Origin of the sequence: Saccharothrix saharensis (assembly GCF_006716745.1) — a bacterium.
In the GTDB taxonomy this organism is placed as follows: Bacteria; Actinomycetota; Actinomycetes; order Mycobacteriales; family Pseudonocardiaceae; genus Actinosynnema; species Actinosynnema saharense.
In genome coordinates this window covers 7,254,666-7,368,455 of sequence record NZ_VFPP01000001.1, presented here as the reverse complement: position 1 = coordinate 7,368,455, position 113,790 = coordinate 7,254,666, and the positions used below count along the sequence as shown (strand labels likewise).

Here is a 113,790-nt window from a genome sequence, read left to right as displayed (position 1 = left end):
TGGGCAACGACTTCGGCCCCGACCGCTTCCTGTTCAACCAGTCCACGCCCGGCAACCTCAAGTTCGAGGTGGTGGAGGGCTCGAAGGGCCCGATGGAGCCGAAGTCCAAGAACGTCGGCATCGACTCGTTCAAGGGCATGGGCGTCGACTTCGGCGACCTGAACGGCGACCAGGTCTACGACATGTACGTCAGCAACATCACCACGTCATTCGGCATCGAGGAGTCGCACTTCGCCTTCATGAGCACCGAGAACAACCTGAGCCGGATCACCTCCAGCCTGGAGGACGGCGAAGCGGTGTGGGAGGACGAGAGCGCGCCGCTCCAGCTCGCCTGGTCCGGTTGGGGCTGGGACGTGAAGATCGCCGACCTGGACAACAACAGCGAGTCGGAGGTCCTGCAGGCCACCGGGTTCGTGAAGGGCGACGTGAACCGCTGGCCCCAGCTGCAGGAGCTCGCCACGGCGAACGACGCGCTGCTGGACAACCCCGTGTGGTGGCCGATCGTGGGTCCCGGCGACGACGTCGGCGGCAACCAGCACTTCCACTTCTTCGCCAAGAACCAGCGCGACTTCTACTCCGACCTGTCACCGCAGCTCGGCATGGCCGCCCAGATCCCGACGCGGGGCATCGCCACCGGTGACATCGACGGCGACGGCCGGCTGGACATGGCGATCTCGCGGCAGTGGTCGGACCCGATCTTCTACCGCAACACCGGTGGTTCCGGCAACGGCTTCGTCGGCCTGCGCCTGACCCGTGACGAGGCCGTCAGCGACGGCTCGTTCGCCGGCGCGGGGTCCCCCGTGGTCGGCGCGCAGGTCACCATCACCACGGCGTCGGGCAAGAAGTTCGTCAACCGGGTGGACGGCGGCAGCGGTCACTCCGGCAAGCGCAGCCACGAGGTCCACTTCGGCCTCGGGTCCGAGGACCGGGCCGTGCAGGCGCACATCAAGTGGCGCGACCGCGACGGCGAGATCCACGAACAGGACATGACACTGAACCCCGGCTGGCACGACATCCAGCTCGGCGACCAGGCCAAGGAGAAGTGACGGACATGGCCGAGACCACGACGGCACCCAGCCCGCCGCGGCACGACCCCAAGGTCATCACCGCGCTCAGGCGCTTCGCGATCTCCATCTCCATCTTCAACATCTTCGGTTACACCGTCCTCGGGTTCGAGCAGGCGTGGCTGTGGCCGTTCATCGCCCTCGCCACCGCCTACGCGGTCGAGATCGGGCTGGAGTGGATCGGCGCCCGGCAGGAGGGTCGCGCGCCCCGGTACGCGGGCAACGGGTTCCGCGGCTTGATGGAGTTCCTCTACCCCGCCCACATCACCGCGCTCGCGGTCAACATGCTGACCTACGTCAACGACCAGATCTGGGTGATGATCTTCGGCGTGGTCGTGGCGGTCGGCGCGAAGTGGGTGCTGCGCGCACCGGTGAAGGGCCGGATGCGGCACTACATGAACCCGTCGAACTTCGGCATCGCCGTGGTGCTGCTGGTGTTCCCCTGGGCTTCGGTCGCACCGCCGTACCACTTCAGCGAGCACGTGGGCACGCTCTTCGACTGGCTGATCCCGCTGATCATCATCACCGCGGGCACCATGCTGAACGGCATGCTGACCGGCCGGCTGTGGCTGATCATGGCCTGGCTGATCGGGTTCGCGCTCCAGGCGATCATCCGCGGCATGATCCTGGACGTCTCCATCCCTTCCGGTCTCGGCATGATGACCGGCATCGCGTTCGTGCTCTACACCAACTACATGGTGACCGACCCGGGCACATCACCGTCCAAACCGGCCGCGCAGATCGCGTTCGGCGGCGGTGTGGCGGCGGTGTACGGCGTCCTGATGGGCATGAGCATCCCCTATGGCCTGTTCTTCGCCACGGCGATCGTCTGCCTGATCCGCGGCGGTTTCCACTGGGCGCTGCACTTCATCGAGAAGAACCGCCTGGAGGTGGAGCGGCAGAAGAAGGCGGCCGCGGCGGCCATCACCGTCGAACCGTCCGCTGTGGACCCGGCGCTCAACGGCGCGCCGAAGCAGGGCGCGGTGGTCGCGACCTGATCGGGACCGTGCGGCCCGCACGCGGGCGAGCACGGCCGGCAGCCCGTCACCCCGGTGGTGACGGGCTGCCGGCGTGTTCGACGGGTGTGGGAGCCGGTTCCCGGGCAACCGGACCCGGCACGGCGTCTGTCCGGGAGCGGGCCCGGCGGGACCACAGCGCTACGGGACACCGCGCGGTGACAGGGGTCGCAGGCAGGCGGAGAGGCGTCCGCGGGATGCGGCGGGCGGGCTGCCGATCGCGGAGCGGGGCGCTGCGGGCTCCGGGGTGGACCGGTGGCGTGCCGGGTCCTCCCGGGCGGTGCGAGGCGTCCCGGTTCGCCGGTCGTGCCCTCCCCCGCCGTGGCGGACGGGTACGGCGTGCCGAAGTGGAGTGGTTCGTGGGCCCACACGGCAGAGGACCCGCCGTCCGGCCGGGACGGCGGGTCCTCCTGGTGGCGCCGGTGGTCAGCTGGCCGCGCCGGCGTCCAGTGCCACGGTGCGGATGTACGGCAGCGCGAGCAGCACCGGCGGGTCCAGCGTGCCGATCGGGCGCAGGCTCAGGTCGACGTCCTTGACCTGGGCGCCCGCCCGCACCGACACCGGTCCGAACGCCGCCACGTTGAGCTCCTGGTCCTGCGCGAACGGTCCCCCGCCGAGCATCGACTCCCGCCCCAGTGCCACGGAGTGAGCCAGCAGGTGCCACGTGCCGGGCGGCACGTTCGTGAGCACGTACGGTCCCGGCCGGTGGAGCATGGAGCAGCGGACCGGTTCCCCCTGCGGGATCCGGTCCGGGAACAGACCCAGGAAGATGATGCCGGGCGCACCCCCCAGAGGTGCGTAGATCTCTCCCTGCACGGTGGACGTGCGCAGGTCGGAACTCCGCCGGGCCAGCGGGATCGGCGGGGTCAATCCTCCCAGTTGGCGGTACGTCGTCGGCGAGACGCCGACGCTGCTGCGAAACCTCGAGCTGAACGTGCCGACGCTCGTGTACCCGACCCGGTGGCTGATGTCCGTGACCGCCAACGAGGTGCACACGAGCAGCCGTTTGGCCTCTTGTAGTCGGATGGCGGCCAGGAATCGACCCGGTGACACACCGGTAACCCGTTGGAAAGCCCGCGAGAAGTGGAACTTGCTGTACATGGCTGTCCGGGCCATGTCATCTATCGTGAACTGTTCACCGAGATTCTCGTGCATGAAGTCGATGACCCGGCCGACCGCCCGTTCTATTACGTCCTCCACTACGACCCCCATTCGCAGATGTAATGAAAGCTTCAACCGGCCGACCGGCACGCCGGACGGCTCATCGAGCGGTGATGAAACCGGCGCGTCGTCGCGCCGCGACCCCCAGTGAAACCCCAGTGCCCCCAGTACACCCGATTTTTGCAAGCTACCAGGGCCGCAACAACCTCCGCAAGAAGCGCGGATGACCTCCGGGCACACATCCCATGATCACGTCCACCTCCTTCCGATGATCTTGCGCGCGGTCCTCGGCCACCATTTCCGGTGGCCATGGAACACATATTCGGTCACCCGGGGAAGTTATTGATGCGCCTTTCGGGTGATATCGACCACGACCGACCCGGCGCAGGTCAGCGCCGGTACGGGCCGGGGACGTGGGGCCGCGGTGGCCGCGGTCGCCTTATCGACCCGCGCCACGAGTCCGTTTTCCACCGGTTTAAGGCAATCACGAAGATGCCCCGCCGGCCGCCGCGCGGGACACTGGACCGACCCGGCACAGCACGACGACGAGCTATTCCGGACACCCCGAAACCCCACCCGACGACCGTGCCCGACCATTCACCCGAAGAATGGCGGACGACACCACGCGCCGGGGCGCCGTCCGCCCATTCGGGACGGGAACCCGTCGGTCACCGACGGAAGTCGTGGCACGGCAACGCACCGCGAGCCGGCGCGTCCGATGTGGACCGGGCAGCACGACGCGCCCGGCGGGGCGGCGACCCTCCGGGCGACGTGGAGCCGCGCGGGTGGGCCGGCGCCGGCCCACCCGCGCGGGGAGGCGGTCGCTCAGTCCGCGGAGGACGTGCGGGCCGCCTGCGCGTTCCGCTCGAGCGGGCTGGGGGTCCCGCCGCGGAGTCGGAGCGCGGCTTCGGCGCGGAGCACGGCCCCCGCGACGGCGCGCGGCGGCGTGGCCTGGCAGGTCGCGGTCACCGGCACCCCCCGGGATCTCGGTCCGCGTCGACGTCCGGCCTCCCAAGCTACCGGTCCTTGGTCCTAACAAGCAACCAACCAGTGTGAAATCCGTATCAAGTCCGACTTAGACTGGAGGTCGTGACGACCAGGCGGAGGTACGACGACGGGTGCGCCACGGCCTACGCGCTCGACCTCATCGGCGAGCGGTGGGCGCTGCTGGTCGTCCGCGAGCTGCTGTTCGGCCCGAAGCGGTTCACCGACCTGCGCACCGGGCTGCCGGGCGCGAGCCCCAACGTGCTGTCGCAGCGCCTGCGCGAGCTGGACGAGGCGGGCATCCTGCGCCGCCGGCGGATCCCGCCGCCCGCCGCCGCGTGGGTGTACGAGCTGACGCCGTGGGGCCACGAGCTCGAACCGGTCGTCGCCGCACTGGGCCGGTGGGGCGCGCAGGCGCCCGGAGCCCGCGGTGGGGGCCCGATCAGCGTCGACTCGATGATGCTGGCGCTGCGGTCGCTGTACGACCCGGAGCGGGCCGCCGGCCTGGCCGCCGACGTCGTGGTGAGCCTGGGCGAGGACGGGTTCCGCGCCACCGTCACGCCGGACGGCCTGCGGTTGGCCCGGGAACCGGTCGACCGGCCGGACGTGGTGATCCACACCGACACGGCGACGCTGAACAGCGTCATCTGCGGTCGGCGCACGAAGGAGGAGGTCCTCGCCGCCGAGGACCTGGTCGTGGACGGCGACGAGGCCGTGGCGATGCGGTTCCTGACGCTGTTCCCCTTCCCCGAGCCGGTGGCGTGACGCCGCGGGCCACTACGGGATCCCGCTCCGGTCGCAATCGCCACCGAGTCACCCGATCGGTTTCTTGATCATTTCCCGGACGTCCCCGTCGCGGCGGCACGATGTCCATATCTTCCGGAATGCGCCTTTTTCGGTTTCGATCAAGAAGGCCGTCGGGCGACATTCCCCCGACCGCAAGGGGGAAGAGGAAAAACGCATCGGAGCGCTATACGGTCGACCGTGCGGGCGCCCGTACGGCGGGCGGCGGCGAACACCGTACCGACGCGTGGACCAGTGCCCCTTCTCCATGATTGCGTTTCCGCACCGCGGCGTACTTGGCGCGCCCGAAACCCGATATCGTCGCCGGTCACGGGAAATCGCCCGAACGAGGCCGGCGCAGCAGGAGGAACCATGGTCGACACCCATGCCCACACCCACTCGGTGGGCGGACCGCTCAACACCGTTCGGCACAAGCCGGCCCTGTTCGCGTTCACGTTGATCGTCCTCGCGCACTGGGCCGAGCACATCACCCAGGCCGTGCAGATCTACGCCCTGGGCTGGCCGGTGCCCCAGGCCAAGGGAGCGTTAGGCCTGTGGTTCCCGTGGTTGGTCACGTCCGAGATCATGCACTACGGCTACGCGCTGGTCATGCTCGTCTTCCTGTTCGCATTGCGCAAGGGGTTCGTCGGCCGGTCGAAGACCTGGTGGACGATCGCGCTCGGCCTGCAGTTCTGGCACCACATCGAGCACCTGCTGCTGATCATCCAGGCGTCGGCGGGGACGAACCTGCTCGGCAAGCCGGCGCCGACGAGCATCATCCAGCTGATCATCCCGCGGGTGGAGCTGCACCTGTTCTACAACACGGTGGTGTTCATCCCGATGGTCATCGCGATGGTGCTGCACATGCGTCCCACGGCGCAGGAGCGCGCGGAGATGCAGTGCACGTGCGCGGTCGGCGCGTCGGCCTGAGGACGTGCACAACCACGGCGCCGTCGGCCTGCCCCTCGGCTTCACCCTCCTCCGGCTGATCCTGCTCGGCGCGGTGACCGTGGCGGCGGGCTGGGCGCTGGTCCGGCCGTTCGCCCCCGCCGCGTCCGGGGCGGTGACCCGCCGGGTGGTCACCGGGGCGGCCGGCGTCGGCGGTGTCGTGGTGCTGCTCATCGCGGAGGCGACGTGGATGCCGTCGCTCGCCGCGGTGGCGTTGATCGGCCTGCTGGCCGTGCCCCCGGCGCTGCGCCGCGATCGCCCGGTGGTGGCCGCGCTCGTGGTGGCGGCCGCCGTCCTCGCGACGGTGGCCGCCGGCGCGTGGTTCTCCGGGCCGCCGTCCTCGTTCGCCTACATCGCGCTGATGGCGGCGTTCGTCGGGGTGTCGTGGCTGGCGCTGTGCCCGCCGACCGCGCTGGTGCGCGTCGTCGGCGCGGCGCTGGGCGTGGCCCTGTTGGCGGGGCTGGGCCAGGTCACCGTCACCGGGCAGCTCACCACCCCGGCCGCGGGCGACCCGCTGCTGACCCGCGTGGCGCTGGGCGGCGGTCCGGTCGACCTGCTCGTGGTGCCGCACATGCCCGGCTGGAACATCGTGCACACCACCGACGTCCCGCTGTCGGTGGGCAACGCGCCGAACGCGCTCGTGCCCGCGCTGCCGCGGGACGGCACGACCGGCCGGTGGGCGTTGGTGTGGCTGCCCGAGGGCCGCGGCGACCTGTGGCTGGACCGGGGCGGCGCGCGCACCACCGTCCCGGTGGACACCGGCGACGTGGCGTGGACCGGACCGGACGTCCGCGGGCCGGAAGGTCCCGACTACGCGTCGGCCGTGCTGGCGGCGAAGTTGACCGGCAGGCGCGGCGACCTGCCGTGGCCCGCGCTGACCGAGGCCGACGCGGCGGCGCTGCGCGCCGAGGTCGCGGCGATCGGCGGGCCGTTCTCGGTCGTCGCGGACGGCTCGCGACGCGCGGCCGAGGCGATGGAGGTCGTGCGCGCGGAGGCCACGCGGCTCGGCCACGCCGTCACGCCCGGTTCGTCGGAAGTCCTGGTGTTGGGCGGAACCCCGCCACCGGGCGCGCGGCACCACCCCGCGCCGTGGCTCGTCCCGCCCGATCTCACGACGCCCGGGGCACGCCGGTACGCGGAGACCCTGTCGGCCGCCTTCCCCGGTGCGACGCCGTCCCGCTCGGGTCTCGCCGCCTGGTCGGGTTGAGGTCGTCGCCGGACCCGACCGCGTGGAACACCTCCCCTACCGGGTCGGCACGCGCACGACCACCATGCCGTCCGACAGCCACGCGTCGATCCGCTCCACGTCCACCACGGCGGGCACCGTCGCGCAGTAGTAGTAGGTGCACGGGTGATCGGCCGGCCGCACGGTGATCCCGACCCGGTCGCGCCGGATCGGCGTGCCGTCCGGCCGCAGGTCCAGGTCCCGGATCTCCACCCGCACGTCGCGCGGACGCACGTCCTCGATCAGCGTGGCGAAGAAGTAGGCCTGCTCGGTCACCGCGACGTCGACCAGCACGGGTCGCTCGTCCGCCGTCGCCAAGTCCCAGTCCCGGCCCAGGTTGCGGCCGATCCGCTCCCACCACACGTCCATCTCCCGCACCGGGTCCGCGCCCGGCCTGGGGTCCGCGCCGGGGTCCCGGCGCCGGACTGTCAACCGCTCGACCACGACGCCGCCTCTTCGTTTGCTCGCCTGTCGTTCAGGGAATTACCCGGGTCGAGGGATGTCCATGCTCGGTCGATCGGGTGAACCCATGCCGCTGGGTGACGACGTGGGCGGCGGCCGTGATTCGGCCGAACGCGCGCGGGTACTCCACCGGTGTCCCAATCCCAGGAGCGTGGAGGAGGACGTGCCCATGCACCGCGAGAGCGACAAGCACGGCCCGGTCAAGGACGACGAGCTCAAGCACGAGCTGGAAGGCGCGCTGCGCGGCAACCGCCCGAACCGGGCCGAGGAGTGGCGCGACCCCGAGCCGCCGGCGGACGACGACGTGACCGCGCCCGGCATCGACGAACCCCGGTGAGCCGAGGCCGCCCTGTCCGGTGTGGACAGTTCCGGACCTTGTTCGTTGTTGCTGAATCCGCCGGTGCGGCGGCCGGTTCGTTGACCGTCGGGTGAGGCGTCGTTAGCGTCGATCGCGTGACTGCTGAACGCATCGCCCCCGTTGTCCCGACAGATGACCTCGCCGGCGCGGTCGACCGGTGGTCCGCGCTGCTCGGCGTGGCGCCGACGTTCGTCGACGGCGACCGCTGGGCGCAGTTCGACGTGGCGGGCGGGCGGTTGGCCCTGTCCGGCGCGGACCGCGTGCACGACGGCCCGGCGGTGCTGGTGAAGGTGCCCGACCTGGACGAGGCCCGGTCACGCGCCGGGGCGCTCGGTTTCGAGGTCGGCGAGATCACCACGGGACCGCACGAGCGGCGTTGCGTCGCGGTCGGCCCGGACGGGTACGCGGCGATCCTGCACAGCCCGCTGCGGTGACGTGCGCGCGTCACCGCGGCGGGCTGACGACCGCGCGGGCCGGCGCTCGGGCGTGAGCGCGCGGCGGCATCCGGGCCGCCGCCGTGCCTGCCCCTCGCGACCCGGTGCGCCGCCATCCGCCGCGGGTCCGGCAGCGGTCGACACGGACGTGGTGGCGTGCCGGCCGGCCGCGGTCGCGGTGCTGATCGGGGCCACGACGTGCGCGACGGCGTGCCGCCGGCGACCCGGTGGCGGAGCGGCTGTCCACACCGGACGCCGGCCGTCAGGTCCGGCTCCGACCCGCACGCACGCCGGCGCGTGCGGGTCGGAGACCGGGGATCAGGCGACGAAACCGACGGTCAGCAGCACGTTCGCGTAGAGCCGGCCGTCGCCGGTGGCCACGCACACCGCCAGCTCCGGCGCGCGGCACGCCGCGTAGAAGTCCTGCCGCGCCAGCGGCTGCAGCGGCAGGTCCGGGCCGAGCAGGCGTTCGTAGTCGGCCCACGCCTCCGGCGTGCCCGACTCGTCGGGCCGCATGGTGTGCACGGCCTCCACCGGGATCGCCGACAGCACCGGCTCCAGCACCTCGTCGACCGTGACGAGGCCGGGGCGCAGGTTGAGGTGGATCACCTCGGCCCGGTGGTGGACGTTGGTCCGGTGCGCGTAGTTGGAGTCCGCGATCAGGACCTTCGACCCGTGGCCCGCCACGGCCAGGGCGTGCAGCAGCGGCGGGTGGATCAGGGGGAAGCGCAGCACTGGGTCACTCCAGGATGAACGTGGCGTCGGCTCGTGCGACGGAATCGGGCGTGGTGGTCAGGTTGATGTGGGTGCCGTTGTGGCGGACGTACTGGCCGGGGAAGTTGGTGGACTCGAACGACACGCCGGAACCCGACGCCAGTCCGGCGCGCCGGAAGAACGACGCGTCGGCGCGGAACGTGGCGCTGCCGTCGTTGCGCTCCACCCACATCTCGTAGTTGCGGTGCCGCAGGTAGTAACCCGGGAAGTTGGTCGACTCCAACGACACCGTGCCGCTGCCGTTCAGGCCCGTGACGACGCGGAACTGCGAGTCGGCCAGGGGGGCGACGTTCGCCTCGATCCGGCCGCGGTACTCCCAGTGCCGGACGAACCGGTCCGGGTAGTTGTAGGACTTGAGCCGCACGGGCGTGACGCCGTCGGCGACCGGGATGCCGAAGTTCGGCGTGCCGTCGGCGTTCCAGTAGACCTTCTGCACGCGGGTGCGCCGGTTCGGGTCGCGCAGCGGGTCACCGGAGATGTCGCGGTAGTTGCGGTCGTGGTAGACGAGGATGTCGCTCTGACCGTCCTCGGACACGGTGAACGAGTTGTGGCCCGGACCGTACTGCCCGGTGGCCGCGTTGCTCTCGAACACCGGGTTGGCGCCCTTCGTCCACGACGACGGGTTGAGCAGGTCGGCCGACGCCGACGCGGTCAGCATGCCGAGGCAGTAGTTCGCGTCGGTGGCGCTGGCCGAGTAGGTGAGGAACACCCGGCCGTTGCGCTGGATCACCGTCGGCCCCTCGGCGACCTTCACGCCGCCGCGCGTCTCCCACGCCAGCGTCGGCACGGTCAGCCTGGCCACCGTGCCCGTGATGCTCCACGGGGTGGAACCCATGCGGGCGAGGTAGAGGTTGGAGTTGGTCGAGATGCCGGGCTCGGCCTGCGCCCACGTCAGGTAGCGCGTGCCGTTGACCACGAAGGTCGACATGTCCAGGGAGAAGGTGTCCCACGGGACGTTGACCTTGCCCCGCTCGGTCCACGTGCCGGTCAGCGGGTTGGCGCTGCTGTTCTCCAGCACGTACGGGCGGATCCGCCAGACGTCGTCGGTCCGCCCGGCGGCGAAGTAGACGTACCACTTGCCGTTGACGAAGTGGATCTCCGGCGCCCAGATGTGCGCGCCCATCTCCCCCGACGAGTGCTTGCGCCAGATCACCGACTCCGCGGCGCCGGCCAGGCCCTGGATCGTGGTGGCGCGGCGCAGCACGATCCGGTCGTACTCCGGCGCGGTCGCGGTGAAGTAGTAGTAGCCGTCGGTGTGCTTGAAGATGTGCGGGTCCGCCCGCTGGTTCGCCAGCGGGTTCGTGTACTGCGCGGCGGGTGAGGCCTGCGCGGTCGGCGTCACCACCAGGCCCGCGAGCGCGGTCACGGCGGCCACCGCGACCACCGCCAACCTGCGGGGCATCCACCGGAGAACGGCACTGTCCATCGGTTCCACTCCATCGTGGCGTCGGGGTATGCGGCGACTGTTAACGCTAACAGCGCAGGTCGGCCCGCCTCAATACCCAGTTGCGAGACGATTCGAGGTCGCTTGTCGGCGAACCACGTTCCGCATCGCGGTCGTACCGGAAGACCGACCGGCGGCAGGCGCAATCGCCGAACGGTACTGGTGTTAGCGATAACAATGCGTTAGCTTCTCCGACACACGCCGCCCCGACGCTCGCCGGGTGGGCGGACGCGACTCTCCCCCGTCCGCGCACCCGGCCTCCACCCGGCCGGTGGTCAGTCCCGCAGCTCGTCGACGATCCGGCCGAGCTGGACGGCGCGCGCAGCCGGCGTCCTCGCCTTCATCAGCCGCAGGAGCAGCGCGTACCGCCGCGTCCGGTCCAACCGCTCGAACCGGGCCCGCGCGCGGTCGTCCCCCGCCAGCGCCTCGGCCAGGTCGGGCGGCACGGTGGCGTCGCGCTGCCGCTCGTAGGCCGCGTCCCAGCGGCCGTCGGCCCGGGCGGCCTCGATCGCGGCGAAGCCGGCGGCCCGCATCCGCCCGGCGGCGATCAGCGCCTCGGCCTTCTCGACGTTGACCCGCGACCACGACCCGCCCGGCCGCCGCGGCGAGTACCGCTGGAGGTAGTGGTCGGCGTCGAAACCCCTGCGGTGGCTGTCGATCCACCCGTGGCAGAGGGCGACGTCGAGGGCTTCCGCGATGGTGACCGACGTCGCCGCCGACCCCTTCTTGGCGATCCTGAGCCACACCCCGCCGCTGGTGCCGTGGTGGTCGGCCAGCCACGACTCCCACTCGGCGGCGTCGGCGAAGTCGAGGACCGGGGTGCCTGTCGGTTCGTCCATGTCCCCATGGTGCGGTGCGAAAGTGCGCACCGTGTGAGCACTTCGCTCAGGTGCCGGACTCACGCCGTTCCGCCACGGTGTCGGGCGCGGACTCCGGGATCTCGGTGCGCACGTCGGAGTCGCGCAACACCTCCCGCGCCTGCGCCTCGGGGTCGGCACTGCCCGTCCCCTGCTCCTCGGGCAGCAGGTTCGCCCTGGTCCGCGCCCGGCGGTCGACGTCGTTGCGCCGGTCGAACACCTCCGGCCGGTCGAGGTCGTGCTCGCGCCTGATGCGCTCCTCCTCGGCGGCCGACAGCCCGGTCGCGCCGAGGTCCAGCGGTTCCTCATGCGTCATGGGTGTGCCATACCCCGTCGGCCGCCGGTTGACGCGTGAGGTCAGGGGGTGGCGCGGGCCCGGTCGTGGTGCCGGCGGGCCTTGAGCCGGTTGCCGCAGGCGGTCATCGAGCACCACAGCCGCCTGCCCGTGCGCGAGACGTCCTGGAAGTGCAGGACGCACTCCGGGTTCGCGCACTTGCGGAGGCGGTCCGGGGTCGCCTCGCGCAGGGCCGCGAAGTCCCGCAGGCACGCCCAGGCCGCACGCCACCGCGGGTCGGCGACGTCGTCGTGCTCGACCCGGCCGCGCGCGTCGACCGCCAACCGCACCCGCCCGTGGTCCAGCAGGGCGTTGAGCGCGGCGTGGTCCGCCGGGTCGGCGATCACCGCGGCCACGGCGGCACGGGCCTCGCGCAGCGGCTGCCGCGGCACGGGTCGGGCGGTGGGGAGTTCGCGGTCGGTGAGCCACGCGCCGGTCAGGTCGTCGTGGTCGAACAGGTCGTAGGCGACGCCGGCGGTGATCCACCGCGTGTTCAGCAGGTCGATGCCCAAGGGCTGGTCGGCCAGCGGGCGCCCGGGCCAGCCGCGGGCCAGCAACGCGCCCGTCACGGCGTCATCGGCACCCAGCACCGCCCACCTCCACTTCTAACCGTTGAGAGTCGCTTGACAGGTTAACACGCGACCTGCTTACCTTTGTCCGCCAACTAACCTTTCAAATGACTTAGAACGGTTAGACACTCCGAGTCGGGAGCAGTCGATGACCTCGTTCCGGTACGCCGACATCCACGGGCAGCGCGTCTTCTACCGGGAGGCGGGCCACGCCGACGCGCCGGTCCTGGTGCTGCTGCACGGTTTCCCCACCAGCTCGCACATGTTCCGCGAGCTGATCCCCCGCCTCGCCGACCGCTACCGCGTGATCGCGCCGGACCACGTCGGCTTCGGCCACAGCGCCGCGCCGTCGGTGGACGAGTTCGACTACACGTTCGACGCGCTCACCGACATCACGCTCGGCTTGCTGGACCACCTCGGCGTGCGGCGGCACGCGTTGTACATCCAGGACTACGGCGCACCCATCGGCCTGAAGATCGCGTCACGCCACCCCGAACGCGTCACGGCGATCATCACGCAGTCCGGCAACGCCTACACCGAGGGCTTCACACCGTTCTGGGAACCGCTGTTCGCCTACGCGACGAACCCGGGCCCCGACACCGAACCGGCGGTGCGCGCGCTGCTCACCCCCGACGCGACGCGCTGGCAGTACACCCACGGCGTCCAAGACCCGAGCCGGATCAGCCCGGACACCTGGGCGCACGACCAGGCCCTGCTCGACCGGCCCGGCAACGCCGAGGTGCAACTGGCCCTGTTCCGCGACTACCGCCACAACCTCGACGCGTACCCGGTGTTCCAGCGGTACTTCCGCGAGACGCGCGTGCCGCTGCTCGCGGTGTGGGGCAGGAACGACGAGATCTTCGGCCCGGACGGCGCGCTGGCCTACCGGCGCGACCTGCCCGACGCGGAGATCCACCTGCTCGACGCGGGCCACTTCGCGCTGGAGGACCGACTCGACACCATCACGGGCTACACCCGCGGCTTCCTCGGACGCGTCCTGGGCTGATCAGCGAAGCTGTGAGCGCTAACAGGCAGCGCCGCACCAGCTTTCCGGCCAGCCTGTTAGCGATAACAGGCAGGCCTTGCCCCCCTTCGCCGGCCTGCGCTACGGTGCCGTGGAGCGCTCCCAGTCCGGCCCGCCGGCACAGGACCGGAGGCGCGTCACGATTCCTGCTCGCAAGGAGGCGAGGCAAGGGTCCGCGCAGCGCGTCCGCTGCCGGGTCGCGACGCCGAAGCCTCCGCTCCCCGTTGTGCCGCCAGTCCACTCAGGACACCCACGCCGCCGCGTCCAGTCCACCCCGAGAGATCATCGAGGAAACCGTGGCTGCATCGAGGAAACGCGCTCTCGCCACCCTGTTCGCCGCACTGGCCATGACCGGTGCGTCCGCGGTGGCCGCGCCCCAGGCGTCGGCCTACCCGGGTCCGGGCGTCGTCACCGGCGACATCCGGGTGCACGACCCCAGCGTCGTCAAGCGACCGGATGGCAGTTACCTGGTCGCGCACACCGCGGACGGCATCGGCCTGAAGACCTCCACCGACCGCACCGCGTTCCGCAACGCGGGGGCGGCCTTCCCCAACGGCGCCTCCTGGACCACCACCTACACCAACGGCAGCCGCAACCTGTGGGCGCCGGACATCTCCTACCGCAACGGCCAGTACTGGATGTACTACTCGGCCTCCACGTTCGGCTCCAACCGGTCGGCGATCTTCCTGGCCACCAGCTCCAGCGGCAACGCCGGCACGTGGACCCACCGCGGCCTGGTCATCGAGTCGCGCACCGGCGACAACTTCAACGCCATCGACCCCGACCTCGTCGTGGACGACCAGGGCCGCTGGTGGCTGAGCTTCGGCTCGTTCTGGTCCGGCATCAAGATGGTCGCGCTCAACCCGTCCACCGGGCTGCGCTCGGACTCCACGATCCGCGCCATCGCCGGCCGCAACGGCGGCGCCATCGAGGCGCCGAACATCGTCAAGCGCGGCAACTACTACTACCTGTTCGTCTCGTTCGACCGCTGCTGCCAGGGCGCCGCGAGCACCTACCGCGTCATGGTGGGCCGCTCGACCAGCGTCACCGGCCCGTACGTGGCCCGCAACGGCACGGCCATGACCTCCGGCGGCGGCACCGAGATCCTGGCGGGCCAGGGCAGCATCCACGGTCCGGGCCACCAGGACGTGTTCGGCGATGTCGACAGCGACATCCTGGTCTACCACTACTACGGTGATGACGGTGCGTCCCGATTGGGCATCAACCTGCTCGCGCTCGATTCCGCGGGCTGGCCGTACGTGCACTGAGCGCCGACCGGTCGTCCGTCCCCGTCCGCCGAGGGCAGCGGCGGGCGGGGACGGCGGCAGACCCGCAACCGCACGGCCGCCAAAGTGGGCATTGACGTTGGCGCAACCTGCTCGTAGCCTCCCGGAAAGCGCTTTCCCCTCTGCACCGCGCGTCCCGTCACGAAGCGGTCGGAACCGGAGGAACCGAATGGGTGCCCTGAAACGTTTCAGAGTCCTGGCGACGTCGTTGGTCGCGCTGCTGGCCGTCGCGTGCGGCAGCGGCGGTGGCGGCGGCGACGAGACCCAGGCCGGTCCCGCCACGCTGCGGTTCTCGTGGTGGGGGAACGCCGAGCGCGCCGAGTTGATGCAGAAGGCGATCGACCTCTTCCAGAGCAAGAACCCCGACATCAAGGTCACGCCGAGCTTCCAGGAGTTCGAGGCGTACTGGCAGAAGATGGCCACCGAGACGGCGGGCGGCAACGCACCGGACGTGCTCCAGATGGACTTCGCCTACATCCGCGAGTACGCCGACCGCAACGCGCTCTACGACCTGAAGAAGCAGGAAGGCAAGAACCTCGAACTCGGGGACCTGCTGACCGGTCTCAAGGGCGCGGGCGAGATCGACGGCAAGCTGTACGGCGTGCCCACCGGCGGCAACACCTGGGGCTACATCTACAGCCCCGCGCTGTTCGCGCAGGCCGGCGTCGAGGAACCGAAGGAGGGCTGGACCTGGGACGACTACCGCGCCGCCGTCAAGGCGATCGCGGAGAAGACCGGGGTGTCCGGCGGCGGCAACTACGTCGGCAGCTACTACAACCTGGAGCTCCAGCTGCGCCAGGAGGGCAAGCTGCTCTACACCGAGGACGGCGAGCTCGGCTTCGACAAGGCGCGGTTGAAGGAGTTCATGCAGGAGGGCAAGGACCTCGCGGACGCCAAGACCGTGCTGCCGATCGAGAAGGGCGTGCAGATCAAGCCCGCGCACGCGCTCGAGCAGAACCTGGTCGCCGGCGACCTCGGCTGGGACAACTTCATGGCCCGCTACGCCAAGGGGAACCCGGGCTTGAAGCTGGGCCCGGTGCCGACCGACGAGTCGGGCACCTCCGGGCAGTACCTCAAGCCGTCGATGCTGCTGAGCGTGTCGCAGAAGAGCGAGCACCCGGCGGCGGCGGCGAAGCTCGTGTCGTTCATGGTCAACGACCCGGAGGTCGGCAAGATCTTCGGCGCGAACCGGGGTCTGCCGCCGACGAACGCGCAGCGCGCCGCGGCGCAGCTCGAAGGGCCGCTGGCCGCCGTGGCGGCGTACGAGGACGAGCTGAAGGACGAGTTCGGGAAGACGCCTCCCGCGCCGCCGAAGGGCGCCGGCACGTTGGAGCAGGCGTTCATCCGCATCACCGAGGAACTGCAGTACGGCCGCATCTCCGTGGACGAGGCGGTCGAGCAGTTCTTCACCGAGGCCGAAGAGACCCTCGGGTCGTGAGCCGGGCGACGATCGCGCCGGACCGGCGCGCCGAGGTCGCCGTCGACCGGGGGCCGGGTCCGCGCAGGCGGACCCGCCTGCCCGGTGACGGCCTGGCGGGGTACCTGTTCCTGTCGCCGTGGATCATCGGGATCGTCCTGCTGACCCTCGGGCCGATGGCGACCTCGCTGTACCTCTCGTTCACCGACTACGACCTGTTCAACACGCCGACGTGGATCGGCCTGGAGAACTACCAGCGGATGTTCACCGACGCGCGGTGGCTGCGGTCGGTCCAGGTGACGGCCATCTACGTGGCGCTGGCCGTGCCGATCAAGCTGGTCGCGGCGCTGGCCGTGGCCATGCTGCTCAACAGCAAGCGGGCGGGCCAGGGCTTCTACCGGGCGGCGTTCTACGGGCCGTCGCTCATCGGCGGCAGCGTCGGCGTCGCGATCGTGTGGAAGATGATGTTCAGCGACGACTCGGTGGTCGACCAGCTGTTGCTGCGGTTCGGCATCGACACCGGCGGCTGGGCGGGCAACCCGGACTTCTCGCTGATGATGCTGGTGCTGCTGGCGACGTGGCAGCTCGGCGCGCCGATGGTGATCTTCCTGGCCGGGTTGAAGCAGGTGCCCCGGGAGCTGTACGAGGCGGCCGAGGTCGACGGCGCCGGTCGGGCGCGGCGGTTCTGGTCGATCACGCTGCCGATGATCTCGCCGGTGCTGTTCTTCAACCTGCTGCTGGAGACGATCAACGCCTTCCAGGTGTTCACGTCGGCGTACGTCGTGGGCGGGCCGAACGGGCAGCCGGCGGGCAGCACGCTGTTCTACACGATCTACCTGTTCGACCGGGGCTTCGGCGACTACCGGATGGGCTACGCGTCGGCCATGGCGTGGATGCTGCTGCTGGGCGTCGGCCTGGTCACCGTGTTCCTGTTCCGCACGGCACGCGGGTGGGTCTTCTACTCCGGCGACTCGGGGGACAAGCGATGAGGCGGCCGTGGGGCAGGGTGGCGTGGCACGTCGGCGTGCTGGCGCTGCTCGCGATCGTGCTGTACCCGATCGTGTGGGTGGCGGCGGCGACGTTCAAACCGTCCGAGGCGATCGTGGGCAGCCTGCAGCTGTTGCCGACCGCGCCGACGCTCGCGAACTACGAGCGGGTGTTCGAGGGCGTGGTCGGTGTCGGCGTCGGCCGGTTCTTCTGGAACTCGGCCGTGCTGGCGGTGCTGTCGGTGGTGGGCACGGTCGCGTCGTCGGCGCTGGCGGCCTACGCGTTCGCCCGCCTGCGGTTCCGCGGTCGGACGGTGCTGTTCGCGATCATGATCGCGACGCTGCTGCTGCCGTTCCACGTGCTGATCATCCCGCAGTACGTGGTGTTCCAGAACCTGGACCTGATCGACACCTACGTGCCGCTGCTGGCGGGCAAGTTCCTGGCGTCGGAGGCGTTCTTCGTGTTCCTGATCGTGCAGTTCATCCGGCAGCTGCCGCGTGAGCTGGACGAGTCGGCCAAGATCGACGGGGCCGGGCACTGGACGGTGTTCTGGCACATCATCCTGCCGCTGTGCCGGCCGGCGCTGATCACGACGGCGATCTTCACGTTCATCTGGAGCTGGAACGACTTCTTCGGGCCGTTGATCTACCTGAGCACCCCGGACAAGTACCCGCTGCCGTTGGCGTTGCAGTTGTTCATCGACGAGACGACGGGTTCGGACTTCGGGGCGTTGATGGCGATGTCGATGCTGGCGCTGGTGCCGGTGATCCTGTTCTTCCTGTTCTTCCAGCGGTTCCTGGTGGAGGGCGTGTCGACGTCGGGGTTGAAGGGATGAGGCGGTTCGCGCTGTTCGGCGAGTGCCTGATGGCGGGGCTGCTGGTGCTGCTGGCGGCCCTGCCGGTGGTGACCCTGGTGCCGGCCCTGGCGGCCGGGTGCGCGCACATCAAGGCGCACGTCGACGGGGAGACCACGTCGGTGCGGTCGTTCTTCGGCCGGGTGCGGGCGGCGTCGCCGGGCGGGTGGGTGGTGTCGGTCGGGGTGGTCGCCGGGTTCGCCGTGCTGGTGGTGGACGTGGTGTTCCTGCGGACGCGGGTGGTGGGTGGCGGGTACGTGGCCGCGGTGTGCTCGGTGGCGGGGGTCGGCCTGGCGGTCGTCGTTCTCCGTGCGGCGGCTTCGTGGTCGCCGGGGGCCTCGTGGCCTTCGGTCATGCGTGAGGGCGCACGCCGAGCGGCTCGTGACTTCGCGGGCTCCCTGCTCCTGGTCATGTCCCTGGCGGTCCTGCTGGTCGTGACCTGGCAACACCCACCGCTCCTGCTGCCGATGGTCGGCTGCGTCCTGATGTCCGCCGTCGCGGTGGACCGACGGAACCGGACATTCGCCGAAAACCCGATCTCTCGTTAGCATGCCCTCTGACCAGCGCTGATCGTTCCTCACCTGGCCACGAACGGGTGAATCCGGAAGGAGCCATCGCCAGAAACGCCGTTACCGAAACTCTGGAACGTCGGTTGAAACAACGAGGCCGGCACCCAACCCCCGACGCCGTCTCCTCCCCACTGCCGTCTTCTCCACCCCCGGCGGGACCGCCAAACCCGGCGTGCCCTTGAGGCCGAGCGTGGAGGGGACCAAGCACCCCGAACCTCCGGTTCGAGCGTGACGCCGAGACCTCACCTCAAGGCTGACGCCGGCACCTCACTTGAAGGCTGGAGCCGGACCCGCCGAAGCAGGATGCCGGCGCCGAACCGGGAGTCGGGCAGGCCTGGAACCAGCAGGCCCTGGGGCCGGGCAGACCAGGGGTCAGCGCGAGCGCGGAGCCGAGGCGAGGCGAGGCGCCGTCCGAACCGATCACCGCCAGCCATCCGCCACCCAGCCGCCTGTCACCGGGCGCCTGTCATCGGGGATCGGCCGTCACCCAGGGCTGCCCGCCATCCGGGGTCGCCGGTCATCCGGGGTCGCCGGTCATCCGGGGTCACCCGCCACCCGGCACGAGCGGCCGATCGGAACCTTCGCCGCAGCCGGTCAGGTGCTGTCCCGCGGCACCAGCGTGGAGGGGAAGAAGGTCAGCGGGACTGTGGGGCGGCGGTCCAGGAGTGTGGTGGTGGCAGCGGTCGCGATGGATTCGACCGGGTTGGTGGTCGTGGTGAGGGCCGGGTGGCTCAGGGCGGCGAAGGTGATGTCGTCGAAGCCCGCCACCGCGACGTCGCCGGGGACGTGCACGCCGGTGCGGCGGAGGGCGTCCAGGGCGCCCAGCGCTGACAGGTCGCCGAGCGCGAAGATCGCGTCGGTGTCCGGCCAGCGGGTCATGATGTGGGTTGCGACGGCGTCGCCTCGGGCTGCGGTGAAGTCGCCGGGGACGTGGCGTGGTGGGATGCCGGCTTCGGTGGTCGCGTGGTGGTAGGCGGTTAGGGCGCGGTGGGTGCAGGGGAGCCACTCGGGGCCCGTGATCATGGCGATTCGGCGGCGGCCGGTGCTGAGCAGGTGGTGGATGACGTTGGTGGTGCCGGTGGCGTTGTCGACGTCGAAGGATGCGATGTGGCGGGAGCCGTTGCCGATGGCGGCGATCCGGTGGCGGGCGGAGTGGGGGGTGGTGGCCAGGGCCGTCGGGGTCGGGTTGACCACGAGGATGCCGCCGATGCCGCGGTTCCCGGTCAGGCGGGCCAGTTCGGCCGGGTCGTGCAGGGGCAGCCAGTGCAGGGACACGCCGACCTCGCGTGACGCGGCGGCGGTGGCGGTGGCGGCGGTGACGCGGGCGACGTAGGGGTCGTTCAGGACGTGGGCGGTGTGGCCGGCGACGGCTATGGCGATCCGGGTGCCGCTGCGGGTGGCCAGGGCGCGGGCGGCGGGGTTGGGCAGGTAGCCCAGGGCGTGGGCGGCGGCGGTGACCTTGTCCCGGGTGGAGGGTGAGGCCGGGCCGCGGGAGGTCAGGGCACGGGATGCGGTGGCGATGGAGACGCCGGCCCGGCGGGCGACGTCGGCCAAGGTTGCCTCGCGGCGCTGTTCGACCACGGTGGCAAGTGTGCCGGCTCCGTTTCCGGATCAGCCCGGATCAGGCCAGCCGACACCGACTGGGGCAGGAGTCGGTGTCGTACGCGGAGGCCCTTCACGCACGGGCACGGGCACGGGCACGGGCACGGGCACGGATGAGAGTCAACTCGATCCTCGCGGTCGGACAGGGGTCGGTTCGGCACTGGGGCGAAGGCCGGGTGCTGGGGGACGGCGCTGGGGGGAACGGGTTCGATCGCAGAACGAGGGCCGGGTTCGGGCTTGTGGTGGAAGCGCTTCCACGTTTGAGGTCGGGTTGGTGGTGAGGTCGCGGCACGGTGGCGACGGGGACGGGGAGGGGTGGGGTCATGAGGGCGGGGATCATCGGCGTCGCGGTGACGTTCGGGCTCAACGGGGTGGCGGTGGCGTCGTGGTTCGCCCGCGTCCCCGCCGCCAAGGACGCGCTCGCGCTCGACGCCGGCGCGTTGGGGCTCCTCCTGCTGGCCATGTCGGCGGGAGCGGTGCTGGCGATGGTCACGGCCGGGGAGGTGACGCACAGGCTCGGTGCTCGGCGGGCGGTCCGCGGGGCGGCGGTCGGTGTGGCCGCGGGGTTGGCGGTGGTCGGTGCGGGGATCGGGGTCTGGCCTTCGGTGCGGGCGACGGGGATCGGTTTGTTCCTCCTCGGCTACGGCTCGGGCACGTGCAACGTCGCGATGAACGTCGAAGCCGCCGCCGTCGAACGACTGATCGGCCGCACGATCATGCCGCGCTTCCACGCGGTCTGGAGTTCGGGCACGGTGGTGGCGGCCGGGGTGGCGGCGGCGGTGGCGGTCCGGTTGCCGGTGGTGGTGCACTTGACCGGTGTCGCGGTCGTCACGGTGGTCGGCACGTTCGTCGCCGCGCGCTCCTTCCGCCACGGCACGGCCGGCACGGCGAAGAGCGGTGTGCTGGCAGCTTGGCGGGAACCGCGCACGTTGCTGATCGGGTTGCTGGTGCTGGTGCTGGCGTTCACGGAGGGCACGGCGAACGACTGGGTCGCGGTGGCGTTCGTGGACGGGTACGCGTTCGGGGCGGCGGCGGGCGCGGTGGTGTTCGGGGTGTTCGTGACGTCGATGACCATCGGTCGGGTGGTGGGCACGGTCGCGCTCGACCGGTGGGGGCGCTCGCCGGTGCTGGTGGGGTCGATGGTGTCGGCGATCGTCGGCACGGCCCTGGCGGTGTGGTCCGGTGAGCCGGTGGTCGCGGTGGGCGGGGTGGCGTTGTGGGGGTTGGGCACGGCGCTCGGCTTCCCGGTCGGCATGAGCGCCGCGGCCGACGAGGAGGAACGCGCGGCCGCACGGGTCGGTGTCGTCGCGGTCATCGGGTACACCGCGTTCCTGGCCGGGCCGCCCGCGGTCGGGCTGCTCGGTGACCACGTCGGTGTCCTGCGCGCCCTGCTCGTCGTGCCGCTGCTGCTCGTCCCGGCGCTCGCCCTGGTTCCGGCCGTGCGCCCGGTCGGGTCGGCGCCCGCCGGTCGGGGCTGACGGTCGGGGCTGACGGTTCAGCCGAGGAAGCGCACGTCGGGGTGCCGGTCGGACGGTCCCTCCAGGAGGCGTTGCGGTCGGTGGCGCAGGTGCTGGTCGAAGAACGCGGTCAGGTAGGCGCGTTGGGCGGCGGTGCTGCGGTCGGGGTCGACGGTGCCGACGATGGGTGCGGTGACGGTCGGGTCGAGGCGCAGGTGCGGCACGAGCGACTGGTGGTCGGTGAACGAGGAGTGCTCGCCGTCGGGCAGGTGCAGTTGCCGCACCCAGCCGCGGTGGTGTGCCAGGAACCGCTGCCACGACAGGTCGGACGCCGCGCTGTGGTCGCCCGCGCTCATCAGCAGGAACGGTCGGTCCAGGCCTTCGTCGGCGACGCGGCCGAAGTCCCCGGTGGACTGGTTGTAGGCCATGCTGCCGTCGAGGTTGGCGCCCGCGTCGATCCGCCGGTCGGTCAGCATGGCCTCGCCGGTGGTGAAGCCGCCGGCCGAGTGCCCGACCATGCCGACCCGGGACAGGTCGAGCGACCGGCCGAGGTTCCGGGGCAGGTCGCGGCGGCCCGCGTCCGGGTTGCCGCCGGCGGCCAGTACGTCCAGTTGGTCCAGGACGAAACCGGTGTCCTGCGCGCGGGTCGCCATCATCTGCTTGGAGACGTCGATCGTGATGGGCGGGATGGAGCGCGGTGCGACCCGGCCGTCGGGGAACTGCACGGCGAGCGGTTCGTGGGTGTGGTCGATCGCGACGACCACGTAGCCCTTGCTCGCCAACTGCTCCAAGAGGCTGGTGCCGAGGGCGCGGGGGTTGCCGCGGCCGGGTGAGTAGAGCACGACGGGCCGTCGGCCGGGCACGGCGGGCGCGTCGGGGACGGAGTGGGTGGGGAAGCCGTAGTCCAGGTCGGCGGGGTCGAGGCGCAGCGCGCGGGCGTCGCTCGCGGCGACCGCTTCGGCGACGGCGGGCGGCATGAACGGCGCTTCGCCGGCCGGGCTCGGTGTCGCGGGGTAGCGGATGGTGACCATCAGTTCCCGGGCGGTGTCCGGCCGCCAGGGGTCGGGGCGGGTGTGGTCGACCAGGTGCAGGTCGGTGACGCCGACCCGGTGGGGGCCGGTGGGTGCGGGCAGTTCGAACGTCACGGCGGCCGTCGCGGGCGCGGCGGCCGCGAGTGTCGCGCCGGCGATCAGGACGGGCAGGAGCAAGCGTTTTCCAGTCACGGGGTGAACCTATGGCGGCGGGGTGCGGGCGGGATCGGGGTGATCACCCAACGGCACCCTGGCATGACCACTAGGTGAAGGTCCACCCGGTCCACTGTGGAGCGCCCAGGCGCGCGGACAGTTCTCGTGCCTGGCGGTGGTGCTCGGCGGCCCGCTCGGGACGTCCGAGCGCGGTGGCGAGGTTCGCCAGGTGGTGCGCGGTGGGGCCGAACGAGACCAGGCCGCTGCCCGCGCCGGCCAGTTCCCCGGCCGCCGGGAGCAGTGCGGTGTAGAGGCGTGCCGCGGTCGGCCGGTCGCCCGCTTCGACCGCGATCACGGCGTGCAGGCACGTTCGCGCCTCGAACAGCAGGTCGTGCGGCGGGTCGGGGATGGTCGTCGAGAGGGCTTCGGCGCGTTGTCCCCGGGACAGCAGGACGATCGGCCGCGCCCACGGCTCGTGCGGCCCGTAGTCGACGTCCGGCGCCTCACCGAGGCTCAGCCGGGCCAGCGGCAGGAGGCCGCGTTCCACGCCCGGCATCCCGGCGCCCGCGAGCCGGGACGCGGCGGCGCGGTAGGCGGCCCCGGCCTCGTCCCGTCGCCCGGTCACGGCGAGCCGCAGTGCCCGGTACCAGCTGGTGAACACGGCGACCAGCGGCAGGTCGTGGCGTTCGGCGAGGGCTTCGGCCGCGGCGGCGTGGTGGTCGGCGGCGGGCAGGTCGGCGAGCGCGGTGCGGGCTTGGTTGAGGATCAGGTGGGCGAGCACCTCGAACGGCACCAGGCCGTGGCGGGTGGCGAGGTCGAGCAGTTCCGCGCCGATCCGGGCCCGGTCCGGTGCCAGTCCGGCCCGGTAGCACGTGTGCAGGAACCGGCCGTTGAGCGCCGGCGCCAGCAACGACGGGTCGTCCAGGTCGCGGGCGATGGTTTCCGCTTCCCGTGCCGCGGCACGGCCTCGTGGCCCGGTGTCGGCACGCCGTTCCATGGCGATGGTGATCAGCAGGCGTGCGCGTTCGGCGTCGTGGCCGGGAGGGAGGGCGTCCAGCGCGTCTTCGGCGGCGGCGGCGAGGCGGGCGGACAGGGCTTCGTCGTCGTTGGTGGTCCACAGGGCGGGTACGTCGAACGCGCCGACCGCGCGGGCGGTCAGCACCGGGTCGCCGCCCGCCCCGGTGACCGCTTCGGCGCGGAGCCGGCGGGACTGCTCCAGTTCGCCGGTCACGGCCAGCGCCCGGACCAGTCCTGCCACGGCTTCCGGGTCGTGGGGTGACCGTGCCAGCGCTTCCCGCCACAGCGCGGCTGCCTGGTGCGGTGCGAAGCGGCGTTCGGCCCGTTCGGCGGCGGCCCGGGTGCGGCGCGCGGTGCGGTCGGGGTCGGCCCGGGTTCCGGCCCGCAGGAGGTGGTGTGCGACGGCTTCCACGTCGTCGGGGCGCAGCCGTTCGATCACGTCGGCGGCCGCCGCGTGCCAGCGGGCCCGGCGGGCGTGCGGGATGTCGTCGTACAGCGTCTCGTGCACGAGCGCGTGCGCGAACCGCAGCCGTTCGGCGTCCGGTTCGACCAGGAAACCGGCGAGCAGCGCCGATTCCACCGAGTCCAGCACCTCGTCCTCGGCGCCGGCCAGCGGGATCAGCACGTCCAGGTCGACGTCCCGGCCGAGCACCGACGCCTGGCGCAGGTGGGTCCGCGCGGTCGGGGTGAGCCGGTCGAGGCGGTGGCGCAGGACGTCGCGGACGCCCGCGGGCACGGTGCGCAGGGCCGGGTCGGTTTCCCACAGGCGGGTCAGCTCGCGGACGAAGAACGGGTTGCCGCCGCTGCGGGCGTGGATCGCGCGGACGTCGGCGTCGGTGGGCGTGCGGTCGGTGGTGGCCTCGACCAGGTCCCGCACCTGGGGTCCGGTCAGGCCGCCGAGGTGGACGCGGGTCGGCTCGGTGCGGGCGGCGCGGCCGAGCGCGGCGGTCAGGGCGGCGGGGATCTCGGTGGAGCGGTAGGTGGCGACGATGAGCACGCGTCCGGCGTCGTGGTCGGCGGCCAGCGCCGTCACGAGGGCGAGCGTGTCCTCGTCGGCCCAGTGGACGTCGTCGAAGACCAGCAGGACGGGGTGCGGCATCCGGGCCAGGTGCGCGCCGATCGCCCGGTGCCACCGGAACCGGTCCGCGAGCGGTGCCGGTGGCGGGTGGCCGGCGGCGGCGAGGGCATCGGCGATCCGCGTCCACGGCCAGGCGGCGGGCGCGTCCTCGGGGCAGTCGCCCCAGGCGGTCGTCCAGCCCGCGGCGGCGAGCCGTCGGGTGAGCTCGCGGGCCAGCGCGGTCTTGCCCGCGCCGGCCGTGCCGGAGATCAACGCCAGTCGCCGACCCGTCCGGGCCGCGTCCGCCAGCTCGGCCAGTTCGTCGGCGCGGCCGAGGAACGGGGTGGTCGGCCCGATCGGTGGCGGCGGGTGCGGGACGAGGGTCGGCGCGTGGGTGAGGATGTCGGCTTCGAGCCGGCGCAGGGCGTGGCCGGGGTCGACGCCGAGTTCGGCGCGCAGCACCTCGCGGGATTGGCGCAGCACGGCCAGCGCCTCGCCCTGGCGGCCGGTGCGGTAGAGGGCCAGGGCGAGCAGGCGGCGGCCGTCCTCGCGCCACGGGTGGGCGGCGACGTGCGCCCGCAGGTCCGGCACCGCGGCCGCCGCGTCACCCAGTGCCAACGCGGCCTCGGCCCGCCGTTCGACGGCCAGCAGCCGCACCTCGTCCAGCCTGGCGGCCTCGCCGTGCGCCCAGGGCCGGTCGGCGAACTCCGCGTAGGCGGGGCCGTGCCAGAGTTCGAGCGCTTCGTCCAGCAGCGCCAGGGCGTCCCGGGCGCGGCCGCCCGCCAGCAGCGGGGCCGACCCGGCGACCGCGGCCTCGAACCGCCGGGCGTCGACGTCCTCCGTCCGCAGCGCGTAGCCCGGCGGCACGGTCACCAGCAGCCGTGAGGGCGTCCGGGGCGGGCGGTCCGGTTCGAGGGCCTTGCGCAGCGCGCCCACGAACGTCTGGACCGCGCCGACCGCACCCTCGGGGGCGTCGCCGTCCCAGAGGTCGTCCACGAGCCGGGTGACCGGCACCACGCGTCCGCCGGCGACCAGCAGCCGGGCCAGCACGGCCCGGTGCCGCGGGCCCTTGAGGTCGGCCGGACCGCGTTCGCCCACGGCCTCCACCGGGCCGAGCACTGTGAAGCTCACCATCGCCGACAACGTATCCGACCTGGTCCGGGGCCACCTCGCGGGCGGTGGGCCGGTGCTGATCGAACGCTGATCGGGGTGGCCGAGGGTGGGTGGCGCACCACCGCCGAGACACCGGAGCAGGACATGATCACCTCGTTCACGCAGCAGCGCGTCACCGTCGCCGACGGTGTGGCGCTCAACGTCGCCGTGGGCGGCTCGGGCAGCCCCGTCGTGCTGCTGCACGGCTTCCCGCAGACGCACCTGATGTGGCGGCACGTCGCCGCCGACCTGGCCGCCGACCACACCGTCATCTGCCCCGACCTGCGCGGGTACGGCGACAGCGACAAGCCGGCCGACGACGGGCGGACCTACGCCAAGCGCACGATGGCCGCCGACGTCGTCGCCCTGGCCCGCGCGCTCGGGCACAACCGGTTCGCGCTGGCGGGGCACGACCGGGGCGCGCTGGTGGCGATCCGCGCCGGGCTGGACCACCCGGACGCGGTCACGCACCTGGCGTCGCTGGACGTGCTGCCGACGCTGGACATGTGGGACGTGATGCACGGCGTCACGGCGGCCGTCGGCTTCCACCTGTACCTGATGGCCCAGCCGCCCGGCCTGCCCGAGGCGGTGATCGGGGCTTCGGCGGACGCGTTCTTCGGCCACTTCCTCGACGTGTGGACCAACGACCCGGCGTCCATCCCGGCCGACGTGCGCGCGGCGTACCTGAAGGCTTCGCGGGAGGCCGTCCCGTCGATCGTCGCCGACTACCGCGCGTCCGCGACCGCGGACGTCTCGGACGACCTGGCCGACCGTGACGCCGGGAACCGGCTGCGCATGCCGGTGACCGTGCTGCAGCAGGACTGGGGCGCGGCGCTGGGCTTCGACGCCGCCGCCCGGTGGCGGGCGTGGGCCCCGGACCTGGAGCACCGGACCGTGTCGTGCGGCCACTTCATGGCCGAGGAGGCGCCCGGCGAGGTCGTGAAGGCGCTGCGCGACCTGCTCGCCCGGTAGGCCGTGCGGCGGGCGCCGGGTCTGCCGACCCCGCGCCCGCTCGCCGGTCCCCCCTGTGCCGCGGTCTCCCGTCCCCCCAGCCGGGAGCGGCGCGGCTCCTCAAGCGTGCCCCGCGACCCTGCGGGAAAACTTGCACGAAACCTGCACCGCGGGTCAGGAGCGGTCGGGGGACGATTCGGCGCGGCGACGGGTGCGCAGGGTGCCGGGCCGGGCCTTCACGGACGGGTCGCGGCGGGTCTTGGCCAGGCTGGCGATCGTGACGACGGTCAGCACGACCGCGATGACGGCCAGGCTCAGCAGCGTCGGCACCTCCGGCACGCGGGGGTCCACCGACTCGTGCGCCCAGTGCAGGACCAGCTTCACCCCGATGAACGCCAGGATCAGCGCCAGGCCCGTCGACAGGTACACCAGCCGATCCAGCAGACCCTTGACCAGGAAGAACAGCGCCCGCAGCCCGAGCAGCGCGAACGCGTTGGCGGCGAACACGACGTACGGCTCGGACGTGATGCCGAAGACCGCCGGGATCGAGTCCAGCGCGAACAGCACGTCGATGCTGCCGATCGCGAGCAGCACCACGAACAGCGGCGTGGCCATCCGCCGACCACCCGACCGGGTGAACAGCTTCCCGTTCTCGTAGTCGTCGGCGATCGGCAGCACCCGCCGCGCGGTCTTCACCACGACGTTGTCCTCGACGTCCGGGTCCTCGTCGCGGTGCCGGTACAGCTGCACGGCCGTGTAGAGCAGCAGCAGCCCGAACAGCAGGAACACGAACGAGAACAACGACAGCAGCGTCGCGCCCACCGCGATGAACACCCCGCGCAGCGCCAGCGCCAGCACGATGCCGAACGTCAGCACCTTGTGCTGGTGCGCCTCCGGCACGGCGAAGGTGGACATGATGATCACGAACACGAACAGGTTGTCGACCGACAGGCTCTTCTCGACGAGGTAGCCGACGAAGTACTCCACGCCGGCCTGGCTGCCGTGCGACAAGGTGAACCACACGCCGAACAGCAGGGCGACCAGCACGTAGAACACCGACCACGCGGTGGCCTCGCCGATCTTCACGCGGTGCGGGCGCACGACGGCCAGGACCAGGTCCACCGCGAGCAGCAGCAGGACCAGGCCGATGGTGAGCGCCCAGGTGAGCCAGCCGATGGCCACGGCGGTCAGCGGCCGGACGTCGGCGGCGTCGGCGGGGGCAGGGGCCGGGGCGGCACCGGGTCGGGGCCGGGCGGTTGCGGCCGGCGCGGGACGGGATCCGGCGTCGACGGGTCCGGCGGGTCCGGCTCGTGGTCCCCGAACTGCGCGTTCACGCGGCCCTCCTCATCACGTCACGGCCTCGGGGTACCCCGCGCACTTGTGGCGTAACGCCGCGCGTGGCCGGGACGACGCCACGGGCACACGAACGGACCACCGAGGGGGCGTCGTCCATGACCGATCGGCAGTGGCGGGCAGAGGACCTCGCCGTCGGCACGAGCGAGGTGGACGGTCTCGCGGTCACGCGGGTCGTGGGCGAGGTCGACCTGACCGGGGTGGACCTGATCCGCGCCGAGCTGGGCGCCCGGCTGGAGCTGCGGCCGCCGGTGCTCGTGGTGGACCTGACCGACGTGACCATCCTGGGTTCGCTCGGCATCGCGGCCCTGCTGGAGGCGCACCACCACGCGGCGGCGGCCGGCGTCGAGTTCGCGGTCGTGGCGAGCCGGCGCTCGGTGGTCCGACCGTTGCGGCTCACCGAGGTGGACCGACTGCTCACCGTGGTCCCCACGCTCGACCAGGTGATCGCGAGCTGACCGGACTCCCCCGCCGGAGCCGCCTGACGCGGTCACCTCGCCGCGGTCACCGCCGCGCGCGAGGACCGGGCGCGCGCGAAGTGCACGACGATCGTCACCGTGGCCGCGAGGAACACGACCTGCATGATCGTGCGCGGCAGCAGCGCGTCACCGAACGAGGGTGAGATGCCCTGCCGGGCGGCGTGGACGTTCGCCGGGAACATGCCGACCAGCATCGCGGTGAGCCCGGCCGCCGCCCACAGCGCGGTCCGGTCCCACAGCACGCCCACCGCGCCCGCGAGTTCGAGCACGCCGGTCACCGTGACGACCAGCCCGGGCGCGGGCACGGCGGGCGGCACCATCGCGATCAGCTCCTCGCGCATGCCGATGAAGTGCGCCAGGCCGGTCGCCACGAACATCGCCGCGACACCGCACCGGACGGCGAACGGCCACGGCGGGACTCGGGTGACGCCGGCGGCGCGCAGGCCGACCAGCGCGAGGGTGACGAGGACGAGGATCACGAGCGGCGCCACGGCGACTCCTTCGACAACGCGAACTTGACACTGACAAGATCCCCCCCGACCGGGCAACTTGTCAATGACTAGATCGCGGTACGCTGCCGGGGTGACCACACCGCGCCCCTACCACCACGGCGACCTGCGCCGCGCCGTCCTCGACGCGGCCGTGGACGCGATCACCGAGCACGGCCCGGCCGGCGTCGGCCTGCGCGACCTGGCCCGGCGGGTGGGCGTGTCGCACGCCGGCCCGGTGCACCACTTCAAGGACAAGGCCGGCGTGCTCACCGCGCTCGCCGCCGAGGGCTTCGGCCTGCTGGCCGACGCGCTGGACGCCACCGTGGCGTTGGGTGGCGACATGGTCGAGCTCGGCGCGGCCTACGTGCGCTTCGCGGTCGACCACCGGGCGCACTTCGAGGTGATGTTCCGACCCGACCTCTACCGCGGGGACGACCCGGCGCTGGTCGAGGCGCGCGACCGGGCCGGCGCGGCGCTGGCGGGCGGCGTCGCCGACCGGCCCGACCCCGAGCTGGCCCGGGTCGCGGCGTGGTCGCTCGTGCACGGCTTCGCGACGCTGTGGAACACCGGCGCGCTGTCGCACGCCGACCGCGACCCGGTGGCGATGGTGCGGGCGTTCGCGGGCTCGATGTTCCTCACCTAGCCGGGTTCCCCACCTGGCCGGTCACGCCGACGGCCAGGTTCCGGTCGGACAGGAACCGCAGGTACTCGTCGTGGTCGAGCGGGTTGCCGTCGGTCCTCGGCCGGGTCGGCGCCGGTCCGCGCACGCGACGGGCCGGGCCCGGTTCGTGCCGCACGCTCCCCTCGCCGCGGGTCAGGCCGGGCAGGGCGGCGGCCAGGTCGTGCAGCGACCGGGCCGGCAGGTCACCCGGCACCAGCCACCCCGCGCCGGACTCCACCGCCGGCCGCAGGTCGGCGCCCAGCGAGAGCAGCAGCCCGGTCACCGCGCTCAGCGCGTCGTCCGGCACCTCCACCTCGACCCGGTACCCCGGCTCGTGCACGGCGCTGCCCGCGTCCCGCAACGCCCGCAGCACCACCACGGGCGTGAGGTGGCGGAAGTCGGCGGCGACCGTGTTCGGCGCCTGGTAGCCGACCCGCGTGACGGTCACCGCGCAGTCGGTCACCTCCCACCCGTACAAGCCCTGCCGGAGCGTCGCCGCCACCGCCTCCTCGATCGCGCGGTGGTAGGACTTCGGCAGCAGGCCGAGCTGGGCCTGGCGGGTGACCGTGACGCCCGCGCCCGGCGGCAACGGCTCGACGCGCACGCCGACCGTCTGCCAGAAGTCGTTCGGTCCGCGCGGGGTGAACTCGTGCACGGCCTCGCCCGGTCCGACCGGTCGTTCGAAGTACACCGGCCGCGCCTGCTCGAACACCGCCTCCACGCCGAACTCGCGCTGCAACCGCTCCGCGATCACCTCCCGCTGCACGGCCCCGTAGAGCAGCACCGACGTCGCACCACCACCGGCCACCCGGGTCCGGATCAACGGGTCCTCGTCGGCCAGCCGGGTGAGCGCGGCGTGCAGGGCGACCTCCCGGCCCGGCTCCGCCGGCCGCACCACGGACTCCAGGATCGGTGGCGAGAAGCGCACCCGCGGCCCGTCGTCGTCCGCGCCCAACCGGTCGCCCACCCGCACCCGCGGCAGACCGCGCACCCTGCCGATGTCCCCCGCGGTCAACGGGCCGGCGCCCCGGCCGACGACCTCCAGCCCGGCCACCCGGCCCCGGTGCTCCTCGACCGCGCCCGAGGGACCACGCCGCCGCAACACCAGCCGCTGCCGACCGCGCACCGTGCCGGAGAACAGCCGCAGGTAGGCGACCTTCTCGCCCTGGGCGGTGCGCTCGACGGCGAACACCGTGCCGCGCGGCTCGTCCGCCGCCACCACCGGGCGCGGCGCGAGGAACCGCCGCACCCCGTCGGTCAGCTCGGCCGTCCCCGCGCCCGACACCGCCGAGCCGAAGAACACCGGGTGGACCAGGCCGCGGCACGTCTGGTCGCGCAACGGCCCGGCGACGTCGTCGGGCACCTCGCCGTCGACCACCCGGGCCAGCACCGAGAGGTCGTGCTCGGCCAGCACCTCGGCCACCTCCGCCGCGAACGACCGGTCCGTGAACGAGCGGGCCACGACCCGCGCGTCCCGGGTGCCGAGCCGGTCGACCCGCGCCACCGGCACGACGGCGGGCGTGAGCGTGCGGCGGATCTCGGCGAGCAGGTCGTCGTACCGCGCACCGGCGCGGTCGACCTTGTTGACGAAGACGAGCGTGGGCAGCCGCAGCCGCCGCAACGACCTCATCAGCACCTTGGTCTGCGCCTGCACGCCCTCGACCGCCGAGAGCACCAGCACCGCGCCGTCGAGCACGGACAGGGCGCGTTCCACCTCGGCGATGAAGTCCGGGTGGCCCGGCGTGTCGACCAGGTTCACCTGGAGGTCGCCGACGGCGAACCAGGCGACGGCGGAGCGGATCGTGATGCCGCGGCGGCGTTCCAGCTCGCCGCTGTCGGTCTGCGTGTCACCGCCGTCGACGCTGCCGAGCCGCGGGATCGTCCCGTGCTCGAACAGCAGCCGCTCGGTGAGGCTGGTCTTACCGGCGTCGACGTGCGCGAGCACGCCCAGGTTGAGGGTTCGGGTGGGAATGGCGGTCCTCGCGGGTGTGGGAAGGGGCACCGGAACGGAAGACACCGTCGAGTCGCCGCATCCCACTCCTCCTCGCAGACCGAACACCCGTCGCCGGACACCGTAGGGCGGACGCCCGGATCGCGCCGGCCGATTTCGGCGGCACCGGGGCCGCCGGAGCGGCCGGGGGGGCGAAACAGGTCGGCGCACCGAAGCGCGGGCCGCAGTGCTGCCCGTGCGCCGGCGCGCCGACCGGTTCCCGCTCCCCGACGGGCGTGAACCGCTTCCCCGTTTCCCCCCTGTTCCCCCTGTCCCCCGTTCCCCCGCACCCCCCCGGCCAGGCCCCTCGTCGACCCCCGTCGTACGCCTCCTGACCTGCACCAATAATGGTCACCAAGACCTGCCCGGGCAACGTCGCTTCCCGGCCGCCCGGCGGCGGCTTCCTTGCCGGGATCCGGCAAGGAATGATTCGGACAATCCAGACAGTGTCGGGGGGCGCATACCATGATCTACCTAGTCGGAAAATCTCCCACTTGGCTGCTGTGCGGTAAGTCGCCGGCCCCTAGGCTGCTGTCCGACGACCCCTGCAACACCCCTGCGCCGACCCGGTCCCCAGGGCGACGAGGGGTGTCCGTCGAAAGGACAGTCCCCCATGCGTACCGGTCGAGTCCGCGCCGCCGTCGTGGCCGCCGCCACGGCACTGCTCACCATCACCGGCGCGACCGCGGCTTCCGCCGCACCCGCCCAGCCCGTCGAGGACACCGTCTTCGCCCCCGCCGCCGACACCCCCGTCACCGCGCTGGTCACGAAGCTGACCCACTCCCAGGCCACGTCCCGCTTCCGCACCGCGGGCATCACGTGGTCGTCCAGCGGCGGGTGCAGCGACCGCTACACCTCCACCTGCACGTCGTTCGAGCAGATCAACCTCACCACCGTCCAGGGCGCCGAGACCCTCAAGCGGGCCACCGGCTGCGCGCTCAACGTCACCGGCGGCACCGAGGTCGGCCACGCCAGCGGCACCTACAGCCACTGGAACGGCTACAAGCTCGACTTCAGCCTCTCCACGTGCCTGGGCAACTACATCCGCGGCACCTTCACCTCCATCGGCGGCAACAAGTGGCGGTCCGGTTCCGGGAACGTCTACTACCTGGAGAGCAACCACTGGGACGTCACTTACTACAACTGCGGCGGCTGCTGACACCGTCGCACGCGAACGGGGGACCGGCCCGCGCGGCCGGTCCCCCGTTCCCCGCCCCACCTCAGCCGGTATCCCGTCCACCGCGCGCCGCTGCCCAGCACCCGAGAGTCGAACGCCCAGGACTCGAGAGTCGAACGCCCAGGACCCCTGAATTCAACGCTCAGGACAGCGCCGCGGCCCGGAACCGATCGGCTCCGGGCCACGAGCGGGATCGTCAGACGCGGGCGGGCAGCTTGTCCTGAGCGGACTCCGCGGAACGGCCCGCGTGCGGCCGCCCGGTGGCCGTGCTCCGGAAACCCCGCAGCCGCAGGCTGTTCGACACCACGAACACCGACGAGAGCGCCATCGCCGCACCCGCGATCATCGGGTTGAGCAACCCGGCCGCCGCCAGCGGCAGCGCCGCGACGTTGTACGCGAACGCCCAGAACAGGTTGCCCTTGATCGTGGCCAACGTGCGCCGCGACAACCGGATCGCGTCCGCCGCCGCACGCAGGTCGCCCCGCACGAGCGTCAGGTCACCGGCCTCGATGGCCGCGTCCGTGCCGGTGCCCATGGCCAGCCCCAGGTCGGCCTTGGCGAGCGCGGCGGCGTCGTTCACGCCGTCACCGACCATCGCCACGACCTTGCCCTCGCCCTGCAACCGGGCGACGACGTCCACCTTGTCCTTCGGCAGCACCTCGGCGATGACCTCGGTGATGCCGACCTCCGCCGCCACCGCGCGGGCCGCCGCCTCGTTGTCCCCGGTCAGCAGCACGGGCGTCAGGCCGAGCGCGCGCAACTGCCGCACCGCCTCGACCGACGTCGGCTTCACGGTGTCCGCGACGACCAGCACCGCCCGCGCCTCGCCGTCCCACGCGACCAGGACCGCCGTGCGCCCCTTCTCCTCGGCGGCGCGCTTGGCCTCGACCAGCGGGCCGTCCAGGTGCACGCTCCACTCGGCCAGCAGCCGCTCCCGGCCGACGATCAGCGCGTGCCCGTCGACCACGCCCTGCACGCCCAGCCCTTCGAGGTTCTGGAAACCCCCGACCTCCGGCAGGTCGCCGACCCGCTCGGCCGCGCCCGCGGCGATCGCCCGGGCGACCGGGTGCTCGGACGCGTGCTCCAGGGCGCCCGCCAACCGCAGCACCTCGTCCTCGTCCACACCGGACGCGACGTGCACGGACACCAGGCTCATCCGCCCGGTGGTGACGGTGCCGGTCTTGTCCAGCACCACCGTGTCCACCCGCCGGGTCGACTCCAGCACCTCCGGCCCCTTGATCAGGATGCCGAGCTGCGCGCCCCGCCCCGTGCCGACCAGCAACGCCGTCGGCGTCGCCAGCCCCAGGGCGCACGGGCACGCGATGATCAGCACCGCCACCGCCGCCGTGAACGCCGCCGACACGCCGCCACCCGCGCCCAGCCAGAACGCCAGCGTGCCCACCGACAACGCGATCACGACCGGCACGAAGACCGCCGAGATCCGGTCGGCCAGGCGCTGCGCCTCGGCCTTGCCGTTCTGGGCGTCCTCGACGAGCCTGGCCATCTGCGCCAGCTGGGTGTCGCCGCCGACCCGCGTCGCGCGGACCACCAGCCGACCGCCCGCGTTGACCGTCGCACCCACCACCGCGTCACCGGGACCGACCTCGACCGGCACCGACTCGCCGGTCAGCATGCTCGCGTCGACCGCCGAGCTGCCCTCGGCCACCACGCCGTCGGTGGCGATCTTCTCGCCCGGTCGCACCACGAACCGGTCGCCGACGGCCAGCTCGCCGACCGGGACGCGCACTTCACGGCCGTCGCGCAGCACGGCGACGTCCTTCGCGCCCATCTCCAGCAACGCCCGCAGCGCCGCACCCGCCCGCCACTTGGACCGCGCCTCGAAGTACCGCCCGGCCAGGATGAACACCGTGACGCCGGCGGCCACCTCGAGGTAGATCGAACCCGCACCGTCGGTGCGCTGCACCGTCAGCTCGAACGGGTGCGTCATGCCCGCCACGCCCGCCGTGCCGAACAGCAGCGCGTACAGCGACCACGCGAACGCCGCGATCGTGCCCATCGAGATCAACGTGTCCATCGTCGCCGCGCCGTGGCGCAGGTTCGCCCACGCCGCCCGGTGGAACGGCCACGCGCCCCACACCAGCACCGGAGCCGCCAACGTCAGCGAGATCCACTGCCAGTACGTGAACTGCAACGCCGGCACCATCGCCAGCAGGACCACCGGCACCGCCAGCACCGCGGACACGACCAGCCGCTGCCGCAGCGCCGCCGTCGGGTCCTCCTCGACCGCCTCGACCCGCTCGGTCTCCACGACGGGCAGCGCGGCCTGGTAGCCGGCCGCCTCGACCTGCGCGACCAGGGTCAGCGGGTCGACGTCGGCCGGGAACGTGACGCGCGCCTTCTCGGTCGCGTAGTTCACCGTCGCGGTCACGCCGTCGAGCTTGTTCAGCTTGCGCTCGATGCGGGCCGCGCACGAGGCGCAGGTCATGCCGGTGATCGCCAGTTCGATCCGCGCGTCAGCCATGGCCGTGCTCCTCCTCTTCGGCGTGGGCGTCCGTGCGGGCGGTGTCCACGGTGAACTCGGCCGTGCGCACGACACCGCCGTGCCGGAAGTCCAGGAACAGCCGGTACCCGCCCGCGGACGGCACCTCGGCCACGAACGCGATCTCCGGGCCGGCGGGCGTCTTCCCGTCGCCGGGCGCGCCCTCCGGGTGCACGTGCAGGTAGGCCAGGTCGCCTTCGCGCAACGCCACCAGGTGACCGTACGCCGCCAGGTACGGTTGCAGATCGGTGACCGGCGCACCGTCCTTGGTGACGGTCAGCCGCACGGGCGAGGCCTCGCCCGGCACGAGGTCGCCGTCCAGGCGGACCCGGTAGCCGTCGACTTCGGCCACCCGGGACGGTTCGTGGGCGCGGGGCTCGTAGACACCCGCCGCGTCCACGTCGACACCGAGCGTGGTCGCTTCGCCACCGGTCGGCTTGAAGTCGGCGAAGACGCGGTAGGAGCCCGCCTCCGGGACGTCCAGCGGCACGGTCCACGTGCCGTCCGGTGCCATCTCGGGGTGGACGTGCCGGAAGCCGGAGGTGTCGCGCCGGACCGCGATGAGGTGCATCCGCTGGTCGTGCTCGACGTCGAAGGCGGTGACCGCCGCGCCGTCGGGCCCCAGGACGCGGAAGGAGAAGGAGTCGGTTCCCGTGGTCAGCGTCGTGTCGGTGGGCGCGAGGGTGTAACCGCCCCTGGACGACGCCAGCCCCGCGGGCTGGTCCTGCGCGGTCTCCGCGACGGTGCCGCCGTGGTCGTCCCCGTGGCCGGCGCCCTCGGCACCGGACGTGCCGTCGTGGCCGCTCGGCGCGGCTTCGACGGCGAAGGGACCGACAGCGCTACCGGCCGCCCAGGCGCCACCGGCGACCAGGGCGAGTACCGCACCGTAGGCGGAGAGCTTCGCTGCTGTGTTCATTCGGTCAGTCCTCGAGACTGGTGGAGCCCGCCCTCGGTGGCGGGCTCCGGTCGGCTGCTGTGCCGTGGTCGATCGGGTCGTGGTGGGCGCCCTCGTCGGTTACCCACCGGTCACGCGGGTCAGCCGGCGAGCGCGTAACCCGCCTCTTCGACGGCCGCGCGCACGTCCGCCTCGGCGAGCGGCGCGGTGCTGGTCACCTTGACCGCGCCGGTCGGCAGGTCGACGTCCACGCCGGTCACGCCGTCGATCTTGGTGACCTCCTCGGTCACGGACGCCACGCAGTGGCCGCAGGTCATGCCGGTGACGGTGTAGGTGGACTCGGCCATGGTGTGCTCCCGGTTGTCGATCGTGTCGGTCGGTACAGGTCAGGACCGCACCAGGCGGGCGATGGCCTCGCTCGCCTCGCGGACCTTGGCGTCCGCGCCCTCGCCGCCCTCGGCGAGCGCGTCGGCCACGCAGTGCTTCAGGTGCTCGTCGAGCAGGTTGAGGGAGACCGCCTGGAGGGCCTTGGTCGCCGCCGCGATCTGGGTCAGGACGTCGATGCAGTACTCGTCGCCCTCCACCATCCGCTGCAACCCGCGTACCTGCCCCTCGACCCGGCGCAGGCGCTTGAGCACGGCGTCCTTGTCGGAGGTGTAACCCCGCATGCCCGGACTCCCTTCGGCCGCTCGGTGCGTCCCCGTCAGGACCATTCATACCCCCAGGGGGTACCCGAGTCAACTCGGGGGTCGGCTCCGGTGACCGGCGTCACGCGATCTCGGCACCCTACCCCCGTACTGTATCGACGGCCGGACGGCGCGACCCCGCGGAGGTGGTGCGGGTACCGTGAGGTGCGACAACGCTCGCGCCCGACCTTGCGATCAGCTTGCGATCGGCCGCGGCCCGGTGTCCGGCCGGTGGCGGGCCCGGCGGTGTGGTGGGGTGGGTCGATGCCGAGGTTCTCGTTGCGGTGGCGCGTCGCGCTGGCCATGGGGCTCGGCTCGGTGCTGCTGACCAGCGCGGTCGCCGTGGCGATCTGGAACCTCACCTCCGGGTACATGCTGCGCCAGCGCGAGCAGAGCGCGGTGCGCCAGGCCGAGGTCAACGTCCGGCTGGTCGACGCGGCCCTGAGCAGCGGTTCCGACGGGCTGACCGGCCTGCTCACCGGGCTGACCACCGGGCCGGACTCGACCGTGCTGCTGTTCCACGACGGGCAGGTGCTGACCAGCGGCAGGCAGGTGGACGCGCGGCTGCTGCCGCCCGGGCTGGTCGACCTGGGCCGGCGGGGCACGCCCGCGGCCCAGCGGCTCCTGGTCGACGGCATCCCGGTGCTGGCCGTGACGCTGCCCATCGAGTCGACCGACGGTGCTTACGTGGAGCTCGCGCCGCTCGTGCAGCTGGACCGCACGTTCCGGTTCCTCAGCGCCCTGCTGGTCGCCGTCACGGTGGTCAGCGGGCTGCTGGGGGTGGCGCTGGGGTCGTGGGCCGGGCGGCGGGCGCTGCGACCGCTGACCGAGCTGACCGAGGCCGCGTCCCGGATCGCGGGCGGCGACCTCCGGGCCCGGCTGCCCACCCAGACCGACCCGGACCTGACCTCGCTGGCGACCACGTTCAACGCCACCGCCGAGGCGCTGGAGCAGCGGGTGCGGCGGGACGCCCGGTTCGCGGGCGACGTCAGCCACGAGCTGCGGTCGCCGTTGACGACCATGGTCAACGCCGCCGAGGTGCTGCGCCGACGCCGGGTGCAGGTGCCCGGCACGGCGGGCAAGGCGCTGGACCTGCTGACGTCCGAAGTGGACCGGTTCGCGCGGATGGTGGTGGACCTGCTGGAGATCTCCCGGGCCGACCAGCAGGCCGAGGACCCCACGCTGGAGACGATCGACCTGGCCTCCCTGGTGGCCAACGTGGTCGCGGCCCGGCCGGGCGGCCCGGTGCCGCTGGACGCCGGCTCGCCGCCGCCGCAGGTGTTCGGCGACCGCCGCCGGCTGGACCGGGCCGTCGACAACCTGCTGGACAACGCCGAACGGCACGCGGGCGGCGTGGTGCGCGTGGGGGTGCGCTCGCACGGGGGGAAGGCGCGGGTCGAGGTGGACGACGCCGGACCGGGCGTGCCGCCGGAGCTGCGCGACCGGATCTTCGACCGGTTCGACCGGGGCGCGCGGGCGGGGCGGCGCGGCGCGGACACCGGCAGCGGGCTCGGGTTGGCGCTGGTCGCGCAGCACGTCCAGCGGCACGGCGGCACGGTGCGGGTGGAGGACCGGCCCGGTGGCGGCGCGCGGTTCGTGGTCGAGCTGCCGGAGGCGGAACGATGAAGGTCGCGGTGGTGCTGCTCGCCCTGTGCGCGCTGATCGGCGCGTGCGGCGTGACCACGCAGGACGAACCGCAGCCGCTGGTCACGTCCACCGCGAACCCGGTGCCCACGCCCACGCTGACGCAGCGCCCGGACCCGACCACCTCGTCGTCCGCGCCGACGACGACCCCGAGCACCACCTCGGGGTGAACGGGGTGCGCAAGCGGGTGGTGGTGGCCGTCGTCATCATGGTGGCCGTGGTGTTCGGCGGCGCGTTCGCGTTCCAGCGGAAACTGGTGTTCCTGCCGACCGGCGGTCCGTTGCCGCCCGCGGGTGACGTGCTGCCCGGCGGCCGTGACGTCACGCTGACCACCGGGGACGGGCTGCGGTTGGCGGCCTGGTACTTCCCGGTGGACTCGACGCGGGCGACCGTGCTGGTCGCGCCCGGCAACGCCGGGAACCGCCGGATGCGCGTGCCGCTGGCCCGTGCGCTCACCGCGCGCGGGCTGTCGGTGCTGCTGGTCGACTACCGGGGCTACGGCGGCAACCCCGGCGCCCCGACCGAGGCCGGGCTGGCGCTGGACGTGCGCGCGGCCCGGGAGTTCCTGGTCGGCGACGCCGGGGTGCGGCCGGAGCGGCTGCTCTACTTCGGCGAGAGCCTGGGCGCGGCGGTGGCGGCGGAACTCGCCGTCGAGCACCCGCCCGCCGGGCTGGTGCTGCGGTCGCCGTTCACCGACCTCGCCTCGGTCGGTGCCCGCCACTACCCGTTCCTGCCGGTGCGGTGGCTGCTGCTGGACGAGTTCGCCACCGAGCGGCACGTGGCGCGGGTGGCGGCGCCCGTCACCGTCGTCTACGGCTCGGCGGACTCGATCGTGCCGCCCGGGCAGAGCCGCGCGGTGGCCGCCGCGGCGGGCGCGTCCACCGTGGTGGTGGCGGGGGCCGACCACAACGACCCCGTGCTGCTGGACGGCACGCGGCTGGTCGACGCGATCACCGACCTGGCGCCGTGACCTAGTAGGTGTCGTCCGGGCCGTCGTCGGGCAGCGGCACGACGCGGTTCTGGTCGGCGACGTCCGCCGGGTCGGCCTCGGGCACCTCCGGCGGCACCGGGGCCGGTCGGGCCCGGCCCACGGCGGCCTCCTCGTCCACGATCCCCGCGTCGGACTCGGGCTCGACGGGCGCCTGCTGGTCGGCCACGTCGTTCCACGGCTTCTCCAGGCTCATCAGGGTGATCCTCCACAACGGCGCGGACAGGGCGACGGACACGACGTTCGGAAGTGGATTCACGCACCACCGGGGGCTCAAACCCCCGATGGCCACCCGATCGCCCCGTCAGGTGGTCCAGCCGGCCGACAGGCCGGACACCGCGACCTTCTCGCCGGTGGCGCTGATGTGCGCGGTCTCGTCGCCGAGCCGCAGGTCGGACAGGGTGAGCTCGCCCCAGCGCGGCGGCAGGTGCGGTGTGGTGGTCAGCGTCCTGCGCGGCACGTGCGGCTCCAGCCCGAGGCACGCGCGGACCAGCAGCAGCGGTGAGGCGCTGGCCCACGCCTGCGGGGAGCACGACGTCGGGTACGGCACCGGCGGGCTGAAGTCGTCCCGGGCGAAGCCGCAGTACAGCTCGGGCAGGCGACCGCCGAACGCGGCGGCGGCGTCGAGCAGGCCGTCCGCCAGGCGGTGCGCCAGGTCGACCGCGCCGGGCAGGTGGGCGTAGCGCAGCAGCCCGGCCACCGCGATGGCCGTGTCGTGCGGCCACACCGACCCGTTGTGGTAGCTCATCGGGTTGTACGCGCCCATCGAGGACGCGAGCGTGCGCAGGCCGTAGCCGGTGTCCATGTCCGGCTCGGCCAGCCGCCGGATCAGCGCGGCCGCGTGCTCGTCGGTGGCGATCCCGGTCCACAGGCAGTGGGCGGTGTTGCTGGTCAGCGCGTCCACCGGCTGCTTGTGCCCGTCGAGCGCCACCGCGTACCAGCCCCGGTCCGGCAGCCAGAACGCCTCGGCGAACCGCTGCCGCAGCTCTCCGGCACGGGCGCGCAGGCGCGCCGCCACCGCCTCGTCGCCGAACCCCTCCGCGAGGTCCGCACGGGCCAGCAGCGCCGCGTACACGTAGCCCTGGACCTCGCACAAGGCGATGGCCGGGACGGCCTGCCGGCCGGACGCGTCGTTGATGCCGTCGAAGCTGTCCTTCCAGCCCTGGTTGGCCAGGCCGCGGTCGGTGGCGCGGCGGTACTCCACGAACCCGTCGCCGTCGCGGTCCCCGTACCGGTCGACCCACGCCAGCGCGGCGTCGGCGGCGGGCAGCAGCGAGCGCACCACGGCCGGGTCCGCGCCCCACTTCCAGCACTCGGCCAGCAGCATCACGAACAGCGGCGTGGCGTCGACCGTGCCGTAGTAGTGGTTGCCGCCCAGCACCGCCGTGCTGTCCGGGCCCATCCGCAGCTCGTGCAGCACGCGGCCCGGTTCCTCCTCGGTGAGCGGGTCGACGACCTTGCCCTGCGTCTCGGCGAGGGTCTGCAACGTGCCCAGCGCCAGGCCGACGTCCAGCGGCAGCGCCATCCACGCGGTCAGCAGGCTGTCCCGGCCGAACAGGGTCATGAACCAGGGCGCGCCCGCGGCGACGAACGGTCGGCCGTCCCGCGCCGGGTCGTGGATCTGCAACGCGCCCAGGTCGCTCCCGGTCCGCCGCAGCACGCCGGTCAGCACCGGGTCGCTCGCCGCGACCAGGGTGCTGGCCGCGCGCCACGCCCGGATCTTGCGCGCGGGCCCGCTGGCCTCGATCCGCTCGCCGCGGTGGAACTGCGGCTGCACGGCCCGCCCGGCCACGGTCGGCTGCACGACCACCTCGGTGGACCACCGGCCGCCCGCGGGCACGACCACGTGCCAGCTCAACGACCCCGGCACCACGACGGGCTGGGCGCTCGCCGTGAACGACACGCCGCGCGAGCCGTCCTCGCGGTCCCGCAGCACGAGTTCCGGTCCGGTGGCGACGGCGTCGGAGCCGCTGCGCGCGGCCCGGCCCTCCTTGACCGCGAACAGGTCGGCGAAGTCGGCGTCCACGTGCAGCTCCAGCCGCACCGCGGTGGCCTCGCGGCCCAGGTTGTCGATTGTGATCGTCTCCCGCATCCCGTCGCCGACCAGCCGTTCCCGCACGAGCAGCAGGGTGCTGTCGGCCAGGCCGGCGGCGGGTGGGCGGCGCAGCACGAACCGGGCGGCGAACGCCTCCGGGTGCGACACCGACAACGGGTGCGCGGTGCGTCCGTCCAGCCGCAGCTGCCACCTCGACAGCACGCGCGCGTCGCGGAAGAACAGCCCCTGCGGCGTGCCCGGCTCGATGTCGCCGGTGCCCGTCGACAGGCAGAACGTGCTGCCCTCGACCACCGTCGTGGTGCCGCCGACGTCGCCGGTGAACACCGGCTCGCCCGCGTTGAACGGCTCCGGTGGCAGGTCGGCCGTCACGCGCGGTCCCCCGAGGCGTGCAGGGCGGCCCCGCCGTCGACGTTGCGCCGGTAGACCCGGTCGAGCGCGGAGTCCAGGGCGGCGTAGTCGCGGCGCAGCGCGGTGAGCGAGCCCGCCGCGGTGAGCGCCTCGCGGTAAGCGGCTTCGTAGCCCGCGCCGAGCCCGTCGACGTCGAAGTGCGCGGCGACGTGCGCCCGGCAGGCGGCCGGGTCCAGGTCGCGCACGTCGTGCAGCGCGGCCACCAGCTCCGCGGGGTCGTCCCGCACCAACCCGGTCACGCCGTCCACCACCACCTCCGGCACCGCGCCCGCGCGCAGCGCCACCACCGGTGTGCCGCAGGCCATCGCCTCGATCATCACCATGCCGAACGGCTCTTCCCAACGGATCGGGAACAGGAGGCACCGGGCGGCGGACAGCAGCTTGCGCTTCTCGGTCGCATCGGCGACGCCGAAGACGTGGTCCTGCCCGGTCAGCCTGGGGCGCACCTCGGCCTCGAAGTACTCCTTCTCGACCGGCTCGGCGCACTTGCCCGCCAGCACGAGCGGCACGCCGGCCGCGTGGGCGGCCTCCAGCGCCAGGTGCGGCGCCTTGTCGGGGTGGAAGCGGCCGAGGAACAGCGCGTAGTCCTCCTTCCGCTCGCGGAACGGCCAGTCGCGCAGGCGCAGCGCGTTGTGCACGGTGCCGATCCAGTTCAGCTCGGGTGCGAGCTCGCGCTGCCGGTCGCTGATCGCGACCAGGCCGACGTCGTCGCCGAGTTCCCGGTAGTAGCGGCGCATGTCGGTGTCGACGGGACCGTGCACGGTCACCACGGTCGGCAGGCCCAGGGCGGCGAACGCGGGCGCGTTGAGCGGACCGGCGAGGGTGTGGTCGTGCACGACGTCCAGGCCTCGCGTGGCGGCGAGCCGTTCGACCTCCCGGCGGACCGCGGCGGCGTGCACGACTTCGGGGAACGGCTCGCCGAGGCGTTCGGGGACGGTGCGGTCCCACACGGGGACGAACCCGGCTCCGGTGCCGGGCTCCCCCGCGCCCAACAACGTCACCGAGTGGCCGCGGGCGACCAGCGAGTCGGCGAGGTCGGCGACGACGGCCTCCACGCCGCCGTAGGCCTTGGGCGGTACGTCGAAGTAGGGCGGGGCCACGAGCGCGACGCGCAACCGGTCGCGGACGGCGTGCCGGGAAAGCGTTGCGGCGGAAGGCAGGCTGCTCAAGTCGACCTCCTCGAACGGGCGAGCAGACCACTGTTTGGCACCTTCGCCCGAGAGTGCTAACAAAGATCGTGGGCGGTGCGCAATACCCGCCGCGACGAACATGACGTCGATCACGGGGAGAGTGCTGTGGTGGTGGCTGTGGACGGCGACCTGGTGCCGTTGCGGGCGGACTTCGACGTGGTGTGGCGCGGCTACGACCGCGCCCAGGTGCGGCACTACGTCGAGGGCGTCGAAGGCGAGCTCCGGGTGCTGGCGGTCGACCGGGACGCGGCCGAGGCGCGCGCCGACGACCTCGCGCGCCAACTGGAGACCGCCCGCGCGGAGATCCGGGTGCTGCGCGAGCACATCGACCGCATCTCCCGCACCCCGATCGACCCGGCGGCGCTGACCGAGCGGCTGCGGCGGATGGCGGAACTGGCGCACGAGGAGGCGGACGAGGTCGCCGAGCGGGCGCGGGCCGTCGCCGAGGCCCACTGGGCCACCGCGGAACGGGCCGCCGCACGGGTGCGCGAGCGGTCGGACCGGCTGGTCGCCGAGCTGGACGCCCAGCGGCGGCAGGCCGAGGCCGAGCACCGGGCGCTGATGCGCGAGGCCGGCGAGAAGGTGCTCACCGCGGCCAGGGAAGCCGAGCAGCGGCGGCACGAGCTGGACGAGCGGGCGGCGGTGTTGCGCGACCGGGTCCGGGTCGACTTCGAGCTGGCGATGGCCGCGCGCCGGGCCGAGTCGCTGGAGGCGGTGGCCGCGGAGGAGGCCGCCGCGCGGGCGCGGGCCGACCGGTTGGTGCGCGACGCCGAGGAGCACGCGCGGCGGATCGTGGTCGAGGCGCAACGACGGGTGGACGACCTGCGCGCCCGGCGGGACCGCATCGCGGCCGGGTTGCGCGGCGCGCGGGAGCTGCTGGCCGAGGCGAACCCGTTGCTGCACGCGCCGTTGGACGAGATCCCGGCCCAGCGGACCTCGCCCGCGGTCGAAGATACAGCGGAGACTGTATAGTTCGGCCAGTGCTGACGTGTGAGACCCGCGAGACCGCCCTGGCCCGGCTCGGCCGGGCCCTGGCCGACCCGACCCGGTGCCGCATCCTGGTCGCGTTGCTGGACGGTCCGGGCTACCCGGCGCGGTTGGCCGAGCGGCTGGGGCTGACCCGGTCGAACGCGTCCAACCACCTGTCGTGCCTGCGCGGCTGCGGCCTCGTCGTGGCCACCTACGAGGGCCGCCGGGTGCGGTACGACATCGCCGACCCGCACCTGGCGCGGGCGATCGGCGAACTGCTCGACGTCGTGCTCGCGGTCGACCCGACCAGGGACTGCGTGGACGAGGTGGGTGCGCGATGACGGCTTGCGCGGACGGCTGCTGCGCGGCCGGGGGCGAGCCGGTCCTCGCCCCCGACCGTCGCGGCGTGCTGACCCGGCGGGTCCGGCTCCTGGTGGCCGCCACGATCGCCTACAACGTGGTCGAGGCCGTGATCGCGATCAGCGCAGGCACCCTCGCGTCGTCCACCGCGTTGATCGGCTTCGGGCTGGACTCGGTGGTGGAGATCGCCTCGGCCACCGCCGTCGCCTGGCAGTTCTCCGCGCGGGACCACGAGGCCAGGGAACGGGTCGCGCTGCGCGTGATCGCGCTGTCGTTCTTCGCGCTGGCGCTCTACGTGACGGTCGAGTCGGTCCGGGCGCTGGTGGGCGCGCAGGCCGCCGACCACTCGACGGTCGGCATCGTGCTGGCCGCCGTGTCGCTGGTCGTGATGCCCGTGCTGTCCCGCGCCCAGCGCCGAGCGGGCCGTGAACTCGGCTCGACCAGCGCCGTCGCCGACTCCAGGCAGACGCTGCTGTGCACGTACCTGTCCGCCGTGCTGCTGGTCGGCTTGGTGCTCAACAGCACCCTGGGCTGGTGGTGGGTCGACCCGCTGGCCGCGCTCGTCATCGCCGCCGCGGCGGTCGGGGAAGGCCGCGAGGCCTGGCGCGGCGACCACTGCTGCCGACCACTCCCCCGAGCCGGTTCAAAGTTGTGCCGTTCGGGCTAACCAGCGGTATGGACCACAGCGAAGCTCCGGTGCTCGAAGCCCTCCGGGCGTTCCACGACCGCGGTTACGTGTCGTTCACCCCGCCGGGGCACCGCCAGGGTCGGGGCGTCGACCCGAGGGTGCTCGACGTGGTGGGCGAGGCCGTGTTCGCCTCGGACGTCATCTCGCTCAACGGCCTGGACGACCGCCGGATGAGCCAGGGCGTGATCCAGCGCGCCCAGGAGCTGATGGCCGACGCCGTGCACGCCGAGCACGCGTTCTTCTCCACGTGCGGCAGCTCGCTGTCGGTGAAGAGCGCGATGTTGTCGGTGGCCGGCCCGCACGAGAAGCTCATCGTCCCCCGACACGCCCACAAGTCCGTGGTGTCGGGGCTGATCCTCAGCGGCGTCTCGCCGGTGTGGGTCTCGCCGCACTGGGACGCCGAGCGGCACCTGGCCCACCCGCCCGGTCCCGACCAGGTGCGCGAGCTGTTCCGGGCGGAGCCCGAGGCCAAGGGGATGCTGCTGGTCACGCCGACCGACTACGGCACGTGCGGCGACATCCGGGCGATCGCCGAGGTGTGCCACGAGTTCGGCAAGCCGCTGATCGTGGACGAGGCGTGGGGCGCGCACCTGCCGTTCCACCCCGACCTGCCGCCGTGGGGCATGGACGCCGACGCGGACGTCGTAGTGACGAGCGTGCACAAGTCGGGTTCGGCGGTGGAGCAGAGCTCGGTGTTCCACCTCCAGGGCGACCGGGTGGACCCGAACGTGCTCAAGGCGCGCGAGGACCTGCTGGGTACGACGAGCCCGACCTCGCTGGTGTACGCGACCCTGGACGGGTGGCGCAGGCAGATGGCGGAGCACGGCAAGGACCTGCTCACCGCCGTGCTGGCGGTGGCGTGGTCGACGCGTGCGGCCATCGAGGAGCTGCCCGGCCTGCGGGTCATGGGCGACGCCGAGTTCACCGGTCCCCGGCTGGCCGAGTCCATCGACCCGCTCAAGGTCGTGGTCGACGTGTCCGGGTTGGGCATCAGCGGCTACCAGGCGGCGGACTGGATGCGCGAGCACCAGCGGGTCACCGTGGGCCTGTCCGACCACCGCCGGGTCGTCGCCCAGCTCACCACCGCCGACGACCAGCGCACCGCCACCGTGCTGCTGGACGCCCTGGAGGCGCTCGTCCGCGCCGCCGACACCCTGCCCGCACCGAAGCCGGTCGACCTGCCGTCCCCGGACGACCTGCGACTGGAGACCGCGATGCTGCCGCGTGACGCGTTCTTCGCGCAGGTCGAGCAGGTGGACGCCGAGGACGCGGTGGGCCGGGTCTCGGCGGAGATGATCACCCCGTACCCACCGGGCGCACCGGCCGTGCTGCCGGGCGAGGTCATCACGGCGGAAGTCCTGGACTACGTGCGCTCCGGCCTGGCCGCCGGCATGCAGCTGCCGGACCCCTCCGACCCCGACCTGGACTCCGTCCGCGTCGTGGTCCGGGAGCGCTGACCGGACGGCGCCACAGCCGACTCCCGTGCCGGCGCGCTGCCCACCCGTCCCGTCGCACGGCAGGCCCCCCTGGCCGTACGCGTCGCCGTACTCGCCGGTGACGTACTCCTCGGTGGACCGCAACGCGCCGGACGACACGCTGATCACGCCCACGAACGGCCGGTCGACGTCCCGGACGAGGGTCAGGCACGGGGTGGACATCGCGGTGGGCACGAACAGCGTGGCGACCTCCACCGTCCGCCCCCGCGCAGGCAGGTTGAACGCCATCACGGTGACGGCCGGCGTGAACACCGTGACCTGGCGGCGATCGGCTCCCCACCCGGCTCGACGTGCCGCCGCCGCTTCACCGGCCGGGTGGACAACAGGCCGAGGCCCAGCGGACCGACCGCGGCGGCAATGGTGGTGATCACCGCACCAGGACTGGACGGCCCGCCGGGCCCCACAACCCGAACACCCGGCGAGCACCCGTCCAGCCGGCAGGTAACAACCGTGTCACGAAACGGTGACCGCACCCCGAGCCGGGGGTTGTGATGCAGCTCGCAACCCCGCATGCTTGCCACCCATTGGGAGCGCTCCCAGCAAGCGCTCGTGAGGAGCGGACGAGTGAACAACGGACCGAGACGACGGCGCGTCGGGCTGACCCTGGCGGCGACCGCGTTGTGCGCGTTGATCGGCGCGAGCGGCGCCGGAGCGGAGGGGACCGTGGCGGCATCCGGACCGCCGCACCTGCCCAAGGGCACGTCGTTCTACGTCGAACCGGACGGCAACGCCGCACGGCAGGCGCGGCAGTGGCGCGCCGAGGGCCGGGTGGCCGACGCCGAGCTGATGGAGGCCGTGGCCGCGCAGCCGACGGCCATCTGGTTCACCACGGCGGGCGCCGAGCAGGTGCGGCGGAACGTGCGCGACGTCGTGCGAGCCGCGCGGGCCAGGCACCAGGTGCCGGTGCTCGTGGCGTACTTCGTGCCCTACCGGGACTGCTCGCAGTGGTCCGCGGGCGGCGCGCGCAGCGAGCAGGAGTACAAGGAGTGGATCGACGCCTTCGCCGAGGGCATCGGTGACGAGAAGGCCGTCGTCGTGGTCGAGCCGGACGGCCTGGCCCTGCTGACCAGCGAACCGTGGTGCACGATCGGCCCGGACGCCGAGCTGGTGCCGCAGCGGTTCCGCGAGATCAACCACGCCGTGGACGCGCTCAAGCGCGGCAAGCACACCCGCGTCTACCTCGACGCCGGGCACTCGGCGTGGCAGGCGCTCAACGACTACGACGCGGGCTACGGCGAGCCGCGCCAGCAGCTCGGCATCGTCAACCGCCTGCTCCAGGGCGGTGTCACGCGGGCGGACGGCTTCGCGCTCAACACCTCGAACTACCGCTTCACCGAGGACCTGGTCCAGTACGGCACGCGTGTGTCCAAGTGCATCCACCTGCGCACCGAGCGCGGTGCGACCAGCTGCCCGTCCGACGAGGAGCTGGACGCGATGCCGGTGCGCAAGCCGAAGATGACGCACTTCGTGCTGGACACCAGCCGCAACGGCCGGGGCCACTACACCCCGGGCGAGGGCGAGACCGACTGGTGCAACCCGCCGGGCCGCGGCCTCGGCGAGCGGCCCACCGCGAACACCGGCATCCCGCTGGTGGACGCGTTCCTGTGGGTCAAGCGCCCCGGCGAGTCCGACGGTGAGTGCCAGGGCGGCCCGGCCGCCGGCCGCTGGTGGCCGGAGCAGGCCCTGGAACTGGCGAAGCTGGCCACCCCGCCGCTTCGCTGAGGTGACGCCGTGGCCGCGGGTACCCTGTCCGGGTAACGCGGCCACGGCGGACCAGGGGTGACAGTGTTCAGCGTGCCCGAGGCGCGGGAGGAACTGGCCAGGCTCCTACCGGTGCTCACCGAGATCGTCGAGGTCCGGGCCGACGCCGCCGAGCTGGCCGCCTCGCTCGGCGGGGGCGCGCCCACCGACCTCGGCGGCCTGCCCGAGCTCAAGGCGGCGCAGGCCCGGCTGGACGACCTCATGACCACCGTGCAGTCGACCGGCGCCGAGCTGAAGGGCTTCGCGCCCCTGCTGGTCGACTTCCCGGCCGACCTCGACGGCGTGCCCGTCCTGCTGTGCTGGTTGGAAGGCGACCGGGGCCTCGACTGGTACCACCGGGCCGACCTCGGGTTCGCCGGGCGACGTCGCCTGGACTGACGGCACCCGCAGCGCCCGCTCGTCCAACCCCAGCTCGGCCAGGATCCCGGCGCACTCGCGCCGGCAGGCCTCCGCGCCGTCCGGGTCGGCCGACGCCAAGCGCGCCAACGTCCGCGCCACGTCCAGCCGCGCACCCACCTCGCGCCAGATCGCCAACGACCGGCGCAGCAGCCCGGCCGCGGGACGGCCACGCGCGAGCTCCACCTCGCCCACCGTGCGCAGCGTCCGGGCGAGCTCGTCCGGCACGCCCAGCTCCTCGTGCACCGGCAGCACGCGGTCGAGCCGTGCCGCGGCCCGGTCCCACTCGCCCCGGCGCAGCCACACCCGCGCCAGGTCGTGCCCGACCCGCGCCACCCCGAGCTCGTCACCGAGGTCCCGCACGAGCTCGTCCGCCTCGGTCAGCAACCGCTCCGCGTCCCCGGTCCGGCCGACCTCCAGCAGCACGTCGGCGCTCAACGCGAGCACCTGCGCCCGGTTCCGCCGGTCCCCGTCCACCGACGCCAGCAGCCGTTCGACCACCGGCACGGCCTGCGCGGAGAACCCGGCCTCGTGCCGGGTGCGGGCCAGCGACAACGCCATCCACCGCGCCAACGGCGGTGGCGTGTCCCCGTCACAGGCGTCGACGCCCTCCTCGAACCACCGCGCGGCCTCCGCCAACCGCCCCAGGCCCTGCGCCGCCCACCCGGCGTTGCCCAGCGCGCCCACCACCACGGCCGGGTCACCGAGCTTGCGCGCCAGTACCAGACCTTCCGCCGCCAACGCGGGCAGCTCGTCGAACCGCGACCGCTGCGCCGCCAACCCGAACAGGCTCAACAGCAGCCGCACGGTCTGCCGGTCGACGCCGTGCGCCCGGGTGCACGCCACGGCCGCCCGCAGGACCCGTTCCCGTTCCACGTCGTACGTGCGCAGGGCGAGGAACCCGGTCATGCGCAACGCCAACCCGCCCGCGACCTCCGCGAGGCCCAACCGGCACGCCTGCTCGACGCACGCGGTCAACGCGGGCACCTCGATCTCGAACCACTCCCGCGGCGCGGCCGCGATCGGCCCGGCCACGTCGTCCGGCGCGAGCGGCAGACCGAGACCCACCGCGCCCTGCATCCCGTGCCCGACCCGGTCGTCGGCCACCCCCGCGCGCCCGAGCCACCCCGCCAGCACCCGCCCCACCGCCGCGTCACGCTCCCGCGGCGGCTCCTCGGCCGCCGCGCGTTCCGCCGCGAAGTCGTGCACCAACCCGTGCAACCGGAACCGCTCCTGCCCCACCCCGTCCCGACCCAGCACCTCGACCAGGTGCACGTCGGCCAAGGTCTCCAGCAGCCGGTCCACCCGCGCACCACCGCCCACCAACGCCCCGGCCACCCAGGCCGGCCACTCGGGCGTCGCCGACAACCCGAGCCGCCGCAACAACACCCGCGCCGGCGGGTCGAGCAACCGGTAACTGGCCGCGATGACCGCCCGCACGTCCAGGTCCCCCAACGACAACTCGTCCAGCCGCCGCCGCTCCTCCGCCAACCGGTCCCGGAACTCCGCGATCCGCCACGTCGAGTGCACGGCGAGCCGCCCGCCCGCGACGCACACGGCCAACGGCAGGTTCCCGCACAGCGCCACGACACCCCGCGCCGCCTCGGGTTCCGCCGCCACCCGCTCCACACCGGCGGTCCGCGCCAACAACTCCACCGAGTCCTCGTCGGCCAACGCCGGCAACGTCCACCGCGCCGCACCGACCAGCGCACCGAGCTGACGACGCGACGTGACCACCGTCGCGCACGACGACCCACCGGGTAACAGCGTCCTCACCTGCGCCTCGGCCGCCGCGTCGTCCAACACCACCAGCACCGCCCGGTCCGCCACCGTGCTGCGGTAGAGGGCCACCCGCTCCTCCGGGTCCTCGGGCACCTCCGCGCCGAGCGCCCGCAGGAACCGCCCCACCACCACGTGCGGATCGGCCTGATCCCGGTGCGACCCGCGCAACGTGGCGAACAACTGCCCGTCCGGGAAGCGCCGCGCCAGGTGGTGCGCCACCGACACCGCCAACGCCGTCTTGCCGACCCCACCGGGCCCCACCAACACCGCCAACCCGGGCCCGTCCCCGCGCAGACCCGCCACGACCTCCGCGCGCATCTCCCCCCGCCCCGCCAACACCGCCGTCTCCGGTGGCAACTGCCGCGGCACCACCATCGCCGCGGAGCGCCGCCCCACCGGCACCTCGCCCCGCAACACCTGCCGCTCCAGCTCACGCAACGCCACCCCCGGCGTCACCCCGAGGTCCTCGTCCAACCTCCGGTACGCCTGCCGGTACACCTCCAACGCCTCGGCCTGCCGCCCCACCCCGACCAACGCCACCATCCGCACCTCGTACAACCGCTCCCGGTACGGGTGCTCCTCGATCAGCGGCGCCACCCCCGCCAACACCTCGTCGTACCGCTCCAAGGCCAACCACGCCGCCAACCGCCCCTCCTGCACCGCCACCCGCTCCTCCCGCAACACCGCCCGCACCGCCCCCGCCCACTCCTCGTCCACATCCGCCAACGCCTCCCCCCGCCACAACCCCAACGCCGCACCGAACGCCTCCTCCGCCACCCGGTGCTCCCCACCCCCCGCCGCCCGCCGCCCCTGCTCGGCCAACGAGCGGAACTCCACCAAGTCCACCTCGACACCCCGCGTCGACAACTGGTACCCGGTCGGCCGGGTCACGATCACCCCCTCCCCCACCCGACCGCGCAACCTGCTGACCAGGTTGTGCAACTGCGCCCGCGCCGACCTGGGCGGCCGAACCCACAACTCCCCGATCAACCTCTCCGCCGCCACCACCCGATCGGCCTCCACCAACAACACCCCCAACACATACCGCTCACGCACACCGCCAACCGGCACGGCGTCCCCTCCACGCCACGCCACCACCGGCCCCAGCACCCCGAATCGCACCAAATCGGTATACCGCGAACGGCCCAACCCCGAGCCGTCCGGAAGCGGCCCCTGTCCTGTTCCGGCACCCTCGACCAGGCCCACCCCACGACGAACCCGCCCCGGCCCCCACCGCCACTGACCGGCCGCCACCCCACCGCGGACCCGCCGCCGCCCCACCGGGGCCCGAGGTGACAGGGGTTCGGGTCCCGCCGGGCCGGACGGAACCGGCAGGCCCGGCGGGACCCTCTTCCCCGCCGGGCCTGAGCCGTGCCCTCACCTCAGAACGCGATCGACCACGCATCCACCTTCCCGGTGTCGTACGTGTACACGTCCTTCACCCGCAACTTCCACGACCCGTTCTTCTTCTCCTTGGACGTATCCACCTTGAACGTCTCGTGGATCCCGTCCGACGAATTCTCACCACCCGACGCCCGCAGCACGAACACCGCGCCGCTCGGCCCGATCAGGTCAACCGCCAGATCCGCCGTGTACGGGTGCACGATGTCGACCTTCACCGACGTCGCCGCCGTCCCCTGACCGTCGCAATCGGACACGACGATCTCCGACGTCACCGCTTCACCGGCATCCGGGATCGCCACGTCGTCCCCGTTCGAGCCACCGGCGCACGCCGGCGGGTCCGGGTTGCCACTGCCGATGAACCCGGTGTACAGCAACTTGTTCGGCGTGTTCGCCCCGGCGTTCCCGACCACGTCCGGCGTGGCGTTCTCCGTCAACGCCTGCACCACATCCGCCGGCGTGGCCGCCGTGCCGACGACTCCCCCGGCTCCGCCGCTTCCACCGGCCGGCTTCGCGCTCAGGTACAACGCCGCCGCCCCCGCCACGTGCGGCGTCGCCATAGACGTGCCGTTGAGCGCGCGCTCCCCACCGTTGTTCCACGTCGACGTGATGTTCGCGCCAGGCGCGAAGATGTCCGTGCAACGCCCGAAGTTGGAGAACGTGGCCCGGTTGTCCGAGCTGTCGGTCGCGTTGACCGTGATCGCCTCGGGCGTCCGCGCGGGCGAGGTGTTGCACGCGTCCCGGGCGTCGTTGCCGGACGCCACCGCCACCGTCACCCCGGCCGCCACCAGCCTCTTCACCGCATCGTCCACGGTCGTGTTGGCCGAACCACCCAGGCTCATGTTGGCCACCGCCGGCTTGGCCGCGTTCTTGGCCACCCAGTCCAGGCCGCCGACGATCTGCGACCACTGCCCGGAACCCTGGCAGTTGAGCACCCGCACGCCGACCAGCTGCACGCCCTTGGCCACGCCGTACGTGGTCGAGCCGATGGTGCCCGCGACGTGCGTGCCGTGGCCGTGGCAGTCCTGCGCGACGGCGTCGTTGTCGATGAAGTCGTGCCCGTCGGCGGCCCGACCGCCGAAGTCCGCGTGCTCCTTGTGGAGACCGGTGTCGACCACGTACGCGGTCACGCCCGCGCCGGTGGCCTTGTAGTCGTACTTCTTGTCCAGCGGCAGGTTCTTCTGGTCCACCCGGTCCAGGCCCCAGGTCGGGTTCTGCTGGGTGTCCGTGGCCTGCGCGACGCCGTCCTGCTCGACGTACGCCACCGCCGGGTCGGCGGCCAGCTCGCGCGCCCGCTCCTCGCTCATCGCCGCCGCGAAACCGCGCAGCACCGCCGTGTAGGTCAGCGTGACCTCGCCGCCGTACTTCTCCGCCAACGCCGCGGCGACGGCAGGCGTCTGCTCCAGGCTCACCGTGTCCTCGCGCAGCGCGACGAGGTAACTGCCCTCCACCGCGCCCGGCTGACCCACGCCCAGGATGTCGCCCTCGGCTCGCCACCCCGCTCCGTGACCGTAGCCGGCTCCGCCGACCATCAGGGCAGTCGTCGCCAAGCAGGCCGTGACGACCCGTCGGTGGGTCGAGCGATCGTGTCGCATCGGTCGTTCTCCGTTCCACTGGGCCGCCCAGCAGTGGTGTTGACGACGACAGGCGGCCACGCGGGACCGACCTTCCGGTGACGAGCGACGCCCGCCGATCCGGAGAGCGACGACTTCATCACGGCTTTCGACTACCCGGCCCAACGGCCGACCATGCGTCCGGAGCAGTCACCGGATCGGGCGATCGGCCGCGTCGACTGCCCCGGTAGGCGCTCTCCCTGATCCGCGCCAGCACCGCCGGAGCCAGCTCCAAGCCCTCCGGCCGGTTCAGCACCGGGTCGAGGGCGGGCAGGTCGCGGTCGACGTCCAGCGGACGGGTCACCAGCCTGCCGACCGGTCGCCACGGGGGCCCGACCTCCAGCGTGAACGCCGGTTCGGCCGGCAGGTCGGCCAACGCCGCCGACCGCGTCCGGTGCGCATCGGGGACGGCGGCCAACCACACCAACCGGTCGCGCCAGCGGAACGGGGTGATGCTGCCGTACCGGCCGGTGGTCCACGTCCGGGCGGGCCACGGCACCACCCGCGACCTGGACGTGGACAGCAGCACGTCCCACGGTCCCGGCAGCCGGAACGCCAACCCGAGCACGTCGGGCAGCCCGCCCGGCGTGCCCACACCCTTGGACAGCCGCCCGCAGACCTCCACCTCGCCGACCGGCAACGGCAACGCCGGGTCGAACGTCGTGGTCAGCTCGCCCTCGAACCACCGGCCGCGCGGGTGGAAGGCCTTGGCGTCCCGCGCGCCGGCCAGCGCGCGGAAGACGGCCTCCACGGCGTCAGGCACTGCGGGCATGGGGGTTGCCCTTGAGCGCGAGGCCGAGGCCGATCATGCCGACGCCGAGGCCGAGGTGCAGCCAGTCGTCGGCGGCGTTGACCGGCACGAAGTTCGCCGCGCTCGCCTTGTCGACGACCAGCCCGTACAGCCACAGCACCAGGTAGACCGCGCCGCCGCCGATCAGGAACGCCCGCGCGGTCGACGCCGTGCGCGCCATCGCCAGGCCGACCGCGCCGAACAGCAGGTGCACCAGGTTGTGCAGCACGGACACGTGGAACACGCCGAGCAGATGCGCGCCCGACTCCGGACCGGCGAACGCGATCCGGTCGAGGTGGGCGGTGAGGCCGGGCACGAACCCGAGCACGCCCACGAGCAGGAACACGACCGCGACCGCCATCGCCGCACCGCGAACCGGGTGCGGCAGCCGCGTGGTCGCACTCATCGGGAATCACCTCGCCTGGGACGGTGGCTCCTCGGCTACCCCGCGATCACCACCCGAAACAGCGGGCGAACCGGCACCACCCGAACCGGCCCCGCGCTCCCCCGCCCCGCGACGCGACACCCGCCGCCCCGACGACACCGCGCTCGCGCTCCCTACCCCGGCACCAGCACCAGCACCAGCACCGACCCCATGCTGCTCCCCACCCGACCCCGACCCGGACCCGGACACCGACGCCGGCACCGCCCGCCCCGACGCCGCCGACGCCACATCCGGGTACCGGGGGAACAACCGGTCCAGGTCCGTCCGCTCGAACACCCGCCGCACGTGCGGCGGCACGGCCGCCAGCCGCAACCACCCGCCGGCCCGCTGCGCCCGGGCCCGCGTCCGCACCAACGCGCTCATCGCCTGCGCGCCGCAGAACGCCACCCCGGACATGTCGAGCACGATCCGGTCACGTCCCTCGCTCACCAGGCGGTCCATCCGGTCCAGCACCCGGCGCGCTCCCGCCAGGTCCAACTCCCCGGTCGCCACGACCACCGCGCACCCCGTCCGGTGGGCTTCGACCGACAGCGCCAGCATCCCGACCCCTTCACGCCACCCGGCAGTACTCGTCGTCATCGCCCGTCCCGATCAGGGAGAGCAGCAACCCCTCCCTGGTCGACCACGGGCATATCTCCACCTCGTCGTGCCCGGTGGCCACCATCAACGCCTCCGCCACCAGCGCACCCGCCAACGACTGCTCCGCGCGGTGCCGGGAGATGCCGGGCAACCGGGCGCGCCGGGGCGCGGGCATCCGGGCCAGCCGGGGTATCCAGCCGCGCAGGTCGGCCAGGCGCAGCGCGCGCGGCACGAACGGCCCCTCGTGCTGCGGTCGCGCCCCGGCCAACCGCGCCAACTGCTGGAAGACCTTCGAGCAGCCGACGGCCCGGTGGTCGGCGACGGACGTGCCCGCCAACGCCGCCACCACCCGGTCGTGCACCTGCACCTGCTCCCGGGCCAGGCCGCCGTGGTCGCGGACCGCGGTTCGGTGCAGCCCCAGCCGCCGGGTCATGGTCCGCGCGCCGAGCGGCAGCGACCGCGTGAACGACGGCTCGACGTCCTGCCCGGCCGCGAGCTCCACCGTGCCGCCGCCGACGTCGAGCACCAGCAGCGGGCCGACGTGCCAGCCGAACCACTGCCGCGCCGCCCGGTAGGCCAGGCGGGCTTCCTCCTTGCCCGGCAGCACCCGCAAGCGCGTGCCGGTGCGTCGGGCGACCTCGGCGATGACCTCGTCGGCGTTCGGCGCGTCGCGGATGACGGAGGTCGCGAACGGCACGATGCCGGACACGCCGGCGCGTTCGGCGATGCGGTGGGCGGTGCGGACAGCGGTCACAACCTGCTCGACGCCTTCCGGGCGGAGTCGGTTGCGCCGGTCGAGGGCCTGGTCGAGGCGGAGCCGGGTCTTGTGCGAGACGACCGGGTTGAGCGGGGAGCCCGAGACGACGACGAGGTGCGCGCTGTAGCAGCCGACGTCGAGCACACCGACCTGACCGGCTCGTCCGGACACGCGTCACCGCCATTCACGAGGAGAGGTACCGGGAGGGGTGCCCGGGAACGCATCGGGTGAAACCGGATTGGGTGATCCCACTCCGGGTAGTTCACGACCATGAGTGCTACTGAGCGGCCGTTGGCGGTGGTGACCGGCGCGTCCAGCGGAATCGGGCTCGAGCTGGCGAAGGTGTTCGTCGAGCACGGGTTCGACCTGGTGGTGGCGGCGGAGAACGACGCGGTGCACGACGTGGCGCGGGAGCTGGCCGCCGGCGGGGCGCGGGTCGACCCGGTGCGGGCGGACCTCGCCACGTTCGAGGGCAACGAGGACCTGGTCGCGGTGGTCGGGGAAGTGGGTCGGCCGGTGGACGCGCTGGCGGTCAACGCCGGGGTCGGCATCGGCGGCGACTTCGTCGACGACAGCGACCTGCGCAGCCACCTGCGGGTGGTGGACCTCAACATCTCCTCGGCGGTGCACCTGGCGAAGCGGCTGGTGCCCGCGATGGTGGAACGCGGTGCCGGGCGGGTGCTGTTCACGTCGTCGGTGGCGGCGACCGCGCCGGGGCCGTTCCACTCGGTGTACGCGGCGTCGAAGGCGTTCCTGGCGTCGTTCTCGCAAGCGTTGCGGGAGGAACTGCGCGACAGCGGGGTCACCGTGACGGCGCTGATGCCGGGTCCGACGGACACCGACTTCTTCCGCCGGGCGGGCATGACCGACACCAAGGTGGCGACCGGGCCGAAGGACGACCCGGCGGACGTCGCGCAGGCCGGGTTCGAGGCGTTGATGGCCGGCGACGACCACGTGGTGGCCGGTTCGCTGCGCAACAAGGCCCAAGCCGTCGCGGGCCGGGTGCTGCCCGACCCGGTGAAGGCCAGGGCGATGCGCGGGATGACCGAACCGGGCTCGGGCTGACGGGCCGCGGGGGTCGCGCGGCCGGGCCTCCCGCTCAGAACTCCGGGATCCGCGGCCCCCGACGCCCGTGGCCCACGGCCCCCGCGCCGTCCTCCGCCACCTCGTCCCCGATCAACGACCGGTACTCGTCCACCTCCTGCGGCGTCGGGTCGATCGGCGCCTCCTCCGCCACCTCGTCGGGGTCGACCACCTCCTCCGGCTCCGACTCGATGGCGTCGATCGCGTCGACCTGCTCCTGCACCGGTTCCGGTTCGCGTGCTGCCGTCATGGCCGCTGGTTACCCCGTGTGCGGTTGCTCGAACGGGGTAACCGTGACGCCGTGACCATCCACGCGAGACGAGACGTCCCCGCCCTGCCCGACCTGGTCTTCAACGCCGCCGCCGACCCGGCGCGCCTGGCCTCGTGGCTCCCCGACCCCTACCGGGTGGTCGGCCGCTCGGACGACGTGCTGATCCTGCGCGCGCACGACGGCCCGCACCAGGTGAGCCTGGCCGCCGACTACGACCGGCTGCTGCTGACCTGGTCGCCGCTCGCCGGCCGCGGCTGCCGCGGGGAGCTGCGGGTCTCCCTGGCCGGCGTTGCGGGCAGCGTCGCCGAGCTGCGCGTGGACGACTGCCCCGACGAGCAGCTGCCGTCACGCATGCTCGAAGCGCTCGCGAACGAGGTTGAGCAGAACCTCACCGCCGGCTGATCATGCGCCGGTGGAGATCCGCACCGCCCGGCCCGACGAGCTGCCGCTGCTGCCCCCGATCGAGCGCGCCTCGGGCGAGGTGTTCCGCGACTTCGGCATGCCGGAGATCGCCGACGACGACCCGATGCCGCTGAGCACCCTCGCCCACCTGCGCGTCTGGGTGGCCGCCGACCCGCACCCGGTGGCCTGGGCCGCCGTCGAGGAGGTCGACGGCGCGGCGCACGTCGAGCAGGTCTGCGTGCACCCCCACCACGCCCGGCGGGGGATCGGGGCGGCACTGCTCGACCACGTCGAGCGCTGGGCCGCGACGCGCGGGCTGGACGCGCTGACCTTGACCACGTTCCGCGACATCCCCTGGAACGAGCCCTACTACCGGCGGCTCGGGTTCCTCGGGGTAACGGACCTCCCGCCGGGTCTCGCGGCCGTCGTCGCGGGCGAGGCCGCCCGCGGTCTGGACCCGGCGACCCGCGTCTGCCTGCGGAGGCCACTCCCGTAACGGTGTTCGGGCGCGGTTCCGGTCGCGACGTCGGGGCGCGCGATACTGGTCGGGCAGCCTTCCCCGTCCGCGACCCGTTCGGAGGTCCCCCAAGGTGGTCGACTTCGTGCACGAGGCACTGCTGTACCGCGACGACGAGCAGTACCTCGCGGGAACAGTGCCGTTCGTGCGCGACGGCCTCGCCGCGGGCGAGCCGGTGCTGGTGGCCGTGCCGCAGCGCGGCATCGACCTGCTGCGCCGCGCCCTGGGCGGGCAGGCCGAGCAGGTCGAGTTCCTGGACATGCGGCGCGCCGGGCGCAACCCGGGCCGGATCATCCCGGGCGTGCTGGCCGCGTTCACCGACAACAACGCCGCCACCGGCCGGGTGCGGATCGTCGGCGAGCCGCTCTGGCCCGAGCGCACCGCGCTCGAGTACCCGGCGTGCGTGCAGCACGAGGCGCTGGTGAACACCGCGTTCGAGGACCGGCCCGCCTGGGTCCTGTGCCCGTACGACGCGGCGAACCTCACGCCGGAGGCGGTGCGGGACGCGGAGTCCACGCACCCGGTCGTGGTCGAGGGGCAGCAGCGCAGGCCGAGCGCCGGCTACCGGGAGCCGTTCCTGGTCGCCGAGGAGTTCAACCGGCCGCTGCCCGTGCCGCCGCCGGACGCGCTGACCCGCCGGTTCGACCTGGACGGCCTGGGCACGACCCGCCGGCTGGTGGCCGGTTTCGCCGCCGACGTGGGCCTGACCGCCGACCAGGTGGAGGACCTGGTGCTCGCGGTCAACGAGCTGACCACCAACAGCGTGGTGCACGGTGGTGGCGTCGGCACGCTGCTGCTGTGGCGCGAAGGCGACGCGGTGGTGTGCGAGGTGCGTGACGCGGGGCGGCTCGCGAACCCCATGGTGGGCAGGCGCAACCCGGGCGTGAGCCCGCGCGGCGGGTACGGCGTGATGCTGGTGAACCTGCTGTGCGACCTGGTCCGCGTGCACACCCGCGACGACGGCACGTCGATCCGCGTCTACGTCGGGTGACGCCGCACCCCCCGCCGGCGTCATCGTGATCAACCACAACCCGAAAACAGCGGCGGCGCACCACCTCCGACCGGCAGAATCGGGCGCGTGACTCCCGCACTTCTGCTCGCCCACGGGGCCGGTGGCACGGTCCGCGCCAACTTCAGCCCCCTCATCCCGCGGCTGTCGCGCAACCGGAAGGTGCACGCGGTCGACTTCCCCGGCTCCGGCTCCACCCCGCGCGCGACCGGTGCGCTGGAGCTCGACGACCTGGCCGATCGGCTGGTGGCGGCCGCCGAGGGCGAGGAGCGGTTCGCGGTCGTCGGCTACTCGATGGGCTGCGCGGTGGCCGTGCGCGCGGCGCAGCGGTACCCGGAGCGGGTGACGGCCCTGGTGCTCACCACCGGCTTCGCCCGCATCGACGACGAGACCCGGGAACGGATGCGGCAGTGGCGGCGGCTGGTCGACGGCGACCGCGCCGAGCTGGCCCGCTTCCTCATGTCCATCGCGCTGGGCGAGCCGTTCCTGCGGCGGATGACCGCCGAGCAGACCGAGGGCTTCCTGGAGCTGATCGCGCTCACCATCCCGGCGGGCACACCCGAGCAGGTGGACCTGGTGCAGCGCATCGACCTGCGCGCCGAGCTGCCGTCGCTGGACGTGCCGACGCTGGTGATCGGCGCGAAGCACGACCGGCTGATCGCGCCGGGCACCACGCGCGAGCTGGCCGACCTGATCCCGGGCGCGCGGTGGGCGGAGCTGGACAGCGGCCACTCCCCCGCCGTCGAGGCGCCGACCGAGTGGGTCCGGCTGATCGAGGAGTTCCTGGACGCCGTGCCCGCCCGCGGCTGACCCGCGCCGTCGGATGCGCAACAGCTTCGACGGCACGGCCTGGTTCGTGTTGCAGGCCCGGGACGTGCACGGCGACGTGCACGTCCACCTGCCGGCCGCGGCCGGGCCGGTCGACCTCGCGGCGGCGGAGCTGGCCGGGTTGGTGCTGGCGCAGTGGCGCGACGAGTCGGCCGCGCGCGACCTGTTCGACCCCGCGCCGCTCCCCGTGCGGTGGCGGGCGGGCCGCGCGGACGCCGACCACCCGGAGAACGTCGGCGCCGCCGTCCCCGAGGGCGACGACCTGGTCCGGCTGGCCGAGGCGTTCCGCGCGCTGCCCCGCGGCCGGCTGGTGGTGCTGGGCGAGCCGGGTTCGGGCAAGACCACGTTCGCCATGCTGCTGGCGCAGCAGCTCCTGGTGGGGTTGCGCGCGGACCAGTCGGTGCCGGTGCTGCTGTCGGTCGCGTCGTGGGACCCGGTCCGCGAGCGGCCCGCCGAGTGGCTGCTGCGCCGGATCACCGAGGAGTACCCCGGCCTGCACGTCACGCACGGCCGGGCCGCGGTCGAACGGCTGGTGCGCGACCGGCGCGTGCTGCCGGTGCTGGACGGGTTGGACGAACTGCCCGCTCCGGTGCGCGGCCGGGCGCTGGCGGCGATCCACCAGGGCTTCGGCGAGGTGATCGTCACCTGCCGGGCCGCGGAGTACTCGGCGGCCGTCGCGGGCGGCGGTGTGCTGCGGTCGGCGGCGGTGCTGCGTGCCGCCCCGCTCACCGCGTCCGCCGTGGTCGCGCACCTGCGCACGGCCGTCACACCGGACCGGTTGCCGGCGTGGCGGCCGGTGGTGGCCGAGCTGGAGAGCCGGCCGGACGGCGACCTGGCCGCCGCGCTGTCCACGCCGCTGGCCGTGTGGCTGGCCCGCCGCGTCTACCGCTCCCCCGCCGCCGACCCCGCCGAACTGCTCGGCCTGCCCCACCGCGCCGCCGTCGAGGCGCACCTGCTGGACGGGCTGGTCCCGGCCGCGTTCGACGACGACCGCGGCCGGTGGGAGGTCGACCGGGCCACCCGCTACCTGCGGTTCCTGGCCGACCACCTGACCGCTCACCGCGAGCAGGACATCGCCTGGTGGCGGCTGGGCCGGGCGCGTCCGGCGCGGGTCGCGCTCCTCGCCCTGGCCTCGCTGGTCGGCGGGGTGGTGGTCGCGGCGATCGTGCTCGCGGACCTCAACTTCACCGACCCGGAGCGGCTGGGCTGGATCGCGACCGCCCTCGGCTTCCCGATCGGCGCGGTCGTGTGGTCGTTCGTGGAGCTCACCTCGGGCCCGCTGACCGCCGACGGCCGGGCGCCCACCGGCAGGTCGGGCGGCCTGGCGTGGCGCAGGCGCGTCCGGGCGCTGGTCGGGGAGGCGCGGCACCGGCCGCGGCGGGCGGCGCTCACCGCGGCCGGCCTGGTCGGCGGCACGGCGTTCATCGGCCTGCCGCTGGCCTCCGTCGGCGACGGCTTCGGCTGGTTCCTCCTGCCGCTGGCCCTGCTGCTCGGCCTGGGCAAGTCGGTGCTGATGTCACCGGTCGACGCGGACCGCGCCGTCGACCCGGACGAGCTGCTGCGCGGTGACCGCAAGGCGGTGCACGCGGCACTGCTGTTCGTCGCGCCGCAGGTCGGCACGCTGATGTACCTGCCCACGCTGCACGCGGGCAAGCCGGTGGCGGTGCAACTGCTGCTGGGCGCGGTGTTCATGGTGGGCTCGTGGGCCGGGTGCGGCGCGGTGGCGCTGCTGGTCAGCGCGTCCGGCCGGTGGGCGGTGGCCCGGGTCGGCCTGGCGCTGACCGGCCGCCTGCCGTGGGCGGCGATGGCGTTCTTGCGCGACGCCCACCGGGCGGGTGTGCTGCGCCGGGTCGGCGGCGTCTACCAGTTCCGGCACGTGCGGCTGCGCGACCGGCTGGCCACGGTGGCGCCCGCGCCGGAACGCGCGCTGACCACCGTGCCGGTCCGGGGCAGCGAGGTGCTGTTCCGGCAGGCGAACGCGGTGTCGCCGACGTGGGCGGTGCTGACGGTCGCCGGCACGGCGGCGACGGCGGCGTTCCTGGCGCTGAGCACGATGCCCCGGTTGTTCGTCCCGGTGTGGGTGGCGCCGTTGATCTTCGTCGCGGGCGTCGCGGCGGTGCACTGGCACGCGCGCGGCGTGCCGTGGCGGCCCAACCGGCTGCGCGTGGAGCCGGACCGGCTGGTCGTCTCGTGGCACGGTCGGTCGCGCGAGTTCACCGCCCGCGAGGTGGGCCGGCTGGAGGTCCGGCGCGTCGCGGAGGACGCCTACGGCCTGCGCGTGCGCACCAGGGCGAGGATCCGGCCCGCCGGCGACGACGGCTGGCTGCTGATCTGGCCGCTCGGCACGACCTCCGACCAGCACCCGGACCTGGAACGGGCGCTGGCCCGGTTCGCGCGCTCGGCCGGTTTGCGGGTGATGAGGTCTGGCTAACCAGGCCGCATGACCAACACGCTCGTCCTGGACGTCGACGGGACGCTGGTGGACACCAACTACCACCACGCGGTCGCCTGGTACCGCGCGTTCCGGCGCTTCGACCTCACCGTGCCGACCTGGCGCCTGCACCGCGCCATCGGGATGGGTGGCGACAAGCTCGTCGCCGCCGTCGCGGGCGAGCACGTGGAACGCCAGCACGGTGACGACCTGCGCAAGGCGTGGGAGGCGGCGTTCGAACCGATGCTGGCCGAGATCAGGCCGCTGGAGGGCGCGCACCGCCTCGTCGCCGCGGCGCTGGAGCAGGACTTCGCGGTCGTGCTGGCCAGCTCGGGCAAGCGCCACCACGTCGACCACTACGTGAAGCTGATCGACGCGTCCGGCATCACGTCGACCTCGTCGGACGACGTCGAGGACAGCAAACCCGCGCCGGACCTGATCGAGGTGGCGCTCAAGCGGGTCGACGGCGGCGGCCGGGCCGTCGTGATCGGCGACTCGGTGTGGGACTGCGCCGCCGCCGCGCGTGCCGGGTTGCCGGTCGTGTGCCTTCGCACGGGTGGTTTCGGCGAGGCCGAGTTGCGGGAGGCCGGGGCATCGGCAGTCTACGAAGGACTCGACGAGTTGCGGGCGGACCTCACCGACCTGCCGATGGCGTAGGAGGAATCGTGCGGATCGGGTACACCCTCATGACCGAGCAGGCCGGGCCGCGCGAGCTGGTCGAGCACGCGGGGCTGGCCGAGCAGGCCGGGTTCGACTTCGAGGTGATGAGCGACCACTACTCGCCGTGGCTGGACGAGCAGGGGCACGCGCCGTACGCGTGGAGCGTGCTGGGCGCGGTCACGCAGGCCACCGAACGGGTCGAGCTGATGACCTACGTGACCTGCCCGACCGTGCGCTACCACCCGGCCGTGGTGGCGCAGAAGGCGGCGACCGTGCAGCTGCTGTCGGGCAACCGGTTCACGCTGGGCATCGGGGCCGGGGAGAACCTGAACGAGCACGTGGTCGGCCGGGGCTGGCCGCCGGTGAACGTGCGGCACGAGCTGCTGCGCGAAGCCGTGGAGATCATCTCGCAGCTGTTCGACGGCGGGTACGTCAACTACTCCGGCCAGCACTTCCGGGTCGACTCGGCGAAGCTGTGGGACCTGCCCGAGCAGCGCGTGCCGATCGCCGTCGCGGTGTCGGGCGGGCAGTCGGTGCGCACGTTCGCGCCCCTGGCCGACGCGATGGTGGCGACCGAGCCGGACGCGGCGCTGAGCCAGGAGTGGGACGTCTTCCAGGGCGGGCGGTCGCGCAAGATCGGCCAGTTGCCGATCTGCTGGGACCCGGACCGCGACGCGGCCGTCGAACGCGCCCACGAGCAGTTCCGCTGGTTCGCGGGCGGGTGGAAGGTCAACTCGGAGCTGCCCGGCACGGCCGGGTTCGCGGGCGCGACGCAGTTCGTGCGACCGGAGGACGTGGCCGCGCAGATCCCGTGCGGCCCGGACGTCGGCCCGGTGGTGGAGGCGGTGGCGAAGTTCCGCGAGGCGGGCTTCACCGACTTGGCGCTGGTGCAGATCGGCGGCGACCACCAGCGGGAGTTCCTGGACTTCGCCAAGGGCGAGCTGCTCCCCGCCCTGCGCTGACGGGCCGCGCGGGCCGGGCGGCACCGGCCCGGCCCGCGCTCACACCCCGGCCCGACCTGTGGCGGGCCTTTCGTCCACCGGCGGATCCGCGTCGATCCGCCGGACCTCCGCCGCCCGGCGGGTCAGCCCTTGCCGCTTGAGCCGCTGCGGGTCTTCGACGTCGGCGGGCCGGTCACCTTGGACGCCCCCGGGTCGGGGACGATCACGACCGGCGCGTGCGACGGCAGGCGGACCTCGGTTTCCCGGGCCGCGGTGGTCGTCGGCGCGGTCGTGGTGGAGGTGGGGGTGGTTCCGACCGCCGTGTCGCCGCCGGTGTTCCCGGTGTTCCCGGCCGGTGGCGCCTCCGGCGACGCGCCCTGCACCACGGTCACCGTCGACGGCTCCTCCCCCGGCACGACCGCCACCCCGGTGTTGCGCGCCTCGTCGGCGACCGGCTCCGGCACGCCGCTGGTCGTCGGCCGAACGGCGCGGTCGCCGTGTTCCGGCGTGCTCTGGTCGCCCAGCAGCAGCACGCCGAGCACGGTCAGCACCGCCGCCGCGGCCGCGGCGCCCACCAGCAGCGCCCGGTTGCCGGTCTTCGGCTCCGGCTCGTGCTCCGCGACCCCGACCCGCCGCACCGCCGCCACCTCGGCCAGCGGCGACAGGCCCGCGCTCGCCCGCTGCGCCTGCGTCAGCAGCCGCTCGCACTCCGCCGCCGACGGTCGCTTGGCCGGGTCGGACGCGGTCATCGCGGTCAGCACGTCGGTCCACGGGGCGGGCAGGTTGGTCGGGATCCGCGGCTCCCGGTGCAGCCGGGACAGCGCCGCCTCCGTGTCGCCGCCCGGGTACTCGGGCCGTCCGGTCAGGCACTCCAGCAGCACCAGGCCCAGCGCGTAGACGTCGGCGGCCGGCAGCACGTCGCCGCCGCGCACCTGCTCGGGCGCGAGGTAGCCGGCCGTGCCGACCAGGATGCCGGACTTGGTCACGCGGGTGACCTGGCCCTGCAGCGCCAGCCCGAAGTCGGCCAGGTAGGCGCGCCGCCCGGCCGTGTCGAGCAGGATGTTGGACGGCTTCACGTCCCGGTGCACCACGTCGTTGGCGTGCACGTGGGCCAGCACGCCGGCGATCTGCGCCCCGATCGCGGCCACCACCTCGGGCGACATCGCGCCGCGCATCCGGCGGCGCAGCGTGCCGCCCTCGACGGGCTGCATCACGAAGTAGGGCCGGCCGCGGAAGCTGCCGGTGCCGTACACCTCGACCAGGCCGGGGCACCGCAGCTCGCCCAGCACCCGCGCCTCGCGGTCGAGCCGGATCCGGTCCTCGCCGGAGGCCTGGCCCAGGAAGAACTTGATCGCGACCTTGCGGTCGAGCCGCCGGTCGACCGCCCGGTACACCTCGGCCATGCCGCCCGACCCGTACAGGTTGCCCAGGGCATACCGGTCGTCGACGACTTCCCCGGTCAGGTCACCGTCCCACATCCGGTTGAACCTCCGCTGTGTCGACGACGTCGGCCCGGACGCCGGAAGGTACCGGTCCCGGGGTGGGGCCAGCCACCCCGTTCGCCGATCCGGGTTCACCTACCCGTTGCCCGCCCGTCACAAACCACCCGTTTCTTCGGGGTGCCGAAGCCGTACCCACACCGGGCGAAGCCTACGAGAATCGGGCCGGCAGAGGGTGACGAACCGGCCGGCCGTGCGTCGAAGACCACCCGGTCGAGTGAGCTTCGATGCACGGTCGGACGTAGATCGTCACCCGTTACGGGGTGGCGGTCGCGCAGGTCGTCGTCGGCGGGGTCGTGGTGCTGCTGGAGGGCAGGGTCGTCACCGGCGGGCCGGCCGAGGCGGGCCGGGTGCCGCTGCACAGGTGCGACTCCACCCGGCCGTCGGCCGAGTCGCCGTGAGCGAACACGACGTACTCCACGCCGACGGAGAGCCTGATCCCGCACATCGAGCCGGTGGTGGTCGTGAGGACGTCGACCCGGTCGGGCACGTCGCCCTTGTACTCCCGACCCACGGCCACGGCGTACCGGTACTTGTCGTCGTAGCTCGTGGCCGGGTCGCCCGCCTCCAGCGCTTCGCCGAGCACGACCCCGGCGAAGACGTGGCTCGCCTGGTAGAAGCGCTGCCCCTCGGTGCCGGGCAGGCAGCTGCACGCGCTGGCGGACGTGGTGAGCACGGCGGTGAGCAGGGCGGCGGTGACGGTGACGACACCGGCCGCGTGGACTGAGGATCGGAAGCGCGCCAAAAGATCCCCCTCGTGAACATAAGGAGTGGTCAGCGGCGGTGTCAGCTCAGCGTACGGTCAACCGTGCCGGGTCGGAGACCACCCAGCCGGGTGGTCTCCGACCCGGATTCACGGCGTCGCCGTCGCGCAGGGTGTCGTGGGTGGCGCGGTCGTCGTGGTGGTGACCGCCGGGCCCGTGGTCGTCGGCGGGCCGCCCGCGGCGAGCCGGATGCCGCTGCACTGGTCGGTCTCCACGCGGCGGTCGGACACGTCGCCCGTGGCGAACACCAGGTACGCCTCGCCCACGGTCAGGGTGAGGCCGCAGGAGTGGTTCCGCTGGGTCAGCACGTGGACCCGGCGGGGCACGTCGCCCTTGTACTCGGTGTCGACCTCGACCGTGTACCGGTACACGGACCGCTCGACCTTCTCGTGGACCACCACGCCGGAGAACACGTAGGTGGCCTGCTGGTAGCGCAACGCCTCGTTGCCGGGGTTGCAGATGCAGGCGCTCGCCGGGCTGGTGAACACCGCGGCGAGCAGGAGCGCGGTGACGGTCAGGACACCGCCCGCGTGAGCGAGCAAGCGGAAGCGCGCCAAGAGATCCCCCTCGGGAGGAGCGGTCTGCGGCGGTGTGCGACCAGCGTACGGTCAGGCGTGCAGCGCGAGCCAGAGCTCCGCGCGCACACCCGCGGGTTCCAGTGACCGCCCCAGCAGCCGCTCCACCCGCTGGAGCCGGTTGCGCACGGTGTGCCGGTGCACGCCCAGCCGGGTCGCGGCGGGGTCGGCCTGCCCGTGGCACGCCAGCCACACCCGCAGCGTCTCGCGCAGCACGTCGTCCAGCGGCGCGAGCAGGGCGGCGGCGAACCGCGCCGCGTCCGGGGCCAGCAGACCGGCCCCGGCGACCTCCTCGAACGTCGCCACGCCCGCCTCCCGCGCCCGCAGCGCCTCGCGGTAACCGCGGGCGACGCTGCCCGCGTCCACGGGGCTGGACGCGTGCGCGGGCACGTCCACCGCGCGGGCCAGCACGACCACCCGCCCGTCCACCTCCGCCCAGAACCCGTCCGGTTCGGCGGGCTCGCGCAGCACGAACACCCGGAACGGCCCCTCGGGCACCCCCGCCACCGGCACGCCCGCCAGCGCCAGCCGCATCCGCGCCTCCCGCAGCTCCCGCCGCACCGCGTCGACCTCGTCCGACCTGGCCAGCGCCACGGTCAGCAGCGACGCGGCGGCGTTGACCACGCCCGCGTCCAGCGGCCCGCCCGCCGCGACGGCGAGGAACCCGCGCCGCCCGAGCACCTGCATGGCCACGTGCCGCTCCCCGTCCTGCCACGCCGCGCCGGCCGGCCCGCCGGACGACGCGAGCCGCCGCACGTGCCCGGCGAGGTCGGGCAGCGAGCCCACCACGTGCACCGGCGTGCCGTGCGGGTCGAGCAACGCCGCCGCGCCGTCGAGGAGCCGGGCCAACCGCCGGACCACGCCCGGCGGGCCGTCCCCGACCGCGGCCCGGGTCAGGGAGCGCTGCGCCGCGCCCGCCCGCGCGAGCGCCGCGTACTCGTCCGCCGCGACGGCCCGCGACACGGCTTTGGTGATCGCGATGAACGGCGTGGCCCGCGGCACCTCCAGCAACGCCAACCCGACGTCCCGCGCGACCTCGACCAGGTCGGGGGGCACGCGGTCGTGGCTCAACCCGGTGCCGAACCCGAGGCCCACCGCGCCCGCCGCCACCAGCCGCCGCACGTACCCGCCGTGCGGCCCGAGCGCGATGCCGGTGGTCAGCAGCAGCTCGCCGCCCTCCAGGAACGGCGTGGGGTCGGCCAGCTCGGTGCTGTGCACCCACGCCACCACCCGGTCCAGCCCCGCGTCCACCAGGACCGGGAGCCCGACCTCCCGGGCCAACCGCCCGACCGTCAACGCCATGGACACTGTGTACAGCCCACTCCCACCCGATCGCCACTGTGGACACTGTCGCCCGTCCCCGCGCGGGTCGATGCTGGACCCATGGCCCGACTGCGCACGGAGATCCCCGGACCCCGGTCACGCGAGCTGACCGGACGGCGCGAGGGCGCGGTCGCGGCGGGCGTCGGCTCGGTGCTGCCGGTGTTCGTCGACCACGCCGAGCCCGGTCTGCTGGTCGACGTCGACGGCAACCGGCTGATCGACCTGGGGTCGGGCATCGCGGTGACCGGCGTCGGCAACCCCGCGCCGCGCGTCGCCCGCGCCGTCCACGAGCAGGTCGACCGGTTCAGCCACACGTGTTTCATGGTCACGCCGTACGAGGGCTACGTGGACGTGTGCGAGCGGCTCGCCGAGCTGACCCCCGGCGGGCACGCCAAGCGCTCGGTCCTGCTCAACTCCGGCGCGGAAGCGGTGGAGAACGCGGTCAAGATCGCCCGGCACGCCACGGGGCGGCCCGGCGTCGTGGTGCTCGACCACGCCTACCACGGCCGCACGAACCTCACCCTGGCGATGACCGCCAAGGACGTGCCCTACAAGCACGGCTTCGGCCCGTTCGCGCCCGAGGTGCACCGCGTCCCCGGCTCCTACCCGCTGCACGACGGCCTGACCGGCGAGGAGGCGGCCCGCCGCGCCGTCGCCGCGATCGACCGACCGGACGAGGTCGCCTGCGTGGTGGTCGAGCCGATCCAGGGCGAGGGCGGTTTCGTCGTGCCCGCGCCGGGGTTCCTGCCCGCCCTCGCCGACTGGTGCCGGTCGCACGGCGTCCTGCTGGTCGCCGACGAGGTCCAGACCGGTTTCTGCCGCACGGGCGACTGGTTCGCGTGCGACCGCGAAGGCGTCGTGCCGGACCTGGTGGCGATGGCGAAGGGCATCGCGGGCGGCCTGCCGCTGGCCGCCGTGACCGGGCGCGCGGACGTGGTGGACGCCGTGCACGCGGGCGGGCTCGGCGGCACCTACGGTGGCAACCCGATCGCCTGCGCCGCCGCCCTGGCCGCCCTCGACACGATGCGCGAGCTGGACCTCAACGCCGCCGCCCGGCGCATCGAGGCGACCGCGCTGCCCCGCCTGCGCGCCCTGCCCGACGTGGCGCAGGCGCGCGGTCGCGGCGCGATGCTGGCCGTCGAACTGGCCTCCGCCGAGGTCGCGGGCCGGGTCGCGGCCGCCTGCCACGCGGCCGGGGTGGTCGTGCTGACCTGCGGTACCCGTGGGAACGTGATCCGCCTGCTGCCACCGCTCGTCATCCCGGACGAGCTGCTGGCCGAAGGCCTGGACGTGCTTGAAGGAGCCATTCGGTGACGACGCCGCACTGGGTCGCGGGCGAGCCCGCGACGAGCGAGGACCTGGTCGAGATCCGCACACCCCACGACGGCGCGCTCGCGGGCGTGACGTCGAACGCGACCGCCGAGGGCGTGGAGCGGGCCGTCGCCGCCGCGCACGCCGTGGCGGACGACTTCGCCGCCCTGCCCGCGCACGCGCGGGCCGCCGCGCTGGACCACGTGTCCCGCCGGCTCGCCGCACGCGCGGACGAGGTGGCCGCGCTGATCACCGCCGAGTCCGGCAAGCCGGTGAAGTGGTCGCGGATCGAGGTCGCCCGCGCGGTGTCGACGTTCCGCTGGGCCGCCGAGGAGGCGCGCCGGTTCTCCGGCGAGCTGCAGCGGCTGGACACCGACCCGGCGGCGGACGGCAGGCTGGCGCTGGTGCGACGGGCGCCGCGCGGTCCCGTGCTCGGCATCGCGCCGTTCAACTTCCCGCTGAACCTGGTGGCGCACAAGGTCGCGCCCGCGTTGGCGGTGGGCGCGCCGATCGTGGTCAAGCCCGCGCCGGCGACGCCGCTGGTCGCGCTGCTGCTGGGCGAGCTGCTGGCGGAGACCGACCTGCCCGCCGGGTCGTGGTCGGTGCTGCCGGTGCCCAACGAGGTGGCGGGCGCGCTCGCCGAGGACCCCCGGCTGCCGGTGGTGTCGTTCACCGGTTCCGGCCCGGTGGGCTACTCGATCCTGGACCGCGTGCCGCGCAAGCACGTCGTGCTGGAGCTGGGCGGCAACGCGGCGGCGGTCGTCTGTCCGGATTGGACGGACCTGGACCGGGCGGCGCAACGGATCGCCACGTTCTCGATGTACCAGGGCGGGCAGTCGTGCATCTCCGTGCAACGCGTGTACGCGCACGAGGACGTGTACCCGGCGCTGGCCGACGCGGTGGTGTCGCACGTGCGCAAGCTCGGCACGGGCGACCCGACCGACCCGGCCACCGACGTCGGCCCGCTGATCAACGAGGCGGCCGCCCGGCGGGTCGAGGCGTGGGTCGACGAGGCCGTGGCGGCGGGCGCGCGGGTGCTGACCGGCGGCCGGCGCTCGGGCGCGGCCTACGAGCCGACGGTGCTGGCCGACGTGCCGCCGGGGTGCAAGGTGGTGGACGAGGAGGTGTTCGGCCCCGTCGTGGTGCTGGACCGCGTGCCGTCGGTGGACGAGGCGTTCGACCGGGTGAACGCCTCGCGGTTCGGGTTGCAGGCGGGCCTGTTCACGCACGACGTCCGGGTGGCGTTCCGGGCGGCCAGGCGACTGGCCGTGGGCGGGGTGATCGTGGGCGACGTGCCGAGCTTCCGGGCCGACCAGATGCCGTACGGCGGGGTCAAGGAGTCGGGCACGGGCCGTGAGGGGGTGCGGGCGGCGATGGAGGACCTGACCGAAGCTCGGGTTCTGGTGCTGACCGGGTTGGAGTTGTAGCGCTCGGGCAGGTCGTCGTCGCGGTCGCCGCCGACCTCGACCACGCCCGGCGGCTGGTCCTGCCGCGTCCGACGGGCCCCCGCGCCCGCGCCGGCCACGCTGGGGAAACGCGGTGGTACGGCGCGTGCGCGGGTACGGTCGCCGATCGTGGACAGGGTTCGGGTCACGTCGAAGGCCGGGTTGACCGCGGCCGGGTTGCCGGCCGGGCGGCCGGTGCTGGTGCTGGTCGGCGGCGCGGGCGGGATGGCGGGCGGCGACCTCGAAGCGCTCGTGCCGGTGCTGCGCGACCTCGTGCCGCTGCTGGACGCGTGCGGCGCGGTGGTGGTGGACGGTGGCACGGACGTCGGCGTGATGCGGGCCGTCGGTCGGGCGCGGGCGGCGGCAGGGGGGGCGTTCCCGCTGGTCGGGGTGGCCGCGGAGGTCGCGGTGGACCTGGACGAGTTCGAGCCGAACCACACCCACCTGGTGCTCGTGCCCGGTGACGCGTGGGGTGACGAGTCGCCGTGGCTGGCCGACGTGGCGGACGTGGTCGCCGGGCCGGAGCCGTCGCTGACCGTGCTGGTGAACGGCGGTCCGATCACGTTCGACGACGCCGAGCACAGCCTGGGCCGCAACCGGCCGCTGGTCGTGCTGCGCGGCAGCGGGCGCACCGCGGACGCCATCGCCGAGAGCGCGGACGAGCGGTCGACCGCGATCGCCACCTCGCCGTTGACCACCGTGCTGGGGTTCGACGAGCTGCGCGCGCACGTCGAGCGGGTGCTGCGCCCGGGCCGCTGACCGGGATACCGGTCGCTGCCGGGCGGAGGGCTCGCACGGTTACCGGGGAGCGCTCGGCTCCGGGCCCGCTTCGACCCCCGGTCGCGCCACGGCGCCGTCGCCGAGCCGCAGCCGGTGCGAGGGCCTGGTCGAGCTGCCTGGCCGGCACGGGGATCGCGGACGACATCAGGTACTTCTCCGCGCCCGCCTCCGGCACGCGCCGGACGGGGCCGCGGTAGCCGGCTCCGAGCCGGCTCGTCCCGGGCCCGAGCCGCCCGATCACCGCCACGGGTTCCGCGGGGAGGCTCACCGCATCGATCCGCGCGCTGCGTTCGTGGCCCATCGAGGTCATTTCCCACACCCGCGCGGGTCCGTTCCGTCCGAGGACCATCGGAGGTTGATGGTTGTCACGGGGCAATCACAGAGAGTATGGTCTAGACCTGCCGCCGCGTTTGGGTGAACGCTCCACCCAGCGCACTCGGGTTGGCGTTCGCCACAAGCGTTTCCGCCCATCCGATCAGAGGAGTCCACATGTCACTCCGCCGAAGGATCGCCGCGGTGGCGGCAGGCGTGCTCGCCGCGCCGCTCGTGACGGTCGCCCTGCCCTCGGCGCCCGCGTTCGCGCACGGGTACGTCTCGTCGCCCGCCAGCAGGCAGGCGCAGTGCGCCCGCGGCCTGGTGCCGTGCGGCGACATCAAGTACGAGCCGCAGAGCGTCGAAGGCCCCAAAGGCCTCCGGAGCTGCAACGGCGGCGTCGCCCGGTTCGCCGAGCTGAACGACAACTCCAAGGGCTGGAAGGTCGCGAGCACCGGCCAGACCGTCACGTTCAACTGGACCTTCACCGCTCGGCACCGCACCGCCAACTACGAGTACTACGTGGGCGGCAGGCGGGTCGGCTACTTCGACGGCGGCATGCAGCAACCCCCGGCCACCGTGTCGCACACGGTGAACCTGGGTGCGACGGGCCGCCAGACCGTGCTCGCCATCTGGAACATCGGTGACACCTCCAACGCGTTCTACGCCTGCATCGACGTGAACGCGAGCTGACCGAACCGCGGGAGTCCTGCGTTCGCGCACCCCGGATCCAACGCCCAGCGCGCCTTCACCGGGCGCTGAGCGTCGACCTCACGGGTCCTGGACGCAGGACTCCCGCGGCGGGGGTCAGGCGGTGAAGCCGCCGTCGGCGTGGAGTTGCGCGCCCGTCACGTACCCGGCCTCCTCGGACGCCAGGAACGCCACCGCCGCCGCGATCTCCGCCGGTTCCGCGTAACGCCCCACGGCCGTGAAGCCGCGCACCACGTCCGCCCCCGCGCCGTCCGCCGGGTTCGAGGCGGTGTCCGTCGCACCGGGGTGCACCAGGTTCACCGTGATCCCGCGCGGCCCCAACTCGCGCGCCAACGCCTTCGTCATCCCGCCCAAGGCCGCCTTCGACGCCGCGTACAGCGAGAACCCGGGGAACACGGCCCGCTCGGACACGTTGCTGCCGATGGCGATCACCCGACCGCCCGGACCGAGGTGCGGCAACGCCGCCTTCACCGCCACGAACGCCGCCCGCACGTTCACGTCGAACGTCCGGTCGAACTCCGCCACCCCCAACTCCTCCACGGGCCCGACGATGAACTCGCCCGCGTTGTTCACCAGCACGTCCAACCGCCCCAGCACGGCCACGGCCTCCTCGACCGCCGCCACCACCGCCTCCGCGTCACCGCTGTCCGCCCGAACCGCCACCACCCGCCGCCCGAGCGCCTTCACCCGGTCCACCACGTCACCGGGCTCGTTCCGGTACGTGATCGCGACGTCCGCGCCCAACTCCGCCAACCGCACCGCGATAGCCGCACCGATACCCCTGCTGCCACCCGTGACGAGGGCGACCTTGCCGTCGAAGTTCATGCCACGATCGTGCCGCCGCAACCGATTCCGGTCCGGCGGGAATCGGACTCGGCGCTGTGCCGACGAATCAGGCCCTACGACGAATCCGGCAGATCGACACCGAGGAGTCCGGGGGGACCGGGACGAGTTGCCACCCGCTGGGGCCGGGACGGCGGCGCCCGGGCGGTGCGCGCGGGCCGTGACGCCCTCGCTGCCGTCGACGGCCCGGCGCGGGGCCCGTGCCGGCCACAACCCCACCGCCGGGGCCATCGGCACCACGTCCGACGTCGGCACCGCTCCGGCTCGCGGCGCGCGGCCAGGGCCCGCCCGGTCGCCTCGGGTGTGCGCGTGGTGCCCGGTTCGGCGAGTCCCCGAGACGGCGATCGACCCCGACGAGGGAGGCTCGTGCCCGGCGCTCCGGGCGTGAGGGTCACCACCCGCCGGAATTTGCGTTGCGAGGCCCGCCGGAGCTCGCATAGGTTCGTGGTACACGAGGAAGGAGGTGGTCCGAAGTTGAATAGCTATAGGACTCGTCGTGAGGTGGCTGTCCGCTAGGACCGACCTTTCCCAGGTGGTCTGGGCGAATCCCAGGCAGCCACCCGGCCCCCGTGACCCCGAGCCCAGTCCAGCTCGGCCCGCACCCGGTGCGGGAAGTGGTCAGGGGGCCGTTTCACGTGCTACGACTCGTTCAGGTGGGCGCGCACGGCCCGCAGGTCGGCGAGGAATCCCCGGTAGGCCTCGTCACGGTCGGGAGCGCGGAGCACCGCGGACGGGTGCACGGTCGCGATCACGTCGTGGTCCTCGACCCGCTCCACCCGACCCCGGCATTCGGTGACCTTGAACGACGCCCCCAGCACGGCCTTCGCGGCCGTCGCGCCCAGGCACACCACCAGGGCGGGCCGGATCCGCGCCAGTTCGGCGTGCAGCCACGGCAGGCAGGCCACGACCTCGCCGCGCGACGGCGTCTTGTGGATGCGCCGCTTCCCGCGCTCGGCGGGCACGAACTTGAAGTGCTTGACCGCGTTCGTCAGGTAGACGCCCTCACGGGCCAGGTCGGCCTCGTCCAGCGCCTTGTCCAGCAACCGGCCGGCGGGCCCGACGAACGGCTCGCCCTGCCGGTCCTCGACGTCACCGGGCTGTTCGCCGACGAGCACCAGCCTGGCGTCCTGCGGCCCCGACCCGAACACGGTCTGCGTGGCCGGCTCATACAGCTCGCAGCCGCGGCAGCCGGCGGCCGCACGGCGCAGCGCCGCCAAGTCCGCGCCCTCGGGCACGAACTCGGCGGCGCCGGCGGTCCGACTAGTGGTCGTCGCCACGGAAGGCGTCCTTGACCTTCTCCCCTGCCTGCTTGAGCGAGCCCTTGGCCTGGTCGGTGCGGCCCTCGGCCTGCCACTGCTCGTTGTCGGTGGCGTCGCCGACGGCTTCCTTCGCCTTGCCCTTGAGCTCCTCGGCCTTGTTGCTGATCTTGTCGTCGGTCCCCATGACCGCTCCTCTCGTCGGGCCTCGTTGTCGCCCGACGGATACCCGTCGCCCGGTCGGGGAAACTACGACGGCATGACCTCACACATCCTCGCCATCGCCGTCGACTGCCCGTCCGACCAGGTCAGGACACTGGAGGAGTTCTGGTGCGCGGCTCTCGGGCTGCACGTGGCACGCCGCTGGACCGACCCCAAAGGGGTGGAGTACACCGAGTTGGCCGGCGCCGGCCCGGTGCTGCTGCTGCAACCCGTGGCCGCGCCCAAGGCGGTGAAGAACCGGTTGCACCTCGACCTCGCGCCCGACGGCGACCGGGACGCCGAGGTGGCCCGGCTGACGGGCCTGGGCGCCCGGGTGGTCGACGCCGACCCCGCCCTGCCGTGGGTGGTGTGCGCCGACCCGGTGGGCAACGAGTTCTGCGTGCTCCCGCCACGCTGAAACCGGCTCCAGTTGCGCCGGACCGCCCGTCCTCTACTACGGTGATCGTCTACGCGGTTGAAAAGCCAGCCGCAAGCCACCCGGCACCCGAAAGGGCACCAGGGTCAGCGAGAGCTGTGGGCTTGCCGGTGCTGGCACCCGCGTGCCTCCACGCTCTCGCACTGCTGGCCTGGCTGACCGGTACCGACGTGCGAGAGAGGAGCCCGACCGTGGTCGGGGACAACGGGCACGATTCGCTGACCGCGCGGATCGCCAGCCTTGAGGCCGAGATCGTGGGACTGCGCAAAGCGGTGCAGACGCGCACCGTGATCGGGCAGGCCACCGGCCTGATATCCGCCGTGCAGGGCTGCACGCCCCAGGAGGGGTTCCAGCTGCTGGTGCGGATGTCGCAGCACCACAACGTGAAGCTGCACACGATCGCGCTGAAGCTGCTCGACCTCTCCACCGAGCTGGGGCCGCGGCAGGCGGTGCGCGCCGTGAACACCGCCCCCGAGCCGGACGCCGGCCCGCCACCCGTCGTCGAGTGGCCGGGCATCGAGGTGGTGAACGCGGCACGCCGGCTGGTCGCGGCCTACGAGGCGGCGCAGCACTCCGGCCAGGACCGGCCCGAGGTCCGAAGACAGCTGGCCGACCAGGTCGAGTCGGCCGGTCGGCTGTTGGCCGAGAAGCTCAGCGAGGCGGGTTGGCTCACCCCCGACCCGGGGGTGTGACCACCGCGCGGTCCACGATCGCGAAGGAATCGGCGGGCAGGTGCACCGCCTGCCCGTCCACCTTCACCTCCGCCGACGCGAGCAGCACCTCGCCCGCCTCGACGTCGAGCCGCACCTCGGTGTCGTCCCCGAGGTTGCACACCACCCGCAACGAGCCCCGGTGCAGCACGAGCACCCGGCCCTCCTCGCGCACCACGAACCGGTCCAGCCGCGGATCCGCGAGCTCCGGGCGGGTGCGGCGCAGCGCGATCAACGCCCGGTAGAGGTCGAGCAGCTCCCGGTGGCCGGGCGCGGACACCTCGTCCCAGCGCAGCGTCGACCGCCGCACGGTCTCCGGGTCGATCGGGTCGGGCACCTCCGACTCGCCCCACCCGTGCCGGCCGAACTCCCGCCGCCGCCCGGTGCGCACCGCCTCGGCCAGCTCCGGGTCCGGGAACGACGCGAAGAACTGCCACGGCGTGCTCGCCGCCCACTCCTCGCCCATGAAGATCATCGGCGTGTACGGGGAGCAGAGCACGATCGCCGCGCCCACCGCCTGCCGCCGCCACGACACCGTGGCCGACAGCCGGTCGCCGGTGGCGCGGTTGCCGACCTGGTCGTGGTTCTGCAGGTAGGCCAGGAACCGGTGGCCCGGCAGCCGGTCGCGGTCCACCGGCCGGCCGTGGCTGCGGCCCCGGAACGACGACCAGGTGCCCGCGTGGAAGAACACCTCGCGCAACGTCCGGCCCAACGCGCCCTCGAAGTCCGGGTAGTAGCCGAACGTCTCGCCGCTCAACGCCACGTGCAGCGCGTGGTGCAGGTCGTCGTCCCACTGGGCGTGCAGGCCGTAGCCGCCGCCTTCCCGCGCGGTGACGAGCCTGGCGTCGTTCAGGTCCGACTCGGCGATCAGCGTCAACGGCCGGCGCACGGCGGCCGACAGCGCCTCCACCTCGACGGCGAGCTGTTCCAGCACGTGCAGCGCGCTGCGGTCCACCAGGGCGTGCACGGCGTCGAGCCGCAGCCCGTCGACGTGGAAGTCCCGCAGCCAGCCCAGCGCGTTGTCGATCACGTACCGGCGGACCTCGTCGGAGCCCTCGCCGTCGAGGTTCAGGCCCGGTCCCCAGTCGTTGCTGCCCGCGAAGTAGGGCCCGAACCGGTCGAGGTACGCGCCGGACGGGCCGAGGTGGTTGTAGACCACGTCCAGCACCACGGCCAGGCCGCGCGCGTGACAGGCGTCCACGAACCGCTTGAACCCGTCCGGCCCGCCGTACGGCTCGTGCACCGCGCCCCACAGCACGCCGTCGTAGCCCCAGCCCGCCGTGCCGTCGAACGAGTTCACCGGCAGCACCTCGACGTGCGTGACGCCGAGGTCGACCAGGTGGTCCAGCCGCTCGACCGCGCCGTCGAACGTGCCGGCGGGCGTGAACGTGCCGACGTGCAGCTCGTAGACGACGGCGCCGGGCAGCGCGCGCCCGGTCCACGACCGGTCGGTCCAGGTGAACGCCGCGTGGTCGTAGACGCGGGACGCCTCGTGCACGCCGTTCGGCTGCCACCGCGACCGGGGGTCGGGCAGCACGTCGTCGGAGTCGCCCAGCAGGAACCCGTAGTCGACGCCGGTGGCGTCGCAGTGCCACCACCCGCCGTCGCCCGCCGTCATCACGTGGTCGCGGCCGTCGACCCGCACCCGGACGCGTTCGTGCGCGGGCGCCCACACCGAGAAACTCACAGTTCTCCTCAGTCCGTCCGTCGGCTCAGTCCGCGACCAGCAGCGCCACCGGGTAGCGGTCCAGCAGGTCCGCCAACCGCGGTGCGGCCGGGCGGGAGGTGAGCACGTCGGTCCACTCCCCCGGCGGCAGCGGCAGCACCGTGTCGCCCCAGCCGCCCGCGTTCGCCAATCCCACCGGAAGCCGGGTGGCCACGGCGACCAACCCGCTCCGCTCGAACGCGACTACGTGCGGTGCGGCCGACCCGGACGCCTCCAGCGGCCGGTAGCCGCGGAACAGCTCCGGCCGTTCCCGGCGCAGCCGCAGCGCGCGCTGCACGACGAGCAGCTTGGCCGCGCCCGAGTCGTCCACGTCCGGCAGCCAGCCGTCCTCGATCCGCGCCAGCAGCCGTCGCCGCACCTCGTAGTCCACGGGTCGGCGGTTGTCCGGGTCGACCAGGGACAGGTCCCACAGCTCGGTGCCCTGGTAGACGTCGGGCACGCCGGGCGCGGTGAGCTGCACGAGCTTCTGCCCCAGCGCGTTGGACCAGCCCGGCGCGACGATCCGGTCCACGAACGACGCCACCTCGGCCCCCACCGGGCCGCCCAGCACCTGCTCCGACCACGCCGCCACGGCCGCCTCGAACGCCTCGTCGTGGTCGACCCAGGTGGTGCGGACCTTCGACTCCTTGGCCGCCTTGTCCAGGTAGGCGCTCATCCGCTCGGCGGTGATGGGCCACGCGCCGACCAGCGACTGCCAGGCCAGCAGGTTCAGCGACGGCTCGTCGATCGGGTGCGCGGCGGTCCACCGGCGCACGAGCTCGCCGAACTCCTCCGGCAGCTCGGCCAGCACCGCGAGCCGGGCCCGGACGTCCTCGGAGCGTTTCGTGTCGTGCGTCGACAGCGCGGTCATCGCGGCGGGCGAGGCCGCTTCGCGCAGCGCCGCGCGGGCGTGGAACTCGGTCGGCGGCACGCCGAACCGGTCGGGCGCGCCGCCGACCTCGTTGAGCGCCACGAACCGCGAGAACCGGTAGAAGGCGGTGTCCTCGGTGCCCTTGGCGACGACCATGCCGGAGGTCTGCTGGATGCGCGTGGCCAGCTCGCCCTGCGGCTCGGCCCGCACCTGCCGGTCCAGCGCCCGCACCGCAGGCGACGTCGCCGCGGTCACCGCCGCCGTCCACGCGTCCAGCCCTTCGGGCAGGTAGGAGCGGTAGACGGGGAAGTTGACCATGACCTCGGCGACGGCCCGCTCGGCCTCCGCCGGGTCGGCGTCACGCACCAGCGCCGCGATCCGGCGCACCTCCGCGCGCAGGATCGTGCGGGTGACCAGCTCGCGGCACTCGTGCTCGACGGCGGCGAAGTCGGTGGGCACGCCGAGCTCGTCGGCCAGCGCGGTGAACGCCGCCTCGCCCGCCGGGTCCACGAACAGGCCGCACACCTCGCGCAGCGCGTCGTAGCCGGTGGTGCCGTCGACCGGCCAGCTCGCGGGCAGCCGCTCGTCCGCGCCGAGGATCTTCTCCACCACCAGCCACACGCCGGACCGCTCGCGCAGCCGCCGCACGTACCCGCCGGGGTCGGCCAGGCCGTCGGGGTGGTCCACCCGCAGGCCGGTCACCTCGCCCGCCGCGACCCACCGCAGCACCTCGCCGTGCGTGGCGTCGAACACCTCGGGGTCCTCGACCCGCACCGCGGCCAGGGTGGTGATGTCGAAGAACCGACGGTAGTTCAGCTCGGTGTTGCCGCGCCGCCAGAACACCAGCCGGTAGTGCTCGTGCTCCTCCTCGGACGCCTCGTCGCCGGCGAACGGCAGCAGCAGCGGCCCGGAGTCCCAGTCGATGTCGAAGAACGTCGCGTACCGCGACGCGCGCCCGTGCCGCAGGACGTCCCACCACCACTTGTTGACGTCGTCGTGGCCGACGGCCATGTGGTTGGGCACGATGTCGAGCACGAACCCGAGCCCGGCCCGCTTGACCGCCTTGTGCAGCGCCACCCGGCCGGACTCGCCGCCCAGCTCCTCGCGGGCGCGGGTCGGGTCGACCACGTCGTAGCCGTGGGTGGAGCCGGGCACGGCCTCCAGCAGGGGCGAGGCGTACAGCGCGCCGACGCCCAGCGCGTCCAGGTAGTCGACGACGGCTTCGGCGTCGGCGAACGTGAAGTCGGGCGCGAACTGGACGCGGTAGGTGGACGAGGGCGGCCCGCCGTGCGCGCTCACTCCTGCTCCAGCCGTTGCAGCACGACCAGGGACCGGGCGACCAGCGTGATCGTGCCGCCCGCCGGCACCACCTCGCCCTGGTCCGGCGCCGTCACCTCACCGGTCGCGGTGTCGACCACGACCGTCCACTGCGGACCGTAGCCCTCCTCGGGCAGCGTGACCTCGATGTCCTCGTGGTGGGCGTTGAACGCCAGCAGGAACGAGTCGTCCAGCACCCGCATGCCCCGCTGGTCGAGGTCCGGGATGCCCTCGCCGTTGAGGAACACCACGACGCAGCGACCGAAGTCGTCGCCCCAGTTCTGCTCCGTCATTTCTTCACCCGAAGGTGTGAACCAGGCGATGTCGCGGAGCTCGTCGCCCTTGCGGATCGGCTTGCCCTGGAAGAACCGGCGGCGCCGCAGCACCGGGTGCTGCCGGCGGAACGCGGTCAGCGCCGAGGTGAACTCCAGCAGGTCGCGGTTCTTCTCCGCGAGCGTCCAGTCCACCCAGGACAGCTCGTTGTCCTGGCAGTAGGCGTTGTTGTTGCCCTGCTGCGTGCGGCCCAGCTCGTCGCCGTGCAGCAGCATCGGCACGCCCTGCGACAGCAGCGCCGTGGCCAGCAGGTTGCGCCGCTGCCGGGCGCGCAGGTCGTTGACCTCGGGGTCGTCGGTCGGGCCCTCGACGCCGCAGTTCCACGACCGGTTGTCGTCCGCGCCGTCCCGGCCGTCCTCGCCGTTGGCGAGGTTGTGCTTGTCGTTGTACGACACCAGGTCGTTGAGCGTGAACCCGTCGTGCGCGGTGACGAAGTTGATCGACGCGTACGGGCGGCGGCCGTCGTCCTGGTAGAGGTCCGACGAACCGGTGATGCGGGACGCGAACTCGCCCAGCGTGGCGGGCTCGCCGCGCCAGAAGTCGCGCACGGTGTCGCGGTACTTGCCGTTCCACTCGGTCCACAGCGGCGGGAAGTTGCCGACCTGGTAGCCGCCCGGCCCGACGTCCCACGGCTCGGCGATCAGCTTCACCTGCGAGACCACCGGGTCCTGCTGCACCAGGTCGAAGAACGTCGACAGCCGGTCCACGTCGTAGAACTCGCGGGCCAGGGTGGCGGCCAGGTCGAACCGGAACCCGTCGACCCGCATCTCGGTCACCCAGTACCGCAGCGAGTCCATGATCAGCTGCAACGTGTGCGGGCTGCGCACGTTCAACGAGTTCCCGGTGCCGGTGTAGTCCATGTAGAACTTCGGCTCGTCGTCGACCAGCCGGTAGTACGCCTGGTTGTCGATGCCCCGCATGGACAGCGTCGGCCCCAGGTGGTTGCCCTCGGCGGTGTGGTTGTAGACCACGTCCAGGATGACCTCGATGCCCGCCTCGTGCAGGGCGCGCACCATGCCCTTGAACTCCTGCACCTGGTTGGCCTGCTCCGGCATCGCCGCGTAACCGGAGTGCGGCGCGAAGAACCCGATCGTGTTGTAGCCCCAGTAATTCCGGAGGCCTTTCTCTTGCAATCCGTGATCGGTGATGAAGTGGTGCACCGGCATCAACTCGATCGCGGTAACGCCGAGGCCCTTCAGGTGGTCGATCACCGCCGGGTGCGCCAGACCCGCGTACGTGCCGCGCAACCGCTCCGGCACCTCGGGGTGCTGCATGGTCAGCCCGCGCACGTGCGCCTCGTAGATGACCGACTCGTTGTACGGGATGTTCGGCGGCCGGTCGTTGGCCCAGTCGAAGAACGGGTTGACCACCACCGACAGCGGCACGTGCCCGGCCGAGTCGAGGTCGTTGCGCGCGTCCGGGTCGCCGAACCGGTAGCCGAACAACGACTCGTCCCAGTCCACGTCACCTGTGATCGCCTTGGCGTACGGGTCGATCAGCAGCTTGTTGGGGTTGCACCGCAGGCCGTGCTCCGGGTCGTGCGGGCCGTGCACGCGGTAGCCGTACTTCTGCCCCGGACCGACGCCGAGCAGGTAGCCGTGGTGGACGAAGCCGTCCACCTCCGGCAGCCGCACGCGCGTTTCGGTCCCGTCGTCTTCGAACAGGCACAGCTCGACGTGGTCCGCGACCTCCGAGAAGAGGGTGAAGTTGGTGCCGACGCCGTCATAGGTGGCACCGAGCGGGTAGGGAGTTCCGGGCCAGGGCCGCACAGAATTTTCCTCCGGACGAGCGGGAACGAATCGACCCCTACCGTTCTGGGGTCAGGATCTGCCGGCGTGCGACCTGGCGAGCTGGCCGCGCGCGGCGACCAGCAGCAGCCGCGCCTCCTGCAGCTCGCAGTAGCGCAGGTGCTCGCACGCCGCTTCGGCACAGGCCACCGCCTGGGCCAGCGCGTGGTCGGAACCCACGTCGGTGCGCCTCAGAGCGTCCCTGAGGGACTCTTCGGCGTGCTGGGCTCCGGCGAGGGGATCGGCGAGGTTCGACGGCCGCACGGCCACCAGGACCCTCTCCACGGTCGTCTCCAGGGCGTCCACCGGACTGCTCTGGGGAATCGCCTGCTCGGGCACGAGCCCGGTGCGGGACATCAAGTCGGTGTTCACGGGTGACTGCCACCTCCAACCTTGGCGCGGGTGACTGGTTGACGATACTCCGCGGCCGGGCCGCGCGCTGTGACGTGCGCGTTTCGCTTCACCGCGCACCGGTCCCGCCGGCTCCGGGCGTGCGGTCGCCCGCCAGCGCCGCGGCCACCCGCCGCACGCGCGGGTCGCCGAACAGGTCGGCGAGCGCGACGGGCAGCGGGATGCGCCAGTTCGGGTACTGGTCGGTGGTACCGGGCAGGTTGGGCTGGCGCACTTCGCCCAACGCGTCCTGTGGCGAGGTCAGCACGAGCACGGAACGGGCTTTCGCGAGCAGGGCGTGGAACGCGGTAACCAGGTCATCGGCAGGGACACCTTCCTGCTTGAGGAGTTCGAGCAACTCCCCGCGCTCACGCTCGGCTGCCCGGTATTCCCCGTCCACCGGCCCGTCAAACTGCCCCAGCTCGGCGCGCACCCGAACGTGTTCGGCGGCCAGGAAACCGGCCACCGTCGGCAGGTCGTGGGTGGAGATGCTGGCCATGGCCGACGCGGTCCACTTCTCCGGCGGGATCAGCGGGTGGTCGGGCAGGTCGTACTCGCGCTGGAACCACAGCACCGCCGAGCTGAGCATGCCGTGCTCGTGCAACGCCTCGGTGACCTTCGGCTCGACCGTGCCCAGGTCCTCGCCCACGACGACCGCGCCCGCCCGGTGCGCCTCCAGCGTCAGCACGGCCAGCATCGCGTCCGGGTCGTAGTGCACGTAGGTGCCGCGCTTGGGCGGTTCGCCCGGCGGGATCCACCACAGCCGCCACAGGCCGGCCACGTGGTCGATGCGGATGCCGTCGGCGTGCCGCAGCACGCTGCGCACCACCGCCCGGAACGGCTCGTAGCCCTGCTCGGCGAGCCGGTCGGGCCGCCACGGCGGCAGCCCCCAGTCCTGCCCGAGGCGGCTGAACGCGTCCGGCGGCGCGCCGACCGTGACGTCCGCGGCGAACGCGTCGCGCACCGCCCACGTGTCCGCGCCGCCGGGGTGCACGCCCACCGGCAGGTCGTGCACGACGCCCACGGGCATGCCGGCGTCGTGCGCGGCCCGGCGTGCGGCGGTCAGCTGCCGCTCGCACAGCTCCTGCAGCCACGCGTGGAACGCCACCCGCTCGGGGTCGGCGGTGGCCGTGGCCGGGTCGCGCTGCTCGGGCGGCCACTCGCGCCAGTCCGGGCCGTGCGCCTCGGCGAGCGCGCAGAACCGGGCGAAGTCCAGCAGCTCGCCCTCGGGCGCGCGGTGCTCGACGTGCCGCCAGAGCAGTTCCAGCGCCTTCGCCTTGGCCGTCCACACGGCGTCGTAGTCGATCAGGTCGGTGTCGTCGGGCGGGCGCAGCGCGTCGATCTCCGCGCGGGTGGCCGCGTCCACCTCGTGGTAGGCGGGGATGTCGGAGACGCGCAGGTAGAGCGGGTTGGCGAAGCGGCGGCTCGACGGCGAGTACGGCGAGCGCTCCACCGGCAGGGTGGGGCTGATCGCCTGCACGGGGTTGACCAGCAGCACACCCGCGCCCAGCTCGTCGGCGCTGCGCCGGGCCAGGGTCGCGAGGTCGGCGTAGTCGCCCATGCCCCACGACTCGGCCGAGCGCATCGCGTAGAGCTGGAGCATCCACCCCCACGCCCTGGGCACCGGCGGGAGCTTGCGCGGCGCCACGATCACGGTCCGCGCGCCGAGCCGGTGGTAGCCCGGGGGCAGCGCGGCGGGCAGCTCGACGCGGCCGCCGTCCTCCAGGTCGACGGCGCCGGTCTCCTCCAGCACGTCGCCCTCGCGCAGCACGACCGTGCCCGGCGGTCGCTTCGGCGCGGCCAGGGCGCGGCGCACCGCCTCCGGCGTCGAGGCGTCCACGTCCAGCTGCGCGAGCACGGCCACGACCACGTCGGGGTCGACGTCCGCTCGGCGTTGGTTCGCGTCCTCGTAGTGGGTGGCCACGCCGTGGGCCTCGGCCAGTGCCGCGAGCTCGTCGTCCACGTCGGACAGCTTCGCCTTCCCCGTCGGTGAGAATCCAGGCCGGTGACCAGTGGTCACCCGAAGGTTGCAGGATGTTTCGTGGAGTTAATAACCCAGCCGAGTGAGTTCAAACCTGCGAGTTCCAGCGATCGGTCCGCCGACCGGTCGACTCGCGCACCACGAGCCGCACCGACGGGGGCTCGGCCTCGGTCTCCTCGCCGCGCAACCGGGCCAGCAGGACGTCCACGGCGTGCTCGCCGCGCTCCCGCCAGGCGCCCTCCACCGCGGTCATGCCCACGGCGCGGGCCAGGTCCGTGCCCTCCAGGCTGACGATCGACACGTCACCGGGCACGTCGCGCCCGTCGCGGCGCAGCCGCAGGAACACGCCCAGCGCCACCTCGCCGCTCGTGCTGATCACCGCGGACGGCAGGCGTTCGGCGTCGAGCAGCGCGTCCACCACCTGCTCCCCGCCCGCCACCGTCGAGGACGACCACAGCGTCCACTCCGGACGGACCGGCAGACCCTCGGCGACCAGCACCTCGTCGTAGGACTCGTCGATGTCGCCGGCCAGCACCAGCGCCACGTCCCGGTGCTCCAGCCCGGTGAGGTGGCCCACGGCCAGGCGCAACGCCTCGCGCAGGTCGTCGTCCCACACCGCGACCACGGGCACGTCCAGCCCGTCGAGGGCGGCCTGCTCGGCGTCGGTGAGGTTGACCGCGAGCGCCAGCACGCCGTCGACCCGCCGGGCCAGCGGCAGGTCCTCGAAGAACCGCTTGCGCGCGTCGGCGTCGCGCAGCACGTAGAGCAGCACGTCGTACCCGGCCTGCCGCAACGCGCCCTCCGCGCCCGCCAGCAGGTCGCCCCGGCCCACGTCGGCGGTCAGCACGGCGACCGCGTACCGCCGCCCGCCGGCGAGGCTGGACGCGTCGCGGGCGATCGCGTACCGCATGCGCTTGGCGACCTCGGTCACGTACCGGCGGGTCGCCTCGGACACGCCGGGCTCGCCGCGCAGCGCCCGCGACACCGTCGCCGCGGACACCCCGGCGGCCCGCGCGACGTCGGACATGCTCGTCAACTCACACCTCCCGGCCTGGTACGAGATTAGCGAGAACCGTACGGTTGCCCCGTCGCGAGCACGCCGCGAGACGTGATCGACACCCTGCGGAGAGGACTGCCATGAAGGCCGGCGACCAGGCACCCGACTTCACCCTGCCCGACCAGGGCGGCGCCCCGCGCACCCTGTCCGACCTGCTCGCCGCGGGCCCCGTCGTGCTGTTCTTCTACCCCGCCGCGATGACCGCCGGGTGCACCGCCGAGAGCTGCCACTTCCGCGACCTCGCGGCGGAGTTCGCCGAGGTCGGGGCGCAGCGGGTGGGGATCAGCCCGGACCCGGTGGAGCGGCAGGACGAGTTCGCGACCAAGCACGACTTCGACTACCCGCTGCTGTCCGACGGCGACGGCGAGGTGGCCGCCGCGTTCGGCGTGAAGCGGCGGTTCGGGCCGCTGCCGGTGAAGCGGCAGACCTTCGTCATCGACACCGACCGGACCGTGATCGAAGTCATCAAATCCGAGTTCGCCATGAACGCCCACGCCGACAAGGCGCTGGCCGCGCTGCGCGAGCGGGCCGGCCGCACGGCCTGAGGCGTCACGCCGGCCGCAGCGCGGCCAGGACGAAGTCGGCGATCTCCGCGCCGAGCCGCGCGGGCGACTTCGGGCCGTCCGGCCGGTACCAGGTGGGCAGCTGGTTCACCACGCCCAGCGCGATCAGCACCACCGTGTCGGCGGGCACGGCCGAGCTGAACCCGCCGTCCCCCTGCGCCTGCTCGACCACCGAGCGGAACGTCTCGTGGTAGCGCCGCCGCTCGGACCGGAAGCTGGCCATCCGGTCGGCGTCCAGCCGGTGCATCTCGCGCACGAACACCGCGGTCTCGTCCACGCTCTCGGCGGTCGTCTCGACCAGGCTGACCACGATCCGCCGCACCGTGGTCGCCGCGTCCGCCCCCTCCGCCACGATCCGGTCCAGGTCGGCCATCTGCCGCCCGATCAGCGACCGGTAGATCTCGAACAGCAGGTCGTCCTTGGAGCCGAAGTAGTGGTAGAGCGCGCCCTTGGTGACCGAGGCGGCCTCGACGACCTCCTGCACCGTCGTCGCGTCGAACCCCTTCGCGGCGAACAACCGCACGGCCGCGCCCACGATCCGCTCGGGCGTCGCCCCGGTCCGCCGCGCCACCGTCAGGCCCCCGGCGCCAGCGCGCGCACCAGGTCGAGCTGGTCCGCGCCGGTGGGCAGGACGGCCATCACGGGCGTGTCGACGCCGTTGGCGGCGTACCTCGCCACGTGCGCGCGGCACTCGTCCACACCGCCGTGCACGATCAGCGCGTCCACCACCTCGTCCGGGATGTGGGCCCCGGCGCCGCGCCGGTCCCCCGCCGCCCACGCCTCGTGCATCGGGCGCAGCGCCTCGCCCCGACCCAGCCAGTCGTGGAACGCCGCGTACGCGGGCACGGTGAGGTAGGTGCTGATCAGCATCCGGCCCAGCGCGCGGGCAGCGTCGGCGTCCTCGGTCGGGCACACGAAGATCCGGGCGGCCAGCTCGCCGCCGCCCATCTCGGCGCGGACCTTCGGCACGTCGTCGGCGCCGAGCCAGTTGGTGATCGCGCCGTCGGCCTCGCGCCCGGCCAGCCGGAGCATGCCGGGGCGCAGCGCGGCGAGCATGATCGGCACGCGGTGCCCGGGCGCGCGCTCCAGCTTGAAGCCGCGCACGGTGAACGTCTCGTACTCCTCGGACACCTTCTCGCCCGCCAGCGCGGCCTTGAGGAACCGCAGCGTGTCCCGCGTGCGCTTGAACGGCTCGTGGAACGGCACGCCGTTCCACCGCTCGACGATCGCGGGCGAGGACGACCCGATGCCCAGCACGAACCGGCCGCCCGACACCTCGGCGAGCGTGGCCGCGGTCATGGCCAGCGTGGCGGGACCGCGGGTGTAGACGGGGGCGATGGCGGTGCCGAGGCGGACGCGGTCGGACCACTGGGCGGCCAGCGCCAACGGCGTGAAGGCGTCGGTGCCCGCGGTCTCGGCGGACCACACGTCGGTGTAGCCCAGGTCGGCCAGTTCGGCCACCAGCGCGCGGTGGTCGAGCACCGGCACGCCGGTCAGCGGCAGGGTGATTCCCCAACGAGCCACGATCGCCTCCCTGAAGGTGTCCGCCGCCACCGTACCGCAGGTACCGACCAGTCGGTATGCCCGCTGCAAAGAACTCCACCGGGACGTGTGAACCGCCCCCTGGCGGGGTAACCGGGGTGTGCGACCCCCTCCGAAATACCGTTCTGCCCCGCCGGAGTGCGCCCGGCGGGGCAGAACGGGAGGAACGCGGCGATCGGGCGGTCAGGTCAGAGCGAGATGCCCCGCTCGCCCAGCCAGCCGATCGGGTCGATCTTCTGCGAGCCGTTGAGCCACACCTCGAAGTGCAGGTGCGGACCGGTGGACTGGCCGCGGTTGCCCATGGTGGCGATCTGCTGGCCCGCGTGGACCTGCTGACCCGCCGACACGAGCGTCTCGTTGACGTGGCCGTAGATCGTGATCGTGCCGTCGTTGTGCTGCACCCGGACCCACAGGCCGAAGCCGGACGCCGGGCCCGCCTCGACCACGACGCCGTCCATCGCGGACAGGATTGGGGTGCCGATGGCGTTGGCGATGTCGACGCCGTAGTGGGTGGTGCCCCACCGGGCGCCGAAGCCGGAGGTGAACTGGCCCTCGGCGGGCTTGGCGACCTTCGGGCGCTTCGCGGCCTCCTCGGCGGCCCTCTGCTCGGCGATCCGGGCCTGCTCGGCGGCGATGCGCGCGTTCTCGGCGTCGACGCGGGCCTGCTCCGCCGCCGCGGCGTCGGCCTGCCGCTTCAGCTCGGCCTGCCGGGCGGTGTAGCCCTCGGACGCGTGGCGGATCGCCTGGTCCACGTTCTGCCGGACCAGCAGCCCTTCGGAGCGCATCAGCTTCGCCGCTTCGAACGCGGGCTCGACGGCGTGCACCGTGCGGACCTCGGCCGAGCGGGGCGCGGAGCTGTGGACGAGCGCGGCCGCCAGGTCCGAGCCGGCGGCGACGGGGAGGAAGCGGGTGTCACCGGCGTCGAACCCGCCGGTGGCGCCCACGCCGGTGGCGAGAGCGCCGGCCGCGACCACGACGGCGGCGACGCGGCCGCTGACGGGCTTGCGGTCGCACTCCGCGCGATGGGAGCGGTTGCGGGACGGGGTGCGGGGCGCGGTGAACGCGCGTCGCCCGTCGGCTTTCGTGTGGCGTGCCAAGGTAGTGCCTTCCTGCATCGGGGAGCACGGCCCGGTCACAGGGACACCTGGCGGGGGATCCAGGCTGGCGGCGCTTTCGGGGAGCGACGCCGTGTCCCTATGGTGACCGAACCGTGACATGCGGCCGGGACCGTAACCCGATGTAACAACAGGAGGCAAGTCTTAGCACCAGCACTGGTGCTTTTTGGTGAGATAACCCACTGATCGTCACACTACGTGTTCATGTACTCGTAGGTTCCGCATTGGGTCGTTATAAAAGCCCAGGTCAGGGGCGTCTTGAGGCGTGACGTAACCCGTGACGAAGGTCGACTACCGGTAGCGCGGTTCGACCGGCGGGAGGTTGGCCGGCTCCTGGCCCTCGTGGATCACCTTCATGGCGTTGAACCACGTCGGCGCAGCCACCTGACCACCGTAAACGCCGCCGGCGTCGTTCGTGCCGCACAGCCTCGGCGGGGAGCCGTTGCAGATCACCTGAGGTGCCACCCCATCGGTGAACGTCATGACCGCCCCGGCGAACTGCGGCGTGGCCCCCATGAACGCCACCGACCAGTGGTTCTCGGTGGTGCCGGTCTTGCCGATCATCGGCCGCGTCCACCCCGCGTTCGACGCCGCCTGCGCCGCCGTGCCGCCGGCCTTGGTGTCGGCGCCCATCGAGTTGGCCAGCGCGTTCGCCACCTCGGGCGCGACGGCCTGGTCGCACGGCGCTTCCTTCAGCTGCACCGGCTGGCCGTTGCGGTCGACGATCTTCTCCACCGGCGTCGGCGGGCACCACTTGCCACCGCTGACGATGGTCGCGGCGACGTTCGACAGCTCCAGCACGCTGGTCGGGCCCGCGCCCAGGGTGAACGAGCCGCTGTTGTCCCGCTTGTAGACGTCACCCTGCGACGGGCCGTTGGAGCCGTCGGCCTTGAGCGGGTCGCCCTTCCAGTCGACGCCCTGCATCGACTCGCGCAGGCCGAGCCGGTAGGCCATGTCGACCACGTTGTTCAGCCCGGCCTTCTCCTCCAGGATGATGAACGCGGTGTTCGGCGACTGGGCCATCGCCTCGGTCAGCGTCATCTTCTCCTTGTAGTCGCCCGCGTTCTTGACCGTGTAGGGCTTGTTGCCGTCCTTGTAGACCCTCGACGTGTAGGTCTTCGGCACGTCGATCGGCTTGTCGATGCCGGTGACGCCGCGCTCCAGCGCCGACGCGGCGGTGAACACCTTGTAGATCGAGCCCGCGCCGAACTTGGTCACCTCGGCGGGGATGGAGTAGGCGCTCTGCCCGGCGTCGGCGTTGTTGCCGAAGTCGCGGTTCGCGGCCAGCGCGCGCACCCGGTGCTTGTCCGTGCCCGGCTGCACCACGGCCATCGCGTTGGCCACGCCCGGCTGGGTCTTGGGCACCTGCTGCATCGCGGCGTCCTTGGCCGCGCGGGTGGCGACCGGGTCCATCGTGGTGGTGATCGTGTACCCGCCGCGCAGCAGCTCCTCGGTCGGCAGGCCGGCCTTCTCCAGGTAGTCGACCAGGTAGCGGCAGAAGAAGCCGTAGACCGGGCCGTCGCCCGCGCCGACGCAGCCGTTGGGCAGCAGCCTCAGGTCGGGCACGACGCCGATGTCGGTGGCCTTGTACTCGGCGGCCTTCTCCTCGGCGACCTTCGGGTCGGGGCCGAACGCGCCGTTGTCGCGCATCCGGTCGATCACGGTGTTGCGGCGCTTGATCGCGGCGTCCACGTCGGAGCCCGGGTTGAGCCTGCTCGGCTCGTTGACCAGGCCGGCCAGCATCGCGGCCTGCGGCACGGTCAGCTTGTCGGGAGTGGTGTCGAAGTAGGTGCGGGCCGCCGCGCCGACGCCGAACGCGCCGTTGCCGAAGGGGACGACGTTGAGGTAGGCGGTGAGGATCTCGTCCTTGCTCATCTTCTGCTCGAGCTGGGTGGCGATCCGGGCCTCGCTGATCTTGCGGCCCAGCGTCACCTCGGTCGCCTTCTCGTAGGCCTCCTCGGAGCCCTTGCCGACGACGAACGCGAGGTAGTTCTTCACGTACTGCTGGGTGAGCGTGGAGGCGCCCTGGGAGGTCTCGCCGTCGACGCCCGCCTTGGCCGCGGCGCGGGCGATGCCCTGCCAGTCGACGCCCTTGTGCTCGAAGAACCGCTTGTCCTCGATCGCGATGATCGCGGCCTTCATGGTGTCCGCGATGCCCTCCGACGGCACCGGCACCCGGTACTGGTCGTAGAGGTAGGCGATCGGCTGGCCGTGCATGTCCAGCACCGTCGTCACGAGCGGCAGCTCGGCCTTGGTCAACTCACCGGAGGTCTGGTCCACGGTGTCCGCGGCCCGGTTGGACGCCAGGCCGAGGCCGCCGACCACCGGGAACAGGACCGCCGCGACGAGCACGCCCGCCATCAGGCACAACCCCACCAACTTGACCAGACCTGTCGCGCGCGCGGCGAACACTGAACCAGCAACCCCTTCCGAAACCCGCGGGAACCCCCACTGACTAAGTCGCACGAAGACCGTCGCGGGTTGCTCCCCGGCGAGCAGAAGTTTTCGGCGCGATCTCCGACGACGGTTGTCGAAGTTACTCCTGCCCGGTCGAGAGCGTGGTCAAACCCCGTTCGGCCGGACGGCGCAGCTCGCCGGGCACGGCGGAGTGACCAGCCTCACGCCCACCCGGCGGCCTCGCCGAGCACCTGGACGGTCGAACCGCGACCCGTCCATGATCGAACAGGTGTTCGCCACCGGCAAGATCACGATCGGGTGATCAGGGCCGGCGATCCGGCGTGCCAGGCGCGGCTCCCCCGGCACGGCTCCCCCAGGACGGCCCCGACGGCACGGCCCCGACGGCTGGGTTCAGCGCGAGGCGCGCAAGCGGATCGTCGCGCTGGCCCGCCGGACCTCCACCCCCGTGTGGTCCGGCAACACGTCCTCCAGGAACGCGTACCCCTTCAGGTCGTCGTCCGGCCGCCGCGACACCGTCCGCCACCACGTGGCGATGTCCGCCCACCCCGGCGCCGACAGGGACCCGCCGAAGTGCTGGACCGACAGCGCGGCGCACAGGTTCGCGAACCGCACCCGGTGCGCCAGCGGCCACCCCGACAGCGTCCCCAGCACGAACCCGGCGCCGAACACGTCACCCGCGCCGGTCGAATCCAGCGGCGCGACGTTCAGCCCCGGCACGTCCACCACCTCGCCGGTGGCCGAGTCGACCGCCACCGCCCCACCGCCACCCCGCGTCACCACCACCACGGGCACGTGCTCGGCCAACGCCGCGGCAGCGCGCTCGGGCGTGTCCGCCCGGGTGTACCGCTGCGCCTCGGCGTCGTTGGGCAGGAACACGTCGAACTGCTCCAGCCGCCTCAGCAGCTCGGGCGCCCACAGCTCGGTGCGGTCCCACCCGATGTCGGCGAACAGCAGCGCGCCCTGGTCCTTCGCCTTCGCCACCCACCGCTCGTCCTCCGGGCCCACGTGCACGAAGCACGCCCGGGTGCGCGGCGGCGGGTCCAGGATCTCGTCGGCCGACACCGGCGGCCGGTGGCCGTGCGTCACCATCGACCGGTCGTGGTCCATCGCCATGGACACGGTCACCGGGGAGTGCCAGCCGTAGAACCGGCGGCAGTGGCTGAGGTCGACGCCCTCCTGCTCGGCCAGCACCTCCCAGCAGAAGTCGCCGTAGACGTCCTCACCGAACGCGGCCGACAGCGCGGTCCGCAGTTGCAGCCTGCTCAGCGCCACGGCGAGGTTCGCGATGCCGCCGGGGCAGGAGCCGAGCCCCTCGGCCCACACCTCGGTGCCCGGGGCGGGCGGTCGGGGCAGGCCGGTGAAGATGATGTCCAGGAACACGGTCCCCGACAGCAGCACGTCGAACACCGGTGCGGCGGGCTGCGCCGGGTCCGACGGCACGGGCGGTGGCACGAGCGGAGGCGTGGCGGCCATGTCCCCCACGATGCCAGGCCCGGTCAGCCGTCGACAGCCGCGAACAGCTCGCGCATTCGGGCGAGCGCACGGTGCTGCGCGACCCGCACCGCGCCCGCGGTCGAGCCGACCGCCGCCGCCGTCTCCTCCGCCGACAGCCCCACCGCGACCCTCAGCACCAGGATCTCGCGCTGCCGCTCCGGCAGCTTCTGCAGCAGCTGCGTCACGTGGCCGATCATCTCGCCGGTCATGGCCCGCTGCTCGGGCCCGGCCTCCAGGGTCGGCGTGTCGGGCAGCTCCGGCACGACCTCGGACCGGCTGCGCACCGCACGTCTTCGCGCGTCGGCGACCTTGTGCGCGGCGATGCCGTACACGAACGCCAGGAACGAGCCGGGCTCGTAGTGGTAGGTGCCCAGGGCCGCCACCACGGCCAGGCACACCTCCTGGGCGATGTCCTCGGCCGAGACGAGGGTGCGCTCCCGCGAGCCGACCCGCGCCCGGCAGTACCGCAGCACCAGCGGTTGGATGCGCGCCAGGAGCTGGCCGGTCGCGCGCGGGTCGCCCAGCAGCGCCGCGTCGACCAGTTCGGACAGCTCGGCCTCGGCCAGCCACCGGGCGGTCACCTGCCGCGGGCCCCCGCCCACGACCAGCCTCACCTCGGGACGACCGGGCACGCCGGCGTCGTCGCGGACCGCGCCGACCCCCACCTCGACGTCAGCTCGCACGGATGCGTGCTGCACCATCCGGCGACCTCCTCACGCTCGTCAATCCTCCGGCCCATCCCGGCTCACTGATGAGGAGCGCGCAGCGGTGCTCCTGATACGGGACAAGCCAAAGCTGACCACGATCCGACGCAGCGTGGTCGCAACAGCACTCGGAGGTGACGGCGGATGAGCCGTTCGGCCCAGCGGGGGCCGCGCGCTACTTCACCGCGGCGAACCGGCGGACACCCGGACAGCCCACCCGGAAGCCCGCTTCGGAGTAAGCGAGGTGGCACCCCCACCTCCGCCGGAACGTCTCGTCGGAGCCGAGCCAGGCGATTTCGCCCCACCGGGCCGGGAACCGCTCGCGCCGGCGGCGCGGGTCTCGGCGTGGTCGCGGCCGGACTCGCGCTGTCGACCACCCGCGTCGCGGTGTGCTCGCGCACGGCGTCCTCGATCGCCCGGACGGACGGGATGAGCCCACCGGGAAGACGCACTTGTGCACCCAGCCGCAGTCGGACGCGCCGCCGGGGACCAGCGCCCGGCCTACCGCGGCGAAGGAGGCGGGCCGGTACCCGGCGCCGACGGCCTCGATCATCTCCACCGACACCACCGCGTCGTACCGGCCGCGTTCCTGCCGGTAGTCGCGCAGGTGGACGGTGACGCGGTCGCCGACACCGGCCTCGGCCGCCCGTCGCACGGCCGGCGCGCGCTGCTCGGCGGACAGGGTCCGCTGCCGCCGGGCAGCACGACCCGCACCGGCACCGCGCACCGCGCGGCGGAACAGGGACCCGCCACTGCCGGGAGCAACGCGGCCGGCCCACCACGCCGTGGATCGTCCGCGGCCGTCGGACGGGGGCGTGCGCCCACCCGCGCGTGGCCGGCGCCCTGCCACGGTGGCGCCCTGCCGCGGTGGCGCCGCCGGCGGAACCGGCAAACCGGTGCCGGAGCACCGCCCCCACCGCGGTCGCGGCCCGTGCCGGCAGGCGAGAATGCCCACCGCAACGCGTGCACCGGGCGAGTGAGGGGACTGAACATCGCCGTGATCGAACAGCTGAGCGTGCGGACCGACGAGGGCGACTTCGACGCGATCGCGGCGGGCCCCGAGGACGGCAGGCCGGTGCTGCTGCTGCACGGCTTCCCCGAGGCGGCCGTCGAGTGGGAGCACCAGGTGGCGGTGCTGGGCCGCGAGGGGTTCCGGGCGGTGGCGTTCGACCAGCGCGGCTACTCGCCGGGCGCGCGGCCCGAGCGCGCCGCCGACTACGGCGTGGACGCGCTGGTCGGGGACGTGCTGGCGGTCGCGGACTCGTTCGGCTGGTCCAGGTTCGACCTGGTGGGCCACGACTGGGGCGGCGCGGTGGCCTGGTGGACCGCGGCCGAGCACCCGGAACGGCTGCGCAAGCTCGTGGTGGTGTCCACGCCGCACCCCGGCGCGTTCGCCGAGGCGTTGCGCACCGACGAGGACCAGCACCTGCGGTCCGGCTACATGACCGAGTGGCGCAACAGCAACACCGAGAAGCGGATGCTGGACGACGGCGGCGCGGCGCTGCGCCAGATGTTCGAGTGGAGGGTGCCGCCGAGCCGGGTGGACGAGTACGTGCGGCGGATGTCCGAGCCGGGCGCGCTGACCGCGGCGCTGAACTGGTACCGCGCCGGGCGTCCGGGCGGTCGGGCCGGGAAGGTCTCCGTGCCCACGATGTACGTGTGGAGCACCGAGGACGTGGCGTTCGGGTCGACGGCGGCGCTGAGCACCGGCGACTGGGTCACCGGCCCGTACCGGTTCGAGATGCTGGAGGACGTGTCGCACTGGGTGCCGGAGGAGGTGCCGGAGGCGTTGACGGCGCTGCTCCTGGAGCACCTGTCGTCCTGATTGAACCGCTGCCGCGCCGCCGCACGTGTTCTCGCGTATGACGGAGTTGACCTACTCGGAGCGCAGGGTCGCGACCCTCGCCGCGTGTGGCCACAGCAACCGGGCGATCGCGATGCGGCTGCACATCACCGTGAGCACGGTGGAACAGCACCTGACCAGGGTCTACCGCAAGCTGGCGGTGGCGAGCCGGGAGGAGCTGAAGGGGCACCGCGCCCTAGTGTGACCCCATGCGGGTCGCGGGGTTGCTGCTGGCCGCGGGCGCCGGGCGGCGCTTCGGCGGCCCCAAGGCGCTGGTGGCGCACGGCGGCGTGCTGTGGGTCGACCGGGCCGCGGCGGTGCTGCGCGACGGTGGGTGCGCGCCGGTCGTCGTCGTGCTCGGCGCCTCGGCGGCGTCGGTGCGCGCGCGGGCGGTGCTGGAGGGCTGCGTCGTGGTGGACAACCCCGACTGGGCCACCGGCATGGGCTCGTCGTTGCGCGCGGGCCTGGCCGCGCTGGCCGGCGCGGACGTCGGCGCGGTCGTGGTGCTGCCGGTGGACACGCCGGGCGTCACGGTGGCGGCGGTCGAGCGCCTGCGCGCGCTGGCCTCGCCGACGGTGCTGGCGCGTGCCTCGTACGACGGCGCGCCCGGCCACCCCGTGCTGCTCGGCGCGGGGCACTGGCCGGGCGTGGCCGAGTCGGCGGTGGGCGACGCGGGTGCCCGTGACTACCTTCGCCGGCACAGCGCGCTCGACGTGCCGTGCGGCGATGTGGCGGACGGCGACGATGTGGATCATCCGCGAGACCTGCCCACGTGAAGCACGCGTTGTGCCACAGTCAGGCGGCATGAGGCTGGTGCAAGGCGGGCTGGTGGCGTTGGCGGTGGGCGCGGCGGGGTGTGGCGGGCCGGTGGCGGAGGAGCGGGCGGCGCCGACGCCTACCGCGGTCTGCACGACCACGTACACGGCCGCGGACGTGGGCGAGCCGGTTGGGCCGACGTCGTTGCGGGTCGAGGTCCGCAGGCTGCCGCTCGACCCGGCCGAGGAGGAGCGGCTGCGCCGGCAGCGCCTGCCGCTCTCGGCGCACGACCACGCGGCGGCGCTGGACGCCGCCGGACGGGTGCGGCCCGCGTTGGAGCGGCTGTGCGGCCTCGGCGAGTTCGGCCTCACCGCGGCACGTGACGCGATCACCGGCGCCGGCTACCCGGCCAACGACGTGTACGTGCAGCCGTACCCGGAGCCGCCCGGCGTCGGCTACAGCCTGCACCTGGGCGACCGGGCGTGCGTGACGGGGCACGTCCGGCCGGGCCGGGTGGTGATCGACGTGGACGGCGCCACGCGTGACGGGTCGTGCGCCAAGGAGGCGTACTGACCCCTTCAGGCCGACGTGGGCCGCTGCTCCTCGGCCTCCGGCTGCACCACCGGCAGCGGGCCGGAGATGATCCGCGGCATCGGCACGGCGGGCGACGGCGGCTCGGTGTCCGGGGTCCAGCGGTCCCGGCCGTCGACCTGGCCGCCGAGCAGGGCGCTCGCCTCCGCCGTCGCCTGCGCCACGATCTGCCGGGCCCGCTGCTCGGCCTCCGCGAGCCGCCGCTGGGTCTCCTGCTCGGTCTCGTCCAGCAGCACGGCCTGCTGCCGCGCCACCTCCTCGGCCCGCTTGAGCATCTGCTCGCTGCGCTCCCGGGCGTCGGTCTCGAACGCGTCCGCCTTCTGCCTGGCCACGTGCATCAGGTAGCGGATGCAGCCCGACACCGCGTTGTCCTTCGAGTAGCCCGCGTGCAGCACCCGGTACTCGGCCAGCTCGCTGCGCGCCTCCTCCAGCTCGCGCACCAGGTCGTCGGCGGTGGCCACGGCGCCGTCCCGGTCCGTGCGCAGCACCTCCAGCTCCTCCCGCAGGCGGGCCAGCTCCCACCGCGCGCGGGCCAGTTCCTCGTCCACCTCGCGCCGGTCGTAACCGCGCCACCGCACGGGGAAGGGCCTGCCGCGGGACTTGTCGTTGTGCATGGCTGCCGCCGTTCCGGACGACTCAGCCCCGGGCCAGCGCCACGAGGTCGTCCATGGTGCCGTTGAACAGGTTCTGGTCGATCGGGGTCGACGTGTGCTGCCAGATCGAGTGCGCCGACCAGCGGTGCGGCAGCGTGCCGACGCTCTCGGCGTAGCGGGCCACCCACAGCGGGTTCGTCGCGGTGAAGTCACCGAGGCGGCCCGTGCACATGTCCCACCACGAGGTGGACGTGTAGATCATCGGCCAGCGCCCGGTGCGGGCCTGGTAGGTCTCGGCGAACTGGCGCACCCAGGCCACCATCGCCTCGGGCGTCAGGCCGTAGCACTTGTCGTCGCTGTACGGGTTGTACTCGACGTCGAGCGCGCCGGGCAGCGTGCGGCCGTCGGCGCTCCACCCGCCGCCGTGGTCGACGAAGTAGTTCGCCTGCGCCGCGCCGTCGGACCGGTCGGGCAGCGCGAAGTGGTACGCGCCCCGGACCATGCCCACCTGGTACGAGCCGTCGTACTGCTGGCCGTACTTGGGGTTGACGTACCCGGTGCCCTCGGTGGCCTTGACGTAGGCGAACCGCATGCCCTGGTTCCACCAGTGCGGCCAGTCGACGTCGCCCTGGTGGCTGCTCACGTCCATGCCGGGGACGGTCGGGCCGGTCAGCACCAGCTCGGAGGCGTCGACCGGGTGCGCCTGCTCGTGCTTGGCGATCTGCGAGCCGGCGGCGTGGTCGGAGTAGGAGCCGGGTGACGGCTGCGCCGCGGTCACCGGCACGTGCAGGGCGGCGAGGCAGGAGAGCACCACCGCCGACGCGGCCGTGCGGGACAACCACCTGTGGGATCGCGCCGGCATTGGACTTCCTCCCCTTCCGGAGCCGCGCTGGGCTCGCCGACCCGCGGTGGGCTCGCGCCGTCCCGCGGCCGTGACTCCTGGGGAACGGCTACCACCGCTCGTGCCGGGACAACCTGGAGAAGTCGTTTCCACCTGAACGAATGACAAAAGCCGTCTTTCGCGGCACACCACGTGACCGGGCGGTATGCGTGGGTGACGATCAATTCGCTCGACCTCCCGGAAATGCCGGCATGAAGTGACACTTACGGGGGCACTCACCCGATGAGCACGACGCACGGAAGGTGAGAACCATGACCATGACCTCGCCCCGGGTGGACTGGGAGCCGTTCATCGAGTCACTGCACGAGGCGGCCGGCCTGTGGGACCGCGGGCTGGCGTGCCGGGCCAGCCGGCAGGACGTCGGCGAGGAGGTCGACGCCGACCCGCCGCGGGTCGTGCCGATCACCGAGGCCGAGGCGGAGCGGCTGATGAGGGCCGTGGCGTTCCTCGCGCGGCGGTTGAGCGTGGCCGCCGAGTGCGTCGTCTACGTGACCGCCGAGTCGCGGCTGGAAGCCGCCGCCGAGGGCGACCCGGCGGCGCAGGCCGACGCGCTGTCGTTGACCGCGCTGCACGCCGCCGCGATGCGGCACGCGGCGGACCTGGCGAGCGCCGCCTTCACCCGGTCCGACGGCCGCTCTGACGCTGCGTAGAATCGTCCACGAACGGGTGAACAATGCCGGGGTAAACATCGGGGCACCATTATCCGTACGTTGCAGTGAACCCCGGTGATCGGTGTTTCCACCGCCCGTCCGAGCGTAACTCCTGTGCCATGCGCACCGCCGCCCTCGCGAAACTCATCGGCCTCTGCCTGGTGGCCGGGTTGCTCCTCGCCGGGATGGCGATCCCGGTCGTCGGCGCGGCCGGCCTCGTGTCCAACCGGATGAGCGACCAGGTCGCCGCCACCACGGTCAGCATGCTGGAGACGCCGCCGCCGCTGATGACCACGATCACCGACAAGGACGGCGTCCCGTTCGCCTACCTCTACGACCAGTACCGCGTGCTCACGCCGCCCGACAAGGTCGCGCAGGTCATGAAGGACGCGCTGGTGTCCACCGAGGACCGGCGGTTCTACGAGCACAAGGGCGTCGACTGGCTCGCCACGCTGCGCGCCGCGCTGCGCAACCAGTCGGAGGGCGGCACCACGCAGGGCGCGTCCACGATCACGCAGCAGTACGTGAAGAACCACCTGGTGCACGTGCTGGAGCGGGAGGACGTCGGCGGGCAGAAGGAGGCGCAGGAGCAGACGATCGCCCGCAAGCTCCGCGAGGCGCGCATCGCGATGCACGTGGAGACGCAGCTCAGCAAGGACGAGATCCTGTCGCGGTACCTGGACGTGGTGCCGTTCGGCGGCACGATCTACGGCATCGCCGCGGCGTCCCAGGCCTACTTCAACACCACGCCGGACAGGTTGACCGTGCCGCAGGCCGCGATGCTCGCCGGGATGGTCAACAGCCCGACGTTCCTGGACCCGGAGGCCCGGCCGGACAAGGCGATCGAGCGGCGGAACATGGTCATCGACCTCATGGCGGAGAACGCCAAGCTGTCCCGGGAGCAGGCCGAGGAGCACAAGCGCGCGCCGCTGGGGCTGGCCACGCCCGTCCGTCCACTGTCGACCGGGTGCGTGGGGTCCGGTGTGGAGTTCGGGTTCTACTGCTCGTTCGTGGTCAACCACCTGACCCGCAACGGCTACTCGTTGAACGAGCTGAAGATCGGCGGCTACACGATCCGGACCACTTTGGACCGCGCGCTCACGCAGCAGGCCAAGCAGGCGGCCGAGGCGCAGGTGCCGAAGACGACGCCGGGCATCGCTAACACGGCGGCGGTCGTGCGGCCGGGCAAGGAGCGGCACGAGGTCGTGGCGCTGGTGGCCAACCGGGACTACGGGCTCAAGAAGGAGGAGTTCCAGACCCAGTTCGACCTGCCGAGCGCGGTGGAGAACAAGTTCGGCGCGGGGTCGGTCTACAAGGTGTTCACGGCCGCGGCGGCGCTGGAGAAGGGCGGGCTGGGGATCGAGAGCGTCATCGAGTCGCCGGGGTCCTACGCGTCCCGGGTGTTCCGCGGTGGCGCGCCGGGCTGCCCGGGTACCGGTGAGCCGTTCACCTACTGGTACTGCCTGCGCAACCACGACGGCAGCTACCCGCCCCGGATGCCGTTGAAGGAGGCGCTGGCGACCTCGCCGAACACCGCGTTCGTGATCCTGGAGGAGCGGGTCGGGCTGGACGCCGTGGTCGACATGGCGCACCGGCTGGGGATGCGGGAGACGATGGCGACCAACATCGCGGGCGTGCCGCCGGACCCGAAGTCCAAGCAGAAGGAGCTGCGGGTGACTCAGGCGGAGTTCTACAAGGGGTCGGGCAACGCGTCGTTCACCCTGGGGCCCGCGCCGACCAGCACGCTGGAGCTGGCGAACGTCGCGGCGACGCTGATGTCGGGCGGCGTGTGGTGCCCGCCGTCGCCGATCGTGAAGGTCACCGACCGGCACGGCGAGGACGTGGGCTTCCGCGACGCGCCGTGCGAGCAGGTGGTCGAGGAGCCGCTGGCGAACGCCCTGGCGGTCGGGATGAGCGGCGACGACCAGGACCGCGGCACGGCCGCGGCGGCCGCGAAGCAGTTCGGCTGGACCCGGCCGGCGCTGGGGAAGACGGGGACGACGGAGGAGTACAAGTCGGCCGCGTTCATCGGCGCGACCGCGGACTACGCCGGTGCGGTGCAGGTGTTCAACGACAGCACGTCGCCGAGCGGCATCTGCGTCAACGCCGGCCCTCCGCGCCTGTGCGGCGAGGGTGACATCTACGGCGGTACCCTGCCCGCGCGCACCTGGTTCGACTTCATGATGAAGGCCCACGCCAACCTGCCGGAGAAACCGCTACCCCCCGTGGACCCCCGCTACCTCCGCCCGTGACCTGCGGTTGTGGGACGACCCCCGACACGATCGGGTGATCATGTCCCGGACATGTACGGAAACACCGTTACCGCCCCTCGGTTGAACATGACCGAGCGCCGAAACCACCCCCGCCCACCCCGCCGGTCACCACCCGCCGCCACCGATGCCCACCCGACCCGAGCCTGCCGACCGCGCCGGACCACCCGACCGCACCACGTGACCGCGCCGGCCCCGAGCCCCCGGTGTCAGACGAGCCGGACCTCCACCCCCGCCTCACGGATCCGGCTCAGTTCCTCCTCCGGCGCGTCCGAATCGGTCACCAGGACGTCGATCTCGTCCACCGGGCACACCCGGCCGAACGCCGTCCGCCCGAACTTCGAGCTGTCGATCGCCGCGACCACCCGCGCCGACGCCTCCACGGCCGCCTTCTTCACCGCCCCCTCGGCCAGGTCGTGCGCCGACACCCCGTTGCGCGCGCTCAACCCGCAACTGCCGAGCACCATCGTGTCGAACCGCATCACGCGCAACGCGTGCTCGGTCAGCGGCCCCGCGAACGCCAGCTCGCCGGGCCGGATGTCGCCGCCGGGCAGCACCATCCGCACCTGCTCGGCCCCCCGCAGCGCGTCCGCCGAGTGCAGCGACAACGGCAGCACGGTCAGCCGCCGGTCGACCAGCCGGCGCGCCACCTCCACCGCGGTGCTGCCACCGTCGAGCACGACCGTCTCGCCGTCGTCGAGCAGCCCCGCGACCGCCACCCCGATCCGCCGCTTCACCTCCAACCGCTGCCGAGCCCGCGCCGCGTAAGGCGTCTCCTCCCCCGTCAACATGCTCACCGCCGCGCCGCGCACGCGCCGCAGCAGCCCCTCCCGCTCCAACGCGTCCAGGTCGCGCCGCACCGTCATCTCTGAAGCGCCCACCAGCTCCGCCAGGCTGCCGACGGACACCCGCTCGCCACCCCGCAGGCGGTGGAGGATCTTCTCGTGACGCCACGACACATCCATGCTGTTCATTTGAACATCGATCATGTTCGGTGGTCAACACCCTGGCGGGTGATGGGACGATCCGGTAGGACTTGGGCACCCGCATCGTTTGGTATAGACCACTGGAGGACCGCATGGCGACCGAGCCCGTGACCGACACCGACTACGGCGACGTCGTGCGCAACCACCTGACGAGGGTGGAACAGCAGAACGCGGCCGCGCTGGACGACGTGGCCGAGCTGGTGCTGGCGAGCGTCCGCGCGGACGGCATGGTGCTCACCGCGGGCGCGGGCCACTCCCTGGCCGCAGTCGCCGAGACGTTCTACCGCGCCGGCGGCCTGGCCTGCGTCCGCCCGATCTACCACCCCGAGCTGCTGCCCATGCACGGCGCGGTCAGCAGCACGGCCGCCGAACGCCGCACCGGCCTCGCCGGCGAAGTCCTGCGCGAAGCGGGACTCGCCGCGCACGACGTCCTCTTCGTCTTCTCCACCTCGGGCGTGAACCCCTACCCGGTGGAGCTCGCCGTGCTCGCCGCGGACGCCGGCTGCCCCGTGGTCGCGGTGACGTCGGTCGCGGCGAGCGCGCTGGCACCGCGCCGCGCGGGCACGACCCTCGCCGAGAACGCCACCGTCGTGCTCGACAACCTGGTGCCGCCCGGCGACGCGACCTACCCGCTCGCCGACCCGGTCACCGCCGCCGTGTCCACGATCGCGACCGCGTTCCTGTGGAACCTGCTGATGGTGCGCCTGTTCGACAAGGCCGCCGAGGCCGGCGTGGCGCTGCCGCTGTGGCGCAGCGCGAACGTCGAAGGCGGTGACGCGGCGAACGCGGACCTGCTGCGCAAGTACCAGACGCGGGTGCCCCAGCTGGGCTGAACGACATTCACGAATCCTCCACACGACCGGGTTAATGTCGGGTCGGGAGGGGGTTCTCGTGAACAAGAGATCGAAGCGCTGGGTGCTGGCCACAGGGGGAGCCGCGGCGGTGGCCGTGATCGTCGCGGGCGTGGTGGTGCTGTCGTCGGGTGGCGGGCCGGCCGCCGAGAAGAAACCCGAACGGGTGGCTCCCGGAGTCGTCGCCCAGCAGTTCTTCACCGCGGTGATGTCCGGCCAAGCGGGACAGGCCGCCGCGGTCACCGACGCGGCGGGCGCGGCGGGCGCGGCGCTGGCCCGGACCCAGCAGGCCGTGCCCGGCGTGTCGTTCCACGCGCAGCTCGGCCGGTTGCCGCAGGTCGCCGAGGGCGCCACGACCGCCGGTGTCGACGCCGACGTCACGTGGACGTTGCCGGGCGGCGTGCCGGTCAAGTACGCCACCAAGGTCGAACTGCGCCTGGTGGACGACCAGTGGCGCGTGCACTGGTCGCCGTCCCTGCTGCACCCGCAGCTCGTCGAGGGGCAGAGCCTGGCCTACACCACGACGTCCGCCGAGGGCTCGTTGGTCGATCGCACGGGTCGGGTGGTGCCGGCCGACTTCGCCCCCGTGGTGATGGGCTCGGTGCGGCAGGCCGCCGGCTCGTTGAACGGCACGCCGGGGTGGCGGTTCGCGATCGTGGACCAGGCCGGCGCCCCGGTCACCGTGCTGCAGGAGCAGAAGGCGCAGGCCGTGAAGTCGCTGACGGTCACGCTGGACCCGAAGACGCAGGCCGCCGCGCAGGCCGCGGTCGACCAGGTGGCCGGCGAGGCGGCGATGCTGGTCGCGATCCAACCGTCGACCGGCGAGATCCTGGCGGTGGCGCAGAACGCGACCGCGGGCCACGACCCGCTCGCGCTCTACGGCCGCTACGAGCCGGGGTCGACGTTCAAGATCGTCACCGCCACCGCCGCGATGACCAGCGGTCTGGCGACGGCCGACACGCCGGTGCCGTGCCCGGGCAAGGCGACCATCGGCACCCGGCAGATCACCAACGACGACTCGTTCGAGCTGGGCACGGTGCCGCTGCACCGCGCGTTCGCGGCGTCGTGCAACACCAGCTTCAGCCAGTTGGCGGCGGACATGTCGCCGACCGCGCTGCCGGAGGCCGCCGCGTACTTCGGGTTGGCGTCGGACTTCACCGTCCCGGGCATCACCACGAACACCGGCAAGATCCCGCCCGCCGACTCGGTGCCCGCGCGGGTCGAGGCGGGCATCGGGCAGGGTCGGATGCAGGCGACGCCGTTCGGCATGGCGCTGGTCGCGGCCACGGTCGCGAACGGCCGCACGCCGGTGCCGCAGCTGATCCGCGAGATGCCGACCGAGGGCGCGGCGCCGACCGCGTTGCCCGGTGGGGTCGCGGGGGCGTTGCGGTCGATGATGGGCGAGGTCGTCACCGGCGGCACGGCGCGTGAGCTGGCCCGGTACGGAGCGGTGCGCGGCAAGACCGGGACCGCCCAGTTCGGTGACGGCACGCGGTCGCACGGCTGGTTCGTCGGCTACCGCGGTGACCTGGCGTTCTCCGTGCTGGTGGTCAACGGCGGCTCGTCCAAGGTCGCGGTGGCGGCGACCGGCACGTTCCTCGGCGCGCTGTAGTCGGGGTCGACGTCGGCGGGCGCTTCGTCGAACTGCGTGCGGTACAGCTCGGCGTAGCGACCGTCGGCGGCGAGGAGTTCGGTGTGGGTGCCGCGTTCGACCACGTGCCCGCCCTCCACCACCAGGATCTGGTCGGCGGCGCGGATGGTGGACAGCCGGTGCGCGATCACCAGCGCCGTGCGGCCGCGCAGCGCCTCGGTCAACGCGACCTGCACCGCCGCCTCCGACTCCGAGTCCAGGTGCGCGGTCGCTTCGTCGAGGATGACCACGCGCGGTCGGGCCAGCAGCAGGCGGGCGATGGTGAGCCGCTGGCGCTCGCCGCCGGAGAGCCGGTAGCCGCGCTCACCCACCACCGTGTCGAGGCCGTCGGGGAGCGAGGCGACGAGGTGGTCCAGGCGGGCGCGGCGCAACGCATCCCACAGTTCGTCTTCGGACGCCTCGGGACGGGGGTAGGCCAGGTTCGCGCGGATCGTGTCGTGGAACAGGTGGCCGTCCTGCGTGACGACGCCGACGGTCCGGCGCAGCGAGTCGAACGCCAGCTCGCGGACGTCCACATCGGACAGCCGCACCGCGCCGGAGTCCACGTCGTAGAGCCGCGGCACGAGGGTCGCGATGGTCGACTTGCCCGCGCCGGACGACCCGACGAGCGCCACGAGCTGACCGGGCTCGGCGCGGAAGCTGATGCCGTGCAACACCTCCTCGCCGCCGCGCGTGTCCAGTGTGGCCACTGATTCCAGTGAGGCCAGGGAAACCTTGTCGGCGGCGGGGTAGGCGAACCGGACGTCGTCGAACTCGACGGACACCGGACCCTCGGGGACGCGGCGGGGGGCGTCCGGTTCGGCGATCATCGGCTTCAGGTCGAGCACTTCGAACACCCGTTCGAACGAGACGAGTGCGGTCATCACGTCGACCCGCGCGTTCGCCAGGGCGGTGAGCGGCGAGTAGAGGCGGGTCAGCAGGAGGGCGAGCGAGACGACGGTGCCCGCGGCCAGGTGACCGGTCAGCGCGAGGTAGCCGCCGAGGCCGTAGACCAGGGCTTGCGCCAGGGCGGAGACGAGGGTCAGGCCGGTCATGAACCAGCGGGTGGCCATCGCCGTGCGGACGCCGATGTCGCGGACGCGCGCGGCCCGTTCGCCGAACTCGGCGGTCTCGGCGTCGGGTCGACCGAACAGCTTCACCAACGTCGCCCCGGGCGCGGAGAACCGCTCGGTCATCTGGGTGGTCATGCCCGCGTTCAACGTGGAGGCCTCGCGCTGCAGGTCCGCCATCCGGCTGCCCATGCGCCGCGCCGGGATGACGAAGGCCGGGAGCAACACGAGGGCCAACGCCGTCACCTGCCACGAAAGGGTGAACATCACGCCCAGCGAGAGCCCCAGCTGGATGACGTTGGTGACGACCCCCGACAACGTCGACGTGAACGCCCGCTGCGCACCGATCACGTCGTTGTTCAGCCGGCTGACCAAGGCGCCCGTCCGCGTCCGGGTGAAGAAGGCGATCGGCATGCGCTGCACGTGCCCGTACACCGCGACCCGCAGGTCGTGGATGAGCCCTTCACCGATCCGCGCCGACTGCCACCGCTCGACCAACCCCAGCCCGGCGTCCACCACCGCGATCCCCGCGATCACGACGGCCAGCCAGACGACGACCGACACGTCCCGCCCACCGACGATCGCGTCCACCACGCGCCCGGCGAGCACCGGCGTGCTGACCGCGAGCACCGCGGACACCACCGTGAGCAGCAGGAACACGACCAGCTTCGCCCGGTGCGGTCCGGCGAACCCCAGCACGCGGCGGAACGTGCCCCGCCGCACCGCCGCAGGTGCGTCCGACGCCCGCATCGCGCTGCGCATCAATCCCCAGGAACCGTCCACGACAGACGGTAACGCCGGGGACTCCCCCGACGTTCCCGATCGCGCACGTTCCCGCGTGGTCCTGCGGCTGCCCCGGCGCCACGGAGGGCGGCCGTCGCCGGGGTCATGCCGTCCGGGGCGCGGTTCGGGGGTGGGTGGGGTCGGCTGGGCAGGCGGGGTGGTGTCGGCGCTCGGTCATGTTCAACCGAGGGACGGTAACAGCGTTTCCGTACATTCTCGGGCGATGATCACCCGATCGTGTTCGGAGCCGAGGTCAGGACTGGCCGTTGACCAGGGCGTTCAGCTCGGCCAGGCGGCGGAGTTGGGCCTCGCGCTCGGCTCGCAACTGCTCCTCCTCCGAAGCACCGTCCGCCGCCGACGCGAGCAGCGCCAGCGTCTCCCGCACCGCACCCGGCAGCGGCTGGAGGACCTGGGCGACCAGGGCGTCGACCGCCGAGTCCAGCCCCTCCACCGGCACCACGGAGTTCACCAGGCCGATCCGCAGCGCCTCCTCCGCGCCGACCCGCCGCCCCGTCACGCACATCTCGGCCGCGCGCGAGTACCCGACCAGGCGCACCAGGGGCAACGTGCCGCCCAGGTCGGGCACCAGGCCGAGCGACGTCTCGGCCATGCAGAACTTGACGTCGTCGGCGGCCACGCGGAAGTCGCACGCGAGAGCGAGCTGGAAGCCCGCGCCGATCGCGTGCCCGCGCACCGCGGCGATCGTCACCCGAGCCGGGTCGCGCAGCCAGCGGAAGCCCTCCTGGAACTCCGCGATCAGCGCGGCGCCTGCGTCGGGTCCCCGTCGCGTGATCTCCGGCAGACCCGGTTCGCCCTCCACCGGGGCGCCCGTGAACATGCGCCGGTCGAGCCCTGCGGAGAAGGCGCGACCGGAACCCCGGACGACCACGACGCGGACGTCCGGGCCCAGCTGCTCACCGATCGTCCGCAACGCCGCCCAGGTCGACGGCGTCTGTGCGTTGAGCACGTCGGGACGGTCGAGCGTGATCGTCGCGCGCGCCCCGTCGACGACGAGCCGCACGCCTCCGCGTTCCAGCAGGTCGGCGTCGATGGTGGTCGGTGCCGACATGCGTGAACCTCCGGGTTTCGTCAGGCGCCGTCTCTCCTCGACGCCTCGCGGTTACCGGAAGGTAGCTTACTTCTTCTTCGTGCGGGTGGCGCCACCGCGACCGCGCAGCTGCACACCGGACTCGCTGAGCACCCGGTGCACGAAGCCGTAGGAGCGTCCGGTGGACTCGGCCAACGCCCGGATGCTCGCGCCCTTTTCATACTTCTTCTTCAGGTCAGCGGCCAGCTTGTCCCGCGTGGCGCCGGTGATCCGGGCGCCCTTCTTCAGGTCAGCCACCTTGTCCCGCCTTCCGTAGACAGCAGGTCGGGCCTTCGAAAGCCCCTGTCGTCGCAATGATCGAACACGGAGACCAAGAACGCCAGGTGATCAAGCGAAATGATCTGCGAGCGGTCGTTCGATCACACAGAGTCGATCAGTGCTCACGTTCGGGTGAGAAGAGGCGGAAACCGTTGCCTCAGGCCAACTGCACGAGCTCCAGGTACTCCTGCGACCAGTGGTCCTCGGTCCCGTCGGGCAGCAGGATCACCCGCTCGGGCTCAAGCGCTTCCACCGCACCGGGGTCGTGCGTCACCAGGACGACCGCGCCCTCGTAGCGGCGCAGCGCGTCGAGCACCTGCTCGCGGCTGGCCGGGTCGAGGTTGTTGGTCGGCTCGTCGAGCAGCAGCACGTTCGCCGCGCTGGACACCAGGCCGGCCAGCGCCAACCGGGTCTTCTCGCCGCCGGACAGGGTGCCCGCGGGCTGGTCGAGCTGCTCGCCGCTGAACAGGAACGTGCCCAGCAGCGACCGCAGCTGCTGTTCGGGCACGTCGGGCGCGGCGTGGCGGGTGTTCTCCCACACCGAGGCACCGTGGTCGAGCGTCTCGTGCTCCTGGGCGAAGTACCCGAGCTTGAGGCCGTGACCGGGGATGACCTCGCCGCTGTCCGGGCGCTCCATCGAGCCGATGAGCCGCAGCAACGTGGTCTTGCCCGCGCCGTTCAGCCCGAGGATGACCACCCGCGACCCGCGGTCGATGGCCAGGTCGACGCCGGTGAAGACCTCCAGCGAGCCGTACGACTTGCTCAGGCCCTCCGCGGTCAGCGGGGTCTTGCCGCACGGCGCCGGCTGCGGGAAGCGGATCTTGGCGACCTTGTCCGCCTGGCGGGTCTCCTCCAGGCCGGACAGCAGCTTCTCGGCGCGGCGGGCCATGTTCTGCGCGGCCACCGCCTTGGTGGCCTTCGCCCGCATCTTGTCCGCCTGCGCCATGAGCGCGCCGGCCTTCTTCTCCGCGTTGGCGCGCTCGCGGCGGCGGCGCTTCTCGTCGGCGGACCGCGCTTCGAGGTACTTCTTCCAGCCCATGTTGTAGATGTCGACCTCGCCGCGCGTCGCGTCGAGGAACCACACCTTGTTGACCACGTCGTCGAGTAGCTCGACGTCGTGGCTGATCACGACCAGGCCGCCCTCGTGGGACTTGAGGAACCCGCGCAGCCACGCGATCGAGTCGGCGTCGAGGTGGTTGGTCGGCTCGTCGATCAGCAGGATCGTGCTGGACTTCGCGCCGACGCCGCCCTCGGAGGCGGCGAACAGGATGCGGGCCAGCTCGACGCGGCGGCGCTGACCACCGGACAGCGTGCGCAGCGGCTGGGCGAGCACGCGGTCGGCCAGGCCGAGGTTGGCGCAGATGCGTGCCGCTTCGCTCTCGGCCGCGTACCCGCCGAGGGCGGCGAACCGCTCTTCGAGGCGGCCGTACTTGCGCACGGCGGCTTGGAGCTCGGCGTCGTCCACCAGCTCGGCCATCGTGGACTGCATCTTCTCCATGTCGCGGAGCAGCTGGTCCAGGCCTCGGGCGGACAGCACGCGGTCCTTGGCGATGACGGACAGGTCGCCCTCGCGCGGGTCCTGGGGCAGGTAGCCGAGCTCGCCGGTGCGGCGGACGTCGCCCGCGTACGGCTGGCCCTCGCCCGCGAGGACGCGGAGGGAGGTGGTCTTGCCGGCGCCGTTGCGGCCGACGAGGCCGATGCGGTCACCGGGCTGGACACGCAGGGTGGCGCCGGACAGCAGGATGCGCGAGCCCGCGCGCAACTCTAGATCGGTTGCGGTGATCAACTTGTACTCCGGTGGGTGGTCATGCGAGGTCAACGGCGCGGCTGGCGCGGGGACCTACTCGATCAGGATGACCACGTGCCCCAGTCTACGGGGTGGGTGCCACCGGATCAGCAGTGTGTGTCCACCGGCATACATTGCGGGTATGACTTCGGACTTCACGGGCAGGGCGGCCCTGGTCACGGGCGCCAGTCGGGGCATCGGCCACGGCATCGCGCTGGAGCTGCTGACGCGCGGCGCGTCGGTGACCATCACGTCGCGCAAGGCGGAGGCGGTGACGGCGGCGGCCGAGGGATTGGCGGCCACGGCGGGCGTCGCGCCCGAGCGGGTGCTGGCGGTGCCGGGGAACGCGGGTGACGCGGAGCACCGGGCGCGGGCCGTCGAGGCGACCGTGGAGCGGTTCGGGCGACTGGACGTGCTGGTGAACAACACCGGCATCAACCCGGTGTTCGGCCCGCTGGTCGACGCGGACCTGGACGCGGTGCGGAAGATCTTCGACGTCAACGTGGTCGCGGCGCTCGGGTTCGTGCAGTTGGCGTGGAAGGCGTGGATGCGGGAGCACGGTGGCGCGGTCGTGAACATCGCGTCGGTGGGCGGTCTGCGGTCGACCGGGGTGATCGGCGCGTACGGGGCGAGCAAGGCGGCGTTGATCCGGTTGACGGAGGAGCTGGCGTGGCAGCTCGGGCCGAAGGTGCGGGTGAACGCGGTCGCGCCGGCCGTGGTGAAGACGCGGTTCGCCGAGGCGCTCTACACGGGGCGTGAGGAGGAGGCGTCGGCCGGGTACCCGATGAAGCGGCTCGGGACGCCGGAGGACGTCGCGCGGTTGGTCGCGTTCCTGGCTTCGGACGGCGCGGAGTGGATCACCGGCGAGACCGTGCGGGTGGATGGCGGCCTGCTCGCCACCGGCACGTTGGGCTAGGCCGTGGTCCGGGTGAGGTAGGGCGGCGGGTCGGGGTGGCCGGGACGTGACGAGGTCGCGTGCCCGGCCACCGGCCGGGTCGTCCGCTGAAGTGGAGCACGCGGCGCTGCCGATCACTGCGGGTCGCGGTCGGACGGCGCGGCGGGGCCTGCGGTTCGCCGGCGGAGATCGAGGGCAGCCGGGTGGCCCGGGCCGGCGGCGGACGCACGCGGACCCGACCCGACCCGACCGGGCCGAGCCGTTGCCGGATCAGGCCGCGGCAAGGCCGGGCCGTGGCCGAGTCGTGGGCGGACCAAGGCGTGACCGGACCGGACCGGGCCGGATCGGCTCGTCGCCGAGCCGTGGTCGGGTCGGGTCGTCGCCGGGTCGTGCGGAGCCGGAACGGCAGACGGGCGGTGTCAGCCGGTGGTGGTGTTCTGGGGGCGGTAGGTGGTCTGTGGCGAGCCGATGATGGTGGTGGTCGTGGTTTGCGGTGGTGGTTCGGTGGTGGTGGGGCTCGTGGTGGTTCTGGTGACGGTGTGGCCGGGACTCGTCGTGGGTCTCGTGGTGGTGGGGTGGGGCAGGTCCGGAGGTGATGTCGGGACGGATTCGGGGCTCGGGGTCGGCCGGACCGATCCGCTGGTGCTGATGTCCGGGCCCGGCGGGCGGGCCGGGCTGTTGTCACCCTGCTTCGGCGGCTGGTTCAGGGCGAAGGCGATGACCACGGCCACGACGGCGGTACCGGTGCCGGTTGCGGCGACGGCGTAGGCGCGGCGGCGGCGTTTGACGGCGGCGCCGCGGTAGACGATGTCCACCGCGCTGAACGTGCGCGGCCGCGGTTGGATGTTCAGTTGTTCGAACGTCTTCTTCAGCTCGTCCTCAAGCACCGCGCGACACCTCCTGCCACAACGCGCCGAACTCCGACCCCAGCCTCTGCCGCAACGCCTTGATGCCGCGGTTCGTGTTGCTCTTCACGGTGCCCGTCGAGCAGCCGAGCGCGGCGGCCGTCTCCTCCACCCCCAGGTCGTGCCAGTACCGCAGCACGAGCGTCGCACGCTGCTTGGCGGGCACGGCGTTCAACGCCTGCCACACCACCAGCCGGTCCTCGCTCAACGCCCCCGGCTCCGGCACGTCCGGCAGCACGTCGGTGAGCTTCTCCCGTTTCCACCGCACCCGGCGGCGCTCCGCCAGGAACGTGCGCACCACGATCTGCCGGAGGTAGGCCTGCACCCCCTCGCGCTGCGCCAGCTTCGGCCCCGCCAGGTAGAACTTGAGGAACGCGGACTGCACGACGTCTTCGGCCTCGTGGTGGCTGCCGCACAACAAGAACGCGGTGAAGCGCATCGAGTCGGCGCACCGGTCGAAGTAGTGGGTGAACTCCGCGTCCCAGCTCACGCCGTCAGCGCCTCGTGGTGACCGTCGTGGAGGTCGGCAGCGGAGGTGTGACCTCCACCGGGAACGCCGTGGTCACCGTGGTCGTGGTCACCGGCGGTCGGTACGTCGTCGGCGGGGGCGTCGGCTCGGGTCGCACGGTGGTCGGCCGCGGGCCGGGGCTGGTGGTGACCGGCAATTCGGTGACCGTCGGCCGCGGCGAGGTCTCGGGCGAGGTCCCGATCGACGTGGGCGACGGCGCGGGCGACGTGGTGACCGAGGTGGCGGGCGGCCTGGTCGTGGTCGTCGCGGGCGCCTCGTCCCCACCGCCGGACGCCAGCGCGGTCCCGGCCACGGCGATGCCGCCGAGCACGACGGCCCCGGCCGCCAGCACGAGTCGTTTGCGCAGCAAGACTGCTCCTCGGGTCGCTGAGGCCACCGCGGGTCGGTGCCTCCTCACCCTGATGAATGCGGTCGGGGTCGCCGGGGGTTGTCACGAGTTTTCGCGGGGTTCCCGGACCACGACCTCCACCGCCAGGGCGCGCACCGCCGCATCGTCCAGCACGGCCCGCCGAGGCTCCGGCACGTCCAGCACGCGCGGTGACGCCATCGCGAACACCTCGTCCAGTCGGCGGTCACCCCGCAGGACGTCCAACGCCTGCCGGTCACCACCGAGCACGACCGCGTCCAGCTCCCCGACCCGGGGCGCGAGCACCCGCGCCGCGTCGTCCGCCGCCGCCTGGAGCGCGACCCGCGCCTGCCCCTCGCGCCGCCGCGCGAACCGCTGCTGCGACCACCCGCCCGCTTTGTTGCGCCCGTGCACCTGACGGCTGTCCGTGGTCGACACGAGCACCACGCCGTCCCGCGCCACCCCGATGCTGTGCCCGCCGAGCCGCACCAGCAGCAGCCCGATCAGGCGGGACGCCGACGCGTGCGCCAGCACCGCGTCGACCACCAGACCTTCGTGCTCACCCGGCGGGGTGAACTCGCCGAACGCGGCCGACACCGCGGCCGTCGCCCCGTCCACCGCCGTGACCAGGCACCTGTCCGCCATCACGGACGTCGACACGATCCCGCCGTGACGCTGGGCGAACCGGGAGAACCACCCGTCCAAGCGATCCGGCGGCACCTCGACCGCCCGGCCGCCCCCGGAGACCGGGCGGACCCTGCTCATGCCACCGCGACCCAGACCGGCAGCGGGTGCCCGCACTCGGCGGGCGAGAGCCGCTGCACCGCGCCGAACCCGGCGTCGGCCAGCGCGGCGGCGACCTGGTCGGGCGACAGCACGCGGTGCCGGGTCGACACGGTGTTCGCCACCTCCCACGTCTCCGCGCCGCGC

Annotated in this window: 110 protein-coding genes and 1 pseudogene (2 of these 111 running past the window's edge); 51 read left to right on the top strand and 60 right to left on the bottom strand. The window is 73.1% G+C overall.

Annotated features, from left to right (window positions below):
* Positions 1–1,046, top strand: partial view of a CRTAC1 family protein gene (locus tag FHX81_RS33760; protein WP_141982568.1) — the 3' portion only. It extends 913 nt beyond the left edge of the window; only the last 1,046 of its 1,959 coding nucleotides appear in the window; its start codon lies off the left edge, out of view; the stop codon is at positions 1,044–1,046.
* A gap of 5 nt (positions 1,047–1,051) precedes the next feature.
* Positions 1,052–2,062 carry an enediyne biosynthesis protein gene (locus FHX81_RS33755; protein ID WP_141982567.1) on the top strand — a complete coding sequence of 337 codons (1,011 nt, stop codon included), beginning with the start codon at positions 1,052–1,054 and terminating at the stop codon, positions 2,060–2,062.
* A gap of 444 nt (positions 2,063–2,506) precedes the next feature.
* Here FHX81_RS33755 and FHX81_RS33750 read toward each other — a convergent pair whose 3' ends face one another.
* Positions 2,507–3,280, bottom strand: a complete 774-nt coding sequence (locus FHX81_RS33750; protein WP_246108331.1) for a helix-turn-helix domain-containing protein — start codon at positions 3,278–3,280, stop codon at positions 2,507–2,509.
* 1,050 nt (positions 3,281–4,330) lie between these two features.
* Between FHX81_RS33750 and FHX81_RS33745 the strand changes: the two genes are divergently transcribed.
* The 3 genes from FHX81_RS33745 (at position 4,331) to FHX81_RS33735 (ending at position 7,163) form a co-directional block, all read left to right on the top strand.
* The gene (locus FHX81_RS33745; protein ID WP_141982565.1) at positions 4,331–4,990 is read left to right on the top strand and encodes a winged helix-turn-helix transcriptional regulator; all 660 of its coding nucleotides are present in this window, start codon (positions 4,331–4,333) and stop codon (positions 4,988–4,990) included.
* A 390-nt stretch (positions 4,991–5,380) separates the two neighbouring features.
* A complete protein-coding gene (locus FHX81_RS33740) occupies positions 5,381–5,938 on the top strand; it encodes a hypothetical protein (RefSeq protein WP_141982564.1) in 558 nt (185 codons plus the stop codon).
* 4 nt (positions 5,939–5,942) lie between these two features.
* Positions 5,943–7,163: a DUF6239 family natural product biosynthesis protein gene (locus FHX81_RS33735; protein ID WP_141982563.1), complete on the top strand. Its 1,221-nt coding sequence runs from the start codon at positions 5,943–5,945 to the stop codon at positions 7,161–7,163.
* A gap of 36 nt (positions 7,164–7,199) precedes the next feature.
* Here FHX81_RS33735 and FHX81_RS33730 read toward each other — a convergent pair whose 3' ends face one another.
* Positions 7,200–7,613 (bottom strand): hypothetical protein, encoded by a 414-nt coding sequence (locus FHX81_RS33730; protein ID WP_141982562.1) that lies wholly within the window; start codon positions 7,611–7,613, stop codon positions 7,200–7,202.
* Positions 7,614–7,812: 199 nt separating this feature from the next.
* Between FHX81_RS33730 and FHX81_RS40915 the strand changes: the two genes are divergently transcribed.
* Together FHX81_RS40915 and FHX81_RS33725 are read left to right on the top strand one after the other, a co-directional pair.
* The gene (locus FHX81_RS40915; RefSeq protein ID WP_170232259.1) at positions 7,813–7,980 is read left to right on the top strand and encodes a hypothetical protein; all 168 of its coding nucleotides are present in this window, start codon (positions 7,813–7,815) and stop codon (positions 7,978–7,980) included.
* Between the two features lie 116 nt (positions 7,981–8,096).
* Entirely contained in the window at positions 8,097–8,435 is a 339-nt protein-coding gene (locus FHX81_RS33725; RefSeq protein WP_141982561.1) for a VOC family protein, read from the top strand.
* Positions 8,436–8,753: 318 nt separating this feature from the next.
* On the opposite strand, the gene FHX81_RS33720 is transcribed toward FHX81_RS33725, so the two are convergent.
* From FHX81_RS33720 to FHX81_RS33700, 5 genes are all read right to left on the bottom strand, one after another.
* Positions 8,754–9,170: an RbsD/FucU family protein gene (locus tag FHX81_RS33720; RefSeq protein WP_141982560.1), complete on the bottom strand. Its 417-nt coding sequence runs from the start codon at positions 9,168–9,170 to the stop codon at positions 8,754–8,756.
* A gap of 4 nt (positions 9,171–9,174) precedes the next feature.
* The gene (locus FHX81_RS33715; RefSeq protein ID WP_141982559.1) at positions 9,175–10,635 is read right to left on the bottom strand and encodes a family 43 glycosylhydrolase; all 1,461 of its coding nucleotides are present in this window, start codon (positions 10,633–10,635) and stop codon (positions 9,175–9,177) included.
* 293 nt (positions 10,636–10,928) lie between these two features.
* Positions 10,929–11,492: a YdeI/OmpD-associated family protein gene (locus FHX81_RS33710; RefSeq protein WP_141982558.1), complete on the bottom strand. Its 564-nt coding sequence runs from the start codon at positions 11,490–11,492 to the stop codon at positions 10,929–10,931.
* Positions 11,493–11,538: 46 nt separating this feature from the next.
* Entirely contained in the window at positions 11,539–11,826 is a 288-nt protein-coding gene (locus tag FHX81_RS33705; protein ID WP_141982557.1) for a hypothetical protein, read from the bottom strand.
* A gap of 41 nt (positions 11,827–11,867) precedes the next feature.
* Positions 11,868–12,434, bottom strand: coding sequence for a CGNR zinc finger domain-containing protein (locus FHX81_RS33700; protein WP_211363630.1), 567 nt, complete (start codon positions 12,432–12,434; stop codon positions 11,868–11,870).
* 127 nt (positions 12,435–12,561) lie between these two features.
* Here FHX81_RS33700 and FHX81_RS33695 point away from each other — a divergent pair, with 127 nt between their 5' ends.
* From FHX81_RS33695 to FHX81_RS33670, 6 genes are all read left to right on the top strand, one after another.
* Positions 12,562–13,419 (top strand): alpha/beta fold hydrolase, encoded by an 858-nt coding sequence (locus FHX81_RS33695; RefSeq protein ID WP_141982556.1) that lies wholly within the window; start codon positions 12,562–12,564, stop codon positions 13,417–13,419.
* 314 nt (positions 13,420–13,733) lie between these two features.
* Positions 13,734–14,705 (top strand): arabinan endo-1,5-alpha-L-arabinosidase, encoded by a 972-nt coding sequence (locus FHX81_RS33690; protein WP_211363629.1) that lies wholly within the window; start codon positions 13,734–13,736, stop codon positions 14,703–14,705.
* A gap of 187 nt (positions 14,706–14,892) precedes the next feature.
* Positions 14,893–16,161 carry an ABC transporter substrate-binding protein gene (locus FHX81_RS33685; protein WP_170232258.1) on the top strand — a complete coding sequence of 423 codons (1,269 nt, stop codon included), beginning with the start codon at positions 14,893–14,895 and terminating at the stop codon, positions 16,159–16,161.
* Positions 16,158–17,129 carry a carbohydrate ABC transporter permease gene (locus tag FHX81_RS33680; protein WP_246108103.1) on the top strand — a complete coding sequence of 324 codons (972 nt, stop codon included), beginning with the start codon at positions 16,158–16,160 and terminating at the stop codon, positions 17,127–17,129. Before FHX81_RS33685 ends, FHX81_RS33680 begins: the two co-directional genes overlap by 4 nt.
* Positions 17,126–17,962, top strand: coding sequence for a carbohydrate ABC transporter permease (locus FHX81_RS33675; RefSeq protein ID WP_141982554.1), 837 nt, complete (start codon positions 17,126–17,128; stop codon positions 17,960–17,962). The genes FHX81_RS33680 and FHX81_RS33675 overlap by 4 nt, the downstream gene beginning before the upstream one ends.
* On the top strand, positions 17,959–18,528 hold the full coding sequence (locus tag FHX81_RS33670) for a hypothetical protein (protein WP_141982553.1): 570 nt from the start codon (positions 17,959–17,961) through the stop codon (positions 18,526–18,528). The genes FHX81_RS33675 and FHX81_RS33670 overlap by 4 nt, the downstream gene beginning before the upstream one ends.
* A gap of 615 nt (positions 18,529–19,143) precedes the next feature.
* Here FHX81_RS33670 and FHX81_RS33665 read toward each other — a convergent pair.
* Positions 19,144–20,130, bottom strand: coding sequence for a LacI family DNA-binding transcriptional regulator (locus FHX81_RS33665; RefSeq protein ID WP_141982552.1), 987 nt, complete (start codon positions 20,128–20,130; stop codon positions 19,144–19,146).
* 344 nt (positions 20,131–20,474) lie between these two features.
* Here FHX81_RS33665 and FHX81_RS42710 point away from each other — a divergent pair, with 344 nt between their 5' ends.
* Complete coding sequence (locus tag FHX81_RS42710; RefSeq protein ID WP_141982551.1) at positions 20,475–21,629, top strand: MFS transporter; 1,155 nt, start codon at positions 20,475–20,477, stop codon at positions 21,627–21,629.
* Between the two features lie 17 nt (positions 21,630–21,646).
* Here the strand turns inward: FHX81_RS42710 and FHX81_RS33655 are convergent, their stop codons facing one another.
* Complete coding sequence (locus FHX81_RS33655) at positions 21,647–22,831, bottom strand: alpha/beta hydrolase family protein (RefSeq protein WP_141982550.1); 1,185 nt, start codon at positions 22,829–22,831, stop codon at positions 21,647–21,649.
* Positions 22,832–22,901: 70 nt separating this feature from the next.
* The gene (locus FHX81_RS33650; protein ID WP_141982549.1) at positions 22,902–26,000 is read right to left on the bottom strand and encodes an ATP-binding protein; all 3,099 of its coding nucleotides are present in this window, start codon (positions 25,998–26,000) and stop codon (positions 22,902–22,904) included.
* Positions 26,001–26,123: 123 nt separating this feature from the next.
* On the opposite strand from FHX81_RS33650, the gene FHX81_RS33645 reads away from it, so the two are divergent.
* Positions 26,124–26,990 (top strand): alpha/beta fold hydrolase, encoded by an 867-nt coding sequence (locus FHX81_RS33645; protein ID WP_141984276.1) that lies wholly within the window; start codon positions 26,124–26,126, stop codon positions 26,988–26,990.
* Between the two features lie 153 nt (positions 26,991–27,143).
* Here FHX81_RS33645 and FHX81_RS33640 read toward each other — a convergent pair whose 3' ends face one another.
* A complete protein-coding gene (locus FHX81_RS33640; protein WP_141982548.1) occupies positions 27,144–28,151 on the bottom strand; it encodes a TerC/Alx family metal homeostasis membrane protein in 1,008 nt (335 codons plus the stop codon).
* 5 nt (positions 28,152–28,156) lie between these two features.
* On the bottom strand, positions 28,157–28,303 hold the full coding sequence (locus FHX81_RS40910; RefSeq protein WP_170232257.1) for a hypothetical protein: 147 nt from the start codon (positions 28,301–28,303) through the stop codon (positions 28,157–28,159).
* Between the two features lie 117 nt (positions 28,304–28,420).
* Here FHX81_RS40910 and FHX81_RS33635 point away from each other — a divergent pair, with 117 nt between their 5' ends.
* The gene (locus FHX81_RS33635; RefSeq protein ID WP_141982547.1) at positions 28,421–28,780 is read left to right on the top strand and encodes an STAS domain-containing protein; all 360 of its coding nucleotides are present in this window, start codon (positions 28,421–28,423) and stop codon (positions 28,778–28,780) included.
* Positions 28,781–28,812: 32 nt separating this feature from the next.
* Here the strand turns inward: FHX81_RS33635 and FHX81_RS33630 are convergent, their stop codons facing one another.
* Positions 28,813–29,292 carry a DoxX family protein gene (locus FHX81_RS33630; RefSeq protein WP_141982546.1) on the bottom strand — a complete coding sequence of 160 codons (480 nt, stop codon included), beginning with the start codon at positions 29,290–29,292 and terminating at the stop codon, positions 28,813–28,815.
* Between the two features lie 91 nt (positions 29,293–29,383).
* Between FHX81_RS33630 and FHX81_RS33625 the strand changes: the two genes are divergently transcribed.
* Positions 29,384–29,935 (top strand): TetR/AcrR family transcriptional regulator, encoded by a 552-nt coding sequence (locus tag FHX81_RS33625; protein ID WP_246108102.1) that lies wholly within the window; start codon positions 29,384–29,386, stop codon positions 29,933–29,935.
* Here FHX81_RS33625 and FHX81_RS33620 read toward each other — a convergent pair.
* Positions 29,928–31,955 carry an elongation factor G gene (locus FHX81_RS33620; protein WP_246108101.1) on the bottom strand — a complete coding sequence of 676 codons (2,028 nt, stop codon included), beginning with the start codon at positions 31,953–31,955 and terminating at the stop codon, positions 29,928–29,930. The genes FHX81_RS33625 and FHX81_RS33620 overlap by 8 nt on opposite strands.
* 601 nt (positions 31,956–32,556) lie before the next feature.
* Here FHX81_RS33620 and FHX81_RS33615 point away from each other — a divergent pair.
* Entirely contained in the window at positions 32,557–33,102 is a 546-nt protein-coding gene (locus FHX81_RS33615; RefSeq protein WP_141982544.1) for a hypothetical protein, read from the top strand.
* A 214-nt stretch (positions 33,103–33,316) separates the two neighbouring features.
* Here the strand turns inward: FHX81_RS33615 and FHX81_RS33610 are convergent, their stop codons facing one another.
* The 4 genes from FHX81_RS33610 to FHX81_RS33595 form a co-directional block, all read right to left on the bottom strand.
* Entirely contained in the window at positions 33,317–35,602 is a 2,286-nt protein-coding gene (locus tag FHX81_RS33610) for a heavy metal translocating P-type ATPase (protein WP_141982543.1), read from the bottom strand.
* Positions 35,595–36,536: a hypothetical protein gene (locus FHX81_RS33605; RefSeq protein ID WP_141982542.1), complete on the bottom strand. Its 942-nt coding sequence runs from the start codon at positions 36,534–36,536 to the stop codon at positions 35,595–35,597. The genes FHX81_RS33610 and FHX81_RS33605 overlap by 8 nt, the downstream gene beginning before the upstream one ends.
* 119 nt (positions 36,537–36,655) lie before the next feature.
* The gene (locus FHX81_RS33600) at positions 36,656–36,862 is read right to left on the bottom strand and encodes a heavy-metal-associated domain-containing protein (protein ID WP_141982541.1); all 207 of its coding nucleotides are present in this window, start codon (positions 36,860–36,862) and stop codon (positions 36,656–36,658) included.
* Between the two features lie 39 nt (positions 36,863–36,901).
* Positions 36,902–37,183 carry a metal-sensitive transcriptional regulator gene (locus tag FHX81_RS33595; RefSeq protein WP_141982540.1) on the bottom strand — a complete coding sequence of 94 codons (282 nt, stop codon included), beginning with the start codon at positions 37,181–37,183 and terminating at the stop codon, positions 36,902–36,904.
* A gap of 282 nt (positions 37,184–37,465) precedes the next feature.
* Here FHX81_RS33595 and FHX81_RS33590 point away from each other — a divergent pair, with 282 nt between their 5' ends.
* From FHX81_RS33590 to FHX81_RS33580, 3 genes are read left to right on the top strand one after another with little or no spacing between them, the layout of a single operon-like run.
* Positions 37,466–38,827: a HAMP domain-containing sensor histidine kinase gene (locus tag FHX81_RS33590; protein WP_141982539.1), complete on the top strand. Its 1,362-nt coding sequence runs from the start codon at positions 37,466–37,468 to the stop codon at positions 38,825–38,827.
* Positions 38,824–39,015 (top strand): hypothetical protein, encoded by a 192-nt coding sequence (locus FHX81_RS33585; protein WP_141982538.1) that lies wholly within the window; start codon positions 38,824–38,826, stop codon positions 39,013–39,015. The genes FHX81_RS33590 and FHX81_RS33585 overlap by 4 nt, the downstream gene beginning before the upstream one ends.
* Before the next feature lie 5 nt (positions 39,016–39,020).
* Positions 39,021–39,815 carry an alpha/beta hydrolase gene (locus tag FHX81_RS33580; protein ID WP_246108100.1) on the top strand — a complete coding sequence of 265 codons (795 nt, stop codon included), beginning with the start codon at positions 39,021–39,023 and terminating at the stop codon, positions 39,813–39,815.
* Position 39,816: 1 nt separating this feature from the next.
* On the opposite strand, the gene FHX81_RS33575 is transcribed toward FHX81_RS33580, so the two are convergent.
* The 3 genes from FHX81_RS33575 to FHX81_RS33565 all read right to left on the bottom strand — a co-directional run bounded on the left by FHX81_RS33575 (position 39,817) and on the right by FHX81_RS33565 (position 43,466).
* Positions 39,817–40,029, bottom strand: a complete 213-nt coding sequence (locus FHX81_RS33575) for a hypothetical protein (RefSeq protein ID WP_141982537.1) — start codon at positions 40,027–40,029, stop codon at positions 39,817–39,819.
* A 108-nt stretch (positions 40,030–40,137) separates the two neighbouring features.
* A complete protein-coding gene (locus FHX81_RS33570; RefSeq protein ID WP_141984273.1) occupies positions 40,138–42,246 on the bottom strand; it encodes an amylo-alpha-1,6-glucosidase in 2,109 nt (702 codons plus the stop codon).
* Positions 42,247–42,254: 8 nt separating this feature from the next.
* Positions 42,255–43,466, bottom strand: coding sequence for a glycosyltransferase family 4 protein (locus FHX81_RS33565; protein ID WP_246108098.1), 1,212 nt, complete (start codon positions 43,464–43,466; stop codon positions 42,255–42,257).
* A gap of 126 nt (positions 43,467–43,592) precedes the next feature.
* On the opposite strand from FHX81_RS33565, the gene FHX81_RS33560 reads away from it, so the two are divergent.
* The 6 genes from FHX81_RS33560 to FHX81_RS42325 all read left to right on the top strand — a co-directional run bounded on the left by FHX81_RS33560 (position 43,593) and on the right by FHX81_RS42325 (position 49,139).
* The gene (locus tag FHX81_RS33560; RefSeq protein ID WP_141982536.1) at positions 43,593–44,459 is read left to right on the top strand and encodes a coiled-coil domain-containing protein; all 867 of its coding nucleotides are present in this window, start codon (positions 43,593–43,595) and stop codon (positions 44,457–44,459) included.
* A gap of 8 nt (positions 44,460–44,467) precedes the next feature.
* On the top strand, positions 44,468–44,797 hold the full coding sequence (gene cmtR, locus FHX81_RS33555) for a Cd(II)/Pb(II)-sensing metalloregulatory transcriptional regulator CmtR (protein ID WP_141982535.1): 330 nt from the start codon (positions 44,468–44,470) through the stop codon (positions 44,795–44,797).
* Entirely contained in the window at positions 44,794–45,483 is a 690-nt protein-coding gene (locus tag FHX81_RS33550) for a cation efflux transmembrane domain-containing protein (protein WP_141982534.1), read from the top strand. The genes cmtR and FHX81_RS33550 overlap by 4 nt, the downstream gene beginning before the upstream one ends.
* A gap of 8 nt (positions 45,484–45,491) precedes the next feature.
* Entirely contained in the window at positions 45,492–46,961 is a 1,470-nt protein-coding gene (locus FHX81_RS33545) for an aminotransferase class I/II-fold pyridoxal phosphate-dependent enzyme (protein WP_141982533.1), read from the top strand.
* A 603-nt stretch (positions 46,962–47,564) separates the two neighbouring features.
* On the top strand, positions 47,565–48,722 hold the full coding sequence (locus tag FHX81_RS33540) for a glycoside hydrolase family 6 protein (RefSeq protein ID WP_211363628.1): 1,158 nt from the start codon (positions 47,565–47,567) through the stop codon (positions 48,720–48,722).
* Between the two features lie 57 nt (positions 48,723–48,779).
* Positions 48,780–49,139: a DUF2203 domain-containing protein gene (locus FHX81_RS42325; RefSeq protein WP_342787240.1), complete on the top strand. Its 360-nt coding sequence runs from the start codon at positions 48,780–48,782 to the stop codon at positions 49,137–49,139.
* Between the two features lie 2,223 nt (positions 49,140–51,362).
* Here the strand turns inward: FHX81_RS42325 and FHX81_RS43155 are convergent.
* From FHX81_RS43155 to FHX81_RS33510, 6 genes and pseudogenes are all read right to left on the bottom strand, one after another.
* A pseudogene (locus FHX81_RS43155) lies at positions 51,363–51,776 on the bottom strand (AfsR/SARP family transcriptional regulator); the annotation flags it as partial.
* Between the two features lie 545 nt (positions 51,777–52,321).
* Positions 52,322–53,872: a S8 family serine peptidase gene (locus tag FHX81_RS33530; protein ID WP_246108097.1), complete on the bottom strand. Its 1,551-nt coding sequence runs from the start codon at positions 53,870–53,872 to the stop codon at positions 52,322–52,324.
* A gap of 181 nt (positions 53,873–54,053) precedes the next feature.
* The gene (locus tag FHX81_RS33525; protein ID WP_211363627.1) at positions 54,054–54,725 is read right to left on the bottom strand and encodes a hypothetical protein; all 672 of its coding nucleotides are present in this window, start codon (positions 54,723–54,725) and stop codon (positions 54,054–54,056) included.
* Entirely contained in the window at positions 54,709–55,149 is a 441-nt protein-coding gene (locus tag FHX81_RS33520) for a DUF4383 domain-containing protein (RefSeq protein ID WP_141982529.1), read from the bottom strand. The genes FHX81_RS33525 and FHX81_RS33520 overlap by 17 nt, the downstream gene beginning before the upstream one ends.
* Before the next feature lie 6 nt (positions 55,150–55,155).
* A complete protein-coding gene (locus FHX81_RS42705; protein ID WP_281291761.1) occupies positions 55,156–55,767 on the bottom strand; it encodes an STAS domain-containing protein in 612 nt (203 codons plus the stop codon).
* Positions 55,739–56,695, bottom strand: coding sequence for a Ppx/GppA phosphatase family protein (locus tag FHX81_RS33510; RefSeq protein WP_141982528.1), 957 nt, complete (start codon positions 56,693–56,695; stop codon positions 55,739–55,741). Before FHX81_RS33510 ends, FHX81_RS42705 begins: the two co-directional genes overlap by 29 nt.
* A gap of 99 nt (positions 56,696–56,794) precedes the next feature.
* Here FHX81_RS33510 and FHX81_RS33505 point away from each other — a divergent pair, with 99 nt between their 5' ends.
* Positions 56,795–57,589, top strand: a complete 795-nt coding sequence (locus tag FHX81_RS33505; RefSeq protein WP_141982527.1) for an SDR family NAD(P)-dependent oxidoreductase — start codon at positions 56,795–56,797, stop codon at positions 57,587–57,589.
* A 34-nt stretch (positions 57,590–57,623) separates the two neighbouring features.
* On the opposite strand, the gene FHX81_RS33500 is transcribed toward FHX81_RS33505, so the two are convergent.
* Positions 57,624–57,857 (bottom strand): hypothetical protein, encoded by a 234-nt coding sequence (locus tag FHX81_RS33500; RefSeq protein WP_141982526.1) that lies wholly within the window; start codon positions 57,855–57,857, stop codon positions 57,624–57,626.
* A gap of 51 nt (positions 57,858–57,908) precedes the next feature.
* Here FHX81_RS33500 and FHX81_RS33495 point away from each other — a divergent pair, with 51 nt between their 5' ends.
* From FHX81_RS33495 to FHX81_RS33465, 7 genes are all read left to right on the top strand, one after another.
* On the top strand, positions 57,909–58,280 hold the full coding sequence (locus FHX81_RS33495) for an SRPBCC family protein (protein WP_141982525.1): 372 nt from the start codon (positions 57,909–57,911) through the stop codon (positions 58,278–58,280).
* 10 nt (positions 58,281–58,290) lie between these two features.
* Entirely contained in the window at positions 58,291–58,776 is a 486-nt protein-coding gene (locus tag FHX81_RS33490) for a GNAT family N-acetyltransferase (RefSeq protein ID WP_141982524.1), read from the top strand.
* A gap of 94 nt (positions 58,777–58,870) precedes the next feature.
* The gene (locus FHX81_RS33485; RefSeq protein WP_211363626.1) at positions 58,871–59,788 is read left to right on the top strand and encodes a sensor histidine kinase; all 918 of its coding nucleotides are present in this window, start codon (positions 58,871–58,873) and stop codon (positions 59,786–59,788) included.
* Between the two features lie 87 nt (positions 59,789–59,875).
* Positions 59,876–60,616 carry an alpha/beta fold hydrolase gene (locus FHX81_RS33480; protein ID WP_246108096.1) on the top strand — a complete coding sequence of 247 codons (741 nt, stop codon included), beginning with the start codon at positions 59,876–59,878 and terminating at the stop codon, positions 60,614–60,616.
* Between the two features lie 13 nt (positions 60,617–60,629).
* The gene (locus tag FHX81_RS33475; RefSeq protein WP_141982522.1) at positions 60,630–63,065 is read left to right on the top strand and encodes an NACHT domain-containing protein; all 2,436 of its coding nucleotides are present in this window, start codon (positions 60,630–60,632) and stop codon (positions 63,063–63,065) included.
* Positions 63,066–63,074: 9 nt separating this feature from the next.
* On the top strand, positions 63,075–63,722 hold the full coding sequence (locus FHX81_RS33470) for an HAD family hydrolase (protein ID WP_141982521.1): 648 nt from the start codon (positions 63,075–63,077) through the stop codon (positions 63,720–63,722).
* Positions 63,723–63,730: 8 nt separating this feature from the next.
* The gene (locus FHX81_RS33465) at positions 63,731–64,687 is read left to right on the top strand and encodes an LLM class F420-dependent oxidoreductase (RefSeq protein WP_141982520.1); all 957 of its coding nucleotides are present in this window, start codon (positions 63,731–63,733) and stop codon (positions 64,685–64,687) included.
* 122 nt (positions 64,688–64,809) lie between these two features.
* Here the strand turns inward: FHX81_RS33465 and FHX81_RS33460 are convergent, their stop codons facing one another.
* The 4 genes from FHX81_RS33460 to FHX81_RS33445 all read right to left on the bottom strand — a co-directional run bounded on the left by FHX81_RS33460 (position 64,810) and on the right by FHX81_RS33445 (position 68,806).
* Positions 64,810–66,144 (bottom strand): serine/threonine-protein kinase, encoded by a 1,335-nt coding sequence (locus FHX81_RS33460; RefSeq protein WP_141982519.1) that lies wholly within the window; start codon positions 66,142–66,144, stop codon positions 64,810–64,812.
* Positions 66,145–66,421: 277 nt separating this feature from the next.
* Positions 66,422–66,910, bottom strand: a complete 489-nt coding sequence (locus tag FHX81_RS33455) for a hypothetical protein (RefSeq protein ID WP_141982518.1) — start codon at positions 66,908–66,910, stop codon at positions 66,422–66,424.
* 108 nt (positions 66,911–67,018) lie between these two features.
* Positions 67,019–67,486 (bottom strand): hypothetical protein, encoded by a 468-nt coding sequence (locus tag FHX81_RS33450; protein WP_141982517.1) that lies wholly within the window; start codon positions 67,484–67,486, stop codon positions 67,019–67,021.
* A 51-nt stretch (positions 67,487–67,537) separates the two neighbouring features.
* Positions 67,538–68,806: a PucR family transcriptional regulator gene (locus FHX81_RS33445; protein ID WP_141982516.1), complete on the bottom strand. Its 1,269-nt coding sequence runs from the start codon at positions 68,804–68,806 to the stop codon at positions 67,538–67,540.
* Between the two features lie 81 nt (positions 68,807–68,887).
* Here FHX81_RS33445 and gabT point away from each other — a divergent pair, with 81 nt between their 5' ends.
* From gabT to FHX81_RS33425, 4 genes are all read left to right on the top strand, one after another.
* Positions 68,888–70,141: a 4-aminobutyrate--2-oxoglutarate transaminase gene (gabT, locus tag FHX81_RS33440; protein WP_141982515.1), complete on the top strand. Its 1,254-nt coding sequence runs from the start codon at positions 68,888–68,890 to the stop codon at positions 70,139–70,141.
* Positions 70,138–71,565, top strand: a complete 1,428-nt coding sequence (locus FHX81_RS33435; protein ID WP_141982514.1) for an aldehyde dehydrogenase family protein — start codon at positions 70,138–70,140, stop codon at positions 71,563–71,565. The genes gabT and FHX81_RS33435 overlap by 4 nt, the downstream gene beginning before the upstream one ends.
* A gap of 147 nt (positions 71,566–71,712) precedes the next feature.
* Positions 71,713–72,342 carry a hypothetical protein gene (locus tag FHX81_RS33430; protein ID WP_141982513.1) on the top strand — a complete coding sequence of 210 codons (630 nt, stop codon included), beginning with the start codon at positions 71,713–71,715 and terminating at the stop codon, positions 72,340–72,342.
* 510 nt (positions 72,343–72,852) lie between these two features.
* Complete coding sequence (locus tag FHX81_RS33425; RefSeq protein WP_141982512.1) at positions 72,853–73,368, top strand: lytic polysaccharide monooxygenase auxiliary activity family 9 protein; 516 nt, start codon at positions 72,853–72,855, stop codon at positions 73,366–73,368.
* A gap of 114 nt (positions 73,369–73,482) precedes the next feature.
* On the opposite strand, the gene FHX81_RS33420 is transcribed toward FHX81_RS33425, so the two are convergent.
* The 3 genes from FHX81_RS33420 to FHX81_RS33410 form a co-directional block, all read right to left on the bottom strand.
* Positions 73,483–74,211 (bottom strand): SDR family NAD(P)-dependent oxidoreductase, encoded by a 729-nt coding sequence (locus tag FHX81_RS33420; RefSeq protein WP_141982511.1) that lies wholly within the window; start codon positions 74,209–74,211, stop codon positions 73,483–73,485.
* Positions 74,212–74,867: 656 nt separating this feature from the next.
* Positions 74,868–75,506: a UdgX family uracil-DNA binding protein gene (locus FHX81_RS33415; RefSeq protein ID WP_141982510.1), complete on the bottom strand. Its 639-nt coding sequence runs from the start codon at positions 75,504–75,506 to the stop codon at positions 74,868–74,870.
* The gene (locus tag FHX81_RS33410) at positions 75,490–75,672 is read right to left on the bottom strand and encodes a CsbD family protein (RefSeq protein ID WP_141982509.1); all 183 of its coding nucleotides are present in this window, start codon (positions 75,670–75,672) and stop codon (positions 75,490–75,492) included. Before FHX81_RS33410 ends, FHX81_RS33415 begins: the two co-directional genes overlap by 17 nt.
* Positions 75,673–75,744: 72 nt before the next feature.
* Between FHX81_RS33410 and FHX81_RS33405 the strand changes: the two genes are divergently transcribed.
* Together FHX81_RS33405 and FHX81_RS33400 are read left to right on the top strand one after the other, a co-directional pair.
* Positions 75,745–76,104 carry a VOC family protein gene (locus FHX81_RS33405; RefSeq protein WP_141982508.1) on the top strand — a complete coding sequence of 120 codons (360 nt, stop codon included), beginning with the start codon at positions 75,745–75,747 and terminating at the stop codon, positions 76,102–76,104.
* A 209-nt stretch (positions 76,105–76,313) separates the two neighbouring features.
* Positions 76,314–76,814: an ANTAR domain-containing protein gene (locus FHX81_RS33400; RefSeq protein ID WP_141982507.1), complete on the top strand. Its 501-nt coding sequence runs from the start codon at positions 76,314–76,316 to the stop codon at positions 76,812–76,814.
* Here FHX81_RS33400 and treZ read toward each other — a convergent pair.
* The 6 genes from treZ to FHX81_RS33370 all read right to left on the bottom strand — a co-directional run bounded on the left by treZ (position 76,792) and on the right by FHX81_RS33370 (position 86,243).
* A complete protein-coding gene (gene treZ / locus FHX81_RS33395; protein WP_141982506.1) occupies positions 76,792–78,519 on the bottom strand; it encodes a malto-oligosyltrehalose trehalohydrolase in 1,728 nt (575 codons plus the stop codon). The genes FHX81_RS33400 and treZ overlap by 23 nt on opposite strands.
* Before the next feature lie 25 nt (positions 78,520–78,544).
* Positions 78,545–80,707 carry a malto-oligosyltrehalose synthase gene (gene treY / locus FHX81_RS33390; protein ID WP_141982505.1) on the bottom strand — a complete coding sequence of 721 codons (2,163 nt, stop codon included), beginning with the start codon at positions 80,705–80,707 and terminating at the stop codon, positions 78,545–78,547.
* A complete protein-coding gene (gene glgX / locus FHX81_RS33385) occupies positions 80,704–82,827 on the bottom strand; it encodes a glycogen debranching protein GlgX (protein WP_141982504.1) in 2,124 nt (707 codons plus the stop codon). The genes treY and glgX overlap by 4 nt, the downstream gene beginning before the upstream one ends.
* A 51-nt stretch (positions 82,828–82,878) precedes the next feature.
* A complete protein-coding gene (locus FHX81_RS33380; protein WP_141982503.1) occupies positions 82,879–83,217 on the bottom strand; it encodes a hypothetical protein in 339 nt (112 codons plus the stop codon).
* An 88-nt stretch (positions 83,218–83,305) separates the two neighbouring features.
* A complete protein-coding gene (malQ, locus tag FHX81_RS33375; protein WP_141982502.1) occupies positions 83,306–85,198 on the bottom strand; it encodes a 4-alpha-glucanotransferase in 1,893 nt (630 codons plus the stop codon).
* Positions 85,199–85,304: 106 nt separating this feature from the next.
* Positions 85,305–86,243 (bottom strand): LacI family DNA-binding transcriptional regulator, encoded by a 939-nt coding sequence (locus FHX81_RS33370; RefSeq protein WP_141984270.1) that lies wholly within the window; start codon positions 86,241–86,243, stop codon positions 85,305–85,307.
* Positions 86,244–86,353: 110 nt separating this feature from the next.
* Between FHX81_RS33370 and FHX81_RS33365 the strand changes: the two genes are divergently transcribed.
* Positions 86,354–86,818, top strand: a complete 465-nt coding sequence (locus FHX81_RS33365) for a peroxiredoxin (RefSeq protein WP_141982501.1) — start codon at positions 86,354–86,356, stop codon at positions 86,816–86,818.
* A gap of 4 nt (positions 86,819–86,822) precedes the next feature.
* Here FHX81_RS33365 and FHX81_RS33360 read toward each other — a convergent pair whose 3' ends face one another.
* The 7 genes from FHX81_RS33360 to FHX81_RS42315 form a co-directional block, all read right to left on the bottom strand.
* On the bottom strand, positions 86,823–87,407 hold the full coding sequence (locus FHX81_RS33360; RefSeq protein ID WP_141982500.1) for a TetR/AcrR family transcriptional regulator: 585 nt from the start codon (positions 87,405–87,407) through the stop codon (positions 86,823–86,825).
* Positions 87,408–87,409: 2 nt separating this feature from the next.
* Positions 87,410–88,360 carry an LLM class F420-dependent oxidoreductase gene (locus FHX81_RS33355; protein ID WP_141982499.1) on the bottom strand — a complete coding sequence of 317 codons (951 nt, stop codon included), beginning with the start codon at positions 88,358–88,360 and terminating at the stop codon, positions 87,410–87,412.
* Between the two features lie 206 nt (positions 88,361–88,566).
* Entirely contained in the window at positions 88,567–89,475 is a 909-nt protein-coding gene (locus tag FHX81_RS33350) for a M23 family metallopeptidase (RefSeq protein ID WP_246108095.1), read from the bottom strand.
* Between the two features lie 309 nt (positions 89,476–89,784).
* Positions 89,785–91,905, bottom strand: coding sequence for a transglycosylase domain-containing protein (locus FHX81_RS33345; RefSeq protein WP_246108094.1), 2,121 nt, complete (start codon positions 91,903–91,905; stop codon positions 89,785–89,787).
* 396 nt (positions 91,906–92,301) lie between these two features.
* Complete coding sequence (locus tag FHX81_RS33340; protein WP_141982497.1) at positions 92,302–93,384, bottom strand: PfkB family carbohydrate kinase; 1,083 nt, start codon at positions 93,382–93,384, stop codon at positions 92,302–92,304.
* A 23-nt stretch (positions 93,385–93,407) separates the two neighbouring features.
* Positions 93,408–94,103, bottom strand: coding sequence for an RNA polymerase sigma factor ShbA (gene shbA / locus FHX81_RS33335; RefSeq protein ID WP_425473900.1), 696 nt, complete (start codon positions 94,101–94,103; stop codon positions 93,408–93,410).
* Positions 94,104–94,284: 181 nt separating this feature from the next.
* Positions 94,285–94,836, bottom strand: a complete 552-nt coding sequence (locus tag FHX81_RS42315) for a cyclopropane-fatty-acyl-phospholipid synthase family protein (protein WP_170232256.1) — start codon at positions 94,834–94,836, stop codon at positions 94,285–94,287.
* A 270-nt stretch (positions 94,837–95,106) separates the two neighbouring features.
* Here FHX81_RS42315 and FHX81_RS33325 point away from each other — a divergent pair, with 270 nt between their 5' ends.
* The 4 genes from FHX81_RS33325 to FHX81_RS33310 are packed head-to-tail and all read left to right on the top strand — an operon-like array spanning position 95,107 to position 97,281.
* The gene (locus FHX81_RS33325) at positions 95,107–95,934 is read left to right on the top strand and encodes an alpha/beta fold hydrolase (protein ID WP_141982495.1); all 828 of its coding nucleotides are present in this window, start codon (positions 95,107–95,109) and stop codon (positions 95,932–95,934) included.
* Between the two features lie 37 nt (positions 95,935–95,971).
* The gene (locus FHX81_RS33320; protein ID WP_141982494.1) at positions 95,972–96,157 is read left to right on the top strand and encodes a helix-turn-helix domain-containing protein; all 186 of its coding nucleotides are present in this window, start codon (positions 95,972–95,974) and stop codon (positions 96,155–96,157) included.
* 4 nt (positions 96,158–96,161) lie between these two features.
* A complete protein-coding gene (locus FHX81_RS33315) occupies positions 96,162–96,728 on the top strand; it encodes a nucleotidyltransferase family protein (protein WP_141982493.1) in 567 nt (188 codons plus the stop codon).
* Between the two features lie 28 nt (positions 96,729–96,756).
* On the top strand, positions 96,757–97,281 hold the full coding sequence (locus tag FHX81_RS33310; protein WP_141982492.1) for a hypothetical protein: 525 nt from the start codon (positions 96,757–96,759) through the stop codon (positions 97,279–97,281).
* 5 nt (positions 97,282–97,286) lie between these two features.
* Here the strand turns inward: FHX81_RS33310 and FHX81_RS33305 are convergent, their stop codons facing one another.
* Together FHX81_RS33305 and FHX81_RS33300 are read right to left on the bottom strand one after the other, a co-directional pair.
* Positions 97,287–97,913 (bottom strand): DivIVA domain-containing protein, encoded by a 627-nt coding sequence (locus FHX81_RS33305; RefSeq protein ID WP_141982491.1) that lies wholly within the window; start codon positions 97,911–97,913, stop codon positions 97,287–97,289.
* A 22-nt stretch (positions 97,914–97,935) separates the two neighbouring features.
* The gene (locus FHX81_RS33300) at positions 97,936–98,754 is read right to left on the bottom strand and encodes a lysozyme (RefSeq protein WP_141982490.1); all 819 of its coding nucleotides are present in this window, start codon (positions 98,752–98,754) and stop codon (positions 97,936–97,938) included.
* 290 nt (positions 98,755–99,044) lie between these two features.
* Between FHX81_RS33300 and FHX81_RS33295 the strand changes: the two genes are divergently transcribed.
* Together FHX81_RS33295 and FHX81_RS33290 are read left to right on the top strand one after the other, a co-directional pair.
* Positions 99,045–99,443, top strand: a complete 399-nt coding sequence (locus FHX81_RS33295; RefSeq protein WP_141982489.1) for a hypothetical protein — start codon at positions 99,045–99,047, stop codon at positions 99,441–99,443.
* Between the two features lie 119 nt (positions 99,444–99,562).
* Positions 99,563–101,695 (top strand): transglycosylase domain-containing protein, encoded by a 2,133-nt coding sequence (locus FHX81_RS33290; RefSeq protein ID WP_141982488.1) that lies wholly within the window; start codon positions 99,563–99,565, stop codon positions 101,693–101,695.
* A gap of 227 nt (positions 101,696–101,922) precedes the next feature.
* Here the strand turns inward: FHX81_RS33290 and FHX81_RS33285 are convergent, their stop codons facing one another.
* Positions 101,923–102,687: a DeoR/GlpR family DNA-binding transcription regulator gene (locus FHX81_RS33285; protein ID WP_141982487.1), complete on the bottom strand. Its 765-nt coding sequence runs from the start codon at positions 102,685–102,687 to the stop codon at positions 101,923–101,925.
* A gap of 104 nt (positions 102,688–102,791) precedes the next feature.
* Here FHX81_RS33285 and FHX81_RS33280 point away from each other — a divergent pair, with 104 nt between their 5' ends.
* Positions 102,792–103,532: an SIS domain-containing protein gene (locus FHX81_RS33280; RefSeq protein ID WP_141982486.1), complete on the top strand. Its 741-nt coding sequence runs from the start codon at positions 102,792–102,794 to the stop codon at positions 103,530–103,532.
* Between the two features lie 58 nt (positions 103,533–103,590).
* Positions 103,591–105,162, top strand: coding sequence for a penicillin-binding transpeptidase domain-containing protein (locus tag FHX81_RS33275; RefSeq protein ID WP_170232255.1), 1,572 nt, complete (start codon positions 103,591–103,593; stop codon positions 105,160–105,162).
* On the opposite strand, the gene FHX81_RS33270 is transcribed toward FHX81_RS33275, so the two are convergent.
* The 4 genes from FHX81_RS33270 to FHX81_RS33255 all read right to left on the bottom strand — a co-directional run bounded on the left by FHX81_RS33270 (position 105,066) and on the right by FHX81_RS33255 (position 110,185).
* Positions 105,066–107,033 carry an ABC transporter ATP-binding protein gene (locus FHX81_RS33270; protein WP_246108093.1) on the bottom strand — a complete coding sequence of 656 codons (1,968 nt, stop codon included), beginning with the start codon at positions 107,031–107,033 and terminating at the stop codon, positions 105,066–105,068. The genes FHX81_RS33275 and FHX81_RS33270 overlap by 97 nt on opposite strands.
* A 253-nt stretch (positions 107,034–107,286) precedes the next feature.
* Positions 107,287–108,102: an enoyl-CoA hydratase/isomerase family protein gene (locus FHX81_RS33265; protein ID WP_141982484.1), complete on the bottom strand. Its 816-nt coding sequence runs from the start codon at positions 108,100–108,102 to the stop codon at positions 107,287–107,289.
* A 66-nt stretch (positions 108,103–108,168) separates the two neighbouring features.
* On the bottom strand, positions 108,169–108,378 hold the full coding sequence (locus FHX81_RS33260; protein WP_015103570.1) for a helix-turn-helix domain-containing protein: 210 nt from the start codon (positions 108,376–108,378) through the stop codon (positions 108,169–108,171).
* 178 nt (positions 108,379–108,556) lie between these two features.
* Positions 108,557–110,185 (bottom strand): ABC-F family ATP-binding cassette domain-containing protein, encoded by a 1,629-nt coding sequence (locus tag FHX81_RS33255; protein WP_141982483.1) that lies wholly within the window; start codon positions 110,183–110,185, stop codon positions 108,557–108,559.
* 142 nt (positions 110,186–110,327) lie between these two features.
* Here FHX81_RS33255 and FHX81_RS33250 point away from each other — a divergent pair, with 142 nt between their 5' ends.
* Positions 110,328–111,101 carry an SDR family oxidoreductase gene (locus FHX81_RS33250; protein ID WP_141982482.1) on the top strand — a complete coding sequence of 258 codons (774 nt, stop codon included), beginning with the start codon at positions 110,328–110,330 and terminating at the stop codon, positions 111,099–111,101.
* 398 nt (positions 111,102–111,499) lie between these two features.
* Here the strand turns inward: FHX81_RS33250 and FHX81_RS33245 are convergent, their stop codons facing one another.
* From FHX81_RS33245 to FHX81_RS33225, 5 genes are all read right to left on the bottom strand, one after another.
* The gene (locus FHX81_RS33245; RefSeq protein WP_141982481.1) at positions 111,500–111,967 is read right to left on the bottom strand and encodes a hypothetical protein; all 468 of its coding nucleotides are present in this window, start codon (positions 111,965–111,967) and stop codon (positions 111,500–111,502) included.
* Positions 111,960–112,475 (bottom strand): SigE family RNA polymerase sigma factor, encoded by a 516-nt coding sequence (locus FHX81_RS33240; RefSeq protein ID WP_141982480.1) that lies wholly within the window; start codon positions 112,473–112,475, stop codon positions 111,960–111,962. Before FHX81_RS33240 ends, FHX81_RS33245 begins: the two co-directional genes overlap by 8 nt.
* Before the next feature lie 4 nt (positions 112,476–112,479).
* Positions 112,480–112,863 carry a hypothetical protein gene (locus FHX81_RS40900; protein WP_170232254.1) on the bottom strand — a complete coding sequence of 128 codons (384 nt, stop codon included), beginning with the start codon at positions 112,861–112,863 and terminating at the stop codon, positions 112,480–112,482.
* Between the two features lie 81 nt (positions 112,864–112,944).
* Positions 112,945–113,625, bottom strand: a complete 681-nt coding sequence (locus tag FHX81_RS33230) for an acVLRF1 family peptidyl-tRNA hydrolase (RefSeq protein WP_141982478.1) — start codon at positions 113,623–113,625, stop codon at positions 112,945–112,947.
* Positions 113,622–113,790, bottom strand: partial view of a hypothetical protein gene (locus FHX81_RS33225; protein ID WP_141982477.1) — the 3' end only. The gene runs 401 nt beyond the window's last position; only the last 169 of its 570 coding nucleotides appear in the window; its start codon lies beyond the right edge, outside the window; the stop codon is at positions 113,622–113,624. The genes FHX81_RS33230 and FHX81_RS33225 overlap by 4 nt, the downstream gene beginning before the upstream one ends.

Excerpts from the sequence above, each read along its gene's own strand:
- FHX81_RS33710 (WP_141982558.1), bottom strand. The coding sequence starts at position 11,492 with ATGGACGAACCGACAGGCACCCCGGTCCTCGACTTCGCCGACGCCGCC.
- FHX81_RS33590 (WP_141982539.1), top strand. The coding sequence starts at position 37,466 with ATGCCGAGGTTCTCGTTGCGGTGGCGCGTCGCGCTGGCCATGGGGCTC.
- FHX81_RS40915 (WP_170232259.1), top strand. The coding sequence starts at position 7,813 with ATGCACCGCGAGAGCGACAAGCACGGCCCGGTCAAGGACGACGAGCTC.
- FHX81_RS33290 (WP_141982488.1), top strand. The coding sequence starts at position 99,563 with ATGCGCACCGCCGCCCTCGCGAAACTCATCGGCCTCTGCCTGGTGGCC.
- FHX81_RS33505 (WP_141982527.1), top strand. The coding sequence starts at position 56,795 with ATGAGTGCTACTGAGCGGCCGTTGGCGGTGGTGACCGGCGCGTCCAGC.
- FHX81_RS33520 (WP_141982529.1), bottom strand. The coding sequence starts at position 55,149 with ATGAGTGCGACCACGCGGCTGCCGCACCCGGTTCGCGGTGCGGCGATG.
- FHX81_RS33320 (WP_141982494.1), top strand. The coding sequence starts at position 95,972 with ATGACGGAGTTGACCTACTCGGAGCGCAGGGTCGCGACCCTCGCCGCG.
- FHX81_RS33670 (WP_141982553.1), top strand. The coding sequence starts at position 17,959 with ATGAGGCGGTTCGCGCTGTTCGGCGAGTGCCTGATGGCGGGGCTGCTG.
- FHX81_RS33545 (WP_141982533.1), top strand. The coding sequence starts at position 45,492 with ATGGACCACAGCGAAGCTCCGGTGCTCGAAGCCCTCCGGGCGTTCCAC.
- FHX81_RS33405 (WP_141982508.1), top strand. The coding sequence starts at position 75,745 with ATGACCTCACACATCCTCGCCATCGCCGTCGACTGCCCGTCCGACCAG.
- FHX81_RS33595 (WP_141982540.1), bottom strand. The coding sequence starts at position 37,183 with ATGCGGGGTTACACCTCCGACAAGGACGCCGTGCTCAAGCGCCTGCGC.
- FHX81_RS33305 (WP_141982491.1), bottom strand. The coding sequence starts at position 97,913 with ATGCACAACGACAAGTCCCGCGGCAGGCCCTTCCCCGTGCGGTGGCGC.
- FHX81_RS33315 (WP_141982493.1), top strand. The coding sequence starts at position 96,162 with ATGCGGGTCGCGGGGTTGCTGCTGGCCGCGGGCGCCGGGCGGCGCTTC.
- FHX81_RS33715 (WP_141982559.1), bottom strand. The coding sequence starts at position 10,635 with ATGGACAGTGCCGTTCTCCGGTGGATGCCCCGCAGGTTGGCGGTGGTC.
- FHX81_RS33475 (WP_141982522.1), top strand. The coding sequence starts at position 60,630 with ATGCGCAACAGCTTCGACGGCACGGCCTGGTTCGTGTTGCAGGCCCGG.
- FHX81_RS33500 (WP_141982526.1), bottom strand. The coding sequence starts at position 57,857 with ATGACGGCAGCACGCGAACCGGAACCGGTGCAGGAGCAGGTCGACGCG.
- FHX81_RS33410 (WP_141982509.1), bottom strand. The coding sequence starts at position 75,672 with ATGGGGACCGACGACAAGATCAGCAACAAGGCCGAGGAGCTCAAGGGC.
- FHX81_RS33585 (WP_141982538.1), top strand. The coding sequence starts at position 38,824 with ATGAAGGTCGCGGTGGTGCTGCTCGCCCTGTGCGCGCTGATCGGCGCG.
- FHX81_RS33740 (WP_141982564.1), top strand. The coding sequence starts at position 5,381 with ATGGTCGACACCCATGCCCACACCCACTCGGTGGGCGGACCGCTCAAC.
- FHX81_RS42710 (WP_141982551.1), top strand. The coding sequence starts at position 20,475 with ATGAGGGCGGGGATCATCGGCGTCGCGGTGACGTTCGGGCTCAACGGG.
- FHX81_RS33615 (WP_141982544.1), top strand. The coding sequence starts at position 32,557 with ATGCGTACCGGTCGAGTCCGCGCCGCCGTCGTGGCCGCCGCCACGGCA.
- FHX81_RS33610 (WP_141982543.1), bottom strand. The coding sequence starts at position 35,602 with ATGGCTGACGCGCGGATCGAACTGGCGATCACCGGCATGACCTGCGCC.
- FHX81_RS33425 (WP_141982512.1), top strand. The coding sequence starts at position 72,853 with ATGTCACTCCGCCGAAGGATCGCCGCGGTGGCGGCAGGCGTGCTCGCC.
- FHX81_RS33230 (WP_141982478.1), bottom strand. The coding sequence starts at position 113,625 with ATGAGCAGGGTCCGCCCGGTCTCCGGGGGCGGCCGGGCGGTCGAGGTG.
- FHX81_RS33300 (WP_141982490.1), bottom strand. The coding sequence starts at position 98,754 with ATGCCGGCGCGATCCCACAGGTGGTTGTCCCGCACGGCCGCGTCGGCG.
- FHX81_RS33370 (WP_141984270.1), bottom strand. The coding sequence starts at position 86,243 with ATGTCCGACGTCGCGCGGGCCGCCGGGGTGTCCGCGGCGACGGTGTCG.
- FHX81_RS33695 (WP_141982556.1), top strand. The coding sequence starts at position 12,562 with ATGACCTCGTTCCGGTACGCCGACATCCACGGGCAGCGCGTCTTCTAC.
- FHX81_RS33365 (WP_141982501.1), top strand. The coding sequence starts at position 86,354 with ATGAAGGCCGGCGACCAGGCACCCGACTTCACCCTGCCCGACCAGGGC.
- FHX81_RS33310 (WP_141982492.1), top strand. The coding sequence starts at position 96,757 with ATGAGGCTGGTGCAAGGCGGGCTGGTGGCGTTGGCGGTGGGCGCGGCG.
- FHX81_RS33470 (WP_141982521.1), top strand. The coding sequence starts at position 63,075 with ATGACCAACACGCTCGTCCTGGACGTCGACGGGACGCTGGTGGACACC.
- FHX81_RS33675 (WP_141982554.1), top strand. The coding sequence starts at position 17,126 with ATGAGGCGGCCGTGGGGCAGGGTGGCGTGGCACGTCGGCGTGCTGGCG.
- FHX81_RS33705 (WP_141982557.1), bottom strand. The coding sequence starts at position 11,826 with ATGACGCATGAGGAACCGCTGGACCTCGGCGCGACCGGGCTGTCGGCC.
- FHX81_RS33295 (WP_141982489.1), top strand. The coding sequence starts at position 99,045 with ATGACCATGACCTCGCCCCGGGTGGACTGGGAGCCGTTCATCGAGTCA.
- FHX81_RS33445 (WP_141982516.1), bottom strand. The coding sequence starts at position 68,806 with ATGGCGTTGACGGTCGGGCGGTTGGCCCGGGAGGTCGGGCTCCCGGTC.
- FHX81_RS33550 (WP_141982534.1), top strand. The coding sequence starts at position 44,794 with ATGACGGCTTGCGCGGACGGCTGCTGCGCGGCCGGGGGCGAGCCGGTC.
- FHX81_RS33635 (WP_141982547.1), top strand. The coding sequence starts at position 28,421 with ATGACCGATCGGCAGTGGCGGGCAGAGGACCTCGCCGTCGGCACGAGC.
- FHX81_RS33340 (WP_141982497.1), bottom strand. The coding sequence starts at position 93,384 with ATGGCCGCCACGCCTCCGCTCGTGCCACCGCCCGTGCCGTCGGACCCG.
- FHX81_RS33530 (WP_246108097.1), bottom strand. The coding sequence starts at position 53,872 with ATGGTCGGCGGAGCCGGCTACGGTCACGGAGCGGGGTGGCGAGCCGAG.
- FHX81_RS33285 (WP_141982487.1), bottom strand. The coding sequence starts at position 102,687 with ATGAACAGCATGGATGTGTCGTGGCGTCACGAGAAGATCCTCCACCGC.
- FHX81_RS33600 (WP_141982541.1), bottom strand. The coding sequence starts at position 36,862 with ATGGCCGAGTCCACCTACACCGTCACCGGCATGACCTGCGGCCACTGC.
- FHX81_RS33645 (WP_141984276.1), top strand. The coding sequence starts at position 26,124 with ATGATCACCTCGTTCACGCAGCAGCGCGTCACCGTCGCCGACGGTGTG.
- FHX81_RS42705 (WP_281291761.1), bottom strand. The coding sequence starts at position 55,767 with ATGACGACGAGTACTGCCGGGTGGCGTGAAGGGGTCGGGATGCTGGCG.
- FHX81_RS33280 (WP_141982486.1), top strand. The coding sequence starts at position 102,792 with ATGGCGACCGAGCCCGTGACCGACACCGACTACGGCGACGTCGTGCGC.
- FHX81_RS33250 (WP_141982482.1), top strand. The coding sequence starts at position 110,328 with ATGACTTCGGACTTCACGGGCAGGGCGGCCCTGGTCACGGGCGCCAGT.
- gabT (WP_141982515.1), top strand. The coding sequence starts at position 68,888 with ATGGCCCGACTGCGCACGGAGATCCCCGGACCCCGGTCACGCGAGCTG.
- FHX81_RS33650 (WP_141982549.1), bottom strand. The coding sequence starts at position 26,000 with ATGGTGAGCTTCACAGTGCTCGGCCCGGTGGAGGCCGTGGGCGAACGC.
- FHX81_RS33685 (WP_170232258.1), top strand. The coding sequence starts at position 14,893 with ATGGGTGCCCTGAAACGTTTCAGAGTCCTGGCGACGTCGTTGGTCGCG.
- FHX81_RS33525 (WP_211363627.1), bottom strand. The coding sequence starts at position 54,725 with ATGCCCGCAGTGCCTGACGCCGTGGAGGCCGTCTTCCGCGCGCTGGCC.
- FHX81_RS33575 (WP_141982537.1), bottom strand. The coding sequence starts at position 40,029 with ATGAGCCTGGAGAAGCCGTGGAACGACGTGGCCGACCAGCAGGCGCCC.
- FHX81_RS33755 (WP_141982567.1), top strand. The coding sequence starts at position 1,052 with ATGGCCGAGACCACGACGGCACCCAGCCCGCCGCGGCACGACCCCAAG.
- FHX81_RS33265 (WP_141982484.1), bottom strand. The coding sequence starts at position 108,102 with ATGTCGGCACCGACCACCATCGACGCCGACCTGCTGGAACGCGGAGGC.
- FHX81_RS33460 (WP_141982519.1), bottom strand. The coding sequence starts at position 66,144 with ATGTGGGACGGTGACCTGACCGGGGAAGTCGTCGACGACCGGTATGCC.
- FHX81_RS33605 (WP_141982542.1), bottom strand. The coding sequence starts at position 36,536 with ATGAACACAGCAGCGAAGCTCTCCGCCTACGGTGCGGTACTCGCCCTG.
- FHX81_RS33420 (WP_141982511.1), bottom strand. The coding sequence starts at position 74,211 with ATGAACTTCGACGGCAAGGTCGCCCTCGTCACGGGTGGCAGCAGGGGT.